This window comes from Xylanibacter caecicola (assembly GCF_013166515.1).
In the GTDB taxonomy this organism is placed as follows: domain Bacteria; phylum Bacteroidota; class Bacteroidia; order Bacteroidales; family Bacteroidaceae; genus Prevotella; species Prevotella caecicola.
The window spans coordinates 1-115,343 of sequence record NZ_JABKKJ010000001.1 but is presented as its reverse complement, the minus strand read 5'-3'; the positions used below and the strand labels follow the sequence as shown (position 1 = coordinate 115,343).

At 49.4% G+C, this 115,343-nt stretch carries 94 protein-coding genes, 1 tRNA gene and 1 pseudogene (1 of these 96 running past the window's edge); 45 read left to right on the top strand and 51 right to left on the bottom strand.

The genetic code is table 11. The annotated features are described in order from the left end of the window. The 4 genes from speA to HPS54_RS00475 all read right to left on the bottom strand — a co-directional run. On the bottom strand, positions 1-36 hold the beginning of the coding sequence (speA, locus tag HPS54_RS00490) for a biosynthetic arginine decarboxylase (protein ID WP_172343536.1). Its footprint begins 1,857 nt before the window's first position; only the first 36 of its 1,893 coding nucleotides appear in the window; the start codon lies at positions 34-36; the stop codon falls past the left edge of the window. A 12-nt stretch (positions 37-48) separates the two neighbouring features. Continuing rightward, positions 49-576 carry a shikimate kinase gene (locus tag HPS54_RS00485; RefSeq protein ID WP_172343535.1) on the bottom strand — a complete coding sequence of 176 codons (528 nt, stop codon included), beginning with the start codon at positions 574-576 and terminating at the stop codon, positions 49-51. 4 nt (positions 577-580) lie between these two features. After that, entirely contained in the window at positions 581-2,914 is a 2,334-nt protein-coding gene (topA, locus tag HPS54_RS00480) for a type I DNA topoisomerase (RefSeq protein ID WP_172343534.1), read from the bottom strand. 84 nt (positions 2,915-2,998) lie between these two features. Further along, positions 2,999-3,532, bottom strand: coding sequence for an NUDIX hydrolase (locus HPS54_RS00475; protein WP_172343533.1), 534 nt, complete (start codon positions 3,530-3,532; stop codon positions 2,999-3,001). A 213-nt stretch (positions 3,533-3,745) separates the two neighbouring features. Here HPS54_RS00475 and HPS54_RS00470 point away from each other — a divergent pair, with 213 nt between their 5' ends. Continuing rightward, positions 3,746-4,537 carry an alpha/beta hydrolase gene (locus tag HPS54_RS00470; protein WP_172343739.1) on the top strand — a complete coding sequence of 264 codons (792 nt, stop codon included), beginning with the start codon at positions 3,746-3,748 and terminating at the stop codon, positions 4,535-4,537. Between the two features lie 163 nt (positions 4,538-4,700). Here HPS54_RS00470 and HPS54_RS00465 read toward each other — a convergent pair whose 3' ends face one another. Then, a complete protein-coding gene (locus tag HPS54_RS00465; RefSeq protein WP_172343532.1) occupies positions 4,701-5,243 on the bottom strand; it encodes an LOG family protein in 543 nt (180 codons plus the stop codon). 495 nt (positions 5,244-5,738) lie between these two features. Here HPS54_RS00465 and HPS54_RS00460 point away from each other — a divergent pair, with 495 nt between their 5' ends. Beyond that, complete coding sequence (locus HPS54_RS00460) at positions 5,739-7,661, top strand: DEAD/DEAH box helicase (protein ID WP_172343531.1); 1,923 nt, start codon at positions 5,739-5,741, stop codon at positions 7,659-7,661. Positions 7,662-8,058: 397 nt separating this feature from the next. Here HPS54_RS00460 and HPS54_RS00455 read toward each other — a convergent pair whose 3' ends face one another. Next, entirely contained in the window at positions 8,059-9,291 is a 1,233-nt protein-coding gene (locus tag HPS54_RS00455; protein WP_172343530.1) for a M16 family metallopeptidase, read from the bottom strand. Positions 9,292-9,802: 511 nt separating this feature from the next. On the opposite strand from HPS54_RS00455, the gene HPS54_RS00450 reads away from it, so the two are divergent. Both HPS54_RS00450 and HPS54_RS00445 read left to right on the top strand, forming a co-directional pair. Continuing rightward, positions 9,803-10,741, top strand: coding sequence for a carbohydrate kinase family protein (locus tag HPS54_RS00450; RefSeq protein ID WP_172343529.1), 939 nt, complete (start codon positions 9,803-9,805; stop codon positions 10,739-10,741). A 32-nt stretch (positions 10,742-10,773) separates the two neighbouring features. After that, complete coding sequence (locus tag HPS54_RS00445; RefSeq protein WP_172343528.1) at positions 10,774-11,964, top strand: FprA family A-type flavoprotein; 1,191 nt, start codon at positions 10,774-10,776, stop codon at positions 11,962-11,964. 153 nt (positions 11,965-12,117) lie between these two features. Here the strand turns inward: HPS54_RS00445 and HPS54_RS00440 are convergent, their stop codons facing one another. Both HPS54_RS00440 and crcB read right to left on the bottom strand, forming a co-directional pair. Continuing rightward, positions 12,118-13,284: a redoxin domain-containing protein gene (locus HPS54_RS00440; RefSeq protein WP_172343527.1), complete on the bottom strand. Its 1,167-nt coding sequence runs from the start codon at positions 13,282-13,284 to the stop codon at positions 12,118-12,120. 1 nt (position 13,285) lies between these two features. Beyond that, positions 13,286-13,663: a fluoride efflux transporter CrcB gene (crcB, locus tag HPS54_RS00435; protein ID WP_172343526.1), complete on the bottom strand. Its 378-nt coding sequence runs from the start codon at positions 13,661-13,663 to the stop codon at positions 13,286-13,288. 690 nt (positions 13,664-14,353) lie between these two features. Between crcB and pnp the strand changes: the two genes are divergently transcribed. Further along, positions 14,354-16,678, top strand: a complete 2,325-nt coding sequence (pnp, locus tag HPS54_RS00430) for a polyribonucleotide nucleotidyltransferase (protein WP_172343525.1) — start codon at positions 14,354-14,356, stop codon at positions 16,676-16,678. A 164-nt stretch (positions 16,679-16,842) separates the two neighbouring features. Here pnp and HPS54_RS00425 read toward each other — a convergent pair whose 3' ends face one another. Both HPS54_RS00425 and HPS54_RS00420 read right to left on the bottom strand, forming a co-directional pair. After that, positions 16,843-17,343, bottom strand: coding sequence for a DUF4251 domain-containing protein (locus HPS54_RS00425; RefSeq protein ID WP_172343524.1), 501 nt, complete (start codon positions 17,341-17,343; stop codon positions 16,843-16,845). A gap of 59 nt (positions 17,344-17,402) precedes the next feature. Continuing rightward, positions 17,403-17,476: transfer RNA gene (locus tag HPS54_RS00420), tRNA-Asn, on the bottom strand. 176 nt (positions 17,477-17,652) lie between these two features. On the opposite strand from HPS54_RS00420, the gene HPS54_RS00415 reads away from it, so the two are divergent. Continuing rightward, the gene (locus HPS54_RS00415) at positions 17,653-19,326 is read left to right on the top strand and encodes a S41 family peptidase (protein WP_172343523.1); all 1,674 of its coding nucleotides are present in this window, start codon (positions 17,653-17,655) and stop codon (positions 19,324-19,326) included. A gap of 576 nt (positions 19,327-19,902) precedes the next feature. On the opposite strand, the gene HPS54_RS00410 is transcribed toward HPS54_RS00415, so the two are convergent. The 11 genes from HPS54_RS00410 to ruvB all read right to left on the bottom strand — a co-directional run bounded on the left by HPS54_RS00410 (position 19,903) and on the right by ruvB (position 34,375). After that, a complete protein-coding gene (locus HPS54_RS00410) occupies positions 19,903-21,495 on the bottom strand; it encodes a S41 family peptidase (protein WP_420907303.1) in 1,593 nt (530 codons plus the stop codon). A 12-nt stretch (positions 21,496-21,507) separates the two neighbouring features. Then, positions 21,508-23,397, bottom strand: a complete 1,890-nt coding sequence (locus tag HPS54_RS00405) for a DNA topoisomerase IV subunit B (RefSeq protein WP_253951904.1) — start codon at positions 23,395-23,397, stop codon at positions 21,508-21,510. 150 nt (positions 23,398-23,547) lie between these two features. After that, positions 23,548-24,696 carry an N-acetyltransferase gene (locus HPS54_RS00400; protein ID WP_172343520.1) on the bottom strand — a complete coding sequence of 383 codons (1,149 nt, stop codon included), beginning with the start codon at positions 24,694-24,696 and terminating at the stop codon, positions 23,548-23,550. A gap of 129 nt (positions 24,697-24,825) precedes the next feature. Continuing rightward, a complete protein-coding gene (locus HPS54_RS00395; protein ID WP_172343519.1) occupies positions 24,826-26,034 on the bottom strand; it encodes a THUMP-like domain-containing protein in 1,209 nt (402 codons plus the stop codon). 48 nt (positions 26,035-26,082) lie between these two features. Next, the gene (locus tag HPS54_RS00390) at positions 26,083-26,763 is read right to left on the bottom strand and encodes a M15 family metallopeptidase (protein WP_172343518.1); all 681 of its coding nucleotides are present in this window, start codon (positions 26,761-26,763) and stop codon (positions 26,083-26,085) included. A 234-nt stretch (positions 26,764-26,997) separates the two neighbouring features. Beyond that, positions 26,998-29,112 (bottom strand): S46 family peptidase, encoded by a 2,115-nt coding sequence (locus HPS54_RS00385; RefSeq protein WP_172343517.1) that lies wholly within the window; start codon positions 29,110-29,112, stop codon positions 26,998-27,000. Between the two features lie 81 nt (positions 29,113-29,193). Next, complete coding sequence (locus tag HPS54_RS00380) at positions 29,194-30,765, bottom strand: polysaccharide biosynthesis C-terminal domain-containing protein (RefSeq protein ID WP_172343516.1); 1,572 nt, start codon at positions 30,763-30,765, stop codon at positions 29,194-29,196. 143 nt (positions 30,766-30,908) lie between these two features. After that, on the bottom strand, positions 30,909-32,144 hold the full coding sequence (locus HPS54_RS00375; protein ID WP_172343515.1) for a nucleoside recognition domain-containing protein: 1,236 nt from the start codon (positions 32,142-32,144) through the stop codon (positions 30,909-30,911). Between the two features lie 113 nt (positions 32,145-32,257). Beyond that, a complete protein-coding gene (ybeY, locus tag HPS54_RS00370) occupies positions 32,258-32,686 on the bottom strand; it encodes an rRNA maturation RNase YbeY (protein ID WP_172343514.1) in 429 nt (142 codons plus the stop codon). A gap of 168 nt (positions 32,687-32,854) precedes the next feature. Continuing rightward, positions 32,855-33,307 carry a pantetheine-phosphate adenylyltransferase gene (gene coaD / locus HPS54_RS00365; protein ID WP_172343513.1) on the bottom strand — a complete coding sequence of 151 codons (453 nt, stop codon included), beginning with the start codon at positions 33,305-33,307 and terminating at the stop codon, positions 32,855-32,857. Positions 33,308-33,343: 36 nt separating this feature from the next. Beyond that, the gene (gene ruvB / locus HPS54_RS00360) at positions 33,344-34,375 is read right to left on the bottom strand and encodes a Holliday junction branch migration DNA helicase RuvB (protein ID WP_172343512.1); all 1,032 of its coding nucleotides are present in this window, start codon (positions 34,373-34,375) and stop codon (positions 33,344-33,346) included. Between the two features lie 376 nt (positions 34,376-34,751). Here ruvB and HPS54_RS00355 point away from each other — a divergent pair, with 376 nt between their 5' ends. Both HPS54_RS00355 and HPS54_RS00350 read left to right on the top strand, forming a co-directional pair. Further along, on the top strand, positions 34,752-35,756 hold the full coding sequence (locus HPS54_RS00355; protein ID WP_172343511.1) for a uroporphyrinogen decarboxylase family protein: 1,005 nt from the start codon (positions 34,752-34,754) through the stop codon (positions 35,754-35,756). After that, a complete protein-coding gene (locus tag HPS54_RS00350) occupies positions 35,753-36,448 on the top strand; it encodes a vitamin B12 dependent-methionine synthase activation domain-containing protein (protein ID WP_172343510.1) in 696 nt (231 codons plus the stop codon). The genes HPS54_RS00355 and HPS54_RS00350 overlap by 4 nt, the downstream gene beginning before the upstream one ends. 151 nt (positions 36,449-36,599) lie before the next feature. On the opposite strand, the gene HPS54_RS00345 is transcribed toward HPS54_RS00350, so the two are convergent. The 16 genes from HPS54_RS00345 to HPS54_RS00260 all read right to left on the bottom strand — a co-directional run bounded on the left by HPS54_RS00345 (position 36,600) and on the right by HPS54_RS00260 (position 56,878). Further along, complete coding sequence (locus HPS54_RS00345; protein WP_172343509.1) at positions 36,600-38,198, bottom strand: sodium:solute symporter family transporter; 1,599 nt, start codon at positions 38,196-38,198, stop codon at positions 36,600-36,602. A gap of 120 nt (positions 38,199-38,318) precedes the next feature. Next, positions 38,319-41,363, bottom strand: a complete 3,045-nt coding sequence (locus HPS54_RS12865; RefSeq protein WP_253951896.1) for a homocysteine S-methyltransferase family protein — start codon at positions 41,361-41,363, stop codon at positions 38,319-38,321. Continuing rightward, positions 41,360-43,615 (bottom strand): glycoside hydrolase family 31 protein, encoded by a 2,256-nt coding sequence (locus HPS54_RS00325; protein WP_172343508.1) that lies wholly within the window; start codon positions 43,613-43,615, stop codon positions 41,360-41,362. The genes HPS54_RS12865 and HPS54_RS00325 overlap by 4 nt, the downstream gene beginning before the upstream one ends. A gap of 15 nt (positions 43,616-43,630) precedes the next feature. Continuing rightward, positions 43,631-45,457, bottom strand: coding sequence for a right-handed parallel beta-helix repeat-containing protein (locus HPS54_RS00320; protein ID WP_172343507.1), 1,827 nt, complete (start codon positions 45,455-45,457; stop codon positions 43,631-43,633). An 84-nt stretch (positions 45,458-45,541) separates the two neighbouring features. Then, positions 45,542-45,961, bottom strand: a complete 420-nt coding sequence (locus HPS54_RS00315; protein ID WP_172343506.1) for a Fur family transcriptional regulator — start codon at positions 45,959-45,961, stop codon at positions 45,542-45,544. A 178-nt stretch (positions 45,962-46,139) separates the two neighbouring features. Continuing rightward, positions 46,140-47,159: a zinc-binding alcohol dehydrogenase family protein gene (locus HPS54_RS00310; RefSeq protein WP_172343505.1), complete on the bottom strand. Its 1,020-nt coding sequence runs from the start codon at positions 47,157-47,159 to the stop codon at positions 46,140-46,142. An 86-nt stretch (positions 47,160-47,245) separates the two neighbouring features. Continuing rightward, on the bottom strand, positions 47,246-48,163 hold the full coding sequence (locus HPS54_RS00305; RefSeq protein WP_172343504.1) for an amidohydrolase family protein: 918 nt from the start codon (positions 48,161-48,163) through the stop codon (positions 47,246-47,248). Positions 48,164-48,327: 164 nt separating this feature from the next. After that, positions 48,328-49,260: an aldo/keto reductase gene (locus tag HPS54_RS00300; protein WP_172343503.1), complete on the bottom strand. Its 933-nt coding sequence runs from the start codon at positions 49,258-49,260 to the stop codon at positions 48,328-48,330. A 234-nt stretch (positions 49,261-49,494) separates the two neighbouring features. After that, a complete protein-coding gene (locus HPS54_RS00295; protein ID WP_172343502.1) occupies positions 49,495-50,214 on the bottom strand; it encodes a tRNA threonylcarbamoyladenosine dehydratase in 720 nt (239 codons plus the stop codon). A gap of 119 nt (positions 50,215-50,333) precedes the next feature. Next, positions 50,334-51,320, bottom strand: a complete 987-nt coding sequence (gene dusB / locus HPS54_RS00290) for a tRNA dihydrouridine synthase DusB (RefSeq protein WP_172343501.1) — start codon at positions 51,318-51,320, stop codon at positions 50,334-50,336. Between the two features lie 41 nt (positions 51,321-51,361). Beyond that, the gene (dprA, locus tag HPS54_RS00285; RefSeq protein WP_172343737.1) at positions 51,362-52,489 is read right to left on the bottom strand and encodes a DNA-processing protein DprA; all 1,128 of its coding nucleotides are present in this window, start codon (positions 52,487-52,489) and stop codon (positions 51,362-51,364) included. Between the two features lie 2 nt (positions 52,490-52,491). Further along, complete coding sequence (locus HPS54_RS00280) at positions 52,492-52,890, bottom strand: acyl-CoA thioesterase (RefSeq protein ID WP_172343500.1); 399 nt, start codon at positions 52,888-52,890, stop codon at positions 52,492-52,494. A 61-nt stretch (positions 52,891-52,951) separates the two neighbouring features. Next, positions 52,952-54,247: a DUF2851 family protein gene (locus HPS54_RS00275; RefSeq protein ID WP_172343499.1), complete on the bottom strand. Its 1,296-nt coding sequence runs from the start codon at positions 54,245-54,247 to the stop codon at positions 52,952-52,954. Between the two features lie 108 nt (positions 54,248-54,355). Then, entirely contained in the window at positions 54,356-54,958 is a 603-nt protein-coding gene (locus tag HPS54_RS00270) for a calycin-like domain-containing protein (RefSeq protein ID WP_172343498.1), read from the bottom strand. 18 nt (positions 54,959-54,976) lie between these two features. Next, entirely contained in the window at positions 54,977-55,726 is a 750-nt protein-coding gene (locus HPS54_RS00265) for a porin family protein (protein WP_172343497.1), read from the bottom strand. 3 nt (positions 55,727-55,729) lie between these two features. Then, complete coding sequence (locus HPS54_RS00260) at positions 55,730-56,878, bottom strand: PCMD domain-containing protein (protein WP_172343496.1); 1,149 nt, start codon at positions 56,876-56,878, stop codon at positions 55,730-55,732. 274 nt (positions 56,879-57,152) lie between these two features. On the opposite strand from HPS54_RS00260, the gene dapB reads away from it, so the two are divergent. The 6 genes from dapB (at position 57,153) to HPS54_RS00230 (ending at position 62,884) form a co-directional block, all read left to right on the top strand. After that, a complete protein-coding gene (dapB, locus tag HPS54_RS00255) occupies positions 57,153-57,908 on the top strand; it encodes a 4-hydroxy-tetrahydrodipicolinate reductase (protein ID WP_172343495.1) in 756 nt (251 codons plus the stop codon). Between the two features lie 49 nt (positions 57,909-57,957). Next, complete coding sequence (gene lepB / locus HPS54_RS00250) at positions 57,958-59,391, top strand: signal peptidase I (RefSeq protein WP_172343494.1); 1,434 nt, start codon at positions 57,958-57,960, stop codon at positions 59,389-59,391. A gap of 140 nt (positions 59,392-59,531) precedes the next feature. Next, positions 59,532-60,311 (top strand): signal peptidase I, encoded by a 780-nt coding sequence (lepB, locus tag HPS54_RS00245; protein ID WP_172343493.1) that lies wholly within the window; start codon positions 59,532-59,534, stop codon positions 60,309-60,311. Beyond that, positions 60,295-60,966 (top strand): WbqC family protein, encoded by a 672-nt coding sequence (locus HPS54_RS00240; RefSeq protein ID WP_172343492.1) that lies wholly within the window; start codon positions 60,295-60,297, stop codon positions 60,964-60,966. Before lepB (HPS54_RS00245) ends, HPS54_RS00240 begins: the two co-directional genes overlap by 17 nt. Positions 60,967-61,450: 484 nt before the next feature. Next, positions 61,451-61,915 carry a hypothetical protein gene (locus HPS54_RS00235; RefSeq protein WP_172343491.1) on the top strand — a complete coding sequence of 155 codons (465 nt, stop codon included), beginning with the start codon at positions 61,451-61,453 and terminating at the stop codon, positions 61,913-61,915. 12 nt (positions 61,916-61,927) lie between these two features. Beyond that, a complete protein-coding gene (locus tag HPS54_RS00230) occupies positions 61,928-62,884 on the top strand; it encodes a hypothetical protein (RefSeq protein ID WP_172343490.1) in 957 nt (318 codons plus the stop codon). Between the two features lie 242 nt (positions 62,885-63,126). Here HPS54_RS00230 and HPS54_RS00225 read toward each other — a convergent pair whose 3' ends face one another. From HPS54_RS00225 to HPS54_RS00210, 4 genes are all read right to left on the bottom strand, one after another. After that, on the bottom strand, positions 63,127-63,690 hold the full coding sequence (locus HPS54_RS00225) for an SH3 domain-containing protein (protein WP_216653009.1): 564 nt from the start codon (positions 63,688-63,690) through the stop codon (positions 63,127-63,129). A gap of 84 nt (positions 63,691-63,774) precedes the next feature. Then, entirely contained in the window at positions 63,775-64,530 is a 756-nt protein-coding gene (locus HPS54_RS00220) for a succinate dehydrogenase/fumarate reductase iron-sulfur subunit (RefSeq protein WP_172343488.1), read from the bottom strand. Positions 64,531-64,547: 17 nt separating this feature from the next. Continuing rightward, positions 64,548-66,530, bottom strand: coding sequence for a fumarate reductase/succinate dehydrogenase flavoprotein subunit (locus HPS54_RS00215; protein ID WP_172343487.1), 1,983 nt, complete (start codon positions 66,528-66,530; stop codon positions 64,548-64,550). A gap of 126 nt (positions 66,531-66,656) precedes the next feature. Beyond that, entirely contained in the window at positions 66,657-67,343 is a 687-nt protein-coding gene (locus HPS54_RS00210; RefSeq protein WP_172343486.1) for a succinate dehydrogenase/fumarate reductase cytochrome b subunit, read from the bottom strand. Positions 67,344-67,624: 281 nt separating this feature from the next. Between HPS54_RS00210 and mnmG the strand changes: the two genes are divergently transcribed. From mnmG to HPS54_RS00175, 7 genes and pseudogenes are all read left to right on the top strand, one after another. Beyond that, positions 67,625-69,496, top strand: coding sequence for a tRNA uridine-5-carboxymethylaminomethyl(34) synthesis enzyme MnmG (mnmG, locus tag HPS54_RS00205; RefSeq protein ID WP_172343485.1), 1,872 nt, complete (start codon positions 67,625-67,627; stop codon positions 69,494-69,496). Positions 69,497-69,688: 192 nt separating this feature from the next. Continuing rightward, positions 69,689-70,219 (top strand): adenine phosphoribosyltransferase, encoded by a 531-nt coding sequence (locus HPS54_RS00200; protein WP_172343484.1) that lies wholly within the window; start codon positions 69,689-69,691, stop codon positions 70,217-70,219. 261 nt (positions 70,220-70,480) lie between these two features. After that, positions 70,481-72,340, top strand: coding sequence for an excinuclease ABC subunit UvrC (uvrC, locus tag HPS54_RS00195; RefSeq protein WP_172343483.1), 1,860 nt, complete (start codon positions 70,481-70,483; stop codon positions 72,338-72,340). Positions 72,341-72,931: 591 nt separating this feature from the next. Further along, complete coding sequence (gene dtd / locus HPS54_RS00190; protein ID WP_172343482.1) at positions 72,932-73,384, top strand: D-aminoacyl-tRNA deacylase; 453 nt, start codon at positions 72,932-72,934, stop codon at positions 73,382-73,384. A 114-nt stretch (positions 73,385-73,498) separates the two neighbouring features. Beyond that, positions 73,499-73,822 carry a nucleotide pyrophosphohydrolase gene (locus HPS54_RS00185; RefSeq protein ID WP_172343735.1) on the top strand — a complete coding sequence of 108 codons (324 nt, stop codon included), beginning with the start codon at positions 73,499-73,501 and terminating at the stop codon, positions 73,820-73,822. Between the two features lie 20 nt (positions 73,823-73,842). Continuing rightward, a complete protein-coding gene (gene deoC, locus HPS54_RS00180; protein WP_172343734.1) occupies positions 73,843-74,760 on the top strand; it encodes a deoxyribose-phosphate aldolase in 918 nt (305 codons plus the stop codon). An 84-nt stretch (positions 74,761-74,844) separates the two neighbouring features. After that, positions 74,845-75,407 (top strand): annotated as a pseudogene (locus HPS54_RS00175) (four helix bundle suffix domain-containing protein). Positions 75,408-75,485: 78 nt separating this feature from the next. Here HPS54_RS00175 and HPS54_RS00170 read toward each other — a convergent pair. After that, positions 75,486-76,463, bottom strand: coding sequence for a polyprenyl synthetase family protein (locus tag HPS54_RS00170; RefSeq protein WP_172343481.1), 978 nt, complete (start codon positions 76,461-76,463; stop codon positions 75,486-75,488). Positions 76,464-76,549: 86 nt separating this feature from the next. On the opposite strand from HPS54_RS00170, the gene polA reads away from it, so the two are divergent. Then, entirely contained in the window at positions 76,550-79,315 is a 2,766-nt protein-coding gene (polA, locus tag HPS54_RS00165; RefSeq protein ID WP_172343480.1) for a DNA polymerase I, read from the top strand. A gap of 182 nt (positions 79,316-79,497) precedes the next feature. Here polA and HPS54_RS00160 read toward each other — a convergent pair whose 3' ends face one another. Both HPS54_RS00160 and HPS54_RS00155 read right to left on the bottom strand, forming a co-directional pair. Beyond that, positions 79,498-81,162 carry an exo-alpha-sialidase gene (locus tag HPS54_RS00160; protein WP_172343479.1) on the bottom strand — a complete coding sequence of 555 codons (1,665 nt, stop codon included), beginning with the start codon at positions 81,160-81,162 and terminating at the stop codon, positions 79,498-79,500. Beyond that, complete coding sequence (locus tag HPS54_RS00155; protein ID WP_172343478.1) at positions 81,149-81,304, bottom strand: hypothetical protein; 156 nt, start codon at positions 81,302-81,304, stop codon at positions 81,149-81,151. The genes HPS54_RS00160 and HPS54_RS00155 overlap by 14 nt, the downstream gene beginning before the upstream one ends. Before the next feature lie 230 nt (positions 81,305-81,534). Here HPS54_RS00155 and HPS54_RS00150 point away from each other — a divergent pair, with 230 nt between their 5' ends. Next, positions 81,535-81,924 (top strand): DUF805 domain-containing protein, encoded by a 390-nt coding sequence (locus HPS54_RS00150; RefSeq protein WP_172343477.1) that lies wholly within the window; start codon positions 81,535-81,537, stop codon positions 81,922-81,924. Positions 81,925-82,209: 285 nt separating this feature from the next. Continuing rightward, positions 82,210-82,842, top strand: a complete 633-nt coding sequence (locus tag HPS54_RS00145; protein WP_172343476.1) for a hypothetical protein — start codon at positions 82,210-82,212, stop codon at positions 82,840-82,842. Between the two features lie 197 nt (positions 82,843-83,039). Here the strand turns inward: HPS54_RS00145 and HPS54_RS00140 are convergent, their stop codons facing one another. Then, positions 83,040-85,319: a right-handed parallel beta-helix repeat-containing protein gene (locus HPS54_RS00140; protein ID WP_172343475.1), complete on the bottom strand. Its 2,280-nt coding sequence runs from the start codon at positions 85,317-85,319 to the stop codon at positions 83,040-83,042. 286 nt (positions 85,320-85,605) lie between these two features. Here HPS54_RS00140 and HPS54_RS00135 point away from each other — a divergent pair, with 286 nt between their 5' ends. The 6 genes from HPS54_RS00135 to HPS54_RS00110 all read left to right on the top strand — a co-directional run bounded on the left by HPS54_RS00135 (position 85,606) and on the right by HPS54_RS00110 (position 91,275). Continuing rightward, positions 85,606-85,815 carry a hypothetical protein gene (locus HPS54_RS00135; protein WP_172343474.1) on the top strand — a complete coding sequence of 70 codons (210 nt, stop codon included), beginning with the start codon at positions 85,606-85,608 and terminating at the stop codon, positions 85,813-85,815. A 154-nt stretch (positions 85,816-85,969) separates the two neighbouring features. Next, entirely contained in the window at positions 85,970-86,617 is a 648-nt protein-coding gene (locus HPS54_RS00130; RefSeq protein WP_172343473.1) for a hypothetical protein, read from the top strand. Positions 86,618-86,672: 55 nt separating this feature from the next. After that, entirely contained in the window at positions 86,673-88,184 is a 1,512-nt protein-coding gene (gene rpoN / locus HPS54_RS00125) for an RNA polymerase factor sigma-54 (RefSeq protein WP_172343472.1), read from the top strand. After that, a complete protein-coding gene (locus HPS54_RS00120; RefSeq protein ID WP_172343471.1) occupies positions 88,181-88,795 on the top strand; it encodes a phosphatase PAP2 family protein in 615 nt (204 codons plus the stop codon). The genes rpoN and HPS54_RS00120 overlap by 4 nt, the downstream gene beginning before the upstream one ends. 83 nt (positions 88,796-88,878) lie before the next feature. Then, positions 88,879-89,388 (top strand): 5-(carboxyamino)imidazole ribonucleotide mutase, encoded by a 510-nt coding sequence (gene purE / locus HPS54_RS00115; protein WP_172343470.1) that lies wholly within the window; start codon positions 88,879-88,881, stop codon positions 89,386-89,388. Between the two features lie 9 nt (positions 89,389-89,397). Further along, positions 89,398-91,275 carry a 4-hydroxy-3-methylbut-2-en-1-yl diphosphate synthase gene (locus HPS54_RS00110; RefSeq protein ID WP_172343469.1) on the top strand — a complete coding sequence of 626 codons (1,878 nt, stop codon included), beginning with the start codon at positions 89,398-89,400 and terminating at the stop codon, positions 91,273-91,275. A gap of 146 nt (positions 91,276-91,421) precedes the next feature. Here HPS54_RS00110 and lgt read toward each other — a convergent pair whose 3' ends face one another. Beyond that, positions 91,422-92,276: a prolipoprotein diacylglyceryl transferase gene (lgt, locus tag HPS54_RS00105; RefSeq protein ID WP_172343468.1), complete on the bottom strand. Its 855-nt coding sequence runs from the start codon at positions 92,274-92,276 to the stop codon at positions 91,422-91,424. Positions 92,277-92,356: 80 nt separating this feature from the next. Then, entirely contained in the window at positions 92,357-93,457 is a 1,101-nt protein-coding gene (gene ychF / locus HPS54_RS00100; RefSeq protein WP_172343467.1) for a redox-regulated ATPase YchF, read from the bottom strand. A 304-nt stretch (positions 93,458-93,761) separates the two neighbouring features. Here ychF and HPS54_RS00095 point away from each other — a divergent pair, with 304 nt between their 5' ends. The 10 genes from HPS54_RS00095 to HPS54_RS00050 all read left to right on the top strand — a co-directional run bounded on the left by HPS54_RS00095 (position 93,762) and on the right by HPS54_RS00050 (position 105,231). Beyond that, complete coding sequence (locus tag HPS54_RS00095; RefSeq protein ID WP_172343466.1) at positions 93,762-94,184, top strand: hypothetical protein; 423 nt, start codon at positions 93,762-93,764, stop codon at positions 94,182-94,184. A gap of 307 nt (positions 94,185-94,491) precedes the next feature. Then, on the top strand, positions 94,492-94,935 hold the full coding sequence (locus tag HPS54_RS00090) for an HU family DNA-binding protein (protein WP_172343465.1): 444 nt from the start codon (positions 94,492-94,494) through the stop codon (positions 94,933-94,935). Positions 94,936-95,085: 150 nt separating this feature from the next. Then, on the top strand, positions 95,086-95,184 hold the full coding sequence (locus tag HPS54_RS00085; RefSeq protein ID WP_172343464.1) for a smalltalk protein: 99 nt from the start codon (positions 95,086-95,088) through the stop codon (positions 95,182-95,184). Between the two features lie 246 nt (positions 95,185-95,430). After that, the gene (gene leuS, locus HPS54_RS00080; RefSeq protein ID WP_172343463.1) at positions 95,431-98,292 is read left to right on the top strand and encodes a leucine--tRNA ligase; all 2,862 of its coding nucleotides are present in this window, start codon (positions 95,431-95,433) and stop codon (positions 98,290-98,292) included. Positions 98,293-98,303: 11 nt separating this feature from the next. Beyond that, entirely contained in the window at positions 98,304-99,287 is a 984-nt protein-coding gene (locus HPS54_RS00075) for a YitT family protein (protein ID WP_172343462.1), read from the top strand. Continuing rightward, on the top strand, positions 99,253-99,867 hold the full coding sequence (rdgB, locus tag HPS54_RS00070) for an RdgB/HAM1 family non-canonical purine NTP pyrophosphatase (protein ID WP_172343461.1): 615 nt from the start codon (positions 99,253-99,255) through the stop codon (positions 99,865-99,867). Before HPS54_RS00075 ends, rdgB begins: the two co-directional genes overlap by 35 nt. Next, positions 99,864-100,766: a glycosyltransferase family 2 protein gene (locus HPS54_RS00065; protein WP_172343460.1), complete on the top strand. Its 903-nt coding sequence runs from the start codon at positions 99,864-99,866 to the stop codon at positions 100,764-100,766. Before rdgB ends, HPS54_RS00065 begins: the two co-directional genes overlap by 4 nt. Beyond that, positions 100,763-102,874, top strand: a complete 2,112-nt coding sequence (gene porZ, locus HPS54_RS00060) for a type IX secretion system anionic LPS delivery protein PorZ (RefSeq protein ID WP_172343459.1) — start codon at positions 100,763-100,765, stop codon at positions 102,872-102,874. The genes HPS54_RS00065 and porZ overlap by 4 nt, the downstream gene beginning before the upstream one ends. A gap of 12 nt (positions 102,875-102,886) precedes the next feature. Next, positions 102,887-104,302, top strand: a complete 1,416-nt coding sequence (locus tag HPS54_RS00055; protein ID WP_172343458.1) for a hypothetical protein — start codon at positions 102,887-102,889, stop codon at positions 104,300-104,302. Beyond that, entirely contained in the window at positions 104,299-105,231 is a 933-nt protein-coding gene (locus HPS54_RS00050) for a glycosyltransferase family 2 protein (protein ID WP_172343457.1), read from the top strand. Before HPS54_RS00055 ends, HPS54_RS00050 begins: the two co-directional genes overlap by 4 nt. A 132-nt stretch (positions 105,232-105,363) precedes the next feature. Here HPS54_RS00050 and nadA read toward each other — a convergent pair whose 3' ends face one another. Next, a complete protein-coding gene (gene nadA, locus HPS54_RS00045; RefSeq protein WP_172343456.1) occupies positions 105,364-106,356 on the bottom strand; it encodes a quinolinate synthase NadA in 993 nt (330 codons plus the stop codon). A 660-nt stretch (positions 106,357-107,016) separates the two neighbouring features. On the opposite strand from nadA, the gene mutS reads away from it, so the two are divergent. Further along, positions 107,017-109,644 carry a DNA mismatch repair protein MutS gene (gene mutS / locus HPS54_RS00040; protein ID WP_172343455.1) on the top strand — a complete coding sequence of 876 codons (2,628 nt, stop codon included), beginning with the start codon at positions 107,017-107,019 and terminating at the stop codon, positions 109,642-109,644. 62 nt (positions 109,645-109,706) lie between these two features. Here the strand turns inward: mutS and HPS54_RS00035 are convergent, their stop codons facing one another. Genes HPS54_RS00035 through HPS54_RS00025 form a run of 3 tightly spaced genes read right to left on the bottom strand, consistent with a single transcriptional unit; the run spans position 109,707 to position 113,229 of the window. After that, positions 109,707-110,897 carry a GH25 family lysozyme gene (locus HPS54_RS00035; protein ID WP_172343454.1) on the bottom strand — a complete coding sequence of 397 codons (1,191 nt, stop codon included), beginning with the start codon at positions 110,895-110,897 and terminating at the stop codon, positions 109,707-109,709. After that, the gene (locus tag HPS54_RS00030; RefSeq protein WP_172343453.1) at positions 110,894-111,925 is read right to left on the bottom strand and encodes a hypothetical protein; all 1,032 of its coding nucleotides are present in this window, start codon (positions 111,923-111,925) and stop codon (positions 110,894-110,896) included. The genes HPS54_RS00035 and HPS54_RS00030 overlap by 4 nt, the downstream gene beginning before the upstream one ends. Continuing rightward, a complete protein-coding gene (locus tag HPS54_RS00025; protein ID WP_172343452.1) occupies positions 111,925-113,229 on the bottom strand; it encodes an inositol-3-phosphate synthase in 1,305 nt (434 codons plus the stop codon). Before HPS54_RS00025 ends, HPS54_RS00030 begins: the two co-directional genes overlap by 1 nt. Before the next feature lie 699 nt (positions 113,230-113,928). Here HPS54_RS00025 and HPS54_RS00020 point away from each other — a divergent pair. The 4 genes from HPS54_RS00020 to HPS54_RS00005 all read left to right on the top strand — a co-directional run. Then, positions 113,929-114,315, top strand: coding sequence for a hypothetical protein (locus HPS54_RS00020; protein WP_009126113.1), 387 nt, complete (start codon positions 113,929-113,931; stop codon positions 114,313-114,315). Between the two features lie 161 nt (positions 114,316-114,476). After that, entirely contained in the window at positions 114,477-114,692 is a 216-nt protein-coding gene (locus HPS54_RS00015; RefSeq protein ID WP_004291535.1) for a hypothetical protein, read from the top strand. Between the two features lie 11 nt (positions 114,693-114,703). Continuing rightward, positions 114,704-114,925 (top strand): hypothetical protein, encoded by a 222-nt coding sequence (locus tag HPS54_RS00010; protein WP_004291534.1) that lies wholly within the window; start codon positions 114,704-114,706, stop codon positions 114,923-114,925. 13 nt (positions 114,926-114,938) lie between these two features. Further along, positions 114,939-115,343, top strand: a 405-nt coding sequence (locus HPS54_RS00005) for a PcfK-like family protein (protein WP_172343451.1), incomplete at its 3' end; no start/stop codon positions are given.

Here is a 115,343-nt window from a genome sequence, read left to right as displayed (position 1 = left end):
CAGCTCCTTAGAGTCTTCTATAGTCCATTTCTTCATGTGGCAGATTGTTTAAATATTAAGCAATTCCCGCAGTCGGGCTACGGAGGTCTTTATCTTCTCATAATTGTCCATGAGACTTACATCTATCACGTTTTTCGCCTCAAGATAGTGCGTCTCGCGCTGTGCCAGCTGTTCTTCTATGAACCGGTACATTTCTTCCTTCGTCTTGTTTTTCAGCAAGGGTCGTTCCGTCTTGCCCATTTTAAGATGCTTGTACAGCACATCCGGAGTTGCCTTAAGATACACGGTGTCTCCCTGTCTGTTAAGATATTCCATATTGTCGAAGAAACACGGGGTGCCGCCACCGCAGCTCAAGACAATGTCCTCAAACTCCGCCACCTCGTGCAACATGGCATTCTCAATCTTACGGAAGCCTTCCTCGCCCTTCTCGGCAAATATTTGTGGGACGGTTTTACGCATCCGTTCCTCTATATACCAGTCCAAGTCATAGAATGTCAAGCCAAGTTCCTTGGCGAGAGCTTTGCCTACCGTGGTTTTTCCGGCTCCCATATAACCGACAATGATGATTCTCGTCATCGGCTTATTTCTTCTTTGTATTGTTCACAATATCCATACATTCGGCAAGCGTAAGCTCTCCCGCTCTGTCGTGCATGTTCTTCGGCAGACGATAGTTCTTGCCATCGTAGGCAATATAAGGTCCGTATCGACCGTTCATTATCTCAAGTTTCGGTTCCTCGTCAAACGCCTTCAGATGTCTTCTCGTCTCTTCGGTACGCTTCTTCTCGATAAGTTCTACCGCCCTGTCAAGCGTCACCGTGAGCGGGTTCTCGTTCTTTGGCAGTGACACATACTTCTTGTCGTGCATGATATACGGACCGAAACGACCTGCGCCTATCACCACCGGCAGATTTTCAAAGGTGCCTACCGTGCGCGGAAGTTTGAACAATTCGAGAGCCTCTTCAAGAGTTATCGTCTCCATACTCTTGTCTGACGGGAGTTGTGCAAAGCGTGGCTTTTCCTTGTCTTCGGCTGTTCCGATCTGCACAACCGGACCGAAACGACCTATCTTTACAAACACCGGTCTGCCGTCGGAGGGGTCGTTGCCCAGTTCGCGTTCGCCCGCCTTGCGCTCCTCACGGCTGTTCATGGTCTTCTCCACGGTAGGTTCGAAATCCTTATAGAAATTCTTCAGCATTCCCGTCCACGACTCGTTGCCGTCGGCAATGGTATCGAACTGCTGTTCCACCTTTGCCGTGAAATTATAGTCCATGATAGCGGGGAAGTACTTGATAAGGAAGTCGTTGACCACTATTCCTATATCCGTGGGCAACAGCTTACCCTTGTCGCTGCCTGCCATCTCGGCTTTTACAGACTGTACAAGGTCATCGCCTTCAAGACGGTCTATGGTATATTGGCGTTCATCGCCCTTCTTGTCGCCCTTCTGCACATATTCCCTGTGCTGTATGGTGCTTATTGTCGGTGCGTATGTGGAAGGTCTGCCAATGCCCAACTCTTCAAGTTTGTGCACGAGACTTGCTTCCGTATATCTAAGCGGTCCCTGACTGAAGCGCTCTGTTGCTGTTATCTCCATGCGCTCAAGAGTCTCTCCTGTCTTGACCGGAGGCAGCACGTGGGATGTCTCGTCTCGCCCATCGTCATCGTCGTCAAACGACTCGCGGTATACTTTAAGAAATCCGTCGAACTTCACAACCTCGCCCGTGGCAACGAACTTCTCGGCATGTGAGCCTGCCGAAGTCTTGCCGCCGTCACCGATACTTATCACCACCGTGGTCTTTTCGAGTTGTGCATCTGCCATCTGACTGGCAGCCGTGCGTTTCCATATAAGGTCGTACAGTCGTTTTTCTTGCTGTGTCCCCTCTATCTCCATGTCGCTCATGTATGTGGGACGTATTGCCTCGTGTGCTTCCTGTGCACCTTTCGAGTGGGTCTGAAACTTGCGTGTACGGCTGTACTCGGCGCCCCACATCTTCGTTATCTCTTCCTTGCTTGCCCCTATACACAGCGACGACAGATTGACACTGTCGGTACGCATGTATGTTATACGTCCGTTTTCATAAAGGTGCTGGGCAACCATCATGGTCTGTGACACCGTGAAACCGAGCTTGCGCGCAGCCTCCTGCTGAAGCGTGGACGTGGTGAACGGAGGCGCGGGAGTGCGCTTGAGAGGTTTCTTGGTAACCTCGGTTATTGTAAATCCGGCATTGCGGCACTTGTCGAGAAATGACAAAGCCTCATCGTGGGTCTTGAATCTTGTATCAAGCTCTGCCTTTATTTCCGACTTCTGCCCGTCTTCGTCCGTATATCCGAAGACAGCAGTCACGCGATAGTAAGGCTCGCTCTTGAATGCCTGTATCTCGCGTTCGCGCTCTACGATGAGCCTTACGGCCACGCTCTGAACACGTCCTGCCGAAAGCGCCGGTTTCACCTTGCGCCACAACACGGGTGACAACTTGAAGCCGACAAGCCTGTCGAGCACGCGGCGCGCCTGCTGTGCATTGACAAGATTCATGTTCAAGTGGCGCGGATTGTTGATTGCCTCGAGTATGGCAGGCTTCGTAATCTCGTGGAACACGATACGATTTGTCTTTTCTTCGTCCAGTCCCAACACCTCGCAAAGGTGCCATGAAATGGCTTCTCCCTCACGGTCTTCATCGGATGCAAGCCACACTTTGGCAGCATTTCCGGCGCAACTCTTAAGTTCTGCCACCAGTTTCTTCTTCTCCTCGGGTATCTCGTAGTCGGGTTCAAGACTGTCAAGGTCTATGCTTATCTCCTTTTTCTTCAAGTCACGTATGTGTCCATAACTTGACATCACCTTATAGTCCTTGCCCAAAAACTTCTCTATCGTCTTCGCCTTTGCGGGGCTCTCCACTATAACAAGATTTTGTTGCATTTCTGATTGGTATTTACTTTTAGGGCGCAAAAGTAAATAAAACTTTTACATACACCTTATATAATATGTAAATTTTCTACTTTTTTAAGTTTTTGAGTTTTCCTTGCGGCTCATATACTCTTTCAGTCCGTGGCGCACCGAGCGCAATCCGAACAGCTCGGTATGTATGTCATCCATGGGCATCCACAGGCATTCCGCCGCATCATCGCCCGCCTTCAACACATCAGTATCTTTCACCTCACACTCGAAAAAGAGGTCGAGTGTGTTCAGGTCTATACCCGAATAGCGGTAGACATTGGGCATGGAGAACAGATAACGCGCAGACGTTACCTCAAGCGATGTTTCTTCCAGCACCTCGCGCGCCACGCTTTCCTCCGCCGTTTCCTGTGCATCGGCAAATCCACCTGGCAGATCGAGCATGCCTTTGGCAGGCTCAAGCCTGCGCTTCTGCACCAACAGTTCGCCACGACTGTTAGCAATAAACGCCACGACAGCGGCTGCAGGGTTCATAAAAAACTCAAAACCGCAATTGTCACACTTACGGCTCTTCTCCGAATTCACGGCAAACCGCGAGCTGCCGCATTTGGGGCAGAAGCCCAATAGTTCTAATGGATGCATATAAGTAGATGTTAAGTTTAAACGTATATATTACATTTATCCGTCTGCAATATTACGAAAAAAATGCCTATCTTTGCAAAACGGGTTGTAAATATTTGACTTATGTAATATTATTTTAATAATGAATAACCCGTAATTTAAATGAAAAACGTTATTGAACCATTTGATTACAGACTTATGAAAAGATTAAAGAAAATATTGTTTACCGCCTTTATGGCAGCGGTGCCTGTGCTTCTCCCGGCACAGAAAGTGTTTGACATGAACCTGTGGCAGGGCGGTGCGCCCAACAGCAACGGTGATACCGGCGACACGGCAAAGGTCCGCGTATATCTGCCCTCTGCCAAAGAGGCAACAGGCAGGGCGGTGGTGATATGTCCGGGAGGCGGATACCAGCATTTGGCAATGGAACATGAGGGATACCAGTGGGGACCGTTCTTCAACAACATGGGCATTGCCGCCATAGTACTGAAATACCGCATGCCGCACGGAAACCCCGATGTGCCACTGTCCGATGCCGAAGAGGCGATACGCCTTGTGCGCCGTAACGCCGCCCAATGGGGTGTCAATACCGGCGAGGTGGGTATAATGGGCTCATCGGCAGGCGGTCATCTGGCATCTATGGTGGCTACGCGCTCGGTAAAAGACGCACGTCCCGATTTCCAGATATTGTTCTATCCTGTAATAACAATGATGCCCGACATTACACACAAAGGCTCACATGACAACCTGTTAGGCAAGGAACCGAAGAAGAAAACGGAACGTGAATACAGCAACGACATACAGGTATCGCGCGTCACACCGCGCGCGTTCATAGCCTTGAGCGACGACGACCACGCGGTGTTGCCTGCCAACGGCGTGAGCTACTACACCGAACTTTATCGTCACGACGTGCCGGCATCGCTACACGTGTTTCCTTCAGGAGGTCACGGCTGGGGCATACGTGAGAGCTTCAAGTACCATGTGGAAATGGAACTGATGCTCCGGGCATGGCTGAGAAGTTTTTGATTGGAGCGGTAAACGTTCGATAATTAAGGAGATAAAAGAAGATAGGAGAAGATAAAGGGAAGATAAAAGACAAATGCCTTGTTGATTGTTTCAAGACTATTGTCATTTATCTTCTGTGGCGCAAGCCACATATCTTCTCCTATCTTCTTTTATCTCCTTCCTTTTAAAGCCCTTCCTCCCCTATCATCCCGGCAATATCCTCAAGACTGTTTGCCACCATTATGTGACTTGAATACGGCTCGCGCATCAGTCCGCGGTTCTGAAGACTGTTGAGGAGAGCAATAAGTGGTTGCCAGAAACCGTCCATGTTGTAAAGTATCACCTTCTTGGCGTGATAGCCGATAGTTGCCGATGCCGCCACTGTGAATATCTCGTCAAGCGTACCGATGCCGCCCGGCAGGGCTATCACCACGTCGCTGTGCGCCAGCATGAGATCCTTGCGGTCACTGAGATTGTCGCAACGAAATTCCACGTCAACGTATTTGCTGACGTGTCCGCGTTCCTCCACTTTCGTCGGTATCATCCCCATGGTACGCCCGCCGACATTGTGTGCAGCCCGTGCCACACATTCCATCAGTCCCATGTCGCATCCGCCGAAAACCACAGTGTGACCGTTTTCCGCCAACCATACACCCAGTTCCTCCGTAAAGTGGAAGAAACGAGGGTCTATGTCACTGTTGGCAGAACAGAATATCGCTATGTTCATAGTTATTTACGTTTTATTGTTATTGTCTGCAAACTTACATAAAAATACCGATATCACCGGCTCTTTGCACATAAAATAGATGTCGGGTATTATCACACCGCCGCGTTTCGGAACAAACGTCAACATATAATAGTAACGTGAAAAGGAAAGAATGGACAAATGGAGGGATAATATAGGAAAGAGATAAGAGAATACAGGGGAAGATATATGGCTTGCGCCACAGAAGATAAAAGACAATAGTCTTGAAACAATCAACAAGGCATTTGTCTTTTATCTTCCCTTTATCTTATTCTATCTCCTTATATCTTCTTATTCTATCGTCCCGAAAGCAAGCAACAAATTCATTTTGTTATTTGTTATAAGATAATATTTTCCGCATTATTATACATAAGCCATTAATTTTCATTACCTTTGCACCCGTCATTCCAAAGCTGCACATTTATTCATGTAAGGAAAAGATTTGGGAAGATCATTTATATTATAATCATTTTTAAATTGAAGACATTTGAAGAATTAGGCGTAAACGAAGAGATTCGCCGCGCCATTACGGAACTGGGCTTTGAAATGCCCATGCCCGTCCAAGAAGAAGTAATCCCCTATTTGCTCGGTAACAGAAACGACGTTGTGGCACTTGCACAAACAGGCACGGGAAAGACCGCCGCCTACGGCATTCCTTTGCTGCAAAAGCTCGATGCCTCGTCCAATGCCACACAGGCACTCATTCTTTCGCCCACAAGAGAGTTATGCCTGCAGATTGCAGATGACCTGAACGACTTCGGCAAGTACATCGGCGGACTGCATGTGGCGGCAGTATACGGCGGAACGAGTATACAGAACCAGATAAAGGAGCTGCGCCACGGCGCGCAGGTGATAGTAGCCACGCCGGGAAGACTCATCGACCTGATGAACCGCAAGGTGGCGCGACTGGACCGGGTGGGCAACATCGTGCTCGACGAAGCTGACGAAATGCTGAACATGGGCTTCTCCGATAGCATCAACGAGATTATGGCAGGGCTGCCCGAAGACCGCAACACGCTGCTCTTCTCGGCAACAATGAGCCGTGAGGTGGAGAAGATTGCGCGCAAGTATCTCAACAATCACAAGGAGATAGTGGTGGGAAGCCGCAACGAGGGAGCGGAACATGTCAACCACATATATTATATGGTGAACGCCAAAGACAAGTATCTGGCACTGAAACGGATCGTCGATTTCCACCCCAAAATATTCGCGATAATCTTCTGCCGCACCAAGCGCGAGACGCAAGAGATTGCCGACAAGCTGATACACGACGGCTACAACGCCGAGTCACTGCACGGCGACCTGTCGCAGCAGCAGCGCGACCTGACGATGCAGAAATTCCGCCAGCACCTCACCCAACTGCTTGTCGCCACCGACGTGGCGGCACGCGGACTGGACGTGGACGACCTGACACATGTCATAAACTTCGGTCTGCCCGACGACATTGAGAGCTACACACACCGCAGCGGGCGCACCGGACGTGCCGGAAAGAAAGGCACCAGCATTGCCATAATACACACACGCGAACGCAGCAAGATGCGGGCGATAGAGAAAGTCATCGGCAAGGAGTTTGTGGCGGGCGAGATACCAACGCCCCAGGAGATATGCAAGAAGCAGTTGTACAAGGTGATGGACCAGATTGTAAAGACTGACGTGAACGAGGAGGAGATTGCTCCGTTCATGCAGGACATCAACCGCTACTTCGAGTATATGGACAAGGAAGACCTCATAATGAAGATTGTGAGCGTGGAATTCGGCAAGTTCCTTGCATACTACGCCGATGCCCCGGAGATAGAGAAGCCGTCGGCAAAAGGCGGGCGCGACCGTGGCGAGAAGCGTGAGAAGACACGCGGAAAGGGCAGCAACAAACCTCAGGAAGGCTATGCCAAGCTTTTCCTCAATCTGGGAAAGACCGACGGTTTCTATCCCGGTGAGATAATGCAGTTCCTCAACAAGCATCTTCGCGGACGTCAGGAAGTGGGTCACATAGACCTTCTCGGCAAATTCTGCTATATCGAAGTGCCCGAGAAAGATGCGAAGAAAGTGATGCGCGCCCTCGACGGCACCACCTACAAGGGTCGTAGCGTGCGTTGCAACGATGCCGAAGACACCGGCAAGTCCTCAAAAAGTATGCAAAAAGTGCGCAATAGTATGCAAAAAGTGCGCACAAACACCAAAAACACCGATGAATTCGAGGTTTTTGAAAAAAAGTCTAAAAAACGTTCCGACAACGAAAACCGTGGCAGATCGCAGCGCGGAATGCGTGGAGAGGCACGCATGAACAGCAACAAGAAAAGCGATTGGCGCCAGTTTTTCCGCCACGATGACATACAGTTACACGGCGAAGAACCCGACTTCTCGGAAGAGGGGTGGGCACGACGTCACCCAAAGAAGAAGTAACTGTCTTTAATACCCAATCTGAATAAAAACACATCAAGCACCTTGGAACATAACAACAGCAAACGGTCGGACACGCAGTCCGACCGTTTTTTATACCCGTATGTTACGCAAGTTCAGATGTCCTTATCTCGAACTCATGTTAATTACATAGCCACAATAGTTAAAAATACCTTAAATTACCCCCCCCGTTTTGTTAATTAAGTTAAATATAATACCTTTGCCGCCACCTTAAGACAAGGTATATCAAGTACCTTTATTCTAAGGTTGAAAATCTTTAAAGGAGCCTTTTTATACAATAAATATATAAGAAGGATTTTAGTTGTTTATACTTGTGCGTGGCTGTCGCCGGCGTGATGCCGCCGTCACTTGCGCACAAGTTTTTTCTTATACCCGTTTTTTACCTGAAAATGAGGGTTGTCATACACTCGCGACGAAACATGTCCTGCGCCACTTCGTGTATCTGTTCGGGCGTCACCATGTCTATGTCGCGGAACAGCTTGGCGATATTGCGCTCCCAGCCGTAGTGTAAAAAACTCTTGGCAAAGCCAAGGGCAAAGCTTTCGCGGTTGTCGCATGCCACGCCTATCTGCCCCTTTATCTGCCTTTTTGCCTTTTCCGTCTGTGCCACGGAAAGCGGTTTCTGCGCCAGGCGGTCCAGCTCGCGGTATACCAGTTTCAGGCATTTTTCCGTGTCTTTCGGGTCGCAGCCGAAATAAGTGCACCACATTCCCGTATCCGAATAATTCACCATCGAACTGTCAACACTGTACACCAGCCCGTGGCGTTCGCGCAGTGCAATGTTAAGACGTGCGTTCATACCGGGTCCGCCAAGTATGTTGTTCAAAAGATAAAGCGGCATGCGGCGGCTGTCGTGCACGCTATATGCACGGTTTCCGATCATTACGTGCGCCTGATGCGTAGCTTTATCGCTTACTGTCTTTTTCGGAATATATGCGGGAACCAGCATTACCAGTTTTGCATCTTTTAACGGAGCGTGGGGCGGAAAATCGCTTGTGGCACCGTCTACCAGCCTCACGATACGTTTGAAATCAACGTCTCCGTAAACAAAGAATATGGAATTCTCGGGGCGGTAATACCTGCCTGTGAAGCGCAGCGCATGTTCCGTAGTATATCCGCGCAGCCTTTCGGTAGTGCCAAGGATGTTATGTCCGAGAGGATGTCCCTCGAATATAGCATTCTCGAACTCATCGAATATCAGCTCCGCCGGCGAGTCGTTATAACTCTCTATCTCGTCGCATATCACTTCTATCTCCTTGTCTATCTCCGTCTGCGGATATGTGCTGTGAAACACAATGTCGGTGAGCAGGTCTACCGCCCGTGCAAAGTGTTCTTTTAGAATGGCGCAGTGGTATACGGTATCTTCCTTGTTTGTAAAGGCGTTGATGTCTCCTCCCACTCCCTCAAGCCTGTTCAGTATCTGCATGGATGTGCGCCGGGCGGTGCCCTTGAATGTCACATGTTCGCAAAAATGCGCCAGACCTTCCTCGCCCGCGTCCTCGTCGCGAGTTCCGGCGCATATCCCGTAGCCGCAATATATCACGGGCGAAGCCGACGGCAGATGGATGATGCGCAGCCCGTTTGCCAGCGTGTGGGTGTTGTATGTTGTCATTTTCTCTCTTTCTTATAATATGTTCGACCTGCAAAGATAATGGTTTTGGATGAAGAATTGAGAACGGGGGATAAAGATTTTTGATACATCGGATGACACGGAACAAGCCGCCGAGATTTGACATGCCGCCTTTTGCATTGCAATATGCCACCTTTTGCACGCCAAAAGGTGCCCTTTCAGAACGCAAAATGCGGCATATTATAACGCAAAAGGTATCATTCTATTTATCAGATAGTTACAGATACGGTTCCGGAGGGCATTTTTTGAGGTTTATAAGTCGTATGAGGCATATATGTCTTGTAGGACTTCAGCCAACCGGCTTCCTTCCTTACGGGCTTATAAGTATTAATATGGCATATATGTCCTATAGGACTTATAGTCTTTCTGCAGCACCGTATTAAACGCCGTCCAATATATTCTCGCTCGACAAAAAACAAATAAATTTGTTGTTTTGTTCTCGACTTATCCGTATATTTGCATACGTTCTATCATTAATGAAACTAAAAAAACAATGCGTAAGATAATAGGTATAGGAGAGACAGTGCTTGACATAATCTTCCGCGACGACCTTCCCGTTAGCGCGGTGCCGGGCGGTTCTGTATACAACAGCGTCATTTCCTTGGGACGCGCCGGAGCAAACGTGGCATTCTTCGGAGAAGTGGGCGACGACAGGATTGGGCGCCGCACGATAGAATATCTGCGTGAGAACGGTGTGAATGCCGACGGCGTGAACATGTTCAAGGACACCAAGTCTCCCCTGTCGCTGGCGTTTCTCAACGAGAAAAACGACGCCGAATACATATTCTACAAGGATCATCCCAACGACAAGTTCGACTTTGTCCTACCCGACGTACAGCCCGACGACATCGTGCTCTTCGGCTCATACTACGCCGTAAATCCCGTAATACGTGCCCAGGTGGCAGCTTTTCTAAAGCATGCACACAACTGCGGGGCGATATTATACTACGATGTAAACTTCCGCCCGTCACACGAGGGAGAGGTGATAAAGCTCACGCCGAACATTCTTGAGAACCTCGAACTTGCCGACATCGTACGCGGTAGTCACGAAGACTTCCGTGTGATGTACAGGAAAGATGACCCCGATGCGGTGTACAAGTCGGAAGTGTCTTTCTACTGCCGCAAGTTTATATACACCCGCGGTGCCGAACCGGTTGAGGTGCGCGGCGAGAACGGATTCTCGAAGAGCTATGAAGTGGCTGTAACCGACACCGTAAGCACTATCGGTGCAGGTGACAACTTCAACGCGGGGTTTGTCTACGGAATGCTGAAATACGGCATACGCCGCGCCGACATTGAGTTCGGACTGACCGAAGGACAATGGGACAGCCTCATCGGATGTGCCCGCAACTTCTCGGCGGAGTGCTGCCGCAACATGGGAAACTCCATATCACGGGAGTTCGGCGAGAGTCTGGGAAAGATTGAAGAATGAGAAAAGTACTATAAACATAAAATATAAAAAACATGAAAGAGATTACAAACGGTGTGTTTTATGTCGGTGTAAACGACCGCCACAAGCATCTGTTCGAGGGTTTGTGGCCATTGCCCGACGGTGTTTCGTACAACTCGTATATCATAAACGACGAGAAGGTGTGTCTTGTCGACACTGTCGAAGGGGATTTCTTCTTCCAGTTTCTCGAAAACATACGCGATGTCATAGGAGACAAACCGATTGACTATGTGGTGATAAACCACATGGAACCGGACCACAGCGGTTCGCTGGCACTGATAAAGAAGTATTATCCGGGCGTGCAGGTGGTTGGCAACAAGAAGACATTTGACATGGCAGCAGGGTTCTATGGCATTACCGACAACCGTGTGGAGGTGAAAAACGGCGATACGCTCTGCCTGGGAAAACATACCCTTAAGTTTGTGCTTACTCCCATGGTGCACTGGCCAGAGACAATGGTAACATTCGACACTACGTCCAATATACTGTTTTCGGGCGATGCTTTCGGATGTTTCGGCGCGCTTAACGGTGCCGTGGTAGACTCTGACATGAACTGTGACAGCTTCTGGTTGGAAATGATACGCTACTACTCGAACATCGTCGGAAAATACGGCACGCCTGTTCAGAACGCCCTGAAAAAGCTCGCCGGCATACAGCTTGACTACATCTGCTCCACACATGGTCCCGTATGGCACGACAATATAGAGCGCGTTATAGGCATGTACGACCGTATGAGCCGCTACGAGACCGAAGACGGGCTTGTGATATGCTACGGCACGATGTACGGCAACACGGAGAAGATGGCTGAGACGATAGCGCGTGCGGCAAGCGAGGCGGGCATCCGCAACATAGCGGTGTACAACGTGTCGACCACCCACCACTCTTATATCCTTCGCGATATCTTCCGCTATCGCGGACTCATCGTCGGTGCACCGACATACAACGCCGGACTGTATCATGAAATGGATGTGCTGCTTAGCGAGATTGCCGGTCGCGACATAAAGAACCGTCACTACATAGGCTGGTTCGGCAGCTATGCCTGGGCAGGAAAGGCAGCCGGCAAGATTGCCGATTGGAACGAGCACCATATACACTTCGAGCCGGTGGGTGTGCCCGTGGAAATGAAACAGAACATGAACGTCGATGTCAAGGCACAGTGCGAGGCGCTCGGACGGGCTATGGCGGAGAAGATATTGAATAATTAAGAATTAAGAGATAAGAATTAAGAGAATATGCCTTGAGCGGTGTATAAGCTTTATAGGTCTTATAAGTCCTATAGGTCCTATAGATATCCGCCCAAGGCATATTTTCTTAATTCTTACCTCTTAATTTTTAATTTCCCTCCTCTTAATTCTTAATTAAAGAAGTTTCTGTATCTCTGCGTCCAGATCCTGTATCTGCGCATCGCGCTTATAAAGCACGTTACTGCGGTCTACGAGGAAGAATGTGGGCAGGCTTTGAACGTTATACGACGACAGGTTGCGGGAGTTCAATCCCTGCGGATCTCTCACGCTTATCCACGGCAGTGCCGCCGTCTGCGTCTTCCAGAAGTGCTCGTCGGGGTCGAGAGATACCTGATATATCTCCAATCCGCGGTCATGATACTTGTTGTAAATCTCGCGGAGTTTCATTATACGCTTTGTAGACTCCTTCGTGCCGAAGACATGGAAATCCAACAACACCACACTACCTTTAAGATCTGTTAGGCTGCGGGCTTTTCCCTTGTTGTCGAGAAGTGTTACATCGATGATATTCGACACCGTGATGCGGCTCGGGTCGATACCTTGCTTCGCCATCTTATTCTGCACTATGCGTATGTTCTTCATTCCCTCTATCGTTATGTTGTGAAGGTTCTTGCCTCGCACGGCATCCGGATGATATACGTCCCAACTCGTGGCAACCGCTGCAAAAACCTTTATGTCATCCTCATTCTGACGCGGGTTGAAGATAAGACTGTTGCCTATAGTCTGGAAAAGGGCAAAATATGACGACGACTTCATAGGATCCTTGAAGATATAGTTCATCTTCACATCGTTCTTATATGCGTCTATAATCTTCATGATGCTGTCTCTTGTAGCATCAAGCCCAAGCATGGCATTGTTCTGTATTGCAATGATCTGTGTCTGAAGAGCCATCTGCTTCATCGCAAGCTCTTTTATCACTGCACAGTTTTCAGAGCCTTCGACAGTGTAGTTTGCCGCCATTCCCGGCATCGAAGCCTTTATACTTACCGTCTCCGTCGAGTCTATGCTTATGTTGACAATGTCTCCCTCTATCCTCAGACGATAAAACTCGGGAGCCTGCGAAGCGTCTCCGGTAAACTCGAACGTACCCTCGGCACCAAGTTTCACCGAGTCTACAGCCACCGGACCGTCCAAACTGAGGTTTTCGAGATAAAGCATGGAGCCGTCCGCCCCGCTTATCTGTCCGTCTATGCGGAATTTCTTGTTTCCGCACGAACCAAGTGTAAACGCGGCAACCACTACGGCGGTAACCGCGAAAAGATTGAAAATAGTCTTTTTCATGTTATATCATTTTTGTTATCTGCATGCCTAAAGCCACCGCCGCCAGCCCCAGCGCCACGCTGACGCCGGCATAGAGAGCACCTGCAATGACACTACCCGAACGGAAGAGTTCAAGCGACTCTGACGCAAAGGTACTGAAAGTTGTGAAGCCGCCGCAAAAGCCTGTGGTGAGCAAAAGCGACATATTGCCGTCCATACGGCACTTGCCGGCACAAAGCCCATAGACAAAACCTATGAACAGGCACCCTGCGACATTGACAAACATGGTGCCTGAAGGAAACGACACTGCGACAAGTCCGTTCACGACACGCGACATCAGATATCTCACCACACTGCCTGCCGCACCTCCCGCCGCCACAAGTATTATGTTCTTTAACATTGTGCAAATATACGCATAAGTCGAGAGCAAAACAACAAATTCATTTGTTTTTTGCCGAGCGGGAGTATATTGGACGGAGGCAAAGACGACGTCAAATATAGCGATAAGACGAGAGCAAAACAACAAATTCATTTGTTTTTTGCCGAGCGGGAGTATATTGGACGGAGGCAAAGACGACGTCAAATATAGCGATAAGACGAGAACAAAACAACAAATTCATTTGTTTTTTGCCGAGCGGGAGTATATTGGACGGAGGCAAAGACGACGTCAAATATAGCGATAAGACGAGAGCAAAACAACAAATTCAATGCTTTTGTTTTCAAGAGACGATCTCTTGGCATATAAAAGACCACCTTTCAGAGTTCAAAAGGGCACCTTTTGGCTCCTGAAAGGTGGTCTTTTAGACGTCAAAAGGTATCATCTTGATTTTCAATAATTTACAAACCGTAATTTTACAAACGTAATACAACCGTTCGAGGTCATTCCGCTAACGTCTTCGGAAAGACGACACCACATCTCGTAAAGCCACATGTCACAACGCGCCAACGTTGTTACAAAACCTTAAGTAACACCCTCTTTTAGTATAAATTAAGTGTATATTTCGCATAAAACGCTCGTTTTTTAAGCATTTATTAAGTACCTTTGCCCCACAATTTTAGATGTAGAAACAATTTAGTTTTAATTTTTTAGATGAACGTAATTACGAAAACAGTCTCACTGCCCGATGGCAGAACCATCAGCATTGAGACCGGGAAAGTGGCAAAACAGGCAGACGGCTCGTGCGTGCTGCGTATGGGCAACACCGTATTGCTTGCTACTGTTTGTGCCGCAAAAGATGCAGTTCCCGGAACAGATTTCATGCCTTTGCAGGTAGAGTACAGAGAACAGTATGCCGCAGCGGGACGTTTCCCCGGCGGATTTACAAAACGCGAGGGTAAGGCAAGCGACAACGAAATACTGACATGCCGCCTTGTAGACCGCGCCCTGCGCCCCCTGTTCCCTTCAGACTTCCACGCTGAAGTGTATGTCAACGTTATCCTGTTCTCTGCAGACGGTGTAGATCAGCCCGATGCGCTGGCAGGTTTCGCTGCTTCTGCAGCTCTGGCATGCTCAGATATTCCATTCGAGTGCCCTATCTCGGAGGTACGTATTGCACGTGTAAACGGCGAATATGTGGTCAATCCTACATTCGAGCAGATGAAAGAGGCGGACATGGACATTATGGTAGGTGCCTCGAAAGACAACATCATGATGGTAGAGGGAGAGATGAAGGAAGTGTCCGAACAGGATCTTCTGCAGGCTCTCAAGGTGGCACAGGATGCTATCCGCCCGATGTGCGAACTTCAGGAAGAACTGTCAAAGGAACTTGGCACCGACATAAAGCGCGAATACTGCCACGAGGTTAACGATGACGAACTGCGCGAAGAGTTGCGCAACGCCACATACGACAAGTGCTATGCCATAGCAGAGTCGGGCGACCGTGACAAGAAGACACGCGGCGAGGCTTTCGAACAGATAAAGGCAGACTTCACAGAAAGCTACAAGGCTGCTCACACGGAGTTGACAGACGAAGAGCTGGAAGAGAAATGCGCGCTCATAGACCGTTACTACCACGATGTTGAACGCGACGCCATGCGTCGTTGCATCCTTGACGAAGGCAAGCGCCTCGACGGTCGCAAGACGGACGAGATACGCCCCATCTGGTGCGAGGTGAGTCCTCTTCCCATGCCTCACGGCAGTTCCCTGTTCACACGCGGCGAGACACAGAGCCTCACGACGTGTACTCTGGGAACAAAACTGGACGAAAAGATGGTGGACGACGTGCTCGACAAGAGCTACATGCGTTTCCTGCTGCACTACAACTTCCCGCCTTTCTGCACAGGCGAGGCAAGGGCACAGCGTGGCGTAGGTCGTCGTGAGATAGGTCACGGACACCTTGCATGGCGTGCATTGAAGGGTCAGATACCGGCAGACTATCCTTACACGGTACGTATCGTATCGCAGATACTCGAGAGCAACGGTTCTTCTTCAATGGCAACAGTATGCGCCGGAACGCTTGCACTGATGGATGCCGGCGTGCCAATGGCTAAACCTGTCAGCGGTATTGCAATGGGGCTGATAAAGAACCCGGGCGAAGACAAGTATGCGGTGCTCAGCGATATCCTCGGTGATGAGGATCACTTGGGCGACATGGACTTCAAGACAACGGGTACGAAAGACGGACTTACGGCAACACAGATGGACATCAAGTGCGACGGTCTGAGCTTCGACATCCTCGAAAAGGCGCTTCTTCAGGCAAAGCAGGGTCGTGAGTATATCCTCGGAAAACTCACCGACACTATCGCAGAGCCACGTGCAGAGCTGAAACCGCAGGTTCCTCGCATCGAGGTAATAGAAATTCCTAAAGAGTTCATAGGTGCCGTTATCGGTCCGGGCGGAAAGATTATCCAGCAGATACAGGAAGAATCGGGTGCCGTAATCACCATCGACGAGGTAGAAGGCAAGGGCAAGGTGCAGGTAAGCGCCCCCAACAAGGACAGCATAAACTCTGCAATGGCTAAGATAAAGGCTATCGTTGCCATTCCCGAAGTTGGCGAGGTATATGAGGGAACAATACGTTCTATCATGCCTTACGGATGCTTCGTAGAGATAATGCCGGGCAAAGACGGACTTCTACACATCTCCGAAATAGACTGGAAGCGCCTTGAAACAGTTGAGGCAGCAGGTCTGAAAGAGGGTGATAAGATTTCCGTAAAACTCATGGAAATCGACCAGAAGACGGGCAAATACAAGCTCTCTCACCGCGTGCTCATACCGAAACCGGAAGGATATGTTGAGCGCGAACGCCGTCCGCGTCCCGAGCGCCGTCCGCGCCAGGAGCGTGGCAACCGCTTCGGAAACGGAGAACCGCGCCGCTTCGAGCACCGCGAGAACAACGACTATCATGACCCTATGGCGGAACGTGAGCCGAAAGACTTCAACGACAGTCTCGACCACGGTTCGGATATAGACTGAATGAGATAATAAAAAAGCTCCCGATGCAGGTTGCATCGGGAGCTTTTTGGTTTTATATACCGGCGCCGACCGGCGTATTCACACCTCATCAAAGCGCCTCAAGACGCAACTAAACTCATCACACCTTCGAATCCTTCATTCTTAACTCTTAATTCTTAATTGCCCTAAGGCATCGCCAAACTCATCTCGCCATTGAAACTGATACGCTCGCGCTCTCTCGACGATACGTCGATGGTAGCATATCCGCTATCAGAAACATCTATTATATACAGATAGGTGTCTTCGTCGTTTTTGGCGGTCAGCTCTATATGCCTTACACCACGTCGGCTGCCACGGTCGTCATAACCGCTTATGGGAGCGGTGAAGTTAAGTCCCTTTCCGCCTCCGTAAGGTATGTTGTACGCCCGTCCGTAATACGGCAGATAGGATTTCAAGGTGTCTCCGGCAATCTCGAGCGAATAGCCGTAGTCTAACGGCACCTGCGTATATCTCTGAGGATTTGCCGTTCTCACCTCTATTACATACCGTCTGCCGTCCAGGGCATTTGTTATCATGTTCCGTTTTGCCTCCTTCCGCTCGGCACGCGTCATCCCGTCGCCCTCACGCAAGACACTGCAACCTGCCAGCACACACGCCGCAAGAACCGTAAAAACAAGTTTTTTCATGTCATCCTCCTTTCGTTATAAAACAAAAAAGGAAGTCACTCATGGTAACTTCCTTTATGCGCTTCAAGATGGGCTTGAACCAACGACCCCCTGATTAACAGTCAGGTGCTCTAACCAACTGAGCTATTGAAGCAGTGTGCGATTATCTCTAATTGCGGTTGCAAAGGTAAGAAGTTTAGCGGAAACTTCCAAACGATTTCGCAAAAAAAATGATTTTTCTCCTAAAAAACTGTTTTTTTATATGAAGAAAGGGCTTATTACGGCTATAAACATGTATTTTTGCATAACCTAAAAACAGTTATACCGCAAATGAAAAAAAGACTTTTCCAGACAGTTCTCCTGCTGTTGTTGCCGTTCACGGGTGCCGTGGCTCAGGACAACGGAGACCATAACTTCAATGCAGGGAAAAACATTGAGGTGTTCAACGAGATTTACAAGTATCTCGACATGATGTATGTGGACACGCTGAATGCCGACGAGGTAATCGGCAACGGTGTTAAATCGATGTTGCGCAGTCTCGACCCTTACACCGAATATTTTCCCGAAGAACGCAACAAAGAGCTGAAAGAGCTGTATACAGGAAAGTTTGCCGGCATCGGCTCGCTTATACGCTATAATCTGAAAGAAGGCAACGTGGTGATAGACGAGCCTTACGAGGGCATGCCGGCAGACAGAGCCGGACTGAAGAAAGGTGATATAATACTCAGCATCGACGACTCTACGATGGTGGGAAAAGATGTGAGCTATGTCAGTTCGCACCTGCGCGGAGACCCCGGCACGACATTCATGCTGAAGGTAAAACGCCCCTCTACGGGCAAGACAATGCAGATGCGGATAACCCGTAGGACGATACAGAACCCACCGGTGCCGTACTACGGACTGCGGACAGACAGCGTGGGGTACCTGCGGCTGTCGTCGTTCACCGAGAACTGTTCGAAAGATGTACGGCGCGCCTTTATCGAAATGAAGAACAAAGGCATGAAAGGATTGGTTCTGGATCTGCGCGGCAACGGTGGCGGATCGGAACAGGAAGCGGTGGATATAGTGAATATGTTCGTCCCAAAAGGTGTGGATGTGGTGTCGAACAGGGGCAAGCTAAAGCGCGTCAACCATGATTACAAGACAACGGCTGAACCTATAGACACGGTGATACCCGTGGTTGTAATGGTAAACGGCAGTACGGCAAGTTCGAGCGAGATAACGAGCGGAGCGCTGCAAGACCTTGACCGTGCCGTGATATTGGGCACGCGGACTTATGGAAAGGGACTGGTGCAGATGACTGTAGACCTGCCTTACAACGGAAACCTCAAGCTCACGACAAGCAAGTATTACATACCCAGCGGTCGGTGCATACAGGCGATAAACTACAAGCACTCACGCGGCGGATACCGCGAGCACATACCCGACTCGCTGACGCGTGTGTTCCACACGGCAAACGGACGCGAAGTACGCGACGGAGGCGGCATAATGCCCGACATAGAGGTAAAGCCCGACTCACTTCCGAACATCGTTTTCTATCTGGCATCGTCGGGAATGGACTCCACGGAGGTGATGCTCGACTATGTTGTGAACTATATTACAAAGCATGAGACCATCGCTCCGGCAGCCGAATTCGACATCACGGACGAAGAGTATGAAGAATTCAAGAAACTGGTGTTAAAGAGCGGTTTTACATACGACCATGAGAGCGAGAAGTATCTTGCAAATCTTGAGAAGCTGGCAAAGTTCGAAGGCTATTACGAAGAGGCAAAAGAGGACTTCGAGAGGCTTAAGAAAAAACTGACACACAATCTCGAACACGACCTCGACTACAACAAAGAGGACATTAAACAGATGCTTGCCGCCGAAATACTTGCCGCATATTACTATCAGGCAGGCGTCACGGAGTATGGACTGAGGTACGACACACAGATGAAAGAGGCGGTGAGACTTATCAACAATCCGGATGAATACAAGGCTCTGCTGACGCCAAAGAAGCAGTGAAAAACGGCATGTGTGGAGCCGTTTTGTAACACATTGTAAATCAGCATGATACCTTTTACGTTCTAAAAGGGCATCTTTCGGTTTCTGAAAGGTGCCCTTTTGCATGCCAAAAGGGCACCTCTTAGAAGGCAGGAGGTCGCCTTTGGAAAAAGGAGATAAAAGAAGATAGAAGGAGATATGTGGCTTGCGCCACGGGAGATAAAGGACAATGGTCTTGAAACAAACAACAAGGCTTTTGTCTTTTATCTTCCCTTTATCTTCTTATATCTCCCCCTTATCTCCTTCTTACATTCGATGTTTCTCCTCCCGGTAGGGCTGTACCATGGTGCAGCCGAAGTGACAATGAATGATAATCCACCGTCATTGCAAATGCCATAAGCCATGCGATTTCGGATGCTCCATGGAGCATCCCTACCGGAAAACTGGTTCTTTTAAATAATAAGACAAAAGGAGACAGAATAAAATAAAAAAGAAATAAAGGACAAAAGCCTTGTTGTTTGTTTCAAGACCATTGTCCTTTATCTCCCGTGGCGCAAGCCACATATCTCTTTATATATTCTCTTATCTCCTTTTTATTTACCTTCCCTGCCCCTCATCAAGCAACTCAAGAGCCTTGTTGACGATGTCGCTCGAACCGTTAAACACAGTGAAATACTCGTTCATATCCCAAATATCACGGGCAATAAGAGCTTTCAGCTGCATTTTAAGATACGGCATGGTACGCTCCGTCTCGGCATCGTCCTTGGGCTTGACGCCCTGCTCTACGCCTTTACCAAGCACGTCTTGAATCAAACTTTCGGGCACTTCGTAACGTCTGTTAAAATCGTCGAACGAAGCATATTCGCGCTTCAAGCTCTTGCGCTCGGCATCGACATACCTCAAACTTGAGTTTATAATAATGCCCTTGGCGGCAAGTTCACGGTGCAAGCGTGTATATTTTGTCGTGTCGAGCGGCACGAAAAAGTCAGGCATAATTCCTCCGCCACCATACACCGTGCGATGTTCCTTAAGCGTATAGTATTTCAGCGAGTCGGCAAAATGTATGCTGTCCGCGCTTGTCAGTTCACCGTTCTTGAGGCGTTTGTCAAGCTCCATGGCATAGTCCTTGCGGTCGCCTTTGGTATAAGGCTTCTGTATACAGCGCCCTGAAGGTGTATAATAGTGAGATATGGTGAGACGTATCATCGAACCGTCGGGCAGGTCTATGGGACGCTGTACAAGTCCCTTGCCAAACGTGCGGCGTCCTACCACCGTGCCACGGTCATGATCCTGTATCGCTCCGGTCACAATCTCGGCGGCAGAGGCGGTAAATTCGTTGACAAGAACTATCACCCGTCCGCTATTGAAACTGCCGTCCCTGCGAGCACGATATTCGTTGCGCGGCACCTTCTGCCCCTCGGTATACACTATCAGTTCGTTATTGTCGAGAAACTCGTTCGCCACCTGCACGGCGGCATGGAGGTATCCGCCGCCGTTGTCCTGGAGGTCGAGTACGAGGTCTTTCATTCCCATTTTCCTCAGCTGCACCATGCCTTCCATAAACTCATCGTACGTAGTTGCACCGAAATTGCCTATGCGGATATATCCCACTCCGGGACGTATCATATACACTGCATCGATACTCTTGATTGGTATCTTGTCTCTCTTGACCGTAAAGGTGAGCACTCCTCCCACACCGCGGCGAACAACTCCGAGCACCACCTTCGTGCCCTTAGGACCGCGAAGGCGCCGCATTATCTCCTCTCGCGGCATCTTCACTCCGGCAATGGCGGTATCGTTGACGGTAACAATGCGGTCGCCCGCCTGTATACCGACTTTCTCCGACGGTCCGTTGGTGGTGGGCTGTATAACAAGCAGCGTGTCCTCTGCCATATTGAACTGCACTCCGATGCCCTCGAAATTGCCCTGCAGAGGCTCGTTCATCGCCTTCACTTCTTTCGGGTCGGAATACGACGAGTGCGGATCGAGCTTCTCCAGCATGCCGCGTATCGCGTCCTCCACCAGTCGTGTCTCGTCTACCGAGTCAACATAAAGATTTGTTATCGCAAGCTCCGCTATCTGAAGTTTGCGCAAAGGGCTGTCCTTGTCCATGTTGATGCGCAGCTGAGAGAAAACTGCAAGCGGCATTAACACGACTAATAATAATGATGTAAGTCTGTTCATTGTCATAAAAAGATATTATCAGAACACTTCCACGTCCTCTTCCGGACGGTCTTCCTCTACCACAAGGTTGTCTATAATGAAGTTCTGACGCTCCGGAGTGTTCTTTCCCATGTAATATTCGAGCAGCTTCTGCACCTGGTCTGTCTTATGAAGAGTAACCTGTTCAAGACGCATGTCGGGACCTATGAAATTCACGAACTCGTCCGGACTGATTTCTCCAAGACCTTTAAAACGCGTTATCTCGGGGTCGGGACCGAGTTCGGAGATGGCGTTCAGACGTTCCTCCTCGCTGTAACAGTAGCGCGTGATGAAGTCTCCCTTCTTCTTTCCGCCCTCACTCTCCTTGTCGGCATCAGCCTGCAGAGTCTTCTTGTTCTTTATTTTCGTACGCTTGTTGCGCACACGGAAGAGCGGCGTCTGCAACACATAGACATGCCCCTTCTTGATAAGTTCGGGGAAGAATTGCAGGAAAAAGGTTATTATGAGCAGGCGTATGTGCATGCCGTCGACATCGGCATCGGTAGCCACAATCACCTTGTTGTATCTCAGCGTGTCCAGTCCGTCCTCTATGTCGAGGGCAGCCTGCAACAGATTGAACTCCTCGTTCTCATACACAACCTTCTTTGTAAGCCCGAAAGAGTTGAGCGGTTTGCCTCTGAGAGAGAACACCGCCTGTGTGTTTACGTCACGGCTCTTGGTGATGGAACCGCTTGCCGAGTCGCCCTCGGTTATGAATATGACGCTCTCTTCCTTGCGGTTGTTCTTCACATCGCTGAAGTGTATGCGGCAGTCACGCAGCTTGCGGTTATGGAGGTTCGCCCTTTTCGCCCTCTCACGTGCAAGCTTTGTCACACCCGCCATTGCCTTACGCTCCTTCTCGCTGTCGTGTATCTTCTGCAACATCACCTCCACCACGTCGGCATGCTTGTGCAGATAGTTGTCCACCTCGTTCTTTATGAAGTCGCCGACATACTTGTTCACCGTCACACCGTCGGGACTCATGGTCTGCGAACCCAGCTTTATCTTCGTCTGGCTCTCGAACATCGGTTCCTCCACATTTATCGCTATAGCTGCCACAAGACCGTTTCTGATGTCTCCATACTCGAAATTCTTTCCCGAGAACTCCTTTATCGTACGGGCTATATGCTCTTTGAAAGCACTCTGGTGGGTGCCTCCTTGGGTGGTATGCTGACCGTTCACGAACGAGTGGTACTCCTCTCCGTACTGGTTGGCGTGCGTAAACGCAATTTCTATATCCTCGCCCTTAAGATGTATTATGGGGTATATGCCATCGTTGGTCATAGTGTCGTTGAGCAGATCTTCAAGCCCGTTGCGACTGAGAATGCGCCTGCCGTTGTACATTATGGCAAGACCGGTATTCAGATAAGTATAGTTTCGGAGCATCGTTTCCATGAAATCGTCATGAAACGAGTAATTCTTGAAAAGCGTATCGTCCGGCTCGAAGAAGATATAAGTGCCGGTCTCGTCTTCGGTGGGCTCCGTAACGTCCGACACGAGGACGCCTCTTTCAAACTTTGCGGTACGCACCTGACCGTCGCGATACGACCTCACCTCAAACCGCGAGCTAAGAGCGTTGACGGCTTTGACGCCCACTCCGTTCAGTCCCACACTCTTCTTGAAAGCCTTCGAGTCGTATTTTCCACCCGTATTGAGCACACTCACCGCTTCGATAAGCTTTCCCTGTGGTATGCCACGCCCGTAGTCGCGCACCGACACACGCAGATGCTCGTCGAGATCTATCTCTATCCGCTTGCCCGAATTCATGCGGAACTCGTCTATTGAGTTGTCCACAACCTCCTTAAGGAGCACGTATATGCCATCTTCGGGCATCGTACCGTCGCCCAGACGTCCGATATACATGCCCGGACGGGTGCGCACATGCTCCATGTCCGACAAGTGGCGGATGTTGTCGTCATTATATTCCACGGCGGTGCCGGCAGCTGCCTGAACATCCACTTCGTCCGTTATATTCTTCTTGCTTTTCTCTTCCATATAATATATCAACGCCCGGCATGACGTGCCGACGGTCTTTCGTATTTACAATATCTTTCTGTAACAACGCCTGCGCTTGTGCATCACGTAGTCGAGATGCTGCCACTGGCTCTGCACATGCTCGTTGCTCTCCATCTCGACCTGGCTCTCTCCCCACTCAAAACCACGTGCCTGATAGCGCGGGATTAGGTCGGCAAACATCAGCGCGTTGGCGCCTTTCACTCTGTACTCGGGCAACACACCCATGAGAAGCAGGTCTACACCCTTGGTCCTGTTGAACTTCAACGCCCGCAGTACATGCCACCAGCCGAATGGAAACAACCGTCCGCGCCGGCATTTCTGCAACGCCACGGAAAGCGAGGGTATTGTTATGCCCACACCAACCATCTTGTTCCCGGCATTACGGTCTTCCACAACGGTAATCAGATCGAGGTCTACAAACGGGAAATACATGTCTATGTATTGTTTTATCTGCCGCTCCGACAGTTCCGAATACCCGTAAAGATCCTTTCCGGTGGCATTGAGCAGTTCGAACATCTTGTATCCGTATCCGCCCTGAAAGACATCCTTGCGCGTCAGCTTGCGCACATGAAGATTGTACCGCGTCTGTATCATGCGTGCTATCTTGTTGTATTTCTCCGGCACTTCCTTAGGTACCGTGAGCTTGAACTCAACGTAGTCGTTGTCCTTTTCATAACCTTCAAGGACCGAGATGTGCTCCGGATAATACGGATAGTTGTATATCGTGGGCATCGTACCGAGTTGGTCGAAGCCCCATGTAAGCATTCCTTCGGGATCCATGTCAGTAAACCCGAGCGGTCCCACAATCTCCGCCATGCCCTTTTCCCTGCCATATTCCTCAACGGCTTTGAGCAGTGCGGCGGAAACTTCCTTGTCGTCCACAAAGTCTATCCACCCGAAACGTACGTTACGGCGGTTCCATCTTTCGTTCGCACGATGATTTATTATGGCGGCGACACGCCCTTTCATCACTCCGTTTTCATCGAAAGCCATGAAATATTCGGCTTCGCAGAACTCGAAGGCCGCATTCTTTTCCTTGCTCAAAGTGTTGTACTCGTCGCCGAACAAGGCAGGAACATCAAACTTGTTACCCTTGTAAAGACTGTAGTGAAAATTGATGAAAGCCTTTAAATCGTTCTTGCTTTCAACCTTCCTTATTTTAACTGACGGCATTTTTTACCTCTGTATATTACGTAATAAAACATTACAAAAGTAATATTATTTGGTCTAAAAACCAAAGAAAAACGCTTTATTTCACTTTCATTTGGAATTGACGTAAAGCAACGGACATACATCCGCTGTTCATATTTTGGAACATACAAGTACCGCACGTGTACCGCAGGCGCACGTAGTGCCGAACACATAGACATCGCCGCCGTCTCCAAGCCGAAGTCTTTTGCGCAGTTCCGCCACGGTAAGGGGAAAGTTGCGCACGGCGACATTGGCTTTCGTCACACCTGCGAGCACGGTTTTCAGTTCTTTCTTGTTCATCGACGAAACGGCGGTAACGGCGAAGTGCCGACCGGGGAAGTCGTCCACCACTCTGTCCGACACGAACAGGCGGCTGTTGACACCCACCTGCCGCACACCGTAACGGTTGCAAAGCAGTCCGAAACAGCCTGCCTTCATCACCGAGGCATCGGGCTCGTAAAGGTATCTGCCGGCAAGCGATGTGTAAGGCTCATCCGACGTAAGCGTGGGCCTGCATGCCTCTTCAAGACTGCAACGCACAGTCCGTCCGTCGTTAATGCAATATATCTCCGGCTGCGAGGAACCTTTACGCGACAGGACGAAGAGCAGTTCCTTACACTCGTTGCGCACCGAAATGACATGTATCTCCCTCACCACGTCGGGACAGACGGCATTGAGTGAGGCAACAGCATCGTGCCAGTCGAGCATCGGCGACAGTTTCAGCATCACATTGTCTGCCTTCTCCGTCAGCTCGACAAGCATGCAGAGCACATCGGGCGTGCAGTCGCCAATGGCATAGGTGCGCCCTCCGCAGGCATCGCGGCGTGCCGGGTCGAGATATATAAGCGAGGCATGTTCTATGTTGTGAAGATATTCTGTGCCGTCGGCACAGACAACGTCCGCACCGTCAAGTGCCAGCACGCCGAAGTTGTTGCGTGCCGTCTCGCACAGTCGCTCGTTGCGTTCCACGTATATTGAACGTTCGAAAAAGCGCGACATAAATGAGAAGTCGACCCCGAAACCGCCGGTAAGGTCTACAAGCAACGATGCCTTGTCACTTGTTCCGCAACCGCATATACGCCCGGCGACGTCAGCCTTTATACGTGCCGCCGTCTCGCCGGAGCACTGCTCCATGGACAGATGCGGAGGGTAGATGATGCCATCGGTCTGTGCCCATGACGGCAGTTTTTCACATGCCTTCTGCCACCCGGCAATCTGTTCGAGCACGAATGGCACATCGATATCCTTGCGCCCGGCTATTTGGAATGCCAGTTTGCGAACGTCATCGTTGCGGTGATTGTGTATGAAAGTTGCTGTCATATCTCCCAACCAATTATAAATTATCAATTATAAATTATTAATTGTCGATTACAACGCCTTGTAGTATTTCCTCGCGACGGCTCTCGACACGAGGTTGAAGTGCCACCACTCCGTGCGCAGAGGCTTGAAACCGGCAGATATCATCACCTTCCTCAGCAGTTCACGGTTTTTCTTAGCCTCGGCGGTCATCTGCCTGCGCGCCACCATTCCCGCCTCATCGGTGATGTGTGAAAGGCGGCTCATGTGGTCTACCTTTGTGCCCATGGGTATGGAGTCGCCGTCAAGGGTGCATAGTGTTATATCCACCGCCAGACCATAGTTGTGCATTCCGCCGCCGTTGCGCGGGTTGCTGACGTATATACTTTTGGACGTATTCTTCACCTTGTCCCACATCTTCTGCTGTATGCTCATGGGACGCGCGGCATCGTATATCTTCAGACTGAGGTCGGGACGCAGCTCCTTCAGTCGTTTCTGCGCCTTTACCAGTGCGGCGGCAGCCTTGGGATGAAGGTAAGCATCGCGCAGGTCTCCGTATAGCACCGTACCCGTGAAATTGTCGGGACGAGCATACATGAGGCTCACGAATATCGAACTGTCGAGTTTCTTTATGTTAACCATGCCCTTACGCTCCATGTCACGGGCTGCGGCTGATGTTTTTTGGGCATGACATGGCGCGCCTGCCGCAAGAAACAGCAGTACAAAATATGTGGCGATAAAAGTTCTTTTCATAACCGGTAAATTATTCTTTGAAACATCGGTGACAATGACTTCAAGTGTCATACATGATCTTTCAGTTTCCAATATGCCGCCTTTTGCAGTCTAAAATGCCGTCTTTCAGAACGCGAAAGACGGCATATTGGAAACTAAAAGGTATCATTTTGATTTTCAAGGGGTTGCAAAACAAGGTTTATAAGACCTATAAGGCTTATAAGTCCTATAAACCCCATAAGTCAATAAAGATGCCTATTTCGCATTAATCTCCTTCAAAAGGCGGTCTGCGTGTCCCCACTTGTCCATCATGAAGAGCACGAAACGAATGTCCACACCTATACAGCGTGCCAGCGTGCGGTCGAAGAAGATGTCGCTCGAGAGGCTGTCCCAGTTGCCGTCGAAAGCAAGACCGATAAGCTCTCCGTTGCCGTTGAACATCGGTGAGCCGCTGTTTCCGCCCGTAATGTCGTTGTTGGTGAGGAAGCAAAGCTGCATCTTGCCGGTCTCCTTGTCCTGATACTTACCGAACGACGGTGCCGAGAGAAGTTCTTTCATTATAGGCTCTGCAACATAATCGATCATCTTGTCGCTCTTGTTCATCTTCTCCACGATGCTCTCCGCCGTGGTGTAATAACCCGAGGGGGCACCGTTCAAGGTGAAGCCGCCCACCTGTCCGTAACTCAGACGCATCGTGAAGTTGGCGTCGGAATAGTGCGGCATGTCTTCCTCCATGCGCAATTTGGCTGCACAGAGGTATTTTTCCTGAATGCCTATAGAGTCGTTAAGGCTGCGCATCTTGCCGAGCATGTCGCCCCACATCGTGACAAGGTCCATGCCCATCTGCACACCGAGGTCGTTTTTATACTCCTTCTTCGTGAAGTAGATCTTCTTGCCTTTCTTCATCAGAATGGAGTTTGACCAAAGATAGTCCACGTATTTGGCATAGTCGCCGTCGAACTGTGTGTCGATGGTCTTGTAGAACTCGGGCAGTGCCGCGGCGTCCACATGCTCGCGGTAGTTCTTCAGCAGCACGGCATACACTTCCTTGTCGAGAGCCTCGTCCCATGTGTCGCTGTTGTCTTTGAACTCAACATACTGCTTTGAAGGCTTGTTCTTGGGTCCTTTAACCTCTATTCCCTGGTTCACAAGCATGGCGCGTGTGGCAAGCTCGTTGGTGCGGCGGAAGGTCTCCATGAAGTAGTACAGGTTGCGCATCACGTCGAACTGCCTGTTGTAAAGGTTCTCCATTACGCTGAAATCAAGTTTGCCCTTAAGATATCCCGTGCTGTCCTGATATGCGCGGATGAGTTTTTCATACTGCTGCTTCTGGTTTATAATGCCGATGGAATCGATACATTTGTTCATTCCGAGTGAGTTTTTCCAGTAGTTGGAGCTTTGAGCGTACTTCGAATCGTACTTTATGCGCACGCCCTCGTCTGCCCTCATGTGGCGTATCATAACGTCCTGCTTCACACCGCGAACCTGTGCACGCGGTGTGTTCTGCGCATCGCGCATCTCCTTTATGCCGTATGACGACAGATAGCGGTTGGTGCTTCCGGGGTAGCCCATGGTCATGGCAAAGTCGCCGTCCTTATATCCCTGCAGAGAGACGGGTGCCCAGTGCTTGGGATGATACGGCACGTTGTTTTCCGAATAGGCAGCCGGACCGTTGGTCTTCGGGTCGGCATAGATGCGGAACACGCTGAAGTCGCACGTCTGGCGTGGCCACATCCAGTTGTCGGTCTCGCCTCCGAACTTGCCCATAGACTTCGGTATGGTGAAGACAAGGCGCAGATCGGTAAACGCCTGATATGTTGTGGCAAAATACTTATTGCCCTCATAGAAGGCGTCTATCTCCACGTGATACGTGCTGTCCTGCTTCTTGGCTTCCAGGTCAAGCTCTTTCTGAAGCTTTTCGATAAGCTCCGCCTTGCCGTCATTGTCCTTATAGTCGAAGCCCTGCTCCAAAAGACGGTCCGTAACGTCTTCCTGCTTTACCATGAAAGACACGAACATGTTCTTGTTGGGCAGCTCCTCGCTGTAAGACTTGGCATAGAAACCGTTCAGCATGTAATCGTGCTCAACCGTCGAATGGCTGCGTATAGCCTCGAAACCGCAATGGTGGTTGGTAAAAACAAGCCCGTCCGGCGACACTACAACACCCGAACAGAAACCGCTGAAGTTTACAACCGACTTCATGATAGCATCGTTTCCACTGTAAAGAGCATCGTACGGCAATTTGAATCCCTCTGCCTTCATCTGCTCATATACCGCCTCCGGCAGGTTGTAGAGCGTCCACATGCCTTCGTCCGCCTTTGCTTTGAAAAGCGAAAAGACGCACAATACCAATAATGTTAGTTTTCTCATATCGTTTATTTTAAATTATTGAATATTCTTTTATGGAGTCTATAAGTTCTATAGTGTCTATAGATACTATAGTCTGACGCCTCATCTCTTGAAATACCTGCCCACCACCGGCAGTCCCGAAAGTGGGAAATCACGGTGCACTGTATATGCCATGAACAAGGCGATAAGCAGCGTGTTCACCGCAACAGACGCCCACACGGAAAGCACCGTGCCGCCGGCACGCATGCCGAAGAACAGCACTGCGGCGAGAACAACGTACCGTGAGATATCGGCAAGAGGATAGTCGATTGGGTACTTCTTCTGTCCCACGAGATAGGACAGCGTCATCGCCGTGCCATAGCCTGCCACACCAGCCCACGCGCACGCCATATAACCGTATGACGGGACAAATATCACGTTGACAACGATAAGCACCGCGCAGCCTATACCCGAGAACCATGCGCCCCAGATGGTGCGGTCGGTGAGCTTATACCAGAACGAGAGATTGAAATAAATGCCCATCATAATCTCCGCCACCATGACTATCGGCACGACATCAAGCCCCACCCAGTAGTCACGCCCTATGATATGGCGCAACAAGCTTATATATCCCATTACGACAAGAAATGCCAAAAGAGTGAATATTATGAAGTATTTCATAGCTTTGGCATACGTCTCGCGGTTGTCCTTGTCCCTTGCCTTGCCGAACACGAACGGCTCGTAGGCGTAACGGAAAGCCTGCGTTATCATTGCCATAATCATGGCAATCTTGCTTGCCGCGCCGTATATGCCGAGCTGGGCATGGGCATCCGGACCCTTATATATGTAAGGAAAGAGTATCTTGTCGGCAGTCTGATTAAGTATGCCGGCTATGCCGAGAACGAGTATGGGCCAGCTGTAGGCGAACATACGCTTTATCAATGAAGAATGAAGAATGAAGAATGAAGAATGAAAATTACCGGAGTGCTCAGTATAATTATAAATCTCGGAGTGCTTAGAGTTCTCGGAGAACTCTGATAACTCGAAACTATCCGAGCCCCTCGAAAAACAAAAAGCGTCTTTCAACTCGCCGTAGAACGCCAGCATCACCGTAGCCGTGCAGAACAGGTTTATGTAGAAGGCGAAGCCCACATCGGCTGGTTTTCCGTTTATTTCGGGCAGCACAACGAAGAAGAAGAGGTTCAACGCTATGTTCATTACAATGAACAGCATCTTCAGTGCTGCAAACTTTATGGGGCGCTTCTTGTAACGTAGATAGGCAAAAGGAATACTCTGAAAGGCGTCTATAGCCACCGTCAGAGCCATTACCCATACGTATGAGGGATGGTCGGAATAGCCTATCGCCGCCGATATAGGCGTGATAAAAGCCAGCACAAGGGCAACAAACAGCAGCCCGACAGTGCCTACAAGCATGAGCACGGTGAAATAAACGCGCTGCGGATTCTCACCTTCCTTATTCGCAAAGCGGAAGAACGTGGTCTCCATACCGAACGTGAGAAGCACGAAAAGCAGTGCCACGTATGCGTAGATGTTGGTTATCACACCGTAACCGCCGCCCGATGCCGCGAGTTTGGCGGTGTAGATAGGAACAAGCAGATAGTTAAGAAATCTGCCGACGATACTGCTCAGTCCGTAAATAGCAGTGTCTTTTACCAAAGACTTCAGATTTGCCATTGTCTTATTATTTATTTTTCAAGAAGAAGAAACAGAATTTTCTCATCCCGATCTATCATCAGCCCATTTCTTTATACTTAATTAATCTGCCCCGATAAATCATCCTTTTATTCTTCATTCTTTATTCATCATTCTTCATTTAATCACGTTCCGAAGAACATATATGCGATGAGTACGGCGGCGATGACGCCCGCCAAGTCCGCCATAAGCCCACAGGCAACGGCATGACGGGTATTTCTTATACCCACGCTGCCGAAATATACGGCAAGGATATAGAACGTGGTATCGGTCGAGCCTTGGAAGATGCAGCTGAGACGACCCACAAACGAGTCGGCTCCATACGCCGTCATGGCGTCCACCATCATGCCTCGCGCACCACTGCCTGAGAGCGGTTTCATGAGCGCAGTGGGCAGAGCACCCACAAAATCGGCATTACCGCCACAAAATTCCACGCCCCGACGCACACCGTCTATAAGCATATCCATTGCCCCTGAGGCACGGAACACGCCGATAGCAACGAGTATAGCCACAAGATAAGGTATTATGCGCACTGCCGTGGAAAAGCCGTCCTTGGCTCCTTCCACGAAAGCATCGTACACGTTCACTTTCTTTCTCACTCCCGCAATGATAAATCCCACGATGATGCACATGAGCAATATGTTTGACACAGACGTGCTGACAACATTCATCGTATCCTTGTCAAGTTTCCCAAAGCCCCATATTATTCCTGACACTGCAAAGCACAGCGTACCAAGTGTGAGCATCATTGTGCGGTTGATAAGGTTGATGCGCTGATATAAGGAAGTGACGACTATGCCGGCAAGAGTGGAGAAGAACGTGGCGAGAAGTAGCGGCACGAATACGTCGGTGGGCTGTGCCGCGCCAAGCTGTGCCCTGTATACCATTATGCTGACAGGTATAAGTGTAAGTCCCGAGGTATTGAGCACAAGGAACATTATCATCGGATTGGTGGCGGTGTCCTTTTTTCCGTTCAACTGCTGCAACTGTTCCATAGCCTTGAGTCCCAACGGTGTGGCGGCATTGTCAAGCCCAAGCATGTTCGCCGAGAGATTCATGAAGATGGAACCGGTGACAGGATGCCCTTTAGGAATGTCCGGAAACAGTTTTACGAACACGGGACCGAGCAAACGGGAAAGCATGTTTATGACACCACCCTTCTCGCCGATGCGCATTATACCGAGCCACAACGACAGCACTCCAGTAAGCCCGAGCGAAATCTCGAACGCCGTCTTCGATGTCTCGAACGTGGAATTCATCATTGCAGGAAAAACCTCCATATCGCCCATGAAGACAAGTCTGAAGAGCGCTATAACGAAAGCAATGACGAAGAATGCCACCCAAATATAGTTCAATACCATTTACTTTGACTTAACTTTTTCTATTTTAATAAGACCTATAAGTCCTGTTTACCTTAATAAGCCTTATAAGACATATAAGCCCCATAAGACATATATCACTTAAAACCCGGCACCTAAAGATCTGACACCTCGCCCAGCATTGCAAGTGCGCGGTTTTCCGCCGCCTCCATTATCTCGCGTTCGCCGGGTCCCTTGTCGTCTATGCCGCACAGGTGGAGTATGCCGTGGATTATGACGCGGTGCAGTTCGTCATCGTACTGTTTTCCGAATTTATCCGCATTGGTACGCACCGTGTCGAGCGATATGACGATGTCACCGTTTATAACGTCGTCCTCGTCATAGTCGAAGGTTATGATGTCTGTGTAGAAATCGTGCCCCAGATACTCGCGGTTCACCTCAAGTATCTTCTCATCATTCACGAACATGTAGCCTATCTCGCCCACTTTGCGCCCATATTGAGCAGCCACAGCCTTTATCCATGCCGTGGTGGGACGTTTCTTTATCTGAGGCATGCGTATGCCTTCTGCACTGTATGTTATCACCCTTTGTTAATTTATAATTGATAATTTAAAATTTATAATTCAAGAATATATTGTCTTTCGGGAGTATCGCGACCTCAGAGTTCTCCGAGAGTTCTGATGTTTCAGAGAACTCTGAGAACCACAATAGCCCTAAAGCCCGGGCAACTCTCATTCTTCATTCCTCATTCATCATTCTTCATTTACCGAAGGTATAAAGCACGATACGTCCATGCCGAAGTGTGCCAGCTCGCGCACGACACTGCTGCTTATGCTCGCCAGATGAGGCTCGGCATAGAACAGTACGGTCTCCGGTCCGCCTATCATTCTGTTTATGTCTGCCTGCTCGCGCTCGTACTCAAAGTCCTTGACACTGCGCACGCCCTTTATGATAAAGCCGGCATTCTCCCGACGGGCAAAGTCGGTTGTAAGGTCGGAATACGCCCTCACCTCTATCTTCGGTTCGCCAACATATAGTCTCGCTATGCGGCACACGCGCTCGTCGGCAGACAGCATGCACTGCTTGCGCTCGTTTACGCCCACGCCTATCACTATACGCCCGAAAAGGGGCAGAGCACGGCGGACAATGGAGTGGTGACCGATGGTAAAAGGGTCGAAACTACCTGTGAAAACAGCTGTCGTCATAATAACTCCGTAAATTTTATATTATACCTCCCGTCGTCAGAAAAGTTCCGGTTCCATGATGTTGCCGTTGCATGGGTTGCGCCCGAAGTGGGTATATGCAAGTTCCGTCACCATGCGGCCGCGCGGCGTACGCTTGATAAAGCCCTCCATGATGAGGAACGGTTCGTAGACCTCTTCCACGGTTCCGGCATCTTCGCCTATGGCGGTGGCAATGGTGGATATGCCCACCGGACCGCCCTTGAACTTGTCGATGATCATAAGCAGTATCTTGTTGTCTATCTCGTCCAAGCCGTAGCGGTCTATGTTGAGCGCCGTGAGAGCAACCTCTGTAATGGCTACGTCTATGCGCCCGGTGCCCTTAACCTGCGCAAAGTCGCGCACACGGCGCAACAGGGCGTTGGCAATACGGGGCGTTCCGCGACTGCGACCGGCTATCTCCACTGCGGCATCGGTGTCTATGGGCACTCTCAGAATGCCGGCAGAGCGCTGTATTATCTTCGTAAGAGTCTCCGGCTCGTAATATTCCAGATGAAGGTTTATGCCGAAACGGGCACGCAACGGCGCCGTGAGCAGTCCGCTGCGCGTGGTGGCTCCCACAAGTGTAAAGGGGTTGAGATCTATCTGTATGGAGCGCGCCGAGGGACCTTTGTCTATCATTATGTCTATGCGATAGTCTTCCATGGCGGAGTAGAGATATTCCTCCACGACGGGCGACAGACGGTGTATCTCGTCGATGAAGAGCACCTCGCGCGGCTCGAGCGAGGTGAGTATGCCGGCAAGGTCGCCGGGCTTGTCGAGCACCGGACCGCTCGTCAACTTGAAGCCCACACCCAGTTCGTTGGCAATGATGTTGCTGAGCGTGGTCTTTCCCAGTCCGGGCGGACCGTGCAGGAGGGTATGGTCGAGCGGTTCACCCCTGTATTTGGCAGCCTCGACAAACACCTCGAGGTTCTCCACCACCTTCTGTTGTCCGCTGAAATCGGAGAACTGAAGCGGGCGGAGAGCATTCTCAAAGTCTTTTTCCGAAGCCGTGACCGTATCTCTTCTTATATCGAATTTATCATCCATAAAATGTCATGAAGTGACTTATATTATTGTTTGCAAAGTTAAGAAAAATATTCGTCAGTATACCGCTTTTTAACAATTTGTTGGATACGGTTTTTCAAGAGGTCATCTTTCGACCTCCAATATGCCGTCTTTTGCACTCTAAAAGGCGGCATTTCAGGCTCCAAAAGGGCACCTTTTGGAACGCAGGAGGTATCATCCTTGTTTCCAGCGAGTTACGAACACGAAAGAGAAGAGGCTGGGATTTGAAGGAAATACTATATAAAAAGGCATCGGATACGCCGTATTTTTTTACCACTGCGCCCTGACGATGTATCGGGAAAAAGGTTTATCTTTGCAGAAAGAATATTTTTTTGCTACAATAAAAAGCATAACAACCATGAGAATAAACATGACCGAGTGGATGCGCGACATCATCCGAAGGAAAGAAGTGACGGCTGTGCCGGTAATGACACACCCGGGCATAGAGATAACGGGGAACACCGTTCTCGATGCCGTAAGCAAAGGTGAGGTTCATCATAATGCCATTGCGGCATTGGCAGAGAAATATCCCACGGCCGCAGCAACGGTGATAATGGACCTGACGGTGGAGGCGGAGGCTTTCGGCGCGGAAATATCATTCACAGAAAACGAGGTGCCGGCTGTTATCGGACATTTGCTAAACGGTGTGGAAGACATAGACCGGCTGGAAGTACCGTCGCTGCATGCAGGTCGTGTACCGGAATATATCAAGGCGAACGTGCTTGCCGCACACACCATAACCGACCGCCCCGTACTTGCCGGCTGTATAGGTCCGTTCTCGCTTGCAGGGCGCCTTTACGACATGTCGGAGATAATGATACTTATATATCAGGACACAGAGGCTGCACACAAACTGCTCGGCAAGTGCACCGACTTCATCATGAAATACTGCATGGCACTGAAAGAGGTGGGTGCAAACGGGGTAATGATGGCAGAACCGGCAGCCGGACTGATGTCTGACAGCGACTGCCGCACATTTTCATCAGACTATGTCAAGAAAATTGTTGACGTGGTTCAGGACGACCACTTCAGTGTGGTGCTGCACAACTGCGGCAACACAGGACACTGTACCGGAGCCATGGTTGCAACAGGGGCGGCGGCATATCATTTCGGCAACAAGTGTGACATGGCGGAAGTGATACGCGAAGTGCCGTCTACGGCACTGGCGATGGGTAATATAGACCCCGTGTCGCTGTTCAAGGATGCCACACCGGAAGAAATGTACAAGGCAACAACCGACCTGCTCGAGAATACGCGCAGATATCCCAATTTCGTACTGTCGAGCGGATGCGACACACCGCCGCATACGCCGTTTGCCAACATCGACGCTTTCTTCAGCGCACTTGAAGATTTCAACAAATGACAGAACACGAGCTATCTTTCGACGACCTGAACATCAGCCCGCATGAAATATACGAGCAGATGGGATACGGAGAAAATATTCCGGATAACGATGTGGTTGCCGAAACAGAAGATATAATACAGGAAGTGAAAGGCCTGCTCCGCCCCCGTTTCTGCTTCTTCGTAAGCGGCGGCGTACTCGATACAGGTACAAGGACGCTTGCCGCCCGCGGCTTTCACTTCAACATAGGACGCATAATAACACGTCAGTTGCGCGACTCGCACGCATACGCCTTTTTCGTTGCTACGAGCGGAGCCGAATTCGAGGCATTCCAAAAAAAACTGAAAACAGAGAACGACATGGTCAGGATTTTTATTGCCGACGCCATGGGGAGCGTAATTGCGGAAAAGACGGCAGACTGTATGGAAACGGTACTACAGCATCAGATAGCAGGAAGAGGATGGAAACATACCAACCGATTCAGCCCCGGATACTGCGGATGGCATGTGTCAGAACAGCACAGCTTATTTTCCATGTTTCCAAAAAGCAATCCATGCGGAGTGACACTGACAGAATCGAGCCTTATGATGCCTATAAAGTCGGTAAGCGGGGTTATAGGTGTAGGTGAGAACGTGCGTAAATTGGAATACAGTTGTGGGCTGTGCGACTATGAGAAATGCTATAAAAGGAAAGCGAGGAAATTATCTAATTAATAAGTAAGAGCGAGGAAATTAAGAATTAAGAGTTAAGAATTAAGAAAATATGCTTTGGGGGTTGTATTGGTCTTATTAGACCTATTAGGACTTATTAGCCTAATTCCCCTTTCCCCAAAAGCATATTTTCTTAATTCTTAACTCTTAATTCTTAATTAAAGAACACATACAGTCCTATCATTACTATGGCAAGGGCTATCCAGCCGACGCGCACTCCGAGCGACGGTTTTTCCCTTATAACCGCCATTGCCGGACGCTCTGCGGAAACCTTGTCCGTAAGACTTACAATCACCATGCTTATTATAAGAATTACAAAAATATAGAAAGAGAGCATCATGAAGTGTATAGTCTCGGCTGCACCGGGTATAACCCAAAGATAGAGTATGCCGCTGCCTATGCTGAATATTGTTCCGAACGTAAGCGTAATGTTTGCGGCAAGAGTGGTGCAGCGCCTCCAGAAAACACCCATTACAAACACGGCTGCCATAGGCGGAGCTATGAAACTGAGAACCGACTGGAAGACATTGAACAGGTCCATACCCTTGATGTTGTCCACCGCAATGGTAATTACTATCGACACAAGGGCACCGACAACGGTGACGATATGCCCTGTGCGGACAATCTCCTGCTGCGAGGCGTTGGGACGGATGTTCTTGACATAGATGTCCATGGTGAACACCGTACTGAGTGCATTGAGCGCGGAACCGATTGTGCTGACGAGCGCAGCAGTGAGAACAGCCATGACAAGACCTACCATTCCGACAGGGAACAGGTTGGAGACAAGTGTCATATAGGCATTGTCCGCCTCTATTGTGGCACCGCCGAAGAAGCCCGTTTTCCAAAGTGCAAAGCACACGATGCCCGGGATGATGTATATTGCAACGTCGAGAATTTTGAGCCATCCGGTGAAATTGGCACCGCGCTGCCCCTCGTTGAGGTTCTTTGCGGCAAGTACGGGCTGCACCATCGACTGGTCGGTACACCAGAACCACAGTCCTGATATGGGATAGCCCAAAAGTATGGGGAGCCACGGGAAATCCTTGTCGGAATTGGGTTGGAACAGGTTCCAGTAGTCGGACGGGATTATATCCGGGTCTGCAAGTTTTGTAATACCGCCCGTAAACGACGAGCCACCGAGCGTATATATGCCCACAACGGTAAGCGTTGCCGAAACGAAAATAAGCAGCACCATTTGATAAACGTTGGTATATGCCACCGCCTTAAGACCACCAAGCATGGTAAAGAAAGCGGATATGGCAAGAAGTATGAACGCCGACATCCACATCGGAATGCCGAAGACCTGACGTATGAGTATGCCGCCGGCAAAAAGAGTTAGGGCAAGCCACGATATGAGAATGGTGACAATGGTATACCATGCAAGCATGTTACGGGTGGACTGACCGAAGCGCTTACCCATGAACTCGGGCAGTGTGGTGATGTTTTCGCCAAGGTAACGGGGTGCGAAGACAAAGGCAAGGAGAGCGATGAAGACAAAGGCATACCATGCGTAGTTGCCGGACACGATACCGGTGGTAAATCCGGCACTTGCCGAAGCGATGAGCATGGAAGGTCCGACGTTGGTTCCCCACATGGAGAAACCTATGTGGTGCCACTTCAGCGAGTGACCTGCAAGAAACTTGTTGCTGCCTTTCTTACTCTTTGAGCTAGCCCATACGCCTATTGCCAGCAATACTATGAAATAGCCGAACAATATGATCCAGTCGGGCGTCTGTAAAGATAAATCTTTCATTTTTTCAGGTATTAGATTGTTATTAAGTTTATTCTGTCATTAAACATAATGTTTCCTGACTTACAGGAAGCGGCTTCCGCCAAACGCGGAAGCCTTTTTCCATAATCCGTATAACGGGCATCAGCCGGCAACAACGCCCATAAGCTTCTTGGCAACAGCCACCGCCGTATTGGCATTGTCGCTGTAACCGTCTGCGCCTATCTCGTCGGCAAAGCCCTGAGTGACAGGCGCTCCGCCTACCATAACCTTGACCTTGTCACGTATTCCGGCTTCTTCAAGCGCGCTGATGACTTCTTTCATATATGTCATAGTCGTGGTGAGAAGGGCACTCATGCACAATATATCAGCCCCGTGTTTCTTCACCTCGTCGACAAAAGTATCGCTCGCCACGTCTATACCGACGTTTATCACCTCAAAGCCGCAACCCTCGAGCATCGACGCAACAAGGTTCTTGCCTATGTCGTGAAGGTCTCCCTTGACGGTTCCGATGACAACCTTGCCTATCGTCGTAGACGAGTCGCCGGCGAGCAACGGCTTGAGAAGCTCAAGTGCAGACTTCATGGCACGCCCCGCCATAAGCAACTGGGGCACGAAAGCTTTGCCGTCCTGGAACCGTTGACCGACTTCGCCCATGGCACGTATCATCTGTCCGTTGATGATGTCCTGCGGAACAACGCCTGCATCGACGGCTTTACGTGTGGCATCAGCGGCATCCTGAGCCTTACCCTGCAATATGGCGTCGAATATGGCATCGGCTGAAACTGTTTTATCTGCGGTTTCCGGCTGCTTCGGCTTGCAACATTCACACTCCGCCAGAACGCTCTTAGTACTGTGTGAGTGCTCTTTCGGACTGTCGGTAACCGTTGTCTCAGAAACTGCAATATCAGCATGTTCGCCTCTTCTGTGCGGCGAGAGCCACAGTCCTTCGGCAGGTTCGGTTACCTCTGCAAGTTTCTTTATATACCCGTCGGTTGTGCCGCAGCATCCTCCGACCACATTAAGCACATGTCCGTCGAGCAACGGCCATACGTTTTCAAGCAACTTTTCGGGCGTGCAACTGTAATGTCCCGAAGCATCGGGAAGCCCTGCATTGGGATATGCACTTATGTAATAAGGGAATCGTCCGCCAAGTTTTACAAGGAACGGTATCATCTCCCGAATGTCAGATGTGCAGTTTATGCCCACCGAAAGCACGGGAACATCTTTCAATGAGGCTATGAATTCTTCTATTGACTGCCCCAACATGTTGTGCCCGTCGTGGCTTGCGACGGTGAAACTGAGCATCAGCGGCACGCATTTTCCGGTCTTACGCATGGCATTGCATGACGCTTCTATTGCCGCACAGGCGTTTTCCGTATCGAAAATAGTTTCCACAAGAATTGCGTCCACACCTCCTTCAATAAGCGCCTCAGCCTGTTCCTCGTATGCGGAGAGCAACACATCGTAGCTGAAAGTGCCCCAACCGGGTTGGTTGGCGTCGGTAGCCACGGAACAAGTCTTGCTCGTAGGTCCCATGGAACCGAGCACATAGCGCGGTTTGGAGCCGTCTTTCTTCGTATATTCATCGGCAACAGCGCGCGCAATACGGCACGCGGCAAGGTTTATCTCACGGCAGATGCCCTCCAGACGGTAGTCTGCCATGGATATTCTTTGTGCGTTGAAAGTGTTTGTTGTGATAAAGTCGGCACCCGCATCAAGGTACTTACGGTGTATGCCTTCTATTATTTCAGGATGAGTAATGCAAAGAAGATCGTTGTTTCCACTCAGCGGACAATCGTGCGAAGCAAACTTTTCTCCCCTGAAATCGTCTTCCGTAAGATTATAATCCTGTATCATTGTGCCCATGGCACCGTCCATTATGAGCACCCGGCGGTCTGCCTGCGGGAAGTAAGAAGAAGGAAGAGTGAAGAATGAAGATTTGTTTTCCGTAGTCATATCCTTGTTTCCTGTGTTTTTATATGTTCCGTCCGTAAATTCTTTTTCAACCTTATCGATTATTTTCTCGACCTCTCTGTCTGCGTCGAAAGGCGTCTGAGAGCCTGCCGCAGCACTACCGCCGGCATGTATCACATCGTCACCGGCAGGACGTGAAGCCTCTTTCTCCCTGTATTCCTCAACTATGCGGACAGCCTGTTCCACCTCGTCCTCGTTATGGAAGTCCATCTCCAGATGCACGCCGTTTATGCCGATATTGTCCAAAAGAGGGCGAAGTTCGTCCAAAGTAACCCAACATGCCATTATGCTCTTGCCTGCTGCAAGAATGCGTTTGTACAGGTCATACCACTTAGGAGACCCACCCTGCGGCTCTCCCACGCCCGGTGTCCATTGTATGGCGTTAAGCTCTTCGATTTCGAGAAGCGCCGGCAGATGATGCAACGCACCTACTCCGTCAAGGTGATAGAGCGTATAATCAATCTTGCGACACTGCTCTCGGATGAACGGTTGCACGAAACGGCGGTAGTCGTCGACGCTTATCATCGTGGAGATGTCGCTCTGCAACTTTGCCATCTTGCCCGGAGCCCAAGCCGAGAAGTAACAGAATGCCATCTCGTCGCCCTCGCGTATGATGTCGTAAAGCTCGTCAAAGACCTTGAAGTAGATGTCATTGATCTGCTGCATCTGGCGCTCCAGCACCTCTGGTTGCATCACGGTGTCGAGCAATACCTTGTCCGTGCCTTTCATTGCGGCAAGCACATCGAGCCCTTCCATAAGGTCGGGCATACCCACATAATAGTGTCCCTGCGCCTTTTCCTTGCACGCTCGCAACAGTTCCTTGTGCAGAAGCCAGTTCGGGTGGTTGTCGTCAAACTTAATGTCGTCGGTATATTGGGGATTGGGATGTATCCATATAGTGTCCTCACCGCCCTCGAACACACCGCCGAGTATGGCTGCCAGCGAGCCGGGACCAAGTTGCGTGTTCGCCACGGGCAGCATGTCGGCTTTCAACGAACTGTGAGCCACGTACCAGTCGAGGTATTCCGCACGCCATGCAGGGTCGAACCATTTCTGGTCAAGGTTCTTCGGAACAGGCGGCATGTCTACTTCGGCATGCGGGGTGACACCGTTCTGGAAGTGCTCCCACATGTTCACTACTATTCCCTTGTGGTTCCACCAGTCGATATAATGCTTCTTTGTCTCTTCAAGATTTTGTTTCCACGTGTTCATAAGCTCACAGTATTAAATATGCCTTTAAACGTTTTGTCTATCACGATGTCTGCCTCCTTGCTCATATCCATATCGTCCGTGCACTCCACAGCCTCCGGATAAACAGGTATAACACTGCCTTCGCGAACATAAACAGGCATCTCTTCCAACGGCACGGCAACATCTTTAAGCCACCGTCCGCCCTCGACAACCTCTCCGGTGAAGAAGTTTATCCAACTGCCCTCGGGCAGATAAACGTCGCGCCGGTTCGCGCTGTTCATCACCGGGGCGACAAGGAAGCTGTCGCCGAAGTAATATTCGTCGTCGATATGCCAGCACGTCCTGTCCTCCGGATGATGATACACAAGTGCCTGAAGCAGCGTCGAGCCACTCTCCGTTGCCTTGCAGCTTTCGCGCAGGATATAAGGAATGAGCGCATAGCGCAGCTTCCACCATTTCTTTACCAACGGAGCGATATTCGGATAGAACCACGGTTCGCGCTTGTTTGTGCCATGATAGCGTATATGAGATGAGAACACACCGAACTGTGTCCAGCGTATATAAACGTCATCGTCTACCACCGAGTTCATAAAGTTGGGCAGAGTATGAAATCCCGGCACATCATGGCTCCAGAAAGCGAAGCCCGACAGGCCGAAATGAAGTCCTCCCTTGAGCGACCCTGCCATGCCGTCCCACGAGCTGCACGAGTCTCCTCCCCAGTGCAGCGGATACCTCTGGCAGCCTGCCCAAGCAGCTCTTGCCCACACGATGCCGTCGCCTGTCACATCCTTTGTTATCTCGTATGCGGCCTTCTGATAGAGGAGCGCATAGAGATTGTTAAGCAGTTCGGGCTTCATACCTTTATATATAGCGTCCATGTGTATGTTTTCGCCGAAGTCGGTCTTGATACATACCACGCCCATATCGAGCAGACGCTTAAGCAATCCCTTGTACCACGCAGTGGCTTCGGGGTACGTAAAGTCTATGGTACCCGCATAGTCGAGAGCCGAAAAATTCGAACCCTCCGACGCCTGCTTCTTTGTCAACGGTCCGATATAGTCGTTTGCGCGAGCCTCATCTATCTGTTCGGCATTCTCCGCCACGTATGGCAACTGCCACAACGACACGCGGAAGCCCTTGTCCTTAAGCCCGTGGACGAACGCCTTGGGGTCGGGAAAACGCTCTTCGTTGAACTTCCATTCGCAAAGCCAGTCGGTCTTGAACCATCCCGTGTCAAGATGTATCACGTCACAAGGGTAATGTTCGCTGCGCAGACGGTCGCATATACCGTTCACTTCGTCGGCACTGAAATACGTCATGCGGCTCATCCAGACGCCGAAACTCCACAGCGGCGGCATCGACGGATAGCCTGTCAGATCGCGATATCCGCGGATTATCTCCTCGAAAGAGTCTCCGCCGATGACAAAGGCATCGACCATCGCCTGGTCACTGAGGAACTGCACGGAACGCGTCGAATGCCCCGCAAGCGACAGTTTGCCGTGCGAGCAGGTGTGATAGAACGTTCCGTACATGCGGCTCGACACGTAGAACGGTATATTTTTATATGTACGGCGGTTGTTTACACCTTGCCCGTCCTGGTTCTTGAGCAGGAATGTCTGTCCGCTAAGGTCCATTTTGGCAAAACGCTCACCTGTTCCTGCAAAACATTCGTCCGCCTTGCACTCGAACGACAGCGTCGCCCTCTCCTTCCGTCCTTCGTTCTTGCAGAACGCAAGCGGCAGCGCATCATAGCGTGGCGGCGAGAAGTGGTCGTATGCTGCGAGGCGCACCTCGCGCTTTCCGTCGGGATACAGACGTATGTCAAGCGTTTCCTGCGGGTCTGGCTGCAGATCGCTCCAGCGGTCGAGCACCGGTTCGCGCATGTTTATCACGGCTCTCTTCACACTGTCACCGGTAGATATCGTCCATTGGTCGTCGGCAAAATCAGCATGTAGAGGCATCTTCACAATGCGGCTGCTGTATTTAAGCATCTCCGACTCGTCCGTCATCCGCTCCTCACCGAAGCCCATGAACAGACGCGTTATCTTTGGTCCATACTGGCGTATGACAAGCGTATAGACCTCTTGAGGCACATCCTTGTCGGCAGCCATATCGTTATCCAAGACTTGCTTCTGGAATGGAACGCTCACAAGGATGTCGCCGTCTTTTTCCTCAACGGCAAGCGGTTTGTAAGCCTTCCACAATGACTCGTCTTTCTTCAAATCGACATCAAAATCGAGAAAGTCGAACAAATGGTAATTTGTAGGTTTCATCTTATATTATTATTTTCAATTTCCAGTATCCGTTTTCACCTGCGGTCCGTTGTTCCTCACCACCAGCGAGGGTCCCGGGCGGTTATATCCGAACTCGGCGTTGGGGCAGCGGTTGTTTTCCACGGTAAACCCGTCGGTAGCCTCATCGAAGTATATGTAGAAGGCGCGGTTGTTCGTTGCGTAGGGCGCATCGGCAAGATTGTCGATGCGGTTGCCGATTATCACCGAACCGGGCTGGTTTGACAGGGTGTATATTCCGCCCGCATCATACAGCTGACGGGCAAAGTGATGCACGTGGTTTCCTATTATTCTGTTGTTACGCATGCCGCTCTCGAGAGCCGTCCAGCCCCACCCCACACAGATGCCTGAGTAGTTTACATGGCTCACCTCGTTGCCTTCTATCGTCACATCGCGCACATATCCCGCGCCAATGCCCACACATCCCCAGTCTTCATTTGTCGCATCTCGTATCACGTTGTCCTTTACCATAATGTCGGAACAGATGTCTTGCTTCACGGCAGGTATGTAGGGGACGTGTGTCTCAAAGCCTCCGTCGGGGAATGTGCCCATCTGCAGAGCCGTGCCGCCGATGTCTTCAAACGTGCAGCGCGACACCTCGGAGTTGCTCACGGCCGTAACATAGTCCAGACCGGTAGCTGCAATATGTCTGAAAGTACAGCCTTTAAATTCTATATCATGAGCATGTCTCACCGTAACGGCAGCCTCCGGACGCGCTATCCACGCCTGATTTTCCAGTTCCGCTTTCTCGGGAAGTCCGGGAACAGCCAGTTTATAGGCATCTATAAGACGAAAACCGCCCTGCAATGTAACATGTCCCTCGTATGAAGGGCGCAGCCACGAGGCATGCTCGAACGCCACGTTCTCAAAACGAATGTTGCCGACCGTGCGCTCACGTGTGCCCTCCACGGCAAGTATCGTTTCCGTCACAGGTACCACGACATGGCTTGTGTTCATGTCCTTACCGTCTTCCGGATAATAATATATGCGCCCTGACGGATAGTCCTGATACCATTCTCCCGGCTCGTCGAGCAGTTCAAGGGCATTGACAAGGAAGAACGACGAGTTTCCGCGCTCGCCTCCTATCACGGGCTGGGGCCACGGATGTGCAAACTCAAGCCTGCTTTCGGGATCATGGAAACGCACAACGGTGTTGCCGTTACCGTCGTCTGTCATGCTCTTGACCCTCAGTATGGCTATTGCCCAACGCTGATGCACCACCATTTCAAGCTGCTTTGCAGACTTGAGGTCAAACTTCGGCGTCGGTATCGTTATTGTTTCATCTTCCGCATTGAAGTCTTTCATGCGCTCCATCACGCCGTCGGAAAACTGCGATGCGCGCCTCGCCTTGACACCGTCCACATACATCTGGCGCGTCTCCACAATCCTGTTGCCAAGCAAAGGAGCCTCAGCCACCCATACCTTGTTCCTTACGTGCGCGGGCAGGCGCGAGTCATCGCATCCGCGCTTCCAACCCGTAACCTCCATACCGCCGCTTATCACCGGCTTTGCTCCACCGTTGGCACCGCATATAACAGTAGGCGACTGCACCGTACCGCTGTCTTCCGGACGAACGAAAATCGGAGCAGAATGCCTGTATGTGCCACCATCAAGAATTATGCGTATACCGCCGTCAGCCTCAGGCGATTTCAGCCTGCGCCATTCGCGAGCCTGTTTCAGTGCCCGGCTTATTGTAAGCAACGGTGCATTGGAGCTGCCGTCAGCAGCGTCATTTCCCCTGTCTGCCGAAACATATATGTCTCCGGCACTTGCCTGCATGCCACAGAATATCAGCATTGCAATGAGCATAAAGAACTTTTTCATGGTATATCTCATACATTTAGTAAACATGCAAAGATAGCTCAAAAAGGGTTAAACGGCAAATATACAGAAATGTTTTTACTGCTGTCAGTCCCCACATTCGGGACAAATACCTTTAAGCACATAGTTAATACCGGTAAGCCGGAAACCTTCGGGAAGCTCTACCACAGGAACATTGATATGCTCCAGGCAAAACGTCCGATGACATCTCTCACAATAAAAATGTGTATGTTCATCTTCCGGAGAACCGTTGTCATCCCCTCCGCCCACATTATATTTCAGCGAGCCACTTCCATCATCAACGGCATGTATCAGCCGGTGCATGAGAAAAAGCGACAGTGTACGTGATATTGTAGACTTGTCCACAGTGGGCAATATGCGCCCCAAATCACCCATAGACACCATCTCGCCGCCCCGGTACATGGCACGAAGTATAAGCAGCCTTACGGCAGTAGGTTTCACGTCGTGGCGTTCCAATTGGTCAAGATAGAACTTCTCGTCTGTCATAATGACTGCAAAGTTAAGTTAAGAGTTCAAGAACAAGAGGATGTGAAGTGAAAGAGCAAATTATCCTATAGGACATATAAGTCTTATAAGGCATATAAGACCTATAAAAAGGACTGTTATTTCACGGCACATCCTCCTATCCTTTCATCATCAGCTATTAATCCCCAAATCGGTAAAATCAGAATTCCACCAGCACGCGGAACACCTTTGCAGGTGCGGCAGCCCAGTCTTTCATCGCGTCATGAGCCGTCGCGGGGGTCGCAACCGCGCTTATCAGTTCCTCTTTCGGGAAGTCGTTGTGCTGCATGAAATGTATCACCGCACGGAAGTCGGAAGGCATGGCATTGCGCGAGCCGCGGATGTCAAGCTCTTTCTGCACAAAATATTTCGTGATGAAAGCTGTCTCAGCCTTGGCATATCCGATAAAGACGACGCGTCCGGTAAAGGCGACCTCGCTTATCGCGGAGTTCTGCGTGAAGGGGCTTCCCACAGCTTCTATCACCACGTCGGGACCGTCTCCACCCGTTATCTCCGCCAGACGGGCATGCAGGTCTTCGTCTTTGGAGTTTACGGTATAGTGTGCACCCATGCGGCGGGCTATCGCCAACTTTTCGTCGTCAAGGTCTACGGCAATCACCGTGGCGCCTCTCAGCGCCGCCCTTACTATCGCTCCCATTCCTATCATTCCGCATCCGATAACCATTACGGTGTCTATGTCCGTCACGGCGGCACGGCTCACGGCATGGAAACCTACACTCATGGGTTCTATCAGGGCACATTCCTTGGGTGTCATGCCCTCTGCCGCCGGTATTACCTTCTGCCAGGGCATCGCCACATACTCGCACATGGCACCGTTGCGCTGCACGCCCATGGTCTCGTTGTGCTCGCATGCGTTTACACGACCGTTACGGCACGAGGGGCACTTGCCACAGTTCGAATACGGGTTGAGCGTCACCACCATGCCCGTTTTCAGCGTATCGGGCACGTCGCTGCCCACTTCCTCTATCATGGCACCCACTTCATGACCCGGTATCACGGGAAGGTTTACCATGGGATTGCGCCCGAGGTATGTATTAAGGTCGGAGCCGCAGAAGCCCACATAGTTTATTTTCAAAAGAACCTCGCCGGCTTTCAGCTCCGGCTTTGCTATCTCTACAACCGCCATTTCACCCGGCGCTGTAATCTGTACTGCTTTCATTGCTTTTATTGTTTGTTGTTGTTATTATCTTAATATCCTATAAGGCTTATAGGACTAATAGGGCTTATAGGTCTTATAAAAACATCTCACTCCGACATGTTCTTGACATATCGCGGTATCTCAAGTCCCTCAAAACCATAGAACTTCTCGGCATTGAGACCGAGGAATGCCGCCTTTTCGTCGTCGGTAAGTTCGCCGGTCTTAAGCACGAAGTCGTATGACATCTTATAGGTTATCGCCGTAATGGTGCGCGGATAATCCGAACCCCACATCAACTTGTCGGCTCCCACAAGCCCTATCGACTCCTTTATGGCGCGCACGGCACCGCGGAAAGGATAGAACTCGCTGTTAAAAAGCCACGTAATGCCGCCCGACTCTATCATGACATTCTTGTTCCGTGCCAGCTTTATCTGCTCCTGCCAGCCCTTGGTGGTGACCATCCCGAAGTGACCCACGGCTATCTTAAGGTCGGGATACTCCTGTATTATCTCCTTCATCTCGCCCACCTGCATGTCGCCGTCGGCAAGGTCTACGGACAGGATGATGCCTTTTTCCTGCATGATGCCGAACATGCGCATCATCTCGGGAGTGTTCATCATTATCCGCCCGCTGTCCAACAGAAGACGGTGTGCCGGTATCTTTATTGCCTTGAAGCCGTTTGCGATGAGACGCTCCGCCTCGTCACAGAAGCCCGGGGCAAAGTAGTTGCACATGCCGCAGACAAAAAAGCGGTGGGGATATCGGCGCTCCACGCCGGCAAGATAGTCGTTCTGTATGCCGTCGATGAACTCCTGCGTCACCACGGCTGCCGACACCTGCGCATAGTCCATGTTGGATATGAACACCTCGGCACTGTTCACGCCGTCTATCATAAACGGCGGCACCATCTGCACCTCTTCGCCGAGGAAGTTGGAACGTCCGTTCTTAAGAGTCTTTATGGGTTTGCCGTTCCACTCCGTGTCTTGCTTGAGCCACAGGTGGGAGTGGGCATCTATTATCTTCATTTTCCTATATTTTATATATCAGAAAGTAGATAGAGGAAGATATCGGGAAGATAAGAGGGGAGATAGAAGACGTATGCTTTGTTGCTTGCTTCAATGCTATTGTCCCTTTATCTCCTGTGGCGCAAGCCACATAACTCCCTCTGACTTCTTTTAACTCCTCACCTTTATGTATTCTTCCAGCGCACGCGCATCTGGTCGCCTATAATCTCCTGCACCTCCTTGACGAGCGTTTCGTCCATCGGGTCGTTGACATATCCTATGCTCTTGAGCACATTTGCCGGATTTGCCGAGCTGAAGAGGGTCGACGCTATGCGCGAGTTGGATGTGGAATACTGCACGGCGAGCTTCTCTATGGCATAGCCTTTGGCGGCACAGTGTTCTGCGGCACGCGCGCAGGCGTCCTTCAACGGCTGTGGCGCCGGATGCCAGTCGGGTGCTCCGCGCTGCGACAGCAGTCCCATGGAGAACGGCGACGCGTTGATGACACCCACGTTGTTTGCCTCGAAGAAGTCGAGATAATCAAGAAGCATCTCGTCGTTAAGGCTGTAATGGCAGAAGCAGAGCACAGACTCTACCGTGCCTGCCGGAACATGCTCTATCACCCATTTCAGGTTCTCGGGCTGCAGGTCGGTGATGCCCACGTGCTTCACCACGCCCTTGTCGCGCAGCTCAATGAGTGCCGGCAGCGTCTCGCCCACAACCTGATTGAGGTCGGCAAACTCTACATCATGTACGTTTATCAGGTCTATATAGTCGATATTGAGCCTTTCCATACTCTCGTAAACGCTGTCGGTGACACGCTTTGCCGAATAGTCCCACATGTTTACGCCGTTCTCTCCGTATCGTCCCACCTTGGTGGAGAGATAGTAACGGTGGCGCTCTATTTCCTTCAGAGCTTTGCCGAGAACAGTCTCAGCCTTGTAGTGTCCGTAATAGGGAGAAACGTCGATGAAGTTGATGCCGTTATCGACTGCCGTGTGAACCGCCTTTATTCCTTCCGCCTCGCGGATGTCATGGAAAACTCCTCCGAGCGAGGACGCCCCGAAACCGAGGTTGGACAGTTTCATGCCGGTCTTTCCGAGTTCATTGTATACCATAGTATTATGCTTATTATGTTGTTTAATAAATGACGTACAAACACATGATTTGTTGTGTTAAGAATGTTAAAAAAGATGTCCGCGGAATGCAGTTTACAACCTTCTCTTTTTCAGGCGATTACCTTTTGCCTTCCAAAAGGTGCCCTTTCAGCCTCTAAAAGGCGACATATTGGAGTCTGAAAGGGCACCTTTCAGAACCCGGAAGGTCATGTTCCGGAAAACCCGCCGCCGTTGTCAGCCGTCAGACCTGCCGATATCCTCTATAACAAGTCCTGCCAACGTAAACCCGAAGATGCCCGTGATGTGCAGCAACGAACCGTTGGCACGCGGCTCGTCGGAGCATCCTGCATTGTCGAGCAGTTCCTCGCTGAACACGCACCGGAACTTGCGCGAGGGGACGATGCCGGCTTTCCTGAACCTGCCACGCAACGTCTTGGCAAGCGGACAGCCGCGCACCTTGCGGAACTCCGTCACCTGTATCCTTGTGGGGTCGAGCTTGCGGGCGGCACCCATTGACGAGAAGAACACGGCACGGGTGTCACATGCCCTGGTAATAAGCAGCATCTTGTCGTCTATGCTGTCTATGGCATCGATTATATAGTCATAGTCTTCAAGCCGGAACATGTCTGCCGTGTCGGCGCAAAACCTGCCGTTTATTGCCGTTATCTCCGCCGTTGGATTTATCTCGAGCAGATGTTCTTTCATCGCCTCCACCTTCACCTTGCCCACGGTATGTGTCGTCGCCATAAGCTGGCGGTTGATGTTTGATACGCTCACACGGTCGAAATCCACTATCGTGATATGCCTGACGCCCGAGCGCACCAGTCCCTCCACGCACCAGCTTCCAACGCCTCCCACGCCGAAAACCGCCACACGGGCGGAACGTATGCGCTCCATAGTCGTATCGCCGAGCAGCAGGCGCGTGCGCAAAAGCACTCCTTCTTCATTACACATGGTTGTATATTGTTTTTTGTTTTATCGCACTTGTTATTATCATCATAGGACCTATAAGACTTATAAGACCTATATGCCCCATGTCATCAACAGAATTCTTAATTCTTAACTCTTAATTCTTAATTACCCCCAAGCCTTTCCCTGCACTCCTCCAAAATGCCGATAAGCTCTTCCACCGTCGAGGCACGAAGCATGGCGATACGCGTCTGGCGGAAGTCCGGAATACCTTTGAATATGGGTGTGGCGGCAAGATGCCTGCGCGTATGCAGTATGCCGCGATACTCGTCGATGCGCTCGATGTTGATGCGCAGCTGCTCTTCAAGGATGTCGAGTTTGCTGTTGAAATCCAACGGCACTCCGGTGTTCGTGCCGTCGAGATAATCGCGTATCTCTTTGAATATCCACGGGCGTCCGAATGTGGCGCGTCCTATCATCACTGCATCCACACCATAGCGCTCGAACGCTCGCCGCGTCTCCTCCGGCGAGGTGATGTCGCCGTTGCCGATGATGGGGATATGTATGCGCGGATTTCGCTTCACCTCGCCTATAAGCGTCCAGTCCGCCTCGCCGGTGTACATCTGTGCACGTGTGCGCCCGTGTATGGTGAGAGCCTGTATGCCGCAGTCCTGCAGCTGCTCGGCGAGGTCTGTGATTATAAGGTTGTCGCTGTTCCAGCCCAACCGCGTCTTCACCGTCACCGGTGTGTTCACCGCCTTGACCACCTCGCGCGTTATCTCGAGCATCAGCGGGATATTCTGCAGCATGCCGGCACCGGCTCCCTTGCCGGCAACCTTCTTCACCGGACAGCCGAAGTTGAGGTCTATGACATCGGGACGCGCCTCTTCCACAATCCTCGCCGCCTCTACCATTGACGCCGTATCCCTACCGTATATCTGTATGCCCACTGGGCGTTCGCAGTCGCTTATGGCAAGTTTGACCACGGTACTCTTTACCGAACGCACAAGCGCCTCGGCGCTTACAAACTCGGTATAGACCATCGATGCCCCGTAACGCTTGCACAACATGCGGAAGCCTATGTCGGTGACGTCCTCCATTGGAGCAAGGAACACGGGACGATTTCCAAACTCAATATTGCCTATTTTCATATCTTTGATAATGGGGGTTCTTTATCTTTTTCTAAAAAAAGCTATCCTATGAGATGATACATTCCGCCTGCCATGGTACGCACAACACCCTTCATCTCAAGCTCGAAGAGCATGGCGGTAAGCGCACCTATGGGCACGCCGCTCTTTACGGAAAGCATGTTTATCTGCATGTCGTTGCCGCCGCGGAGCACATCGACAACCGCCGCCTCTTCTACCGACAACTCGGGAAAAAGCGTGCGCTCTATGCCTTCCGCCCGGGCACGGTCAAGCTGTGCATCGCCCTCCCAGCCCATTGCAGCTATAAAGTCGGCGGCACCGTTTATAAGTGCGGCACCATTGTCGCGTATAAGATTGTTGCAGCCTTCGGAATAGACGTCGCCGGCGCGTCCGGGAAAGGCAAACACGTCGCGGTTATAGTCGCGGGCTATGCGCGCCGTGATAAGTCCGCCGCCGCGCGCTGCACTCTCCACCAGCACCGTCGCATCCGCCATTCCCGCCACGATTCTGTTGCGACGGACAAAGTTCACCTTGTCCGCATTCGTACCGGTAAAGAATTCGGTAAGCAGTCCGCCCTGCCCTGCCATTCTGGCGGCAACGTCTCTGTGACGTGCGGGATAGATATAGTCAAGCCCGTGGGCAAGCACACAGGCGGTTTCATAACCGTTGTCCAGCGCACGGCGGTGGGCGTGTATGTCCACACCGTAGGCCAGTCCGCTGACGATGAGTGCTTTCGGGCACAGGTTGCGCAGATCTGAAATGAAACGCATGATGACATCCTGTCCGTAGGAGGTGCAATGTCGCGTGCCGACAATGCTTATCACACGCAACTGGTTGAGGTCGGCAGTACCCTTGTAGAACAGCACAAGAGGAGCGTCGTCGCACTCGGCAAGGCGTTGCGGATAATCGTCATCGTTCATACAAAGCGTCCGTATGCCGTGACGGTGGCAGAAGTCAAGCTCCGCCTCTGCCCTTTTCAGCGCTTCGTCAAGTTTTTTCAGACCTTCCAGAAGCCGCGGCGAACAGTCGGAAACAACGTCGCTCATGTCGTTGCGGTGCTCCACTATCGCCGTGGCACTGCCCAAAGTGTGGTACAGATGAAGAAGCCCTGCAAGGTTAAAATGGTTTATCCTTGTAAGCGCAAGGGCGTTTAGTGTTTCCTGTCCGTTCATGTTCAGAGCCATTTTTTAAACGCTTCGTCATACTCGGGACTTGCAGACAGTTTGCCGCCGACCATGCACACAATGTCTATGACGCCGCTGAAACACAGTTTGTTGTCCGCCGCACGGAAGATGTCCTGATAGAAAACATAGCGCAGACCTTCTTTTTTGAGGGCGAGACGCGATATGAACTCGTCGTCGCAACGCAGCGGAACCTTATATCTGAGGTTCATCCTTGCCACCACGGCATCTGTTCCCTTGCGGTGCATCTCGGCAAAGCTCAGCCCGCAACTCTTCAAAAAGAGATGGCGCGTATGTTCGGCATAGTGCAGATAGTTGGCGTTGTTTACAATTCCCTCGATATCGCATTCGTAGTCGCGTACCGACATCCGGGTTTCAAATATATATTCCATTGTATAGGTTTCTATTGCTTTTTTATTGAGGAAGTTAACTTTATATCATCGTATAATATATCTATCTGTTCTTAAGATATTCGTATCCTATGCGACAGCGCAGGCAGTCTTTCCTGTCACAATATTCTTTTTTAAGTTGCAAAAGTGCCTGACTGTCGCCGGCATCCGCCGCCTCCAGACCGCATGCTTTCCACATACGGACAACGTGATTGCTCTCGGCACGAAGCTGACCGAGCAGGGCGAGCGCCCTGTCGCACATGCGACTGTCGGACTTGTGACGCCCGTATGCGAAAAGAATAGGTATTGCCGTGTTTATGATAAGAAGGTCGGACGACCGCGAAGAGAGTCTTTTTTCGGTTCTGCAACTGGTGCTTCCGAAAACATAATGTGTCTCCCAATATGGTGTTACACAGGTGCGGAACACGTCGCGAAGTTGCTCTGCCGATGTACATTCTATGAGAGAGGACAGTCCGGCACGACGATTGTAATATAGCGTGACAAGTTGTGAAATCCTGATATGCGGAAAGTTCTGAGGGCGCATGCGCATAAAGCGCCACCGAGAAGCATCCATCGGCGTCATACCGAACTTGCGGGAGAGATATAGATATTCGTTGCGCAGCCTGGTGAAATATCCCTCGCGCAAAGCTGCGTCACGGTATCTCTCGGGTATGGCATCAAGCTCCAAAAGTCCCGCCTGCCCCATAAACATTGCCTCTATCTGGAATATGTCATCGCGATGATGAGCCACACACTGCAGTCCGAGCCCGTAAGCCCACTCCTCGAAGGCGTCTCCGTTGACACCGAAGCCGTAGTTACGGGCGAGAGTAACGAACAGGGCGTCTTCCCACGAACCGCCACAACGCTCGGCACGCCTCGCTATCGCCTCGGTCTTCTGTTCCAGACGCTCTGCCTGGAGGGCGCTCATCCATGAGCTTATCTTCATTCCCGGGATATCGGGAATAATCCTGTAACAGGGCGGATAGTGGTCGGTGGCTATAAGTTCGTTGAAATTCTGCGATATGCGGGGCGGCACGTCAAGCTGCATCTGCACTATTTCATGACCGCTGCTTGTGACCACATCCGCATCTATCTCATGCGAAACATGCAGCACCACGTTGTCGTAAGCCGCGTCTTTGTCGTGTCCGTGGGCGTACCAATCGCTCGACTTGCAGTGTATTTCCACGTTTCCCACCCACAGGGTGCCGCCAATCTTTATCTTTGCATTAAAGAAGTCGGGTCCCGAATTGTGGTTGTGCAACCCTGCATCGATAACCTCCACCGCATCGCCCGACGACGTGCGCAGTTCTTTAAGGGGAAACAGCTTGTGTTTCCAGACGTAGTGCAGGAGTTGTTCCATTGTACTTTCTTTTAACGGCAAAAGTAAAAAAAAATCCCGAACCTTATATAAGTTCGGGATAATATTTTGGCTTCTGTACCATGTTTTGCCGCTGCCGGCACAAGCACATTATTTTTTCAGAACCTTGACGGTCTTGCCGTCGACACGGCGTATTATATTGATAGCGCCTTTTTTCATGGTATCAAGACGCTTGCCGTCAATGCTGTAGATGCCCTTGACCTCATCGTTGCCACCTGCAACAACGGACGATACACCCGATGTGAGCTTTGTCCCGAACACGGCCTCAACGTTTATCGTACCACCCATGATATTCACCGGCAGGCTTATTTCCAGATAGAGCTTACCGTCCTTCATGCAGCTTCCCTCCTTTATCGTCACATGAACCTTGTTGCCAAGCAATGAGGCGATTGATCCGCCATTTGTTATTACAGCGTCCTGGTCGGTTTGGAACCATGTGAAACCTTCCGAATCATCATCGCCCTTGACGTCTGTCATCGTAACATCGCCTATAGGCAGACCGCTGAAACTGAAATTTTTAAGGACTATTTCGTAAAGTCCGTCACTGCCTTCCTTGTAGTTCACGGAAACAGTTGCATCAGAAACTGTAGGTTCGCCGCCGTTAAGTGATATGGAGAGACGATCCGTGTAATCTGCCGCAATAGCGTTCATTGCCATTGTAACCATGGCAATAAGAGTAAAAATTTTCCTCATGTTTTAAATCTTTTCTTTTTACTTTAGTTTATATACTATACCTATTGTACCGTAAATAGGATACAAAGTCTGCTCTATGGTCTTGAAACCGCTGTTGTGTACTCCGGTCAGTCCCCATGAGATATCGGCGTATGCGCCCCAGCGTTTGCAAATAGCGATGTCGGCACCGGCAACAAGTCCATACTGCATACGGCGCATCTCATCTTTAAAATCGTAGGTTCCGCGTGTGCCGGGGGTGTTTCCGAGCTCTACTTTAGGACCTGTAGGGTCGCCCACACGCAAATATCCGTCGCAGGCATAGCCGCTGAAGTTTTTTGAAAGAAGCATCGAGACATAAGGTCCGAACTTAAGCATGATGCTGTTGCCGAGCCTGTATGTCCCCATGACAGGCACCGTGAGCATGAGCTGGCGCACCTTAGTGACATTATGTCCGGTGAAGTTTCCTTCAAGCGACTCTCCTCCCCTGACAATCTCCATGTGATAGTTCTTTACACGGGCGTCGATCTCCATGCCCTTGTTCTCGACATGCAGACCTGCCATGACGCCGAATTTTGTGGAAAGACTCTTATGTGCATCAAAGCCCAAAGAGAAGTTCGGACGCAGACTGTACTTGCTAAGCGAGCGTATGGACGATGGCATATTGACGGGTGCCGTACCGCCCACGGCATAGCCAAAGCGAAGGTCGTAGGTTATACCATCGGAGAAGATGCCGCAAAATGCATATACGGGCATCATAAGAGCCACAAAGGCTAAAAGTATTTTATTCATTTTCTATTCTTGTATTTTCTCACATTCTATCCTCACCTTGTCCACAATCAGGGTGCTGCCGATGGCTCCGCGGAACAGGTCACCGTCCTCACTCGACGAGAAAACAACGGCAAGATTGTATCCGTTTTCGTTGACAAGAGACTCGTCTATCTCACACTTGTATTCAAAGTCTGCCTCGAACAATGTCCATGTGTCCGTAGTCTTGATTTCCGAAACCCTTGCAACAGCCACTATATTCTCGTTTGTCATCACATCGTCTCCATACAGTACGACATCATTTCCGTTGGCATCATGATTGCGATACAGCACCGCATAGACCGACGCACGGTCTGTCTTGCCCTCTATGATATTTCCTTTCTCGTCCTGGAATTTCTCTCCCGGCTTGTATTTGTAGTATCCGGTGAACTTCAGCGGTTTCCTGTCGAACGGCACTCCGAAACGTGTTGCCTTAAGAGTATTTGTCAATGCCATTCCAATATTGAACGAGCCGAGAAACAAGTTGCCCGCAGCTATACGCTTATTTACAAGCACTCCCAGTGCTCCTGTACTTTTTGTCTCAAGCTTTACCGCCGTGCCGTCATATCCGTCCGACCACGGAACGGTAGGATATTCGTCGGGAGCCGCACTGCCACGACTAAGCTTGAAACCCGGATTTCCCGTCGCCCAGTTGTCGGCGTCACTGCCGTCTTCTTTCTTATCGTTCCAGATATAGTACTTGCCGGAGGAATCGAGATAGAACCATTCAAAGTCGAATGGCATGACATCTGTAACTGTCTGCACCGAAGGTTGGAACACCACGGAATACATACGGCTCCACTCTCCGTTCTGCGATGTCACTGTATATGTTACAGATCCGTCGCTGAAATCGTGGATCGAACCGCTTTCCGGATTGATGACGGCTCCTTCCGTAAGTCTGAAAACAGGGGCAAGACGTGTTATGTCGGCGCTTTTTCTCACTTTGAATGTGACAGAATTTGCTTCCGAGGTAACCTTCACAAGTGTGTCCGTGGGATTGAAAAACGTTTCCGACGGGTTTTCCACGTGTACGTATGCTTCCAGAATGTCACATTCCGCGTTAAGAGGCTCATCCTTAAAACACGATGACAACAACATGCAAAACGACGCTGCCACAACCAACCGTAATCTTATCATTTTATAACAGTCTTTAAAATAAAAGTAATGCAAATATAGACAGAAAACTTTTTGCAGCCAAAAGTTTTCCTCAATAACTTACTATTACAACGGACATCTTGACTAATGGCAATACAAAACATGTGCTTTTTAGTTATTTTTGGCTGAAAATCAACGGCATATATACAAAAATACTTATCTTTGCAGCATAATTATATATACCGTGGAAGCTGCCCGGACATGGTTTTAAGGACAGCAACGGGACTTTTTACACTTACTTTAATTAAACCAAAACATGAAAATTGCATTAATAGGTTACGGGAAAATGGGCAGGATGATAGAGCAGATAGCCATAGTCCGCAACCACGAAATTGTATGTATAATAGATGTTGACAACCGGCAAGACTTTGACAGCGAGGCGTTTGCCTCTGCCGATGTGGCGATAGAGTTTACATCGCCCACAGCTGCATACGACAATTATCTGCGGGCTTTCAGCCACAACGTAAAGGTGGTGTCGGGCTCTACGGGTTGGATGAAAGAGCACGGTGACGATGTGAGACGCATGTGTTCGGAAGAGGGAAAGACGCTGTTCTGGGCATCGAACTTCTCCATCGGCGTGGCGATATTTTCCGCCGTAAACCGCTATCTGGCAAAGATAATGAACGGTTTTATACAGTATGACGTGGAAATGGAGGAGGTGCACCACGTGCACAAGCTCGATGCGCCAAGCGGAACGGCAATTACTCTGGCAGAAGAGATTGTGGACGGCATGGACAGAAAAAACGGTTGGGCAAAGGGAACGACGCTCGAGGCGGACGGAACAACGACCGGAAGCAGCATGCACGACGACGACAAGGTGGTGATAAACAGCGTAAGGCGCGGAGAGGTGCCGGGAATACACACGATAAAATACGACTCGGGAGCGGACTGCATAACAATAACACACGACGCACACAACCGAAGCGGATTTGCACTGGGTGCGGTGTTGGCAGCGGAATATACGGCGGAACACAGCGGACTGCTGACAATCAGCGACATGTTCAAGTTCTGACAGACAATGGGAAAAATAATTTTTACGGTTTTGAAAAACATATATGACAATGACATACAACAAAAAGAAAAATAACGAAAACGCCAGGCAGTGGGGCAAGTTCATCGTTGTAACGGTGCTCTACCTGCTTTTTCTGTATTGGCTTAAAAGCTGGCTGGGACTTATTGTACTGCCTTTCATCTTCGATGCCTACATAACAAAGAAGATAAAATGGCAATGGTGGAAAGACGCCGACGGACCGGTACGCTTCATCATGTCGTGGGTAGACGCCATAGTGTTTGCCCTCGTGGCGGTATATTTCATCAACCTGTTCTTCTTCCAGAACTATGTGATACCGTCATCGTCGCTCGAAAAATCGTTGCTTACGGGCGACTATCTCTTCGTGAGCAAGGTAAGCTATGGTCCGCGCATACCCGAAACGCCGTTGACAATGCCTCTGACGCAGCACACGCTGCCGGTGTTCGAGTGCAAGTCGTACATAGACTGGCCTCACTGGGACTACCGACGGGCAAAAGGTCTGGGCAAGGTGGAACTTAACGACATCGTTGTTTTCAACTATCCGGCAGGCGACACGATAACCACAGTGCCGCGTTATCAGACAGAATATTACGCAATGTGCTACGGCTACGGCAACAGGATGATAGAGAACCCACCGCAGTTGGACTCGCTGACGGCACAGCAGCGGTGGGACTACTACAGGTTTGTGTACAACGTGGGACGCAACCACGTGCTTGCCAACGTTGCCGAATTCGGGAAACAGGCGTGGCGTCCCACCGACCGGCGCGAGAACTATGTGAAGCGTTGCGTGGGACTGCCGGGACAGACATTGCAGATAAAGGATCGTATCGTTTATCTTGACGGAAAGGCAAACAAGGAGCCGGACAACGTGCAGTATTCGTACTTCGTGAAGCTGAAGCAGTATCTGCCCGACGACCTGATGAAAGATCTGGGCATAAGCATGGAGGATCTTACAAGCCTGAACCAGAACGGATACATGCCGCTGACAAAACGTGCCGTAAAGGTGCTGTCGGCACGCAAGGATCTTGTAGAGAGCATTGTGCTGAACACCGAAGCGACCGTAGGCGATACATATCCCCTGAACGGTCATACGGGCTGGACACGCGACAACTACGGTCCGATATGGATACCGCAGAAAGGAAAGACGCTTGACATCACCATGGACAACATCGCCATATACGAAAGACCGATAAAGGTGTATGAAGGCAACGACCTGAAGGTGGAAAACGGCAAGATATTCATCAACGGGAAGGAGGCGAAGAGCTACACGTTCAAGATGGATTATTACTGGATGATGGGCGACAACCGCCACAACTCGGCAGACTCGCGCTTCTGGGGCTTTGTGCCCGAAGACCACATCGTGGGCAAACCGATATTCATCTGGTGGTCGTCCGACCCCGACCGCAGCGGTTTCTCGGGCATAAGATGGCACCGGCTGTTCAACATGGTGGACAATATTAAGTAATTAAGAGTTAAGAAATAAGAATTAAGAGTTGGGGCGTGGGGTGATTAAGAGTTAAGAATTACGAGTTAAGAAATAAGAATTATATTTCACACCGCCCAACTCTTAATTATAAATTATAAATTGTCAATTATAAATTATTGATGCGTTCCCTGCTCACCATCACAGCGGCGGTAATAGCGATGCTCGTATTCCGCGCCCTTGCTTTCACCGTGTGCGCGGTGGAGGACTGTGGCATAGAGCCGCTGCTGGAACACGGCGACCGTGTGCTGGTAAACCGCTGGAGCTACGGACTGCGCACGGGAGGAGGGGGAATATTCAGATATGAGCGGTGGATAAGACAGAAGCCGGAACGCGGGGAACTGCTGGCATTCAACAGTCCCATGGACACATTGCACGACATATGCGAAAGGACGGTGTGTGCGGGATATTTCGATGCGGGCACGGGCGACACCGTAATGATAGACGGCAAGCCCATGACGGTGCCGGGAAAATGCCGCCCGGTGAAGGTGGAGCCATGGAACATCAAACTGCTTTGCAACACATACCGCATGCACGAAAGGAGAAACGCCGGAATAAAGAATGGCAAGCTGTATGTGGACGGAAAGGAAACGCGTTATGCCTGCCTTGCACAGAACTACTGCTGGATATCGAACCACGGCGACCGCAGGGTTCCGGACAGCCGCTATTTCGGCTTTGTCCCGGAGAACCACATCATAGGGCGCATCGTGATGATAGCATATTCCATAGACGGAAAGATGACCGCGGGCGGCAAAGTGCGCGAAGACCGCTGCATGAGAATTCTGCCGCGAAGGCATATGATGATCTACGGTAAGAGAAAAGAAATGAAAGACAGGGACATAACATCACGTCGGCGGACAGACTTGAATTTTTATGAATGGATGCATGAAAAAAGAAAATAGCACGGAAGCACTGCTTTCTTCAACATATTTCGGTCCGGTACAATGGTATCAGAAACTTAACCGCTACGGCACGGCGACAATAGAGCGGCATGAAAATTTTGTGAAACAGACCTACCGCAACCGTTGCATAATAGCCGCTGCCAACGGCGCACAAGTGCTTACGGTGCCCGTGGAACGTCCCGAGGGCATGTCACTGTCCAAGTCGCTCATGAAAGACATACGCATAAGCGACCACGGTAACTGGCGTCACATACACTGGAACGCACTGAAAAGCGCTTACGGAGAATCGCCGTTCTTTGAATACTACGCCGACGACCTGCTGCCGTTCTTCACACGCAAATGGACTTTCATCTACGACTTCAACATGGAGATATGTCTGAAGATGTGCGAACTGCTCGACATCGAACCGGACATCAGACACACCGAAAATTACATAGCACCGGCAAAGGACTGTGCCGGCGGCAGTCTCGCAATACACAACAACGGTGTCGACGACTACCGTTATGCCATATCTCCCAAGCACCCCATACACGACGACACGTTCTATCCCGAACAATATTATCAGGTATACGCCTCTAAAACAGGCTTCCTGCCCAACCTGAGCATCCTCGACCTGCTTTTCAACATGGGCAACGAAAGCGTGCTTTACTTATAAGATATCGCGCAGAATATACACTCGCGTTTACCAAAGACAACATCCCCACTTCCAAGAGGTGTCCTCTCAGTTTCCAAGAGACGGCATTTCGCCCTCTAAAAGGTGCCCTTTCAGCCCCTGATATGCCGCCTTTTGCAAGCTAAAAGGTATCATCTTGATTATCAACTTATTACAGACTCATAAAAACAAAGGGTATCTATCTGCCTTTATCTCCTTATTCAACCTGTTCCCATAAGAATACGTTTTATATCCCAAAGCCCCTTTACCGCCTCATGAAAAAGTGCAAAAGAGTGAAAAATATACAATTTTAGCGCTTTTTAGTTAACGTTTTATAAAAATCGGGGGGGGTAAAAACACCATGTAAATTTAGTTATTTTTGCACAAAAATTAAACAACCTACGTCACGGCATGGGGTCAAACGGGGGGCTTACTCGTGCCGTCGGAAAAATAAACAAGCCCTCTTTTAAAAATAATTTCATCTGTTATGAAAAAAACATTTTTACTATTCGGAGTGGCAGCGATAATGGCTGCATCGTGCACAACAGTAACTAAAACCGCATCGACCACCAACGTTCCGTCGTCATTGTTGTCGTCTACCGTAGCCGATCTTGAGGTTATGCCGCAGCGCATAAGCTACACAATGTCTCCGACAAAGGCGGTACGCAGAGGCGGTTTGGCAAATGTGAAACAGGCGGCGGAAAACGAGGCTCTTGCAAAACTGGGAGGAAACGCCGACCTGCTGGTTGAACCTGAGTATGTGGTAGAGAAGACCAACTATGTCTTCTTCAAAAAAGTTAAGTCGATAACGGTTTCGGGACGCCCTGCAAAATTCACCAATTTCCATTCTCTTAATGACTCGGTATGGGTTAACCCCGTATTCCGCGGATTATACAAGGACAACACAAAGAAAGGTACAGGCGGACTGCTGAAAGGTCTGCTGGGAAAATAAAACGTCGACATCATGCGCAGATATTTGGTAATAACGGCATTTGCCGGAATATTGCTGTCGTCGTGTGACACTCTGACAAAAACAGCAAGAACGGCAGATATACCCTCTGCTCAATACAACGCAACGGTTGCCGACCTGAAAGTGACAGACCGCATAAGCTATACCATGCAACCGTCGAAAGCGGTACAGCGCGGCGGAATGTCAAACGTGAAGCAGGCGGCGGAAAGCGAGGCGTTGGAGAAAAAGGGCGGAAACGCAGACATTCTGCTCGAACCACAGTTTGTAATAGAAAAGAAACGAACGCTCTTCGGCAGCAAAGTAAAATCCATAACAGTAAGCGGACGACCTGCAACGTACACCAATTTCAGGTCGCTAGACGACTCGGTATGGGTAAATCCGGTATTCAGAGGAGTCAAAGTGAGAAACGGATACAACGTTCCGAAAACGGTCAGCCACCGACAGCAAGTGTCCGACGCCATATCCTACGGCATGCGACGGACCGGTTTCGCGGCTTATCTTAACCTGTCGGGAGGATATGCAGACATAGAAAACAACAGCGACGACATCTACGGACACGAGGGCGACTCCGGTTTCGGAGAGGCTCTTCTCAGTTTTGGCTATCAGCTGGATCCGCACTGGTATGTGGGTATAGGCTCGGGAGTAAACTACAATGGCGAACTGGAAGGCTTCTTCGTTCCCATATTCGCCCATGGTCGTTACAGTTTTTCTCCGTACAAAAACTCTCTTTTCGTAGACTGTAAGATAGGAAAAAGCTGCGAGATAAACCTTGATTCGGATATAGACCCGGGACTGTATGTATCGCCGTCGATAGGCTACAGTTTCGGCTGGTTTGACATTGCCCTGCAATACACATTACAGAAATTCGATGGATATACCGACTACAACTATCGCGAAAAGGGCGGATACAAGGCCGAACATGTAGGAATATCGCTGGGATTCAGGTTCTGATACTTCTCAAAAACAAAAATTATACTTACATTCCCTTTATTGAAAAACCAACAGGTTCTTCCCTTGCCGACAACACTTCATACCGGCAGGGGAAGTTTCTTTTCATCAATCAAAACCTGAAAGAACTGTATCAATATCGATTTAAAGCCATTTCCTGCGCTTCTGAGCCATCCGGACAGGTTGGACAGAACCATTTATCCGAAACGCCGGGAAAAGCCTGATACGGCGAAAAAGAAGGTTTGTCAGCCCGTACGTGTATACTCCTTTGCATACACTTTGCCGTCAATGACCACATAAGATGCCGCAACGTCCATATAATCATCGCCTCCATAGTCTGCTCCAAACATCTGTTTCATCGTATACGGGAAAAGAAGTATGCCGTTATGCCACACGCCCTTAACGGGTGTTCTGCTGTCATCATACTGATATTTAAGCCAAAAGATGCCGTCATTGCCTTTAGTCACGGAAACTGTCTGCTCACCTTCAGCCGCGGGCAAGTTATCCGGAAGTTTGCCGCAAGCGGATATGCAGAACTTCTTCATGACATATCCTTTGGTATTGTTGAAACCCGATATGACGATATGATACCAGTCACCCGACTCTCCGATGACACGGTGAACCTCACCCTTGGACAAAACCAGATAGCCCCATTGTCCTTCCACGGCATCCGATTTCACAGTTGGACTGGTTCTTACACGGCTGTTTGTATTGAGGGCTACATAATCTTGAGACAGCACAGATACACTTCCAAGAAACATGATAAACACCGTAATACATCTTAACTTTAAGATTTCTATATATTTCATGGTCATAAATATTAAGGTGTAAAATAAGTAAAAATAAAAAAACAGGATATGCCTTAAACCGGCATATCCTGTATAAAAAAGCCATTAATCTGCCAACTTGGCCTTGATGAACTCACGGTTCAGGCGTGCGATGTTGGAAATCGACTCGTTCTTGGGGCACTCGGCTTCACAAGCACGGGTATTTGTGCAGTTGCCGAAACCAAGCTCTTCCATCTTCATAATCATCGCCTTGGCGCGTTTTGCAGCCTCGGGACGCCCCTGCGGAAGCAGTGCCAACTGACTAACCTTAGAACTTACGAAAAGCATCGCCGAGCCGTTCTTGCACGCAGCGACGCAGGCTCCGCAACCGATACATGTAGCGCAATCCATTGCCTCGTCGGCGTCCTCTTTCGGAATGAGTATCGCGTTGGCATCCTGAGCCTGTCCGGTACGGATAGTGGTGTATCCGCCAGCCTGTATGATCTTGTCAAACGCACCGCGGTCAACCATGCAGTCCTTTATAACAGGATATGCGGCAGAACGCCACGGCTCAACGGTTATCACGTCACCGTCATTGAAACGGCGCATATAGAGTTGGCACGTAGTGGCTCCGGTGGCAGGACCGTGAGGATGACCGTTGATATACAGTGAACACATACCGCATATACCTTCGCGACAATCGTGGTCAAACACGAACGGTTCTTTACCCTCGTTGATAAGCTCTTCGTTCAGAATGTCAAGCATTTCGAGGAATGAAGTGTCATCAGGGATGTTCTTCATCTCGCGTGTATCGAAGTGGCCTTTTTCTCTCGGACCGTTCTGCTTCCAATACTTCAGTGTGAAACTTATATTCTTAGCCATGATATTGCAGTTATTTATTAGTTCTTATAATTTCTTGTCTGTACCTTTATAGCCTCATACTCAAGCGGTTCCTTGATGAGTTCGGGTGCTTTGTCATCACTGCCCTGATACTCCCAGCAGCCTACATAGAAGAAGTTTGCGTCATCACGCTTGGCTTCTCCCTCTTCTGTCTGGTGCTCCTCACGGAAGTGTCCGCCGCAGCTCTCTTCGCGATGCAGGGCATCGTAAGCCACAAGTTCGCCCATAATGATGAAGTCGCGGAGATGGATAGCTTTGTCAAGCTCGACATTAAGCCCCTCTTTCGTGCCCGGAACAAAGAGATTGGTGTCAAACTCCTTGCGCAGTTCCTTAAGCATCTTAAGACCTTCTTCAAGACCTTCCTTGGTGCGACCCATACCTACATGCTCCCACATTATATGACCAAGCTCCTTGTGGATTGAGTCTACCGAACGCTTGCCCTTAATGTTCATGAGACGGTTCATCTCTGCCTCGACAGCCTTTTCAGCCTCCTCAAACTCAGGCAGATCGGTCGACAGGCGCGGCCATACGTCCTGGTCGGCAAGATAATTCTGTATTGTATAAGGAAGAACAAAATATCCGTCAGCAAGTCCCTGCATAAGAGCAGAAGCACCGAGGCGGTTTGCTCCGTGATCGGAGAAGTTGCACTCACCGATTGCAAACAGACCCGTGATTGTTGTCTGAAGCTCATAGTCAACCCAGATACCACCCATTGTATAGTGTATAGCGGGGAATATCATCATCGGATTGTAGTACTTCACGCCGTTTATCTCGTTCGCCAGCTCGCCCGGATTAACGTCTGTTATCTCCTCGTACATGTCGAAGAGGTTACCATAACGCTGCAGAACAACGTCTATGCCGAGACGTTCGATACTCTCGGAGAAGTCGAGGAACACTGCAAGACCTGTGTTGTTTACTCCGTATCCCTTGTCGCAGCGCTCTTTTGCAGCACGGCTGGCAACGTCACGGGGCACAAGATTGCCGAAAGCAGGATAGCGACGCTCCAGATAGTAGTCACGATCCTCCTCCGGAATGTCGGAACCTTTAATCTCGCCAGCCTGCAGTTTCTTTGCATCTTCGAGTTTCTTAGGTACCCATATACGACCGTCGTTACGCAGAGACTCGGACATCAGCGTCAGTTTTGACTGTTTGTCGCCGTGCACGGGGATACATGTCGGGTGTATCTGAACGTATGACGGGTTTGCGAAATATGCTCCCTTGCGGTAGCACTGAACAGCAGCTGTACAGTTACAGCCCATAGCGTTGGTCGACAGGAAGTATGCGTTACCGTATCCTCCGGTAGCGATAACTACGGCATTGGCGCTGAAACGCTCCAGCTTGCCTGTCACAAGATTCTTTGCGATGATACCGCGTGCACGACCGTCTACAATAACCACGTCTTCCATTTCATAACGTGTGTAGAGTTTCACCTTGCCTGCGTTAACCTGTGCGCTCAGAGAAGAGTATGCACCGAGCAGCAACTGCTGACCCGTCTGACCCTTCGCATAGAACGTGCGGGACACCTGTGCACCACCGAAAGAACGGTTTGCAAGCATTCCGCCGTACTCACGTGCGAAAGGCACACCTTGTGCCACACACTGGTCTATGATATCGTTCGACACCTCAGCAAGGCGGTATACGTTTGCCTCACGTGCACGGTAGTCACCACCTTTCACCGTATCATAGAACAGACGGTAAACCGAGTCGCCGTCATTCTGATAGTTCTTTGCAGCGTTGATACCGCCCTGTGCAGCGATAGAGTGCGCACGACGGGGCGAGTCCTGTATGCAGAAGTTATATACGTTGAAGCCCATTTCGCCGAGAGAAGCGGCAGCAGATGCTCCTGCCAGACCTGTCCCGACAACGATAACATCGAGCTTGAGTTTGTTCTTAGGGTTCACCAGGCGCTGATGAGCTTTATAATTGGTCCATTTTTCGGCTACCGGACCTTCGGGTATTCTGGAATTTAATGTCTTTGCCATGATTTTTTTGTATTTATACAGCCTGTTTCGCGAAGTGCCGGCGGCAACATACCGCCTTTTGCCTCACAGGCTTTTATTTCTTAATACTTGATAACTCTATACAACAAAAAGCCTTTTTCCTGAACATCAGGCTGCACAGCACAGGCTCGGAGCAACGCCGAACGCAAAGGCAAGAACAACCACGAGGAAACCCAGCATGAGCAGAGAGGTATACACAAGACCTATCGTTCTCCAACGGTTGAACCATATCTTGCCGTTCCAACCGAGAGTGTGCATGGCGCTCCAGAAACCGTGAGAGAGGTGGAACCATATTGCCACGAGCCACACGATGTACAGTACAACATATACCGGGCATGCAAACGTGTCCTTGATGTAGGCAAAACCGTCTGCCGGATCATGAGGAACGGAAATGTGCGCAACCTCGGCAAACATCATGTTATACCAAAAATTAAAGAGATGCAACAGGATGCCAAGCACAACGATGATGCCAAGAACCAGCATGTTCTGCGATGCCCACTCCACTTTTGCCGGCTTAACCGTAACGGCATAGCGCTCGTTTCCGCGTGCACGGCGGTTCTGCATGGTGAGCAGGAACGCATAGACAATGTGAGCAACCGTCAGCGCTGCCAGACCGAGAGTTGCCACAAGGGCATACCAGTTGGCACCGAGAAACTTGCAAATCATGTTGTAGGCATCTCCCGAAATGAGAGCAACAACGTTCATTGACATGTGGAACGTCAAGAACAGGATAAGCGCAATGCCGGTAACAGACATCACCACTTTCCTTCCGATAGATGAATTACATAACCACATAAATGATTGAAATTTAGGTATTTAAATGTTAAAAATAATAATATTAGACATCCTGAAACACACCTGAACGGATGCTATAATACCTTATTATAGATATAATGGCATCCTCGGCGGTGTGCAAATATACTCCATTTCAGTGATAAATCAAAGTATTTTGTTAAAAATTCAATTTTTATTCTTACTTTTGTGGCGGAATGAAAGAGCCTTCCGAACTATTCATACACAGCCCTGCAAGCAGGCGGCGGGAAGGCGTTTGCAAACAGAAAAAAGGTAAAAGATATATGAACCTGGTATACGACGTACTGGTAATAGGCGGCGGTCATGCCGGCTGCGAAGCTGCGACGGCAGCAGCAAATATGGGTGCAAGGACTTGCCTTGTTACCATGGACATGAACAAAATAGCCCAGATGAGTTGTAATCCGGCAATTGGCGGGATAGCAAAAGGGCAGATTGTACGTGAAATCGACGCCCTCGGAGGCTATACGGCACTTGTCACCGACGCCACGGCAATACAGTTCCGCATGCTCAACCGCTCGAAAGGACCTGCTGTATGGAGCCCGAGAGCACAGTGCGACCGCGAGAAGTTCATCTGGGAATGGCGCCGTGTACTCGACAGTACACCCAATCTTGATATATGGCAAGACCAAGCTGACGAGCTGATTGTCGAACATGGAGAAGCCAAAGGCATAAGAACAATATGGGGCGCGGAGCTGCGCGCACAAAGCATAGTGATAACCGCAGGAACATTTCTCAACGGACTTATGCACATAGGACGCCGCCGAGTTCCGGGCGGAAGGATATCCGAACCTGCCGTTCCGCACCTCACAGAGAGTATCACAAGCCATGGCATACGACATGCACGGATGAAGACCGGCACACCGGTACGCATAGACCGGCGCAGTGTGCACTTTGAGGACATGGAGATACAGAAGGGCGAAAACGACTTCCACAAATTCAGCTTTATGAGCAGGCGACGAACGCTGAAACAGTTGCCGTGCTGGACCTGCAACACAAACATCGACGTACACGAAACGTTGAGAAGCGGACTGGCAGATTCGCCCCTTTTCAACGGACAGATACAAAGCACCGGACCACGTTACTGCCCATCGATAGAGACAAAGCTAGTGACGTTTCCCGACAAACCGCAACATCCTCTCTTCCTCGAACCGGAGGGAGAAGACACCAACGAAATGTATCTCAACGGTTTCTCGTCGAGCATGCCGATGGATGTACAAATAAACGCTCTCAAGAAGATACCGGCATTCCGTGACATCCATGTATACCGTCCGGGATACGCAATAGAGTATGATTATTTCGACCCCACACAGCTTTATCACTCGCTCGAATCGAAGATAATAAAGGGACTGTTCTTTGCCGGACAGGTAAACGGAACCACCGGATATGAAGAGGCGGGAGGACAAGGACTGATTGCAGGAATGAACGCAGCCATACGCTGCTGCGGCGGACAGCCGTTTGTCATGCGGCGCGATGAATCGTATATCGGCGTCCTCATCGACGATCTTGTCACCAAGGGAGTGGACGAGCCGTACCGTATGTTCACAAGCCGCGCCGAATATCGAATACTGCTAAGACAGGACGATGCCGACGCCAGGCTCACGGAGAGAGCATACGATATAGGACTTGCCTCGCGCGAACGATACGACAAGTGGATTGAAAAGAAAGAAGAAATCAGCAAAATAGAACATTTCTGCAACACCACGCCCGTAAAGCCGAAGGATATAAACACTGTGCTCGAGAAACTCGGTACCACCCCGTTGCGCGAAGGATGCAAGGTTGCCGACCTCATCGCAAGACCGCAGATAACGCTTGAAAATATATCCGAGTTCATCCCGGGAATGAAAGAACTGCTCGATTCTCCGGCGGACAGAAAGGAAGAGACAGCTGAAGCCGCGGAGATAAAGATGAAATATAAAGGATATATAGAGCGCGAAAGAATGGTGGCGGAGAAGATGCATCGTCTTGAAGACATCAAAATAAGAGGACGCTTCAACTATACCGCCATGCAGCAGCTTTCCACCGAGGCACGACAGAAGCTGAAAAAGATAGATCCTGAAACGCTGGCACAAGCGAGCAGGATACCCGGCGTATCGCCAAGTGACATAAACGTGATGCTCATACTGCTCGGCAGATAAAAAGATTTATTGTTTCACGTGAAACAATAAACAATCAAACAGACTGCAAAATAGCGAGTTATGGACAACAAAACACGATTAAACCGATTAAAACAAATGCAAAGCGAGAGTATCGAAATACGAATAAAGAAACGCGACAGGAATGATAAAAGTAGATAATAAATAACAAACAATAAAACAATACAATTAAAAATGAACAACGAAACATTACTGAAGAACTTAAGATCTATCCCCGATTTTCCGCAAAAAGGAATTATGTTCAGGGATGTGACAACTCTTTTCAAAGACCCGGAGTGTCTGAACATAATGGTTGACGAGCTTTATGAGATGTACAAAGACAAGGGCATAACAAAGATTGTAGGTATCGAAAGCCGTGGCTTTGTGATATCATCAGCTCTTGCTATAAGGCTCGGTGCAGGCGTAATACTTTGCAGGAAACCGGGAAAACTGCCGGCAGAGACTGTACAGGAGAGCTACACCAAGGAGTACGGAACAGACACCATAGAAATCCACAAGGACTCGATAAACGAAAACGACGTGATACTTCTTCACGACGACCTGCTCGCAACAGGCGGAACAATGAAAGCCGCATATAACCTCGTAAACAAGTTCAACCCGAAGAAAATATATGTAAACTTCCTCATAGAACTTGTAAACGAGAACCTTAACGGTCGCAGCATTTTCGACGAAGGTACGGACATACAAACGCTTATACAAGTATAACACTAGGCGGTTCGAAACCTACGTCGCCACATCAACAATAGATTTGCAACACAATCTCCAATCCGGAAAAAGCCCAAAGCCAACACCCCGCGCTAAAGGCAAACGCGGTTGACAGCAGATTGCGTTGCAAATTGTTTTTTAGGAGGACATCCCTCAATACAAGGACAGACATACTGCATAATGCCATGAGGATGTTAGAGTGTTCATGTTTCACGTGAAACAAATTATTTTAAACCATCTCTCACTTAACGACTTACGCCTATGACAATAGAGGAAAACGAGAAGCGGCTTGCTCATCTGAAGGCTATCGTAAGCACACTGCCCAACAAGCCGGGCAGCTACCAGTACTACGACGAGCACGGAACGATAATATACGTGGGCAAGGCGAAGAACTTAAAGAACCGCGTGTCTTCTTATTTTCACAAGGAGGTGGACCGTTTCAAGACCAAAGTGCTCGTAAGTAAGATATTCGACATATCCTACACGGTTGTAAACACGGAAGAAGACGCGCTCCTGCTCGAGAACAATCTCATAAAGAAATACAAGCCCAAATACAACATTCTTCTGAAAGACGGCAAGACATATCCGTCGATATGCGTGACAAGAGAATATCTGCCACGTATCTTCAGCACGCGCGTAATAAACAAGAAGTTCGGAACCTACTACGGACCTTACAGTCATTTGGGCACCATGTACGGACTGCTGGATATCATAAAGAAGCTGTACAAGCCGCGAACATGCCGATACCCTATTACCGACGAGAGCATAAAACAACGTAAATACAAGCCGTGTCTTGAATATCACATACACAATTGCGGTGCGCCGTGCACAGGAAGACAAAGTGCGGAGGAGTACAGAAAAAACATTGAACAGGCACGCGAGATATTGAAAGGAAACACGCGCGAAGTGCAGAAAATGCTTTACGGACAAATGCAGGAGGCTGCCGAAGAGCTGCGGTTTGAGGACGCCGAAGAGCTGAAACGAAAATACATGCTTCTCGACAGTTTCTGCTCGAAGAGCGAGGTGGTGAGCCACACAATCAACAACGTGGACGTATTCACGATAACCAACGACGAGAAGATTGCCTACATAAACTATATGCACGTTACGAACGGCAGCATAAACCAGGCTTTCACATTCGAATTTAAGAAGAAATTAGAAGAAACCGAGGAGGAAATCCTACCCCTCGGCATAGTGCAGATACGTGAGCGGCTCGGAAGCACATCGCGTGAGATAATAGTACCGTTCGAACCCGACACGCAATTAGACGGAATAACATTCACCGTCCCTCAACGAGGAGACAAGAAAACGCTGCTCGACCTGTCGGCAATGAACGGCAAACAGTATAAGTTCGACCGTCTGAAACAGTCGGAAAAGCTAAATCCCGAGCAGAAAGCGGTGCGGCTGATGAAGGAAATACAGGACGCTCTGAAGCTGCCGCGCATGCCATACAGAATAGAGTGTTTCGACAACTCGAACATCAGCGGAACGGATGCCGTGGCGGGATGTGTGGTGTTTGAAAAGCTGAAACCGTGCAAGAAAGACTATCGCAAATACAACATAAAGACGGTTGTAGGTCCCGACGACTACGCCTCTATGCAGGAGGTGGTGCGCCGCCGCTATTCACGCATGAAAGAGGAAGGTTCTCCCCTGCCCGACCTCATCATCACCGATGGCGGCAAGGGGCAAATGGAGGTGGTAAGACAGGTGGTTGAAGACGAGCTGGGACTGCACATTCCCATTGCCGGACTGGCTAAAGACAACCGCCACCGCACAAGCGAACTGCTGTACGGACATCCACCGGTGGTAGTGGGAATGAAGACCGACAGCGAGATATTCCGGCTTATGACGAGGATACAGGACGAGGTGCACCGCTACGCAATATCGTTCCACAGGGACAAGCGCAGCAGGCATGCACTGCACAGTGAGCTTGACGACATAAAAGGCATAGGACCGAAAACAAAAGACTTGCTGCTGAAAGAGCTGAAAAGCGTAAGGAAGATTAAAGAGGCTGATTTACAGATACTTACCGGCATAATAGGCACATCCAAGGGTGAAACGGTATGGCGTTTCTTCCATGAAAACGGTGATGCGGAAAAGCAGGAAAACAGCGTTTTATAGACGTCTTGTAACATATTGATAATCAAGATGATACCTTTTAGCTTCCAAAAGGTGGCGTTTCAGGCTCTAAAAGGCGGCATATTGGCGTGCAATATGCCGCCTTTTGCAATGTGAGAGGTTATTGGCTGGGATTTGAGGGTTTGAAAATGAAAAACCGCCCCGAGCAGGGACGCTCCATGGAGCATCCAAAACCGCATGGCATGATGTCATGTGTAATATTGACGAATCCATAATGTAGGGACTTATGATTGTATTTGTCCGCACGCCTCACGGAGGCATCCTTCATTTCATATGCACGAATAAAATGGACGATACAACAAAATAATTTGTATTTGAAACCTTATTTCCTAATCTGAACGCATTTTCGATGCGTACGGACAAATACAAGACGTGTTGTTGAACGAAGTGAAAAATATGCCCCTAACGAAAGAGAATACAACCAAATACCCACATAATTATTACCCTATTTTCTACCAATATCCACAGATTTTACACTATCTTTGCATAAGACAAGATGCGCCTAGGCAATATGAAATGAATTTCATTGCACTCGGCTTTCATTGTCTTTGCATAATACAACAACCATAAAAGATGAGAACAGTTATACAACGTGTATCGCACGCATCGGTGACAATAGACGGAAAGGTAAAGGCTGCCATAGACAACGGACTGCTTGTGCTGCTCGGCGTATGCACGGAAGATACGGTGGAAGACGCGGCATGGCTGGCAAAGAAAACGGCATCGCTGCGCATCTTCAGCGATGAGAACGGCGTGATGAACCTGTCTGTGAAAGACATCGGAGGCAAAGTGCTGGTAGTGAGCCAGTTCACGCTCATGGCATCGTATAAGAAAGGCAACCGCCCGTCGTGGATACGGGCTGCGAGACACGACATATCGATACCTCTGTACAACGAGTTCTGCCGACTGATGACTGCCGAAACGGGCAGCGAAACGCTTACTGGAGAGTTTGGTGCGGACATGAAAGTGGAACTGCTAAACGACGGACCGGTAACAATATGTATGGACTCTAAAAACAGGGAGTAGAAATACGTAGGCTCAAAGGACGGAACACTATATAAGGGAAGAGTAAGAACAACCATGGCAAACATAAAAAACAAAGTGACAATGAGTAATGACAACTACCCCACCGCCGCCTCGATGACACTGCGCGAGGCACAGACCGCCGTAGACAGGTGGATAAAGGAATATGGCGTGCGCTATTTTTCCGAACTTACAAACATGGCATGCCTGACCGAGGAGGTGGGCGAACTGGCACGCGTAATAGCGCGCAAATACGGCGACCAGAGCTTCAAGGAGAGTGAAAACACCTCTCTCGGTGAAGAGATGGCAGACGTGCTGTGGGTGCTGCTGTGCCTTGCCAACCAGACAGGCACAGACCTTGGCGAGGAACTGCGCCGTAGCTTCGAGAAAAAGACGAAAAGAGACTGTAACAGACATATCAATAACCCTAAATTAAAATAATTATGACAGAAAAAGAAAACATGCACGCTCATTGCCATAACCACGGCAACAAGCCCCAGAGCAAGTACGAGGAAGCACTCGGAAAGTACAACACCGAAATTTCTGACGATGAAGTACGCGAGGCGGTGAAGAAAATCATCGCAGAAAAGGTACACGAAAACGATAACATCGAGACAAAGAAATTCCTTATGGGAAGCATAGAGCTGACAACGCTCAAGACAACCGACTCGGAGACAAGCGTAATGGCATTCACCGAAAAAGTAAACCAATTTGACGAGGCATACGGCGACCTGCCTCATGTGGCAACAATTTGCGTATATCCCTGTTTTGCCAAAACCGTAAGCGAAACACTCGAGATTGACGGTGTAGAAATAGCCTGCGTATCAGGCAGTTTCCCATCATCACAGGCACTCATAGAGGTAAAGGTTGCGGAGACGGCACTGGCAATAAAAGACGGTGCAACGGAGATAGACATCGTTATGCCCGTAGGCAAGTTCCTCAGCGGCGACTATGAGGGCGTTGCCGACGAGATAAGCGAACTGAAACAGGTGTGCGGCGAAAATGCCATGAAAGTGATCCTCGAGACCGGTTGTCTGAAAACCGCATCGAACATAAAGAAGGCTTCTATCATAGCAATGTATGCCGGAGCCGACTATATAAAGACATCTACCGGAAAGCTCGAGCCTGCCGCCACACCCGAAGCTGCCTACGTGATGTGCCAGGCCATAAAGGAATACTATGAGGAAACGGGCATACAGATTGGTTTTAAGCCCGCAGGAGGCATCAACTCTGTAATGGATGCACTTATATACTATACCATAGTAAAAGAGGTTCTGGGCGAAAAATGGCTCACAAACAAGTGGTTCCGCCTCGGCACCAGCCGTCTGGCAAACATGTTGCTGAGCGAAATTGAAGGGAAAGAGACGAAGTTCTTCTGAGAAAATTAATATTATATGGCTTATAAGTCTTATATGGCTTATAAGCCATATACCATAACATAATACCTGAAAAACAAAAACACCATGCCTGATATAGGAGATTTCATACCGCAAAGAGGAAACTACCGACAACTTTTTTCATATCAAAAATCAATGTGTATATATGATATAACCTTCTACTTTGCCCACAAATACCTTGAAAGAGGCGACCGCACCATAGACCAGATGATACAGGCCGCCCGCTCGTGCAAGCAGAATATCATCGAAGGCAGTGCTGCAAGCACCACATCAAAGGAAACCGAACTGAAACTGATAAACGTGGCGCGTGCAAGCCTTCAAGAACTCCTGCCGACTATGAGGACTATCTGCGCGTGCGAAATTTGGAGCAATGGGACATAAACAGCCCGAAATTCTCACAGGCAAGAAGTGTATGCGCAAAGCAAAACGACAGTAAATTTTATCGCCAAGCCATAGAAGTACGTTCTGCAGAAACCATTGCCAACATTACAATAACTCTTATCCACCAAACTGATACGTTGCTCGGAAAACTCATAAAATACTTGAAAAAAGACTTTATAGAAAATGGCGGGATAAGGGAAGAAATGTATAAGGCAAGGTCTGATTGGAATAGAAGAAACAAGAAATGATGTCAGAAGCCTTTTTATATAAGGCATATATGTCCTATAAGACTTATATGCCCTATAAAACAAGTAGGCTCTCCCCTACTACAAATCCCTCCTTATGACAAACTCCAGATAAGCCCCAAGCGCTTTCTTTATATCTTCCGCAGCCACAACACTCTCTATATATCCTACACATCTCACGCGCAACTCCTCCATCTTACGCTCCGCATATTCTATTCCGCCGCTGCTCTTGGCATATTCCACCAATACGGCAATATCCTCCTTTGTAGCCTCCAGTCTCTTCACCTTGCGCGCCACAGAAAGCATAGAATCATCGTTGCCGGAGTTAAGTGTATGTATAACGGGAAGCGTCAACTTTCCTTCCGCCATGTCGTTGCCGGTCGGCTTACCTATTGCTGATGACTCGTAATAATCAAAAATATCATCACGGATTTGGAATATCACACCCATATCCTGTCCGAAACGCCTCGCCGCATCCACATCTTCGGGAGAAGCTCCTGCCGACAATGCCCCTACCGAACAACAGGCTTCGAACAATGCCGCCGTCTTCTGACGTATCACCTGGAAATAAACGTCTTCCGAAATATCATCATTTGAAATGTTGGTAAGTTGAAGTATCTCGCCGTTAGACAGCGTCCGCCCAAGTTCCGCAAGATATTTCACTATCGTGTTGTTCTCCGTCATGGCAACATGCAGCAGAGCGGTAGACAGTATGTAATCGCCCACGAGCACAGCTATCTTGTTGTCGTACAAGGCATTGACAGATGCCTGCCCACGACGTTCGCCGCTCTCGTCCACCACGTCATCGTGCACAAGACTTGCCGTGTGGAGCAGTTCAAGACCTACAGCCGCATTAAGCGTGGAGGCGTTCACCCCACCATGAGCCTTTGCCATAAGAAGTATCAGCATAGGGCGCATGCGCTTGCCGGCACGCTCTCTTATCCTGGCAAATATTTCCTCCTGCAACTCACCGTCGTGAGTCAGCGAACTGTTGAAAAGCCTGATAAAGTCATCAAGCTCATTAACAATAGGTGCCTTTATAAGAGATAAATAATCCATAACCTGCAATTTTGATACAAAATTAGTGATTTTATCGGATTAATGGTAAAAAATTAGTACTTTTACATCTAAAAACTTTAGATTAAATGGATAAATTGTTTCTCTTAGACGCTTACGCGTTGATATATCGTTCGTATTATGCCTTCATTAAAAACCCAAGGATCAACTCCAAGGGATTTAACACTTCAGCCGTGATGGGGTTCTGCAACACGTTGCACGAGGTACTGAGCAAGGAGAAGCCCACACACATCGGAGTGGCATTCGACCCTCACGGACCTACGTTCCGCAACGTGGCTTACGAGCAGTACAAGGCGCAGCGAGAGGAGACTCCGGAAGACATACGCGCCTCTGTACCGGTAATCAAGGACATACTTCGCGCTTTCCGCATACCCATACTCGAGGCGGAAGGCTTCGAGGCGGACGATGTTATAGGTACAATATCCATAAAGGCTGCCGACATGGGCATACAGACATTCATGCTGACACCCGACAAGGACTACGGACAACTGGTGCGGGAAAACGTCTTCATGTTCCGTCCGAGACACGGAGGGGGCTATGAGACGCTCGACACCGAAGGCATAAAAAACAAATACGGCATAGAGTCGACATCACAGGTGATAGACCTGCTCGGACTTATGGGCGACTCGGCAGACAACATACCGGGATGTCCGGGCGTGGGAGAAAAAACAGCCGTAAAACTGATAAGCCAATTCGGAAACATTGAAAACCTGCTCGCACATACCGATGAGCTTAAAGGGGCTATAAAGAAAAAAGTGAAGGAGAACGCCGAACAGATAAAGTTCTCAAAATTTCTCGCCACCATAAAAACCGACGTTCCTATCGAACCGGACATGGAAGAGCTTAAGGTGAAGGAACCGAACGAACCCGAACTGCGTAAAATCTTCGACGAACTGGAGTTCAAATCGTTCGCGGACAGAATTCTAAACAAAACTAAAAATATTCAAAAAAAGGCTGAGCAACAACCCGATTTATTTGCCGTTTTTACGCCCGAGAGCACGGAAAATTCTGAAAACAGCCGTATTTCAGATATAAAAACGACACCTCACGACTATCAACTCGTTGACAGTGAGGATGATATAAATAATCTTTTTTCGCTTTTATTGACTAAATCAATTCTCAGTTTAGACACGGAGACAACGTCAACGGACGCAATCGAGGCTGAATTAGTTGGTCTGAGCTTTGCCGTGAAGGAAAATCAGGCATTCTATGTGCCTGTTCCCGAAAATCGTGAAGAAGCCCAAAGAATTGTTAATATATTTAAACCTATATACGAAAACGAGAAAATCGTGAAAGTGGGACAGAACATCAAGTACGACATGGAGGTGTTGCGCAACTACGGAGTGACCCTCGCCGGAAAAATGTTCGACACCATGATCGCCCACTATCTCATACAACCGGAACTGAGACACAACATGGACTACATGGCGGAAGTGTATCTTAACTACCGCACCATACACATAAACGAACTCATCGGACCGCGAGGCAGAAACCAGAAGAGCATGCGCGACCTCCCACCCTCTCAGGTTTACGAATATGCGGCGGAAGATGCCGACATCACACTGAGGCTGAAAAACATTCTCGAACCCAAACTGAAGGAAGCGGGAGTGGAAGAGTTGTTCTATGAAATAGAGATGCCTCTCGTCGCAGTACTTGCCGAGATGGAGATGAACGGCGTGCGCATAGACACCGACTCGCTGTCGGAGACATCGCAGATACTCACCGCCCGCATGAAGGAACTGGAGCAACGGATATACAGTCTTGCAGGCGAGGAGTTCAATATCGCATCTCCCAAACAAGTGGGCGACATTCTCTTCGGAAAGATGAAGATAATGGAGAAGCCCAAGAAGACAAAGACCGGACAATATGTAACCAACGAAGAGGTGCTGCAATCGCTGAAAGGAAAAAGCGAAATAGTGGGAGACATACTGGCACACAGGGGCTTGAAGAAACTCTTGGGCACTTACGTGGACGCCCTGCCAAAACTTATCAACCCACGAACGGGACACATCCACACATCGTTCAACCAGACCGTAACGGCTACGGGACGCCTTTCGTCGAGTGACCCGAACCTCCAGAACATCCCTGTGCGCGGCGAAGACGGAAAGGAGATACGCAAGGCGTTCATCCCGGAAGAGGGCTGTCTGTTCTTCTCCGCTGACTACAGTCAGATTGAACTGCGCGTGATGGCGCATCTCAGCGGCGACGAAAACATGATCGAAGCGTTCCGCGAGGGTCATGACATACATGCCGCAACAGCCGCAAAAATATACAATGAAGACATCGCAAACGTGAACCGCGACCAGCGTACAAAGGCGAAACGTGCCAATTTCGGCATCATTTACGGCATCACCGTGTTCGGTCTGGCAGACAGATTAGGCATAGACCGTAAGGAGGCTAAGCAGCTGATAGACGGCTACTTCGAAACTTTCCCACGTGTCCACGACTATATGGAAAAGGCAAAGGAAACGGCACGCAGTCACGGATATGTCGAAACGTTCTTCCGCCGGCGTCGTTATCTGCCCGACATCAACTCGCGCAACGCCACTGTACGCGGCTTTGCGGAGCGCAACGCCATAAATGCGCCGATACAGGGCAGCGCGGCGGACATAATAAAAGTTGCCATGATAAACATCCACCGGCGCTTCAAAGACGAGGGAATAAGGAGCAAGATTATTCTACAAGTACACGACGAACTTAACTTCTCGGTACTTCCGGAAGAGAAAGAAAAAGTGGAACGCATAGTAATGGAAGAAATGCAGAACGCCTATCCCCTACTCGTTCCGCTCACGGCAGACTGCGGATGGGGTGCAAACTGGCTGGAAGCACACTGATGAATTACGAGTTTGGAGTTACGAATGACGAGTTGTTGCGCTTTGCGCAATTAAGAATAGTAAGTTTGGAATTAACAATTTATAAATTCAAAAACAGTTTCTGTAATTCGTAACTCTAAATTTATAATTGCGCAAAGCGCAACAACTCGTCATTCGTAACTCCAAACTCGTAATTCAAAAACTCACCCCACAAGCTCTCCCCTATCGAATATGTAACGCGCAATGACATTTCCCTGCTCGTCATAATGTGTCGACGGTCCCTGCGCCTCATAACCGATGTATGTCATTGTTGTCTTCAGATCGCGCGGAACAGGATTGAGATTCCATGTAGAAACGATTGCAGGCTTGCCGTTGGCATGATACTTTGTCCATGTGGCAGTACCTTTCTTGAGGTCGCGCTGCCATTTCCAAACGGGCGTACCGTCCTCATTCCAAAGCATTTCCGTGCCCGTTTTACGCCCGTTGTCGTAAACAGCCTCATGCTGTTTTCTGCCGGACGGATAATAGTCCGTGCACTTTCCGTTTAACAGATAACGCCCTTCGACAGTTGTTCCGCCGATCCATTCAGCCTTTTTCCTGCCGTCGGCATAATGCTCCACGGTCTTCATGCACTTGCCGCTGACAACTGCCGGCGTTATATCCTTCGAGTCACTGTAAATCCATTCCTCGTTAAACTCCAGCTCATATCCCGGTCTTGATGTCGTGGCAAGCACGCATATCGTACCGTCCGGAGCCTGCCGCACGGTGCTGTATCCAAGCGTGGGCAACATTGTCCGCTCACGGTGAGGCAATCCGTATGGCAGTTCTTTGTAGTGCCATGTCTTTCCGTTATCCTTGGATATGGCTACGAAAGGGTTGTAGCTCTTGTTCCACGATGCAGGCGGAGCAATCTTCTTCTTTATAAGATAACCGTCGCTGACCAGCAGAAGGGCGCCCGACTGCAGGCGAATAAGCGACGGACGCTGTGCGCTACCCAGTATGGGGAACGGCGCAGCGGTCTTCTCTTCCCACGTCCTGCCATAGTCACGCGATATGTTCTGAGGTGTCCAGCCCTCGCAACCGGCATTCTTTCCGCCTATGGAAAGCAACGTTCCGCTGTTGTCAAGAGGCACTATCGTAGAATGGCGCGCACTTGTACGTCCGCCCATGTCACGCCACGTAACGCCTCCGTCGCGGCTGCACCACAGCATGCTCTGTGCCCCCTTGGCATCGGTAACCACATATATGCCGCCGTCATTGCCACGGAAAGCATTGGTGACAGGCTGCGCAGTATATTCCTTAAACGCGCCTTCCACCTTCGGTACGTTGAAAGTCCACGTGGCACCGTTATCCTCCGACGTGGCTATGCGGAACGGAACGTAGTCGGACATGTAGCGTCCGCCACCGAAAAACCACAGTTTCCCGCCGTCCTGCCACAGCAGTCCCGACTGGTCGTTGCCGCCGTATGTCTTGAAGAAAAGCTCGGGCATGTCCCATTCCTCGGCTCCGTAGCGGCGCCGGCACTGCACGAACGTGGTGGCTATGTCGTTCTCCGTAAGTCCCTTAGGCGCACTGAAATACACCGCGAGAGCATCCCCATTGGGAAGCATTTCAAACCCCGGAGAGTGATTATGTATGTATACACCATAGTCTATTCCCGTCAGTTCAGCCGTTTCCTTTGCCGTATAACATGGCGGAACGGGCAGAGCATAACGCACACGGAAGAAAGGCACCGTCTCCGCCAGACCGTTCTCCGCCTTTGAAGAGACAGCCGTTTTCGTTCCGGCAACAGCTGTCGCCTCCGTAGTATGGACCGCCTGCTGACTGAAAGGCACAAACTTACGGTTCTCCAACTTAAACTCCACCACTCCCCCCACTGTCTCCGGGAGCCGTCAGACAGGTACCGGGGCTAAAGCCCGAAGCCTCGACACGCAGCGTCTTAACCTGTGCCACACCGGTATGTACACAACCGATGAGCAGCGCAAAAAGCAATAATAAAGATGTTCTCATAATATTTAGTATAAATGTTTTTCATAAAGACGGGCATCGTGTCGCACCCCGACGCGACAACACAATCAAAAATTTTAATTTACAAAAATACTCATTAATATAGCCAAAAATCACAGTATTAATGTTATTTAACGTTTCGGGGGGGGTAAAAATGCCATGTTTCGCTATTTTTGCAATTAAGCAAATACCTATTAACACATATAATATTAAAAATCAAAAACAAGAGAATTATGGGATTTAAAGAAGCAGTAAAAAGCGTATTGTCACAATACGCAACATTCAGCGGTCGCGCACGCCGCTCCGAGTATTGGTTTTTCGCATTGTTCACCGTCCTCGCAGTCATAGCATCAGGCATAGTCGGAGGTATCATCGGCAACATCATCGGTGGAACAGAGACAGCCTTAGTAATAGGCATGGCATTCTATTATCTTGCCGGTCTTGCACTCCTGCTGCCCGGTCTTGCCGTGGCTGTACGCCGCCTTCACGACACCGACCGCAGTGGTTGGTGGATATTTATAGGTCTGGTACCTTTCGTTGGCGGAATAGTACTGCTGATATTCATGATTACCGACAGCAAACCCGACAATCAATATGGACCCAATCCGAAAGACATTAAATGAAGAATGATGAATGAAGAATAAAGAATTTGCTGCCGCGGTTGCCAATTAGGCTAATTGGACTAATAAGGCTAATAAGTCTTATAAGACCTATTAAGTCAACCGCGGCAGCAAATTCTTCATTCTTAACTCTTAATTCTTAATTACCCTCTCCATCCCCTACTCTGCTTTAGGGAAAACTCTTCTACATAATAGGAAAAACCCTTTCTTTATATGACACTTTTATTGTTCCTTTGCAAAAAGAGAACAATAAACACATCATGTCTCACAAATAAAAAGCATACTATTATGAAAAAGATGTTATTCATGCTGGCAACACTGTTCATGATGACAGTTCCGGCAAACGCCATGAGTTACAAGACGGCACGCGCAGAGGCTCTTTTCCTGACGGACAAGATGGCTTATGAGCTGAAGCTGAACGACATGCAGCGCAATGCCATATACGAGATAAACCTCGACTACATGATGTCGTTGAACAATTCCGGCGACATCTACGGATCGTATTGGACACACCGCAACCTCGACATCAGCTATGTTCTGAACAGCTCACAGTACCGTCTGTTCCGCGCAGCCGACTATTTCTTCCGCCCCGTGTACTGGAAATCGGGCTGGAAACACTCCATATACACACGCTACAAAAATCGCTCGCACTTCTACTACGGTCATCCGTCGGGCTACAAGAGCTATAAAGGGGCTCACTGTTGGCACAAGAACGGCAACAAAAGCTGGTATAAAGGCCGTAAATTCGACAACGGGAAACACTTCGGAAACACGGTACGTCCGGGCAACAGGCACCATTCCGCAAACAAAGGAAACAGTTCGCGGAGACACGAAAAGCCGGGCAAAGACATGAAGAAAAAGCACGGAGACGGCAAGGACAAGCACCACAGAAGTGACGGCAAAAGACACTTCGGAAGATAAGCATACGTTTACCGGACATAAAAAAACCGACAGACATACGCAGGTATACAAAACAGAGGGTGTGCCAAAAATAAGAAAAAGTCATTGCAAGGCAGATGATCGCTTATCTTTGGCACACCCTCGTAACAATTATTATAGATCGAAACAAGGAGACAGAGCATGCACCCCATCATGCCTTGTTCCTCCATACAGACGCCCTATCGCAGCATCATCTTCTTCACGAAGCGGCTGCCGTCTTTTGCCACAGCCACCACCACATACACGCCGCGCGACAGTCCTGCCGTGCTTACATACTGCGACATGCGCGATTCTGCCGCCATGCGTCCCTCAACAGAGTACAGACGCAGCGAAGCCATATCACCGTATACTATCAGGGCGTTGTCCGTCTGATACATCTCAAAGTCCCTTACAACGGGCGACACCGTCTCCACACCTGTTACAATGGGGTTTCCGTCTTCGTCAACTTCTATATAAGACTTGATTGTGAGGTCTGTAAGGAACATGTCACCCTTCGTCTCCTTGTTGCACACACGCACCGTCACGGGCTTCTTCTCCATCGTCCCTATCATTGACGCGATGTCCACCGTTGCCGTTCCGGTGCTCATTGTCTTGGTCACGGTCTTGGTCTCCGCGCTGCCCGTATATCCCCATGTCACCTCGAGAGTGCGGTTTCCGGTGCAGTAGATGTTGGACACCATTGCCGCCAGTTCGGGCACGTTGAACTCTATCCAGCCCGTCTTCGGCAGCTTATATGCACCGTATGACGTGCCCGTGCCATACTTCTCGCCCGGTCCGGCAGGATATTCATAAGAGCCGCCGCCCGATATCTTGCCATTGTAGAGCGGCATGACGCCCTGCCCTTCCAGCTGCGATTCGGCGGAAATGTACTGCCCTACCTCCGGCGCAATCACCTCGTCCTGGAACAAGTAGTTGTTTACGAGTATCTTCTCGTCGTAATACTTTCCGTCGCCCGGCGCCACAGTGACATCCTCCACGGTTCCGTCGTTCTCGGGAAAGACAAGGTCGTATGCGTTGTCCGTGCCGCCATACTCGTATGCACCGTAGTCAGGAGCGGTTCCGGCAAAGGGAACGGTGAGCGTCATCGAATAGTCCTGAGGCGCGTTTGCCGAATATTCATACTCTTTCTTGTGGGCGTCCGTGGTAACAAAATCCTTTATCACGGCACCCTTGTCGATGAATTTGCTGCCTGCCTTAAGGCGTGCAAAGCCTGTGGGAAGCATGCCGTTCTCGCCTCTCGGTCCAATGGCGGTGTTGTAATCAAGGTTCTCGAACTCACCGGAATAGTCGGGCCATGCCGACGGCTTGGCATATTTGTTGTATTTGTTGCTTGTCACCTTGTCGGTAGACTCGCGGTCGCTGATTGGCGACAGCCCGTCGATGTCGAGCCAGTTGCAGTTTTTCGAGTCGGGAATTATCGTGAATGTATGATTTCTGTCCGTGGGTGCAAAGCCTATGCAGTTGCGCAGCACCCAGTTGCCATACGTCGGTTCCTCCATGTTGTAACCATAGTTTATGCCGTTCTCGAACGCCGTGTTGTTGATGAGATACGAGCCTTCGAGGTGGTGGTTCTGGTCAAATCCCTTCTTGAGGTTGAACGCCGCCACACAGTTCATGAACACGTGCGCCCCGACAGATGTTCCGCCCTGCTTGCATCCGCCCATTTTGAAGCCGTTGCCATTGCCCTTGTTCACTCCGCTCTTCAACGCCCAGCAGTTCTCTACAAGCACGGGAAAGTTGGTATAGTACAAGTCCCAGGCATCGTCGGAGTTGTTCCATGCGCGGCAGCCGTGAAATTCGTTGCCCGGACCGGGAAAGAGTTTTATCGCAAAACCGTCCGCATCTCCCCCACCCGACCATGTGTCGTAATTGTCATACGAGTCGCAGTTCACAATAATGTTGTACCTTCCGTACAGAAAATTCTGGTTGCGCGTGTTCTCGCCGTTGCTTCCCTTGCCGAAACCTTGCTGCAATCCGGTGTCGCCGCATCCGTGGAACGTACACAGCTCTACCACGCAGAAACTGCCCTCCAGTTTCATTCCGTTGTCGGCGGCGTTGGCAATCTCCAGCCCGCGGTAGTGCCAGTAGTTAGCACCGATGTTGTGCAGAATGCCCCGCGAAGCCTTTGCCGTGGTCTCGTCGGTGTGGTTCTGCCCGCTGAAATCGAACACCGGCTTCTCATTCTCATACGCAAACACGCAGATGCGGTGATCCTTCGTTCCCGAACGGTTCACCTTTATAGTCTGCGACAAGGCATACATTCCGCCGCGCACATAGAGCGTGTCGCCTGCCTCCAGTTTTCCGATGGCGCTCACGGGGTCGCCCATGGGGTTTTCTATACTCCGTCCGTTGCCCGTCCCTCCGGGGGCAAGATACAACTTGCGTGCCTGCGTTACACCACAGCACGCTGCTACAAGGGCACATACCGCTACCCTCTTTGCAAACAAAAAATTTCTCATTTTCCTTTAGATTAGTATCAGTTTGTTCTTTCGAATGTGTAAAATTATAACAATAAATATTTTCTCATGAGTTTTTTAATATATTTAACTATAATTTGATTGAAAGCATCCGCCAAAACAGGAGAAAGCCGATTGAATATTTTCATCGATGTTGCTGCGCCTTCATCTTTTATCACCCTCGTATCCTACTGTGTACCAGCAGTTTGCAAGAGGTGCCCTTTTGGCTTGCGAAAGGCGGCATATTGGAGGCTGAAAGGGCACCTTTTGCAAGCTGAAAGGACACCTCTTGGAAAATGGGGACGAATTTGCGCCGGGTAGGGCTGTACCATGGTGCAGCCGAAGCGACAATGAAGAACAATTCGATGTGATTACGAACGATAAAAGCCATGCGGTTTCGGATGTTCCATGGAACATCCCTACAAAGGCGGTATTCACGTTTTCCGATACGTTACCGGCGGGCATGTATATTGCCAGCGGAAAGGGGTTGGCGGCATGATAAAAACATAAAATCCACGGACCAACGTTAAATCTTTATCGTTTAGTTCACTTACTCGGATTTTTGCTTTATCTTTGCACTAAATAGGCGGCACGCCGGTTGTCACCGGCTACGGCTTTCATGCTATCGTAAACAAAACTGTCTTATATACACTATGCTTATACATCCTTTGTGGACAGACGGATACAGGCTGCTACTGATGCAGCTTTACCTGCGTAAACCCGTGGGTATGAAAGCCATGTATTCAAAAGCCATGGTGAGCCTGAGTATTGAACTGCACATACCGCCGGCGGTGCTTTATGAACAGATGTTCATGCTGAGAAACAGAAAAATGCCGAGCATAGCACGACTGTGGGAAAGGTATGGCGAAAACACTTCACGACTGGCACGGGATGTAAAGAAACTCAGAGGACTGGCAGGGTTCAGCAACGCATCCGAATTTTACAGCGGTGTGGAGACAAACGAGTCGTTTGAGAAAGATTTCCGCATCATAGACAACGACACCGAGCTTACACCGGTGATGCTGATAATGATACTCGACCTGTACTTCCGGCTGACACCCGTGACAATGGTGGAAAGCACGCCCGAAGTGGCGGAACTGGCACGGATGATGAAGATAAAGCCGGGCAGGGTGGTGGAGGTAATGGAGGTGTTCCGCATCTGCGACCCTTATCTCGGCAGAGGAGAGCTTATTGTGACGCACCTGCTGCTGCCGTGCAGGCTGATATGGAACCGCTTCGGCAACGGCGACCCGTCGAAGCTGTCGGCAACGGCGGCACAGCTGAAAGAGTTTTTTGCATGACAAGGAAGCGGAAAAGACACTACTGTCAAGTGATTACTGAAACAACAGGCATAATATGGCGCAGAAACTGATAAACACTCAAAACCTGCAACAGGTACAGACACAGAAGCTCACACAGCAGCAGATGCTCGTGGTGCGCATGCTGGAAATGCCGCTTGCCGAGTTTGAACAGAATGTCATGGCGGAACTGGACGACAATCCGGCTCTGGAAAGCGCATCGCCCGACGACATGATGCCGGCTACCGACAACGGCAATGCCACGGAGGGCGACGATGACGGTTACGAAGACTTTGACAAAGAAAAGGAGCGCGAAGAACGGGAGTCTGCCCTTGACGCAGCCCTTGCAGGCATAGGCATGGACGACGAGATGCCGCCTGCAACGGTGCCGGGAGAGGGTAGGGACGGCAGCGCCGAATACGAAGAGATTGTCTACGGCGACAACATATCGTTCTACGACAGACTGAAAGAGCAGATAATGGACGTGGAACTGGACGGAAAAAGGCGTGACATACTGGAATATCTGATAGGCTCGCTCGACGGTGACGGGCTGTTGCGCAAGGATCTCGACTCTATATGCGACGAACTGGCGATATACCACGGCGTGGACACGTCGGAGGAGGAAATAGGGGAGGTGCTCCGTGTGCTGCAGACATTCGACCCTCCGGGCATCGGCGCACGCGACCTGCGCGAATGCCTACTGTTGCAGATAGGGCGCAGACGGCCGTCGGCAAAGAGGGATATGATGCGGAAAATAGTCGAAGAGTGTTTCGACGACTTCATGAACAAACACCGCAACAGGATAGAACAGCGTCTGGGAGCCGACAGCGAGACGGTGGAGGCGGCATGTGCCGAACTGCTACGGCTGAACCCAAAACCGGGGGCGGCGCTCGGAGAGACCGAGGGACGCAACGTCCAACAGATAACGCCCGACTTTATAGTAGACACCGACGACAACGGCTGCGTGACCTTCACGATAAGCCGAGGACGGGTGCCCGAACTGTATGTGTCGCCCGATTTTACGGAAATGGCACGTACATACCGCGAAAACCGCACATCGATGAACCGGCGGGACAAGGAGGCTCTGCTCTATGCCAAGGAGAAGATGGAACGCGCCAAGGGATTTATCGACGCCGTAAGACAGCGACGACACACGCTCTACGTAACGATGAAGGCGATCATAGAGATACAGAAGAAGTTCTTTCAGGACGGCGACGAGGCGGACCTGAAACCCATGATACTTAAAGACGTGGCAGACCGCACGGGACTCGACATATCCACCATATCGCGCGTAAGCAACATGAAATATGCACAGACACGCTGGGGCACCTTCCTGCTGCGCCACTTTTTCAGCGACGGAATAAAGACCGTCGACGGCGAAGAGATGTCTACAAGAAAGATAAAGGTGACTATGCAGGAGATTATAGACGCCGAAGACAAGAGCCGACCGCTGAGCGACGATGCACTGAAAGTCAGAATGGAAGAGCTGGGATTTCCGGTGGCACGGCGGACGCTGGCAAAATATCGCGAGCAGTTGGGCATACCTGTAGCAAGACTTAGAAAGAAATGAAAGAGAGAAGAATAATACTTACGGCAAAGCTCATAAGCATGCTGTTCACGCCTTTCTATCTTCCGATAGTGGGCTTGCTGGTTCTTTTCACGCTGAGTTATCTCAGTCTGCTGCCACCCATGTACAAGATAATGGTGCTGCTGATGACATGGCTCTTCACCATTTTCATGCCCACAATGCTCATAAGAGCGTACAACAGATATCAGAACTGGCGCCCGTTTGAAATCGGAACGCGCGAAAGGCGCATGATACCTTACGTCATATCCATACTGTGTTACCTGCTTTGTTCATACGTAATGGAAGTCATGCACATACCGCACTTCATGAGAAGAATTATCATCGCGGCACTCGCAATACAGATAATATGCTCCATGATAAACCTTTTTTGGAAGATTTCCACCCACATGGCGGGCATCGGGGGCATGGCGGGCGCGCTCATGGCATTTGCACAGACATTCTCTTTCAACCCCGTATGGTGGCTATGCCTTGTCATCATCGTTGCCGGCGTGCTCGGAACAAGCCGCATGATACTGCGCCAGCACACGCTGCACCAGGTGGTGGGAGGATTTGTCACCGGACTGTTATGTGCCTATTTGGCTATAATAATTTGAAATATCAAAGTTCTCTGAGAGCTCCGAACCCTCAGAGTCCTCATAGTTCTCAGAGAAAAAAATAAACCTAAAAACTCAAAATAATGACCCCACAAGTAAGCATAATCATGGGCAGCACAAGCGATCTGCCCGTAATGGAAAAAGCATTCAAGTTTCTTGACGACATGCAGGTGCCTTTCGAGGTTAACGCCCTTTCAGCACATCGCACGCCGGACGCCGTGGAACGCTTTGCCAAAGGCGCGGCAGGGCGCGGCATAAAGGTTATAATAGCCGGAGCGGGCATGGCTGCGGCACTGCCGGGAGTAATAGCGGCATCGACCACACTGCCCGTGATAGGCGTGCCGATAAAGGGAAGTGTGCTCGACGGCATGGACGCCATGATGAGCATCATACAGATGCCGCCGGGCATACCCGTCGCCACCGTCAGTGTAAACGGAGCCATGAACGCCGCCATACTGGCTGTGCAGATAATGGCGCTGGCAGACAACGAACTTGCAGAAAAGTTCGCCGCATACAAGGCGGGACTGGGCGAGAAGATAGAAAAGGCAAACAAAGAGCTTGCCGAAATAAAGTATCGGTACAAAATTGATTAATCGGTTGAGATGACAGACTTGTTCAACTACAGACGCAGAAAGAGCTGCACGGTCAATGTGGGAACGACTCCGCTTGGCGGGGATAACCCCATAAGGGTGCAGTCGATGACCACCACGCCGACCAACGACACCGCTGCCAGCGTGGCACAGGCGGAACGCATAATAGACGCCGGCGGCGAGTACGTGCGCCTCACCACACAGGGAATACGCGAAGCGGAAAACATGGAGAACATCAGGAGCGGACTGCACGCGGACGGATACACGGCACCGATAGTGGCAGACGTGCACTTCAACCCAAACGTTGCCGATGTCGCGGCGCTGTATGCAGAGAAGGTGAGGATAAATCCGGGCAACTATGTAGACCCGGCACGCACGTTCAAAAGCCTTGAATACACGGACGATGAATATGCCGACGAACTGCGAAAAATAGAGCAGAGGTTCATTCCGTTCTTGAAAATATGCCGCGACAACGGCACGGCAGTGCGCATAGGCGTGAACCACGGTTCGCTGTCCGACCGCATAATGAGCCGCTACGGTGACACGCCCGAGGGCATTGTGGAAAGTTGCATGGAGTTTCTGCGCATCTGCCGGCGCGAGGATTTCAATGATGTGGTAATCTCAATAAAAGCAAGCAACACGGTTGTCATGGTGCGCTCGGTGCGCCTTCTCGTGCACGCAATGGAGCAGGAGGGCATGGACTATCCGCTGCATCTGGGCGTGACGGAGGCAGGCGAAGGCGAGGACGGACGCATAAAGAGTGCCGTGGGCATAGGAGCGTTGCTCGCCGACGGCATCGGCGACACGATAAGGGTGTCGCTGAGCGAGGAACCGGAGGCTGAAATCCCCGTAGCAAAGCATCTCGTGGAGTATATCGCAGGCAGGGCAGGGCACACCGTGATACCCGGCAGCGAGGCTCTGCAGTTCGACTATCTGCACCCCGAACGCCGCAAGACGCGCGCCATAGGAAATATCGGCGGCAACAATGTACCGGTGGTCATCGCGAACGCCAACGGCATAAAGGAGAACATATACACGCAGGGAAAAGGCGAAGAGAGCGGCGACATGATGCCCGACTACGTCTATGTGGGGCAGGAGATGCCGGCGGAAAGGATTGAAGGATTTAAATATATAATGGACTTCGACGCCTTTGCAAGGCTCTGCGGCTCGGCAGACGGTGCTCCGGAGGGCATATATCCCATATTCCCACACAGCGCCATGCCTCTCATCTCGTCGGTAAACGCTCAGCAGAAGTTCCTCGTGCTGCAATACGGCGTGCCCGTAGAGGAATATACGGCGTGTCTGAAGGCTCATCCCGAGGTGGTCGTTGTGTGCATGAGCAGCCACCGCAACAGGCTCGGCGAGCAGCGCGCACTGGTACACGAGATGATGAACCACGGCGTTGAAAACCCCGTAATATTCTGCCAAATGTACAGTCATTCACAAGAGGAGAAGGGCGACTTCCAGCTTGAGGCGGCGGCGGACATGGGCGCACTGATGTTCGACGGGCTTACGGACGGTATATGGCTGATGAACGACGGCACGCTTTCAGCGGCGGACATCGACGCCACGGCTTTCGACATACTCCAGGCGGCACGCCTGCGCACATCGAAAACGGAATACATAAGCTGTCCCGGTTGCGGTCGCACCCTTTACGACCTACGCTCCACCATAGCACGCATAAAGGAGGCCACGAAGCACATGAAAGGCTTGAAAATAGGCATCATGGGCTGCATAGTGAACGGTCCGGGCGAAATGGCGGACGCCGACTACGGATATGTGGGAGCCGGAAGAGGCAAGATATCGTTATACCGCGGAAAGGAATGCGTACTGAAAAACATTCCGGAAGAGGAGGCGGTGGAACGGCTTTTGGAACTCATAAAAAAATGAAGAATAATGAATGAAGAATGAAGAATTTGCTGCCGCTACTATAACATATAAGCCCAATAGGACATATTAGTCTTATTGGGCTTATAATATTTGCCTGTATGATGATTTTTTATTTGTCAGAACAGCGGCAGCAAATTCTTCATTCTTCATTCATCATTCTTCATTTCCCTGTTCTTAATTACTCTTTCCGCCCTTAAAATACACGTTACGCCGAGAACGATGAACGGTATGCTGAGAAGCTGTCCCATATTGAGCGGCATGCCGTATTCGAAGCCCACCTGTATATCCTTTGTGAACTCGATGAAGAAGCGGGCGGTGAAGATGAGCGTCAGGCACAGCCCGAAGAAGAAGCCCGTGCCCACACGATCGGGGCGGCGACGGTAGAGCGCCCAGCCGATGAAGAAGAACACGGCGTAGGCAACAGCCTCGTAGAGCTGTCCGGGGTGGCGAGGCATAAAGTCCACACGCTCGAAGACGAACGCCCAAGGCACGTCGGTGACCTTTCCTATAATCTCGCTGTTCATAAGGTTCCCAAGACGTATGAAGCATGCCGTAAGCGGTGTGGCAATGGCAATGTTGTCGAGAACGCGCCATGCGCCGAGACCTGTGCGGCGGATGTAGAGCCAAAGGGCAGCCATGAGTCCGATAGTGCCGCCGTGGCTTGCCAGCCCTTCATAGCCGGTGAACGTCCAGCCGTCGGCGGTGATGCGTATGGGGAGGAACATCTCCACTATGCCCTGCCAACTGCCAAGGAAATGTCCCGGCTCGTAGAACAGGCAGTGTCCGAGGCGTGCGCCGAACATTATGCCGAAAAAGCAGTATATGATGAGCGGGTCGAACAGCTCTTCTTTTATTCCCTGCTGCCTGTAGAGGCGCTTCACGATGACGTAGGCGAGTGCAAGACCTGCGAGCCAGCACAGCGAATACCAGCGCAAGGCGAGGGGACCTATGCGGAACGCCTCGAAGTCGGGGTTCCATAAAATGTAGCTGAATGTGTTCATTGTTGTTATGGTTTATGGGGCGGGCTATAGAGACTATAGGTTCTATAAAAGCTATAGCAACTATAGAGCCTATAGCATTATCAGACGTTAAAGCGGAAGTGCATGATGTCGCCGTCCTGCACGACATATTCCTTACCTTCGATGCCCATCTTGCCGGCTTCGCGCACGGCTGCCTCGGAACCGTATTGTATGTAGTCGTCGTACTTTATCACTTCGGCGCGTATGAAGCCCTTCTCGAAGTCGGTGTGGATGACGCCGGCGCACTGCGGAGCCTTCCAGCCGCGGCGGTATGTCCACGCCTTGACCTCCATTTCGCCTGCCGTTATGAATGTTTCGAGGTCAAGCAGGGCGTATGCCTTCTTTATGAGGCGGTTCACGCCGCTCTCTTCCAGTCCTAGCTCGTCGAGGAACATCTGCTTGTCTTCGTAGGTCTCGAGCGACGCTATGTCTTCCTCCGTGCGTGCGGCGATGACGAGCACTTCGGCGTTCTCCTCGCGGGCAATATCCTCCACACGTGCACTGTATACGTTACCGCCCTTTGCCCCGGCTTCATCCACGTTGCATACATAGAGCACGGGCTTGGCGGTGAGCAGGAAGAGATCGTGCGCCGCCTTCTGTTCCTCTTTGCTGTCAAACTGCACGGTGCGGGCGTTGCGTCCCTGCTCCAGTGCCTCTTTGTATGCCGTAAGCACGCCTACTTCCACCTTTGCGTCCTTGTTTCCCGCCGCTGCCACTTTCTGCTGCTTAGCCAACCGCGCCTCGATTGTCTCAAGGTCTTTCAGCTGCAGCTCCGTGTCTATGATCTCCTTGTCGCGTATAGGGTCTATGGTGCCGTCTACGTGCGTTATGTTCTCGTCGTCGAAACAGCGCAGCACGTGTATTATGGCGTCCGTCTCGCGTATATTTCCAAGGAACTTGTTGCCCAGTCCCTCGCCCTTGCTGGCTCCTTTCACCAATCCGGCAATGTCCACAATCTCGCACGTTGCGGGTACTATGCGCCCGGGATGCACTATCTCCGCCAGACGCGTAAGTCGCTCATCGGGAACCGTTATCACGCCCACATTAGGCTCTATCGTACAGAACGGAAAGTTTGCCGCCTGCGCCTTTGCGCTCGACAGGCAGTTGAAAAGGGTGGACTTGCCCACGTTGGGAAGTCCCACTATACCACATTTTAATGACATCTTGCTATAAACGTTTATATTAAGTATGTGTGTGAAGATAATGCAAGCCGTGCGCAATGAGACCTGTTTCCGATTGCCGAGGCTGCGCTTATCCCGTGCAAAGGTAATGATTTTAGATTGAAAACCGAATATTTTAACAATTAAAGGAAAATGCAACAAACTAAAAAAAATATCTGTCTTTGAACATATATTGCACAAAAGCACACTATTTTTGCCGTCACGGAACAAAAATCCGTACACAGCGGATTGTTTTCATGATAACCGTACAGTTTAATTAACCTGATAAAAAAACAAAAGAAGCAACATGTTTTACATCAACAAAAGAACCACACCAACCGACGGCAACAACGAGAAAGCTGTTAAGGAACAACAAAAACGACAAACGGAAGACAGACTGACAGATGAACTTGCCTACATACTGAACCACGCCGCCGGCAAAAGACTGCGCTGGAAAGACAGTATCACCGACCTTATGGAAATAGTGTACACGGCATATATGTCGGGCAGCATATACGACGACAGCGGCAAACCGTGCTCTTTCAAAGAACTTGTGCACAGCACATGCCGCGCACTGCACGTAACGGAACCGTCAAATCCGCGCTCGTATATATACCGCGCACAGAACAGAAAGGGTATAAGGCAGGAGCCTTTCATAAACAGATACAGCCGCATGCTCGACAAGACGGACATCGTATATCCGCTGAGACATCGTCTCGACATGGTGTGAAAGGCGGCATATCAGGATGCGAAAGGCGGCATATCACAAGCCCAAAGGGCACCTTTCAGACGACAAGAGGTAACATAATGGTTTCCAGCGGTTTACAGATATCCACAAACACCGCCGAAAGGCAGCATGGAAGAGGGTGGGAGAGGGCACGCCGAAAGATGTATCGCATTATGTATGCACAAGTGTATCGCATAGTGTATCGCATTCGTTCTTGGAGGCAACCGATTTTTGCCATACCTTTGCAAACGAAAGCTTTCAGAAACAAAAACAATTAACCAATTCATTAACAAATTAAAAAACAACAATTATGGCAGTATTTTATAAATTGTATCAGGACAACAGAAACAACTCAAGTAAAAAAGGACATTGGTATGCAAGAGCGGTGACCACCGACACGGTAACCACCGACGACCTGGCAGACATAATGCAACGAAACTGTACGGTGAAGCGTTCGGACATTCTGGCGGTAATAAGCGAGCTTGTCGAAACGATGAAGACCGAACTGCAAAACTCGCGCCGCGTGAAACTCGACCGCTTCGGAACGTTCAAGATAGGTTTGTCGAGCAAGTCGTCGCCCACGGTGAAAGACTTCAACGCAACCAACAACGTGCGCAGCCTTCACGTGCTGTTCCAGCCGGAACTGAAGATAGACAAGAACCGCAAGCGCAACAAGCAGTTCCTTACCGGATGCAAGGTGCAGGAGCTTCCCAAGAACGATATCGTGGCGGAAGAGGAAGAGACGAAACCATGACAACGGGAAACAACCGACTTGAAAAAATAAACTGACACAAAAAGGGGATGTCTGTAAACCGCCCTTCAGGATAACACGTAAAAATAACAAACGGCAGTTACCGGCATCCCTTTATCCATTAACCTTTTAAAGAAATAAAAAATGAGCAAAATGAACAGTGAAAAATGGAAGAACGTACTTAAAATAGTAGTGGCTATTGCAACGGCTATACTCGGAGCGATAGGAGTAAATGCCACGGTGAACATGTAATTTTTTAATAAATAGATAAGGGAAGATAGAGGGAGATAGAAGTAGATAAAAGACAATACCAAATGCAGCATTTGTCCTCTATCTACCTTTTATCTCCTCATATCTTCCCTTTATCTCCTTTTAAATCACAATTATTCTTTCTCTTTGTTTTGTTCTTCACTCGGTTTGAAGTATCTTTGCAAACGCGTAACCATACATTTATTATTACGCACACACGTTATCTATAATTAAGAAACATACAAAATCATGGAATATAACTTCAGGGAAATAGAAAAGAAATGGCAACGCAAATGGGCGGAGCAGAAAACCTATATGGTGAACGAAGACAACGGCAGGAAGAAGTTCTACGTGCTCAACATGTTCCCATATCCCTCAGGAGCCGGTCTACATGTGGGGCACCCGCTCGGATACATCGCAAGCGACATCTACGCGCGCTACAAGCGTCTGCAGGGCTGCAACGTGCTCAACCCCATGGGATACGACGCCTACGGACTGCCCGCCGAGCAGTATGCCATACAGACCGGGCAGCACCCCGCCGTGACGACCGACGCCAACATCAAACGATACCGCGAGCAGCTGGACAAGATAGGCTTCTCGTTCGACTGGAGCCGCGAGATACGCACCTGCGACCCGCAATACTACAAGTGGACGCAGTGGGCGTTCATGAAGATGTTCGACAGCTACTACTGCAACGACAGCCATAAGGCACGCCCCATCAGCGAGCTTACAGAGGCTTTCGCCGCACACGGCACCGAAGGACTCAACGCCGCATGCAGCGAGGAAATGAGCTTCACGGCGGACGAGTGGAACGCCATGGACGAGAAACAACGGCAGCAGGTGCTCATGAACTACCGCATAGCCTATCTGGGCGAGACCATGGTGAACTGGTGTCCGCAGTTAGGCACGGTGCTCGCCAACGACGAGGTGGTGGACGGAGTGTCCGAGCGCGGAGGATACCCCGTGGTACAGAAGAAGATGCGCCAGTGGTGCCTCAGAGTGTCGGCATACGCACAGCGCCTGCTCGACGGACTGGACACCGTAGACTGGACAGACTCGCTCAAGGAGACGCAGCGCAACTGGATAGGACGCTCGGAGGGAACGGAAATGACGTTCCGCGTAGCCGATAGCGACATCGACTTCACAATATTCACCACGCGTGCCGACACAATATTCGGCGTGACGTTCATGGTGCTCGCACCCGAGAGCGAACTCGTCGACAAACTGACCACCGACGCACAGCGCGCCGCCGTGGACGAATATATAGCATACGTGAAGAAGCGCACCGAGCGCGAGCGCATCAGCGACCACCGCGTAACAGGCGTCTTCTCCGGCTCGTATGCCGTAAACCCCTTCACGGGCGAGAACATCCCCGTATGGATTTCGGAATACGTGCTGGCAGGATACGGCACGGGAGCCATAATGGCAGTGCCGGCGCACGACTCGCGCGACTACGCCTTCGCACGCCACTTCAATCTGCCCATAATCCCACTGATAGAGGGAGCCGACGTGAGCGAACAGAGTTTCGACGCAAAAGAGGGCACGGTGATGAACTCGCCGTGCAGCGGAGTGGAGACATTGGACGGCTTCTCGCTCAACGGACTTACCGTCAAGGAGGCAATAGCAAAGACAAAAGAGTTTGTGACATCTCACGGCATGGGACGCGTAAAGGTGAACTTCCGTCTGCGCGACGCCATATTCTCGCGCCAGCGCTATTGGGGCGAGCCGTTCCCCGTCTACTACAAAGACGGCATGCCGTACATGATACCGGAAGAGTGTCTGCCGCTCGAACTGCCCGAGGTAGACAAGTTCCTGCCCACGGAGACGGGCGAGCCGCCGCTGGGCAACGCCACACGCTGGGCGTGGGACACTGTCGGAAAGCGCGTTGTGGAGAACTCTCTCATAGACAACGTGACGGTATTCCCGCTCGAACTTAACACCATGCCGGGCTTCGCAGGCTCGTCGGCATACTATCTGCGCTACATGGACCCGCGTAACGACAGCGCTCTCGTGAGCAGCGACGCCGACAACTACTGGCAGAACGTAGACCTCTACGTGGGCGGAACGGAGCACGCAACGGGACACCTTATATATTCGCGCTTCTGGAACAAGTTCCTCTTCGACTGCGGCGTGAGCTGCATGGAAGAGCCGTTCAAGAAGCTCGTAAACCAGGGAATGATACAGGGACGCAGCAACTTCGTATACCGCATAAAGGACACGAACACATTTGTATCGCTCGGTCTTAAAGACCAACACGACACCACACCGCTGCACGTAGACGTAAACATAGTAAGCGGAGACGTGCTCGACGTAAAAGCGTTCAAGGCATGGCGCCCCGAATACAACGACGCCGAGTTCATTCTCGAAGACGGCAAGTACGTCTGCGGCTGGGCTGTTGAGAAGATGTCGAAGAGTATGTACAATGTGGTGAACCCCGACATGATAGTAGACAAGTACGGCGCCGACACGCTGCGACTGTACGAAATGTTCCTGGGACCCGTCGAGCAGAGCAAGCCTTGGGACACCAACGGCATAGACGGCTGCCACCGCTTCCTGAAGAAGTTCTGGGGACTGTTCTACGGTAGCAACAAGACAGCCGCCGCCGAACAAGACAACTGCCCGTGCATCACGAACGAACAGGCGTCGCCCGAGTCGCTCAAGAGCGTGCACAAACTCATCAAGAAGGTTACGCAGGACATCGAAAACTTCTCGTACAACACTTCCATATCGGCATTCATGATATGCGTGAACGAGCTTCAGCAGCAGAAATGCCACAACCGCACACTGCTCAATACGCTTGCCGTACTTATGGCTCCCTTCGCCCCGCACATAGCCGAAGAGCTGTGGCAGACTACGGGAGGAGAAGGCAGCGTGTGCGACGCGGCATGGCCCGCATGGGACGAGAAGTATCTTGTGGAAAGCACAGTGCAGCTCGGTGTGGCTTTCAACGGTAAGCGCCGCTTTGAAATGCAGTTTGCCGCCGACGCCGACAACAAGGCGATAGAGAGTGCCGTGCTCGCCGACGAACGCTCTGCCAAGTACACCGACGGCAAGCAGATAGTGAAAGTCATCATCGTGCCCAAACGCATGGTGAACATCGTGATAAAATAAAATGACGCGTCATGGACATAAACCAAAAGATTATCTTGAATGAGGCAAAGGACTATCTGTTCATAACCCTGGGTCTCATACTGTTCAGCTTCGGGTGGGCTGTGTTCCTCCTTCCCTATACAATAGTGACGGGAGGAGTAACCGGTATAGCAGCCATCATCTTCTATGCCACGGGCATACCCATCGAGTCGAGCTATCTTGTGATAAACATCGCACTGCTCATCGTCGCGCTGAAGATACTCGGTTTCAAGTTCATGATGAAGACCATATATGCCATCTTCGCACTTTCCTTCTTCCTGTGGGCAATGCAGAAAATGGTTGAAAATCCCGACGGCAGCTTCATACAGTTGCTCGGTCCTGGACAGGACTTCATGTCGCTGGCAATAGGTACGGGCATAACGGGCTGCTCGCTCGCCATAGTGTTCCTGCACAACGGCAGCACCGGAGGCACAGACATCATCGCCGCAATAATAAACAAGTTTCATAACTTCTCCATAGGTCAGGCACTCATCGCGCTCGATATCATCATCATAGGCAGCTGTCTGTTCATACCGGCATTCGGAGAAACCTTTGTAGAACGGTCCACAAGACTCGTATTCGGATTTCTGGCAATGGCAATAGAATGCACGGTGCTCGATTATGTGATGAACGCCCGACGCGAATCGGTGCAGTTCATGATATTTTCGAAGAAATGGCAGGAAATAGCAAACGCCATAGGAACAAAAATGGATCACGGCGTGACGATACTCGACGGTCACGGCTGGTACACCGGTCATGAGCGCAAAGTGCTGTGTATACTTGCCCGCAAGAACGAGAGCGTGATGATATTCCGCCTCATAAAGATGATAGACCCCAACGCCTTCGTAAGCCAAAGCAGCGTAATAGGAGTGTACGGAGAAGGTTTTGATTCTATAAAAGTGAAGGTGCCGAAGAAAATCAAACAAAAGAAACAACTTCAAAATGAAACTGATAGTAGCGACAAACAACAGCCATAAACTGGACGAGATACGCTCCATGCTTGATGACAGCATTTCTGTGCTGTCGCTTAACGACATAGGACTGGATGCCGACATAGAGGAAAACGGTGCCACGCTTGAGGAAAACTCGCACATCAAAGCTGCCTTCGTGGCACGCTATCTTAAACGTACGGGATACGAACATCCATATACCGTCATCGCCGATGATACAGGACTGATGGTCGAGGCGCTCAACGGCGAACCGGGAGTACACACCGCACGCTATGCCGGAGAAAACGGAGAAAGCGACAGCGAGGCAAACATGAGACTGCTGCTGAAAAACCTTGAAGGCAATGAAAACCGCAGGGCGTGTTTCTGCACCGTGATAACAATGATAGAGGAACAGGTGCCGTATCTTACAAAGATAAAGTATTTCGCCGGAAAAGTGGAAGGGACCATACTCACCGAAAAGCACGGCAGCGAGGGCTTCGGCTACGACCCCATATTCATGCCCGACGGATACGACAAGTCGTTCGCCGAGTTGGGACCGGAAATAAAGAACAGAATATCACACCGAGCAATGGCTGTAAAAGAGCTGGTTGAATATCTGTCAAAATGAAAAACGAATTGTCCATACTCATCCCATGCTACAACTGCCGGTGTGGAAAACTGGTAAACGTGTTGCACGCACTCCTCAAAAAGGAAGAGGAAAGGCACGGACGCGAAGCATTCAGGTATGAGATAATAGTTGCCGACGACGGCAGCACGGACACCGCAAGCATAGAAGAAAACAAGTATATAAATTCTCTTGACAACTGCCGGTACGTCATACGTGAAAAAAACACCGGCAGATCTGCCATACGAAACTTTCTCGCCCGGGAGGCAAAATACAAGTGGCTGTTGTTTATGGACAGCGATATGGCGGTGAATGACGACAGTTTCATAGAACGGTATCTGTCATCGGAAGGCAACGTAATAGTAGGCGGCATCAGAACGGGAGGCGACGTTTCGCTGCTCAAAAACAACATACGGTACAAATATGAAAGGGCTTCCGAGAAATGCCGAACTGCCGACCGGCGCAACATGAAATCACATAAAGAGTTCAGGACAACCAACTTTCTCATAGCCGGAGACATAATAAAGAAATATCCTTTCAATGAAGAGTTTGTCCATTATGGTTATGAAGACGTGCTGTTCGGCAAGAACCTTTATGAAAATAACATAGATATAATACACATAGACAACCCCGTAACACTCGAAGACTATGAGGAAAACGAGGTTTTCATAAACAAAACCGAAGAAGCGCTGAGAACATTGCACATGTTCGAAGACAGCATGCAGGGATACTCAACCTTATTGGACTGTGTCGGAAAGATAAACTCATACGGACTGACAACCGCCGTATCGCTGCTTTACAAGTTCGCTGGAAGAAGTATGAAGCACAATCTTTCAGGAAAAAGACCGGTCCTTTTTTTATTCAACATATATAAATTATGCTATTACATATCTTTAAAATGAAAACATTGCTCACAAACATTTTATTGCTGACCGTACTGAGCTTATCCGCCCAAAAGATAGGACAGTGGAACGCGTATATGGCATACGGCGACATAACAGACATCGAACCGGCAGGCAAAACAATATATGTATTGAGCAGTAAAGACCTCTTTTCGTATAACGTAAACGACATGAGCGTAAGTACATACAACAAGATCAACTTACTTAACGACACTGAAATATCACACATAGCATGGTGCGCCGGCGCAAAGAGATTAGCAATAATATACAGCAATCAGAACATCGACCTTCTCGACAACAGTGGAAATGTAATCAACATCAATGATTACTACAACAAGTCCATGACCGAGGACAAGACAATAAACAATATAACAATAAACGGAAATTATGCTTATCTGAGTACAGGGTTCGGTATACTGAAGGTAAACATAAAGGATGCGGAGATAAGCAACACATACAATCTGGGAATGAACATCACCGACTGCGCAATATCAGGCAACATGATATATGCGCAGACATCTTCGGGAATATACTCAGGAAACATCTCTGACAATCTTCTTGACAAAAACAACTGGCATATCACGTATGATCCTGTATCGTTCAACGACGCCAACGACATAGCCATAAGCTTCGAAAACGGCTATGCGGAATACACAGTGTACGACAATACAAACAAATGTTACTGGAGCAACCAAAGCGACGGAAAACTTCAGGGATACAAGATTGAAAGTGACAATACCAAAACAATCATTGCCAAGGACATAAATCCCGACGGTCCGAAATACAATGCTTTCGGCTTTATAAAACTTGCAGGCAATAAACTGTATACCGTGAACGGAATGGGAGAAAAAGATGCATGCATACAAATAAAGGACAACGACGAATGGACAATATACGACAATAAGTTTGCCGAAAACTTAGATCACAGATATGTGGGACACTACAGCATAGACGTCGATCCGACAGATCCGGGACATGTAATGGTAGGCGGACAAACCGGACTTTATGAGTTTAAAGACGGAAAAAACATCAATTCGTTCACAAACGACAACAGCCCTCTCAAGACAGCCACAACAGTAACCAATAATGACAAGAACTATGTGGTAGTTCCGAGCGTAATGTTCGACAACGAAGGAAATCTCTGGTGTCTCAACAGTATAAGCCCGTCAACATCCATTTTGGAATATACAAAGGAAAAGAAATGGATATCCCACCATAAAAAAGAACTCATGGTGAATGGAAATCATTCGTTCGACGACATGAGAAACATGATGACAGGCAGCAACGGTCTTACATGGTTTGTAAACAATTTTTATGTAAAGCCGTCCCTTGTATGCTATCAAATGTCTACCGACGCCATAGTAGTATACGACAATTTTACCAACCAGGACGGTTCGGCACTTACCATTAGTGAAGGCGTGAGATGTCTTGCCGAAGACAAAAACGGAAACATTTGGGTAGGTACAAGCGCAGGTCCGGTAATGCTCGAAGCCAAAGATATTGGAAAGAGCGCATACGAAGTGACATTCAACCAAATAAAGGTGCCGCGTAATGACGGCACCAATTATGCCGATTATCTGCTCAGCGGTATCGACATAACGGCAATGGTCGTAGACGGAGGAAACCGCAAATGGTTCGGCACCAACGGCAACGGAGTGTATCTGATAAGCGAGGACAACATGGAACAGATACACCATTTCACCACCGACAACAGTCCGCTATTGTCAAACAACATCATGTCCATTGCCATAAACAATGACACCGGAGAGATTTTCTTCGGTACTGACAAAGGACTGTGCTCGTATATGAACGATGCCACGACGCCAAACGAGAATATGGACAAAGATAACGTGTATGCCTATCCCAATCCCGTAGAACCGGGATACAGCGGATTTATAACCGTCACAGGACTTAGTCACAATGCCGATGTGAAGATCGTTACCGTCAACGGAACTCTCGTTGCAGAAGGACACAGCAACGGAGGAACATTCATATGGGACGGCAACGACCTCAAAGGAAAGCGCGTGGCAAGCGGCATATATATGGTTCAGACAGCAACAGCAGACGGAGGTAAAGGTACGGTATGCAAGATAGCCGTAGTAAACTAAATGACAAACATCATGAAAGATTACATATACAAACATCCAGCACTGTCGTTCATCCTCATAACCATGCTGTTCATGCTGTGGGGAAAACTTATGATACTGCCTACGTTTGATGACTGGAACACACTTTCGTCACCAAACTACGACCCTGATTTTCTTAAATATATCATGCCCTACGGCTATATATGGCGACCTTTCGATGCCATAATGGGATATATTGTGGCAATAGACTATCGCCTGTTTCCAAAGCTCAACCACCTCATAATATTCGCCGGTCATATAACAAACGTTTTCCTTTTATATAAAATATGTAAAAAAGTAGGATTCGGCAAAGCTGCCGCCAACATAGCCGCAATATATTTCTATATTTCGCCTTGCATGCTTGCAACCGTTTTCAGTTGCGACTCTCTCAATCAAACCTACTCACAACTGTGGGGACTTGCCGCCATACTGTCATATTTGTCACTAAGAGGAAAAGCAAGATATACGGTGTGGTTCGTTACCATATTCATAGCGGCACTGGCAAAAGACAACGGCATTGCATTTGCCGTGATACCACCCGTCGTGGCGTTCGCATTCGGAATGGCAGACAGGAAGACACTTGTACGCCACTTTATGTTCGGCATCTTCATTACCGTAGTATATGCGGTGATACGCCTGTCGCTGCCTTCAACATACATAGAAAACCCCGATTACTCCACATTCGACCCCAACCGCAAGTTCAAGGAGATAGCAATGCTCTTCGGCTATTCGCTGTCTGCAACCGACTATATAAGTCTGCTGCACGCTCCGAGCCGCAACTTCATATTGGCGGCAACGACATTCATAACATCGTTCCCGTTCATATACCTCACACTGATAAGAAACATAAAGATATGGAAAGACAAGACTTTCCTTCTCATCATTGTGTGTGCATTCATAGCCCTGTCGCCAAATCTGCTTATATCTCTTTCTATAATGAACACATATGCAGGTCTTGCAATGGTGTCCATGCTCATAGGATATGCCGTGGAAAAAAACAAGTGCAAAGAAAAAACACTCAATACGGCATTCATACTCTATGTTCTCACCGCCCTTGTCGTCGATGTTCACCACTGGTACATGTCATATACCACATCGCTGACGGGCAAGGAAATGGCTGTCAGGGCTATAGAAAAAACGGGCAGTCCGATAGACAAAGTATATGTGATAATAATAGAAGACGATTATCCGCGCTTCTCATCATTCTGTGTAGTGCCGAGCGATGCCTTTGGGTGGGGTATGGCTACACAACATGAAAACGGATATAAGTGGCCCAAGGAAATATGCGACACCATTATAGCAAGAAAAGACAGTGCACAGACAGACGTGATAAGAGAAAGAGCGTTTGACAAAGGATTCGAATGTGTATGGACGGTAAACAGAAAAGAAGTAAACGTTGCAAGGAAATGAAAAAAATATCCATAATAATACCATGCTATAACGAACAGGACAACATAGGCACACTGTATGACGCCCTTAGCAAGATTATGGACGGAAATGACGGATACTCGTGGAATGTGCTGCTTATAAATGACGGAAGCATAGACAACACGCTGCACGAGATAAAGAGAATAAGAAACAAAGACAAGAGAATAGGATACATAGACTTGTCACGCAATTTCGGAAAGGAGAATGCCATGCTTGCCGGATTTGACAACGTCAGCGGCGACTGTGCCATAATAATGGATGCCGACATGCAGCACCCTCCTCACGTGATACCGGAAATGATAAAGCTCTGGGAAGAGGGCTTCGATGATGTATATGCAGAAAGAGAAAGCCGTGGAAAAGAAAGTTTTATGAGAAAGCATCTTTCTCTTCTTTATTATAAAATCCTTGAAAAGACGGCGCGCATGGACGTTCTTCCCAACGTGGGAGACTTCCGCCTGCTCGACCGCAAATGTATCGAGTCTGTGAAGAAACTGCGCGAGACGCAAAGATATACAAAGGGACTTTTCTGTTGGATAGGATTCAGAAAAGGCAAAGTTACATTCAGACAGGGTGACAGAAATGAAGGCAAGTCATCTTTCAGCTATTTTAAACTCTTCAACCTGGCAATAGAGGGAATAACGTCATATACCACGGCACCGCTCCGTATATCGACGATAATGGGCATACTGGTATCGTTTCTCACAATCATATACATGTTCTATGTCTTCATCAAGACAATTTTGATAGGTGAACCGGTACAGGGATTTCCCACAATCATCATTATCGTACTGTTTCTCGGAGGCATACAACTGCTGTCACTCGGAATTATTGGCGAATATCTTGGGAGAGTATTCTACGAGACAAAGAACAGACCTGTATACCTTATAGCCGAAAAAGAATGTCCGGAATAAAAAGTACTATCTTTATCACATCATTTTATTTATTATCATAAAGTGATTATCATAAAATGATAAAAAAGTCTGTAAGCAACTACCGTTATGACATGTAATATGCTTACAGACTTTTATATTTTAATATTGAAATCAGCTCAATTCCAACATCCTTTCAATGCTCTTGACAGCTTCGCGTGCCACATCCTCCGGAACATCTACCGAGGGCCACTCGTATTTAAGGCAGTTGTAAACCTTGTTCAGTGTATTCATCTTCATATACTCACACTCGTTGCACGAACACCCCACAGAACCCTCGGAAATTTCGGGCGGCACGGCAATAAACTCCGTTTCGGGACATTTGCGCTGCATCTCGTGCAATATTCCCGCCTCGGTGGCTACAATATACCTACCAGATGAATTCTCCGTCGCATACTTAAGAAGAACAGCTGTAGAACCTATCACATCGGCAACGGCAAGCACCGGTCCCTTGCATTCGGGGTGTGCAAGAACCTTTGCGTCGGGATTTTCCTTTTTCAGCTTTACGATGGCGTCTACGGAAAAACGCTCGTGGACGTGACAGCCTCCGTTCCACAACAGCATGTTACGCCCCGTGACACTGTTTATATAAGAACCGAGGTTGTAGTCGGGACCGAAAATTATCTTCTCGTCCTGTGGAAAAGTGTCTATTATCTTCTTTGCGTTTCCGCTTGTCACGACCACATCCGTAATGGCTTTCACGGCAGCTGTCGTGTTGACATAACTCACTACTTTGTATCCCGGATGCTCGTCTTTATACTTCTTAAGATCTTCAGCCCGGCAAGAGTCTGCCAAGGAACATCCGGCGTTGAGGTCGGGACACAGAACAAGTTTGTCGGGACACAAAATTTTACATGTCTCTGCCATGAAGTGCACGCCGCACATCACTATAATCTGCGCGTCGGTCTGTGCCGCTTTCTGTGCCAGTGCCAGCGAGTCGCCGATGAAGTCGGCAACATCCTGTATTTCCTTTCTTGTATAGTAATGTGCCATTATCACGGCATCCTTTTCCCGACACATTCGTCTTATCTCTCCGGCAAGGTCTGCCGTATCATTTGTCTTCTCGTCGATGTATCCTTTTTCAAACCACTCTTTATCCACATTCATATTATTATTATCCTTCCTTTTATTTTTCTTTTAAAAAAGATATTTTGTAGTATGATGTGCCGTGGATTTGTTGATAAGTTTACACCATTAAATTTTGCTGTTTCATTATCAACCTTTTACCATGCGTTATAAACACCTTATACTAATATTTATATACTGTAAATCAGTGTATAATACGTTTTATCCACAATGCCGCACTATCGTTGCAAAGTTAATAAGTTTATATCTTTTTTCATTGGAAATCGGTGGAAAACTTCTTAAAAATGTTTTTATAACCTTGTGGATATCCACTATGGCATAATGTCTTGTTTTGTATATGTTGATAACTTATAACTTATCAACATTGTTTTCCAAGGTTTTATACACAGTTTTCCACATTCTTTGTTTATTGTTTTTTTGTTGTTTCAGAATTATATTGATTTTACGTTTTTCCAAAAGACCGTCTTTTGCATCTTGATATGCCACCTTTTGGAGTGCGAAAGGTGCTCTTTTAGAATGCAAAAGGTCGTCTTTTATTTTCTTTTTATATCCTCCTATATCTTTCCTTTATCTCCTTTTTAAAATCAAAAGTTTTGCCTTTTCAGGGAAAAAAGTTAACTTTGCATGTTGACTTAGCCCGTTTTCAGGGTATGAAAAGTACTTAAAGACACCTATTTATATATGGCTGCCAAAGAAAAAGGACTGACACCGATGATGCAGCAGTTTTTCTCGTTCAAGGCTGAACACCCTGATGCGATACTGCTGTTCCGTTGCGGTGACTTCTATGAAACTTATTGTGAGGATGCCGTAGACGCAAGTCGAATACTCGGCATAACACTTACGAGACGAAATAATACCGCGGGAAAGAAAACCACCGAAATGGCGGGGTTTCCGCATCATGCCCTTGATACCTATCTGCCAAAACTTGTTAGAGCAGGCAGGAGGGTGGCTGTGTGCGATCAGTTGGAAGACCCGAAACTTACAAAAAAGCTTGTAAAAAGGGGAATAACCGAACTTGTCACACCGGGTGTTGCCATAAGCGACAATGTGCTGAACTATAAGGAAAACAACTTTCTTGCAGCCATACACTTTGGCAAAGGTTCGTGTGGGGTGTCTTTTCTCGATATTTCTACCGGTGAGTTCATTACCGACGAAGGTTCGTACGACTATATAGAAAAACTTCTTACTAACTTTTCGCCCAAGGAAGTGCTTTTTGAAAGAGGCAGGCGCAACGACTTCTGTCGATTTTTCGGCACGCGGTTCTTTACCTTTGAAATGGAAGAGTGGGCGTTTACGGAGCAGACGGCACGCCGAAAACTACTTCGTCATTTCGGTGTGAAAAACCTCAAGGGTTTCGGTGTGGATCATCTTCATAGCGGCATCACGGCAGCCGGAGCAATATTGCAGTATCTCGAACTGACTCTCCATACACAGATAGGACATATAACATCGCTCTCGCGCATAGAGGAAGAGCGGTATGTAAGGCTTGACAAGTTTACCATACATTCGCTCGAGTTGCTTTATTCCATGCAGGATGGCGGTACATCGCTGCTCGACGTTATAGACCGCACGGTGTCGCCTATGGGTGCCCGGCTGTTGAAGCGGTGGATGGTATTTCCTATAAAAGACGAGAAAATAATAAACGACAGGCTCGATGTGGTGGAATATTTTTTCCGCAACACGAATTTCAGAGAACTTGTAGACGAGCATCTTGGCAAGATAGGCGACCTTGAACGCATCGTTTCAAAAGTTGCGTCACACCGTGTGTCACCGCGCGATGTTGTACAGCTTATGGTGTCGTTGCGGGCGATAGAACCTATAAAGAACGCATGTATGGAAGCCGGTTATGCTGTCCTGCACGACATGGGTATGAAGATAGGTTTGTGTGCCGAACTTCGCGACCGTATATCCCGTGAGATAGAAAACGACCCGCCGATGCTCGTGAGCAAGGGGCATGTGATAAGAAGCGGCGTGAACAGCGAGCTTGACGAGCTTCGCAACATTGCCTACAGCGGCAAGGACTATCTTCTGAAAATACAGGAGCGCGAGATAGAGCAGACCGGTATAGCAAGTCTCAAGATAGGATACAACAACGTTTTCGGCTATTATCTTGAGGTGCGAAACATATATAAGGACAAGGTTCCGGATGAATGGGTGCGAAAACAGACGCTTGCCAATGCCGAGCGGTATATCACGCAGGAGCTTAAAGAGTATGAAGAGAAAATTCTCGGTGCCGAAGACCGCATATTGCAAATAGAGACAAGGCTGTTCAACGATTTTGTTACGGACATGCAGGTGTATTTGCACGAGATACAGGAAAATGCCTCTGTGATAGCCCGTCTCGACTGTCTTATGTCTTTTGCCAAAACAGCCGTAGAACATTCTTATGTGCGTCCGGTGATAAGCGGCACGGATACCGCATTGGACATCAAAGGCGGCAGACATCCGGTGATAGAGACACAGCTGCCCATGGGCGAGGAATATGTGCCCAACGACATATATATAGACACCGTGGAGCAGCAGATAATGATAATAACGGGTCCTAATATGGCTGGTAAATCGGCTCTTCTGCGCCAGACGGCACTTATCGTGCTGCTTGCACAGATAGGCTGTTTCGTACCTGCCGACAGTGCCCATGTGGGTATGGTGGACAAGATATTCACGCGTGTAGGTGCATCGGACAACATTTCCTTGGGCGAGTCTACGTTCATGGTGGAGATGACCGAGGCAGCGAATATCCTCAACAATGTTACCGAACGCAGTCTTGTACTTTTCGATGAACTCGGCAGGGGTACGTCCACTTATGACGGCATATCCATTGCCTGGGCTATAGTAGAATATTTGCACGAAAATCCTAAGGCGCATGCCCGCACACTGTTTGCCACCCACTATCACGAGCTGAACGAGATGGAGAAGAATTTCGGACGGATAAAAAATTACAATGTATCGGTGAAAGAGGTTGGCAACAAGGTTGTTTTTGTGCGTAAGCTGGAGCGTGGCGGTTCCGAACACTCGTTCGGTATTCATGTGGCACAGATAGCCGGAATGCCGAAAAGCATCGTAAACCGTGCTAACAGCATATTGAAGCAGCTTGAAAATGAGAATGCCGGTGGTGGTAGGGTAGACCGTCCTGCCGTGGAGAACTTAAAGAAGGGCAGCGAAGACACTCAATTGAACTTTTTCCAGCTTGACGATCCGGTGCTTTGTCAGGTGCGCGACGAGATACTCGGTCTGGACATAAATAACCTTACTCCGGTTGAAGCGCTGAACAAGTTGAATGAGATTAAGAAAATAGTAAACAACAGTTGATATTTTATAATTTATAATTCATAATTTATAATGACGTAGATGTCATAGCACCTAATTACAAATTATGAATTATAAATTATAAATTGATTAAACTTGTCTTTGTATCCGTTGAATACGTTTATGTCTACATCTCCGTGAATACCTTTTACCCTGCCGTCCGGACTGAGCTGCCAAAATATCAGTTTCACGTCGGGTTTGTATTCTCCGTATCGTGCTATCCATATCGGATAGTCATTTTTTATGTCGGATGCAAGAGGCAGATACTTGTTTACAAACTGCTGGCTTACGTAAAGTATGGGGCGCTTTCCTGTCGCCTTTTTTACCGTCTGCATCCATGTGCGTATCATCCTGAACATCACTTCCGTGCCTCCGGCTTTCCGTATCTGACTTTCCGTGGGTTCGACATCGAGCATGGGAGGAAGATCGCCTTTGCCGAAACGGGAGTTGCGGAGAAAGTGACGTGCCTGTTTTGCGGCACTGCTTTTGAGCGAGAAGAAGTGGTATGAGCCGCAGTGTATGCCATGACGGCGCGCCTGTGCATGGTCATACAGGTAGTACTTGTTGCGAACGGTGGTGCCTTCGGTCGACTTAATGTATACAAACGATATCGGATAGTCCACTCTTCCGCTTATTCTCTTCTTGCTGAGACTCCCGAGATGGGTTATGCGCATTGCGTTCCAGTTTATCCGATATTTCTTTTTGCCTTTTTCGTGCTGATGCCTTGAAATGTCTATACCATATATACGTTCTGTGGTATAGGTCAGTTGTTCGCCCTTGTACGTGTCTTTTTTCCATTCTCCGGCTTTTATTCTGCCTGTCTTGTCCGTGCCTATGCCGAAACCGCTGCGCTTGTCTTTCAACCAGTTTCCGTTGTAGTATTTGCCTTTCGGACCTTCCATTATGCCGTGACCGCTTGCAAGGAAGGTGCTGTCAAACTCGCCGGTGTATGTCCCGATACTGTCTGTGCGCGTTCCGCTTACCATTTTCCCGTTGTTCCACAATCCCTGTATCGTCCGTCCCGTGCTGTCGGTCACCGTTCCGTGTCCGTGTCTTTTGCCACCTTTCCATTCACCGCTGTATACTGTCTTTCTCTTGTATTCCATCACGCCGAAACCGTGATATTTTCCGTTCAGCGTGTCGCCACGGTATATGGTGTCGCCGCGGACAATCGTGACTGTATGTCCCGCGTGTCCCGTGCAGCAGACAGCTATTGCCGTAAATATTGTGATGATTATCGATGACAGTGCTTTCATTGTCTTTTGCTGTTGTCAGTGTCTTTCTTTTTCTTTACGTCCAATATGCGTCCATCCTTGCTTATGCCAAGGAAAAATCCGTATTTGCTGAATACCGGAGAGCCGTTGGGTACGAGCAGATGAGGCATATTGTGTTTTCCGGCATCGGCAGCGTGTCCTCCCGAAATCATCGTCCTTGCCTTCTCTGGGCTAAAACCGCGTGTGCCCGTGCCACATATTCCGGCTGCAAAGACGGTGTCGCAAGTCGCGGCATGAAGTCTTATAACTCTGTTTATATATATTGCCGCGGCATCAGACGGCACTTTTCTGTCTTTTGTCTGTACGGTTATGAAGCCATGCGTGTATTTTTCACCGGTCTCAAGACATGCGGTTCTTGATGTTTTCTTTCCTGTTCCGGGAGTTATGAGATTGTAAGTTGTATGGCGTTTTATTGCCGTATGTTTGGCGTCGAGAGCCTTTTCGAGTATCGCTATAAGTCTTTCGGTCTTTTTCTTCTCCGCCTGTATCCTCACGGCATATTCCGCCATTGAGTTGAAACCGTCGTCCTGCACGCTGTGTGTGCCGAGATAATAGTCCAGTTCTGCCGCCTTGTCGGCTTTTCTCCTGAGTATCCTGTGCTGCCTTTCCGTTTCTTTCTTGATACACTCGTGTATGCGGCTGTTCACTATGAGCACCATGCTGTCAGCTTGTGGGTTGCAGTCGGGCACGAGTATGCGCCCACGGCACGACGGCATAAGCGGCATGTCGTTTACCCAGCATCCTTCGGTGAGCACTGTTGTGACGGCTTTTCCGCTGTCCATAGGCAATATTTCTTGGAATGAAAGACTGTCGCCTATTTCCTTGAAATAAACCATCGGTTTTCCGTCTGCTTCTATACTGTAGCCGTAGGTTTGTTCTACGAGTGTTGCCGTGCCTGTCATTCCGTTGTCGGAGAACGGAAACAGTGTTGCAGCGAGCATAAAAAATGCTATCGCCACCGGTATTAACGGCAGCGATAGCAGTATTTTACGTGTTTTGTCTTTACTCATCAGTCTATTTCTTCGTCCGCCTCGTATCCGCCCATCTCGCGTATGGCGTTTTTCAGTATGGTGTATTGCTGGAACAGGTCGTTCACCGGACAATGTCCGTCATCGTGCATCGGACTCTTCAGATAGAACGACAGCCACGTCTGTATTCCGCTTTTTCCGGCACGCAATGCGAGGTCGCCGAACAGCGCAAGATCGAGTAGCAGCGGTGCGGCAAGTATCGAGTCGCGGCACAGAAAGTCCACCTTTATCTGCATGGGATAGCCCATCCAGCCGAATATGTCGATGTTGTCCCAGCCTTCCTTGTCGTCATTGCGCGGCGGATAATAGTTTATGCGCACCTTGTGGAATATGTCGCTGTACAGATCGGGATACTCGTCGCCTTTCAATATGGTGTCTATCACGCCCAGTTTGCTAACCTCTTTTGTCTTGAAGTTTTCCGGTACGTCGAGTACCAGACCGTCGCGGTTGCCCAGAATGTTGGTGGAGAACCAGCCGTTTACACCAAGCATGCGTGTACGGAAAGCAGCTGCCAATACAGTCTTCATCATTGTCTGTCCGGTCTTGAAGTCCTTTCCTGCAATCGGTACGTTTTCTTTCTCGGCGAACTGCCACATTGCCGGTATGTCGATACATGTGTTCGGTGCTCCCATTATGAACGGTGCTCCTTCGGCAATTGCCGCGTATGCGTAGCACATGGAAGGTGATATGTGGCTGCGGTCGTCGGCTTTCATTGCCGCCTCGAATGTTTCGATGCTGTCATGAACTTCACTGTCGCGCGGTATATAAATCTCTGTCGAAGCCGCCCATACCACTACCACGCGGTCGCATCCGTTTTCCTGTTTGAACCGTTGTATGTCCTCGCGCACCTGCCGGGTCAGTTCCCAGCGTGTCGCCTTTGTGTCTTTGGTCCATGTCCCGTCGAGTGCCTTTACGTAATCAGGATCGTATACACCTTTCATGGGTGTTATTTTTTCAAGCTCTTCCTTTACCGGATAGATGTCGCGATCCCTCAATACCTCTGCCTTCATAGAGCTTTCAAAGGCATTGTCGGGAATTATGTCCCATGCCCCGAGCACCACATCGTCGAGCGAAGGCATCGAAACTATTTCCGAAATGCTTTTGTATGCGGCATCGTCACCTTTGCCTACGCGTATTTTGGCAAGCTGTGTTATGGAGCCTACCGGCTTTCCGAGTCCCTTACGTATCATCAGCACACCGGTGATAAAAGTCGAGCTGACAGCTCCAAGCCCGACGCATAATATGCCTAATTTGCCCTCTGCGGGCTTAACATTTGTATTTTTCATATTCAGCATTTTAAATTTCATTTTAGTATATCAGCCTTTATAAGCAGATATTGTATTATGCAAAGATAATATAAGCCGAACGCAATCAAACTTGTTTGTAATTGCCGAGGCACAGTTTATCTTATGCAAAGATAATAATATACGGCTTATAAAAGAAAAGAAACAGTTTGTTTTTGTATTATTTTTCAGTAATTTATATACAATGGGATTGTATTTTGTTTTGTAATTTTGCAACGTGAAGTTACGAAAAGAGTGTAATTTATTGGAAATGAGCGTAGGTTAATTGCTCTTGATAGTAATAGGTTACGATTTAGTTAGTTATCTACTGCATTATCCTTCTGCGCGTTGCGTAACCTTCAAAGAACTCTTCGTATGCAAAAGTAGCTATTTAATTCGAGATTTTGATATAAACTCCCGTTTTTTATCCCCTCATTCATAAGAATTTTCCGTAAAAGCGGTATTGTCCGTCGGCACACCATTGCCCAAAACGAGTTTGGAACAAACGTGTGCCGACTACCGCATAGCTGGAGAAAAGGGCATTGCCTCACGCCTAAACGATGTTTAGACAGATGAAGCAATGCCCCTTTCTTTTGCGCCTATGCCAAGAGGTGCTTTTACGGGTTTTCAAATGATTTTTCTTTTTTCGCTGTCTCTTTTGCCGGAAGCGGAAAGTGAATGCAGAGTGTGTCAGCCTGCCCCATGAATGAAACAGGCGCCCACACACAGCCGGACAAACCGGGAAGAATGATTGTTGCCACCCGGCTGAACAAGTTCCGTCGGATCGGAAACAATCATACTTCCTTTGTTGTGGTTTGCCCTTTTCACGCTTCCGGTGATGTCTTTTTCCTTTTGGTGATTCTTTTTTTTACGGATTTTCCCCTGAAGTTTTTTTCTACACAATCTGCCTCTGTTTTCGTTTACCTCCATTTTGCGCCTTTCAGTAAGCCGCATCAGTCAGTCATTTTCGTTCTGGGCGCAAAGGTAATTCCGGGATTGGACGGGAAAGCAAGGTCAAGCCTCCTGTTTTCGGTAAAAATCTCCAGCCCTGCGGGTAGTATTTTGACCGAAAAACCTTGCATTCCCTAATCCCTACCTTTTCAAGCACCCGAAACGAAAACGACCGATGCGACAGAAAGACGCATAAAAAAAATGTCGGATAAACGAGAGGCAGATAAGATAGTTTGAAACTCAACTCCCTCAGCTCTTGAATCCGCATTAAAAACAAAAAAATCAAAAACAGCGAAGATATGACGGCAACGGCAAATTTCAGACAAATGGCGCAACACATCGGGTTGGCGATATGCGGCTTGATGATGCGCACCGCCTTCGGGGTGTTCGGCATCCTTTGGGGCATCATCAGAGAGATTGTAAACGGAGTGTTCCGAGTGGCGATAGGTGTAATCGTGGCTATCCTTTCCACCATTGCCTTCTTTGGCTTCATCCTTTGGTTATTCACCCTTTAACCCTTACCGACATGGCAAAAAGAAACAGCAAGACGGCAGCGCAGCAGTGCAGATATTACGAGGTGGACAACATCTTCGTGTATATGGTGGAAACGTACATCAACGGCAATTTTGAAACTTTCCGAAGATTGTACCACGAACTGAACAAGGACGCACGGAGGGATTTCATGGACTTCCTTCTCAGCGAGGTAGAGCCGACCTATTGGAGAGAGATACTGAAACAGATAATCTAAAAATGACAGCGATATGAAAGGAACAGACCATTTCAAGAGAACGATATATATGTACTTGGAACAGCGTGCGGAGGAAGATGCGCTATTTGCAAAGAAGTACCGCAACCCTGCCAAGAACATGGACGAGTGCGTGACCCACATTCTGAACTATGTGCAGAAAAGCGGTTGCAACGGTTTCACGGACGGAGAGATATTCGGGCAAGCCATCCACTACTATGAGGAAAACGAGATAGAGGTGGGCAAACCGATGGACTGCCAAGTGGTTGTGAACCACGTTGTGAAACTCACGGCAGAGGAAAAGGCGGAGGCACGTCAGAACGCTGTCCGCAAATACCAAGAGGAGGAACTCCGCAAGTTGCAGAACCGCCACAGACCGTCAGCGAGAAAAGAAAACCAACCCCAACCCTCATTATTTGAT

What these genes read in the sequence shown, in the direction of transcription:
- HPS54_RS00485 (WP_172343535.1), bottom strand. Translation starts at nt 576, where the DNA reads ATGACGAGAATCATCATTGTCGGTTATATGGGAGCCGGAAAAACCACG.
- topA (WP_172343534.1), bottom strand. Translation starts at nt 2,914, where the DNA reads ATGCAACAAAATCTTGTTATAGTGGAGAGCCCCGCAAAGGCGAAGACG.
- HPS54_RS00475 (WP_172343533.1), bottom strand. Translation starts at nt 3,532, where the DNA reads ATGCATCCATTAGAACTATTGGGCTTCTGCCCCAAATGCGGCAGCTCG.
- HPS54_RS00470 (WP_172343739.1), top strand. Translation starts at nt 3,746, where the DNA reads ATGGCAGCGGTGCCTGTGCTTCTCCCGGCACAGAAAGTGTTTGACATG.
- HPS54_RS00465 (WP_172343532.1), bottom strand. Translation starts at nt 5,243, where the DNA reads ATGAACATAGCGATATTCTGTTCTGCCAACAGTGACATAGACCCTCGT.
- HPS54_RS00455 (WP_172343530.1), bottom strand. Translation starts at nt 9,291, where the DNA reads ATGACAACATACAACACCCACACGCTGGCAAACGGGCTGCGCATCATC.
- HPS54_RS00450 (WP_172343529.1), top strand. Translation starts at nt 9,803, where the DNA reads ATGCGTAAGATAATAGGTATAGGAGAGACAGTGCTTGACATAATCTTC.
- HPS54_RS00445 (WP_172343528.1), top strand. Translation starts at nt 10,774, where the DNA reads ATGAAAGAGATTACAAACGGTGTGTTTTATGTCGGTGTAAACGACCGC.
- HPS54_RS00440 (WP_172343527.1), bottom strand. Translation starts at nt 13,284, where the DNA reads ATGAAAAAGACTATTTTCAATCTTTTCGCGGTTACCGCCGTAGTGGTT.
- crcB (WP_172343526.1), bottom strand. Translation starts at nt 13,663, where the DNA reads ATGTTAAAGAACATAATACTTGTGGCGGCGGGAGGTGCGGCAGGCAGT.
- pnp (WP_172343525.1), top strand. Translation starts at nt 14,354, where the DNA reads ATGAACGTAATTACGAAAACAGTCTCACTGCCCGATGGCAGAACCATC.
- HPS54_RS00425 (WP_172343524.1), bottom strand. Translation starts at nt 17,343, where the DNA reads ATGAAAAAACTTGTTTTTACGGTTCTTGCGGCGTGTGTGCTGGCAGGT.
- HPS54_RS00415 (WP_172343523.1), top strand. Translation starts at nt 17,653, where the DNA reads ATGAAAAAAAGACTTTTCCAGACAGTTCTCCTGCTGTTGTTGCCGTTC.
- HPS54_RS00410 (WP_420907303.1), bottom strand. Translation starts at nt 21,495, where the DNA reads ATGACAATGAACAGACTTACATCATTATTATTAGTCGTGTTAATGCCG.
- HPS54_RS00405 (WP_253951904.1), bottom strand. Translation starts at nt 23,397, where the DNA reads ATGGAGCATGTGCGCACCCGTCCGGGCATGTATATCGGACGTCTGGGC.
- HPS54_RS00400 (WP_172343520.1), bottom strand. Translation starts at nt 24,696, where the DNA reads ATGCCGTCAGTTAAAATAAGGAAGGTTGAAAGCAAGAACGATTTAAAG.
- HPS54_RS00395 (WP_172343519.1), bottom strand. Translation starts at nt 26,034, where the DNA reads ATGACAGCAACTTTCATACACAATCACCGCAACGATGACGTTCGCAAA.
- HPS54_RS00390 (WP_172343518.1), bottom strand. Translation starts at nt 26,763, where the DNA reads ATGAAAAGAACTTTTATCGCCACATATTTTGTACTGCTGTTTCTTGCG.
- HPS54_RS00385 (WP_172343517.1), bottom strand. Translation starts at nt 29,112, where the DNA reads ATGAGAAAACTAACATTATTGGTATTGTGCGTCTTTTCGCTTTTCAAA.
- HPS54_RS00380 (WP_172343516.1), bottom strand. Translation starts at nt 30,765, where the DNA reads ATGGCAAATCTGAAGTCTTTGGTAAAAGACACTGCTATTTACGGACTG.
- HPS54_RS00375 (WP_172343515.1), bottom strand. Translation starts at nt 32,144, where the DNA reads ATGGTATTGAACTATATTTGGGTGGCATTCTTCGTCATTGCTTTCGTT.
- coaD (WP_172343513.1), bottom strand. Translation starts at nt 33,307, where the DNA reads ATGACGACAGCTGTTTTCACAGGTAGTTTCGACCCTTTTACCATCGGT.
- ruvB (WP_172343512.1), bottom strand. Translation starts at nt 34,375, where the DNA reads ATGGATGATAAATTCGATATAAGAAGAGATACGGTCACGGCTTCGGAA.
- HPS54_RS00355 (WP_172343511.1), top strand. Translation starts at nt 34,752, where the DNA reads ATGAGAATAAACATGACCGAGTGGATGCGCGACATCATCCGAAGGAAA.
- HPS54_RS00350 (WP_172343510.1), top strand. Translation starts at nt 35,753, where the DNA reads ATGACAGAACACGAGCTATCTTTCGACGACCTGAACATCAGCCCGCAT.
- HPS54_RS00345 (WP_172343509.1), bottom strand. Translation starts at nt 38,198, where the DNA reads ATGAAAGATTTATCTTTACAGACGCCCGACTGGATCATATTGTTCGGC.
- HPS54_RS12865 (WP_253951896.1), bottom strand. Translation starts at nt 41,363, where the DNA reads ATGAACACGTGGAAACAAAATCTTGAAGAGACAAAGAAGCATTATATC.
- HPS54_RS00325 (WP_172343508.1), bottom strand. Translation starts at nt 43,615, where the DNA reads ATGAAACCTACAAATTACCATTTGTTCGACTTTCTCGATTTTGATGTC.
- HPS54_RS00320 (WP_172343507.1), bottom strand. Translation starts at nt 45,457, where the DNA reads ATGAAAAAGTTCTTTATGCTCATTGCAATGCTGATATTCTGTGGCATG.
- HPS54_RS00315 (WP_172343506.1), bottom strand. Translation starts at nt 45,961, where the DNA reads ATGACAGACGAGAAGTTCTATCTTGACCAATTGGAACGCCACGACGTG.
- HPS54_RS00310 (WP_172343505.1), bottom strand. Translation starts at nt 47,159, where the DNA reads ATGAAAGCAGTACAGATTACAGCGCCGGGTGAAATGGCGGTTGTAGAG.
- HPS54_RS00305 (WP_172343504.1), bottom strand. Translation starts at nt 48,163, where the DNA reads ATGAAGATAATAGATGCCCACTCCCACCTGTGGCTCAAGCAAGACACG.
- HPS54_RS00300 (WP_172343503.1), bottom strand. Translation starts at nt 49,260, where the DNA reads ATGGTATACAATGAACTCGGAAAGACCGGCATGAAACTGTCCAACCTC.
- HPS54_RS00295 (WP_172343502.1), bottom strand. Translation starts at nt 50,214, where the DNA reads ATGTGTAATGAAGAAGGAGTGCTTTTGCGCACGCGCCTGCTGCTCGGC.
- dusB (WP_172343501.1), bottom strand. Translation starts at nt 51,320, where the DNA reads ATGAAAATAGGCAATATTGAGTTTGGAAATCGTCCCGTGTTCCTTGCT.
- dprA (WP_172343737.1), bottom strand. Translation starts at nt 52,489, where the DNA reads ATGAACGGACAGGAAACACTAAACGCCCTTGCGCTTACAAGGATAAAC.
- HPS54_RS00280 (WP_172343500.1), bottom strand. Translation starts at nt 52,890, where the DNA reads ATGGAATATATATTTGAAACCCGGATGTCGGTACGCGACTACGAATGC.
- HPS54_RS00275 (WP_172343499.1), bottom strand. Translation starts at nt 54,247, where the DNA reads ATGGAACAACTCCTGCACTACGTCTGGAAACACAAGCTGTTTCCCCTT.
- HPS54_RS00270 (WP_172343498.1), bottom strand. Translation starts at nt 54,958, where the DNA reads ATGAGGAAAATTTTTACTCTTATTGCCATGGTTACAATGGCAATGAAC.
- HPS54_RS00265 (WP_172343497.1), bottom strand. Translation starts at nt 55,726, where the DNA reads ATGAATAAAATACTTTTAGCCTTTGTGGCTCTTATGATGCCCGTATAT.
- HPS54_RS00260 (WP_172343496.1), bottom strand. Translation starts at nt 56,878, where the DNA reads ATGATAAGATTACGGTTGGTTGTGGCAGCGTCGTTTTGCATGTTGTTG.
- dapB (WP_172343495.1), top strand. Translation starts at nt 57,153, where the DNA reads ATGAAAATTGCATTAATAGGTTACGGGAAAATGGGCAGGATGATAGAG.
- lepB (WP_172343494.1), top strand. Translation starts at nt 57,958, where the DNA reads ATGACATACAACAAAAAGAAAAATAACGAAAACGCCAGGCAGTGGGGC.
- lepB (WP_172343493.1), top strand. Translation starts at nt 59,532, where the DNA reads ATGCGTTCCCTGCTCACCATCACAGCGGCGGTAATAGCGATGCTCGTA.
- HPS54_RS00240 (WP_172343492.1), top strand. Translation starts at nt 60,295, where the DNA reads ATGAAAAAAGAAAATAGCACGGAAGCACTGCTTTCTTCAACATATTTC.
- HPS54_RS00235 (WP_172343491.1), top strand. Translation starts at nt 61,451, where the DNA reads ATGAAAAAAACATTTTTACTATTCGGAGTGGCAGCGATAATGGCTGCA.
- HPS54_RS00230 (WP_172343490.1), top strand. Translation starts at nt 61,928, where the DNA reads ATGCGCAGATATTTGGTAATAACGGCATTTGCCGGAATATTGCTGTCG.
- HPS54_RS00225 (WP_216653009.1), bottom strand. Translation starts at nt 63,690, where the DNA reads ATGAAATATATAGAAATCTTAAAGTTAAGATGTATTACGGTGTTTATC.
- HPS54_RS00220 (WP_172343488.1), bottom strand. Translation starts at nt 64,530, where the DNA reads ATGGCTAAGAATATAAGTTTCACACTGAAGTATTGGAAGCAGAACGGT.
- HPS54_RS00215 (WP_172343487.1), bottom strand. Translation starts at nt 66,530, where the DNA reads ATGGCAAAGACATTAAATTCCAGAATACCCGAAGGTCCGGTAGCCGAA.
- HPS54_RS00210 (WP_172343486.1), bottom strand. Translation starts at nt 67,343, where the DNA reads ATGTGGTTATGTAATTCATCTATCGGAAGGAAAGTGGTGATGTCTGTT.
- mnmG (WP_172343485.1), top strand. Translation starts at nt 67,625, where the DNA reads ATGAACCTGGTATACGACGTACTGGTAATAGGCGGCGGTCATGCCGGC.
- HPS54_RS00200 (WP_172343484.1), top strand. Translation starts at nt 69,689, where the DNA reads ATGAACAACGAAACATTACTGAAGAACTTAAGATCTATCCCCGATTTT.
- uvrC (WP_172343483.1), top strand. Translation starts at nt 70,481, where the DNA reads ATGACAATAGAGGAAAACGAGAAGCGGCTTGCTCATCTGAAGGCTATC.
- dtd (WP_172343482.1), top strand. Translation starts at nt 72,932, where the DNA reads ATGAGAACAGTTATACAACGTGTATCGCACGCATCGGTGACAATAGAC.
- HPS54_RS00185 (WP_172343735.1), top strand. Translation starts at nt 73,499, where the DNA reads ATGACACTGCGCGAGGCACAGACCGCCGTAGACAGGTGGATAAAGGAA.
- deoC (WP_172343734.1), top strand. Translation starts at nt 73,843, where the DNA reads ATGCACGCTCATTGCCATAACCACGGCAACAAGCCCCAGAGCAAGTAC.
- HPS54_RS00170 (WP_172343481.1), bottom strand. Translation starts at nt 76,463, where the DNA reads ATGGATTATTTATCTCTTATAAAGGCACCTATTGTTAATGAGCTTGAT.
- polA (WP_172343480.1), top strand. Translation starts at nt 76,550, where the DNA reads ATGGATAAATTGTTTCTCTTAGACGCTTACGCGTTGATATATCGTTCG.
- HPS54_RS00155 (WP_172343478.1), bottom strand. Translation starts at nt 81,304, where the DNA reads ATGAGAACATCTTTATTATTGCTTTTTGCGCTGCTCATCGGTTGTGTA.
- HPS54_RS00150 (WP_172343477.1), top strand. Translation starts at nt 81,535, where the DNA reads ATGGGATTTAAAGAAGCAGTAAAAAGCGTATTGTCACAATACGCAACA.
- HPS54_RS00145 (WP_172343476.1), top strand. Translation starts at nt 82,210, where the DNA reads ATGAAAAAGATGTTATTCATGCTGGCAACACTGTTCATGATGACAGTT.
- HPS54_RS00140 (WP_172343475.1), bottom strand. Translation starts at nt 85,319, where the DNA reads ATGAGAAATTTTTTGTTTGCAAAGAGGGTAGCGGTATGTGCCCTTGTA.
- HPS54_RS00130 (WP_172343473.1), top strand. Translation starts at nt 85,970, where the DNA reads ATGCTTATACATCCTTTGTGGACAGACGGATACAGGCTGCTACTGATG.
- rpoN (WP_172343472.1), top strand. Translation starts at nt 86,673, where the DNA reads ATGGCGCAGAAACTGATAAACACTCAAAACCTGCAACAGGTACAGACA.
- HPS54_RS00120 (WP_172343471.1), top strand. Translation starts at nt 88,181, where the DNA reads ATGAAAGAGAGAAGAATAATACTTACGGCAAAGCTCATAAGCATGCTG.
- purE (WP_172343470.1), top strand. Translation starts at nt 88,879, where the DNA reads ATGACCCCACAAGTAAGCATAATCATGGGCAGCACAAGCGATCTGCCC.
- HPS54_RS00110 (WP_172343469.1), top strand. Translation starts at nt 89,398, where the DNA reads ATGACAGACTTGTTCAACTACAGACGCAGAAAGAGCTGCACGGTCAAT.
- lgt (WP_172343468.1), bottom strand. Translation starts at nt 92,276, where the DNA reads ATGAACACATTCAGCTACATTTTATGGAACCCCGACTTCGAGGCGTTC.
- ychF (WP_172343467.1), bottom strand. Translation starts at nt 93,457, where the DNA reads ATGTCATTAAAATGTGGTATAGTGGGACTTCCCAACGTGGGCAAGTCC.
- HPS54_RS00095 (WP_172343466.1), top strand. Translation starts at nt 93,762, where the DNA reads ATGTTTTACATCAACAAAAGAACCACACCAACCGACGGCAACAACGAG.
- HPS54_RS00090 (WP_172343465.1), top strand. Translation starts at nt 94,492, where the DNA reads ATGGCAGTATTTTATAAATTGTATCAGGACAACAGAAACAACTCAAGT.
- HPS54_RS00085 (WP_172343464.1), top strand. Translation starts at nt 95,086, where the DNA reads ATGAACAGTGAAAAATGGAAGAACGTACTTAAAATAGTAGTGGCTATT.
- leuS (WP_172343463.1), top strand. Translation starts at nt 95,431, where the DNA reads ATGGAATATAACTTCAGGGAAATAGAAAAGAAATGGCAACGCAAATGG.
- HPS54_RS00075 (WP_172343462.1), top strand. Translation starts at nt 98,304, where the DNA reads ATGGACATAAACCAAAAGATTATCTTGAATGAGGCAAAGGACTATCTG.
- rdgB (WP_172343461.1), top strand. Translation starts at nt 99,253, where the DNA reads ATGAAACTGATAGTAGCGACAAACAACAGCCATAAACTGGACGAGATA.
- HPS54_RS00065 (WP_172343460.1), top strand. Translation starts at nt 99,864, where the DNA reads ATGAAAAACGAATTGTCCATACTCATCCCATGCTACAACTGCCGGTGT.
- porZ (WP_172343459.1), top strand. Translation starts at nt 100,763, where the DNA reads ATGAAAACATTGCTCACAAACATTTTATTGCTGACCGTACTGAGCTTA.
- HPS54_RS00055 (WP_172343458.1), top strand. Translation starts at nt 102,887, where the DNA reads ATGAAAGATTACATATACAAACATCCAGCACTGTCGTTCATCCTCATA.
- HPS54_RS00050 (WP_172343457.1), top strand. Translation starts at nt 104,299, where the DNA reads ATGAAAAAAATATCCATAATAATACCATGCTATAACGAACAGGACAAC.
- nadA (WP_172343456.1), bottom strand. Translation starts at nt 106,356, where the DNA reads ATGAATGTGGATAAAGAGTGGTTTGAAAAAGGATACATCGACGAGAAG.
- mutS (WP_172343455.1), top strand. Translation starts at nt 107,017, where the DNA reads ATGGCTGCCAAAGAAAAAGGACTGACACCGATGATGCAGCAGTTTTTC.
- HPS54_RS00035 (WP_172343454.1), bottom strand. Translation starts at nt 110,897, where the DNA reads ATGAAAGCACTGTCATCGATAATCATCACAATATTTACGGCAATAGCT.
- HPS54_RS00030 (WP_172343453.1), bottom strand. Translation starts at nt 111,925, where the DNA reads ATGAGTAAAGACAAAACACGTAAAATACTGCTATCGCTGCCGTTAATA.
- HPS54_RS00025 (WP_172343452.1), bottom strand. Translation starts at nt 113,229, where the DNA reads ATGAAAAATACAAATGTTAAGCCCGCAGAGGGCAAATTAGGCATATTA.
- HPS54_RS00020 (WP_009126113.1), top strand. Translation starts at nt 113,929, where the DNA reads ATGAATGAAACAGGCGCCCACACACAGCCGGACAAACCGGGAAGAATG.
- HPS54_RS00015 (WP_004291535.1), top strand. Translation starts at nt 114,477, where the DNA reads ATGACGGCAACGGCAAATTTCAGACAAATGGCGCAACACATCGGGTTG.
- HPS54_RS00010 (WP_004291534.1), top strand. Translation starts at nt 114,704, where the DNA reads ATGGCAAAAAGAAACAGCAAGACGGCAGCGCAGCAGTGCAGATATTAC.